This is a genomic window from Shewanella marisflavi (assembly GCF_023283925.1).
Classification (GTDB): Bacteria; Pseudomonadota; Gammaproteobacteria; order Enterobacterales; family Shewanellaceae; genus Shewanella; species Shewanella marisflavi.
Window position 1 is genome coordinate 56,999 of record NZ_JAKIKX010000009.1, and the last position, 111,265, is coordinate 168,263.

The 111,265-nt window shown below is 50.2% G+C and carries 92 protein-coding genes, 2 tRNA genes and 1 pseudogene (1 of these 95 only partly in view); 69 read left to right on the forward strand and 26 right to left on the reverse strand.

Going from position 1 to position 111,265, the window contains the following annotated elements; genetic code table 11:
• Positions 1 to 326, forward strand: the 3' portion of a protein-coding gene (locus L2712_RS15955; protein ID WP_033537361.1) for a YajQ family cyclic di-GMP-binding protein. Its footprint begins 160 nt before the window's first position; only the last 326 of its 486 coding nucleotides appear in the window; the start codon falls outside the window, past its left edge; its stop codon occupies positions 324 to 326.
• A 51-nt stretch (positions 327 to 377) separates the two neighbouring features.
• Here L2712_RS15955 and L2712_RS15960 read toward each other — a convergent pair whose 3' ends face one another.
• The 4 genes from L2712_RS15960 to L2712_RS15975 form a co-directional block, all read right to left on the reverse strand.
• Positions 378 to 1,799 carry an AmpG family muropeptide MFS transporter gene (locus L2712_RS15960; protein ID WP_033537362.1) on the reverse strand — a complete coding sequence of 474 codons (1,422 nt, stop codon included), beginning with the start codon at positions 1,797 to 1,799 and terminating at the stop codon, positions 378 to 380.
• 139 nt (positions 1,800 to 1,938) lie between these two features.
• The gene (locus L2712_RS15965; RefSeq protein ID WP_033537363.1) at positions 1,939 to 2,271 is read right to left on the reverse strand and encodes a hypothetical protein; all 333 of its coding nucleotides are present in this window, start codon (positions 2,269 to 2,271) and stop codon (positions 1,939 to 1,941) included.
• A gap of 143 nt (positions 2,272 to 2,414) precedes the next feature.
• Positions 2,415 to 2,999 (reverse strand): peptidylprolyl isomerase, encoded by a 585-nt coding sequence (locus L2712_RS15970; protein WP_088904075.1) that lies wholly within the window; start codon positions 2,997 to 2,999, stop codon positions 2,415 to 2,417.
• A 21-nt stretch (positions 3,000 to 3,020) separates the two neighbouring features.
• Positions 3,021 to 3,587 carry a YajG family lipoprotein gene (locus tag L2712_RS15975; RefSeq protein WP_033537365.1) on the reverse strand — a complete coding sequence of 189 codons (567 nt, stop codon included), beginning with the start codon at positions 3,585 to 3,587 and terminating at the stop codon, positions 3,021 to 3,023.
• 199 nt (positions 3,588 to 3,786) lie between these two features.
• On the opposite strand from L2712_RS15975, the gene L2712_RS15980 reads away from it, so the two are divergent.
• Both L2712_RS15980 and L2712_RS15985 read left to right on the forward strand, forming a co-directional pair.
• On the forward strand, positions 3,787 to 4,839 hold the full coding sequence (locus L2712_RS15980) for a DUF2804 domain-containing protein (RefSeq protein ID WP_248978354.1): 1,053 nt from the start codon (positions 3,787 to 3,789) through the stop codon (positions 4,837 to 4,839).
• Positions 4,840 to 4,882: 43 nt separating this feature from the next.
• The gene (locus L2712_RS15985) at positions 4,883 to 5,770 is read left to right on the forward strand and encodes a sterol desaturase family protein (RefSeq protein WP_248978355.1); all 888 of its coding nucleotides are present in this window, start codon (positions 4,883 to 4,885) and stop codon (positions 5,768 to 5,770) included.
• A gap of 47 nt (positions 5,771 to 5,817) precedes the next feature.
• Here the strand turns inward: L2712_RS15985 and L2712_RS15990 are convergent, their stop codons facing one another.
• Positions 5,818 to 7,005, reverse strand: coding sequence for a methyltransferase (locus tag L2712_RS15990; RefSeq protein WP_248978356.1), 1,188 nt, complete (start codon positions 7,003 to 7,005; stop codon positions 5,818 to 5,820).
• A 92-nt stretch (positions 7,006 to 7,097) separates the two neighbouring features.
• On the opposite strand from L2712_RS15990, the gene L2712_RS15995 reads away from it, so the two are divergent.
• The 16 genes from L2712_RS15995 to L2712_RS16070 all read left to right on the forward strand — a co-directional run bounded on the left by L2712_RS15995 (position 7,098) and on the right by L2712_RS16070 (position 21,835).
• The gene (locus L2712_RS15995) at positions 7,098 to 7,715 is read left to right on the forward strand and encodes an alpha-ketoglutarate-dependent dioxygenase AlkB family protein (protein ID WP_248978357.1); all 618 of its coding nucleotides are present in this window, start codon (positions 7,098 to 7,100) and stop codon (positions 7,713 to 7,715) included.
• A 121-nt stretch (positions 7,716 to 7,836) separates the two neighbouring features.
• Entirely contained in the window at positions 7,837 to 8,340 is a 504-nt protein-coding gene (locus L2712_RS16000; RefSeq protein WP_248978358.1) for an ACT domain-containing protein, read from the forward strand.
• A gap of 109 nt (positions 8,341 to 8,449) precedes the next feature.
• Positions 8,450 to 8,749, forward strand: coding sequence for a BolA family protein (locus L2712_RS16005; protein WP_248978359.1), 300 nt, complete (start codon positions 8,450 to 8,452; stop codon positions 8,747 to 8,749).
• A 278-nt stretch (positions 8,750 to 9,027) separates the two neighbouring features.
• A complete protein-coding gene (gene luxS, locus L2712_RS16010) occupies positions 9,028 to 9,537 on the forward strand; it encodes an S-ribosylhomocysteine lyase (protein ID WP_248978360.1) in 510 nt (169 codons plus the stop codon).
• Positions 9,538 to 10,052: 515 nt separating this feature from the next.
• Positions 10,053 to 11,387 carry a Na(+)-translocating NADH-quinone reductase subunit A gene (locus L2712_RS16015; protein ID WP_088905878.1) on the forward strand — a complete coding sequence of 445 codons (1,335 nt, stop codon included), beginning with the start codon at positions 10,053 to 10,055 and terminating at the stop codon, positions 11,385 to 11,387.
• Positions 11,387 to 12,586 (forward strand): NADH:ubiquinone reductase (Na(+)-transporting) subunit B, encoded by a 1,200-nt coding sequence (locus tag L2712_RS16020; protein ID WP_248978361.1) that lies wholly within the window; start codon positions 11,387 to 11,389, stop codon positions 12,584 to 12,586. The genes L2712_RS16015 and L2712_RS16020 overlap by 1 nt, the downstream gene beginning before the upstream one ends.
• Complete coding sequence (locus tag L2712_RS16025) at positions 12,579 to 13,373, forward strand: Na(+)-translocating NADH-quinone reductase subunit C (protein ID WP_088904082.1); 795 nt, start codon at positions 12,579 to 12,581, stop codon at positions 13,371 to 13,373. Before L2712_RS16020 ends, L2712_RS16025 begins: the two co-directional genes overlap by 8 nt.
• Positions 13,373 to 14,005 (forward strand): NADH:ubiquinone reductase (Na(+)-transporting) subunit D, encoded by a 633-nt coding sequence (locus L2712_RS16030; protein ID WP_248978362.1) that lies wholly within the window; start codon positions 13,373 to 13,375, stop codon positions 14,003 to 14,005. Before L2712_RS16025 ends, L2712_RS16030 begins: the two co-directional genes overlap by 1 nt.
• 5 nt (positions 14,006 to 14,010) lie before the next feature.
• A complete protein-coding gene (gene nqrE / locus L2712_RS16035; RefSeq protein WP_033537375.1) occupies positions 14,011 to 14,619 on the forward strand; it encodes an NADH:ubiquinone reductase (Na(+)-transporting) subunit E in 609 nt (202 codons plus the stop codon).
• 48 nt (positions 14,620 to 14,667) lie between these two features.
• Positions 14,668 to 15,915: an NADH:ubiquinone reductase (Na(+)-transporting) subunit F gene (gene nqrF, locus L2712_RS16040; RefSeq protein ID WP_033537376.1), complete on the forward strand. Its 1,248-nt coding sequence runs from the start codon at positions 14,668 to 14,670 to the stop codon at positions 15,913 to 15,915.
• A 107-nt stretch (positions 15,916 to 16,022) separates the two neighbouring features.
• A complete protein-coding gene (locus L2712_RS16045; protein WP_248978363.1) occupies positions 16,023 to 17,039 on the forward strand; it encodes an FAD:protein FMN transferase in 1,017 nt (338 codons plus the stop codon).
• Between the two features lie 111 nt (positions 17,040 to 17,150).
• Positions 17,151 to 17,375 (forward strand): (Na+)-NQR maturation NqrM, encoded by a 225-nt coding sequence (nqrM, locus tag L2712_RS16050; RefSeq protein WP_248978364.1) that lies wholly within the window; start codon positions 17,151 to 17,153, stop codon positions 17,373 to 17,375.
• Between the two features lie 301 nt (positions 17,376 to 17,676).
• Entirely contained in the window at positions 17,677 to 18,150 is a 474-nt protein-coding gene (gene bfr / locus L2712_RS16055) for a bacterioferritin (RefSeq protein WP_033537379.1), read from the forward strand.
• A 9-nt stretch (positions 18,151 to 18,159) separates the two neighbouring features.
• Positions 18,160 to 18,627 (forward strand): bacterioferritin, encoded by a 468-nt coding sequence (gene bfr, locus L2712_RS16060; RefSeq protein ID WP_033537380.1) that lies wholly within the window; start codon positions 18,160 to 18,162, stop codon positions 18,625 to 18,627.
• A gap of 172 nt (positions 18,628 to 18,799) precedes the next feature.
• On the forward strand, positions 18,800 to 19,879 hold the full coding sequence (gene dinB, locus L2712_RS16065) for a DNA polymerase IV (RefSeq protein ID WP_248978365.1): 1,080 nt from the start codon (positions 18,800 to 18,802) through the stop codon (positions 19,877 to 19,879).
• A gap of 615 nt (positions 19,880 to 20,494) precedes the next feature.
• Positions 20,495 to 21,835 carry a KAP family P-loop NTPase fold protein gene (locus tag L2712_RS16070; protein ID WP_248978366.1) on the forward strand — a complete coding sequence of 447 codons (1,341 nt, stop codon included), beginning with the start codon at positions 20,495 to 20,497 and terminating at the stop codon, positions 21,833 to 21,835.
• A 474-nt stretch (positions 21,836 to 22,309) separates the two neighbouring features.
• On the opposite strand, the gene L2712_RS16075 is transcribed toward L2712_RS16070, so the two are convergent.
• Positions 22,310 to 23,770 carry an aminoacyl-histidine dipeptidase gene (locus tag L2712_RS16075; RefSeq protein WP_248978367.1) on the reverse strand — a complete coding sequence of 487 codons (1,461 nt, stop codon included), beginning with the start codon at positions 23,768 to 23,770 and terminating at the stop codon, positions 22,310 to 22,312.
• 510 nt (positions 23,771 to 24,280) lie between these two features.
• Between L2712_RS16075 and L2712_RS16080 the strand changes: the two genes are divergently transcribed.
• From L2712_RS16080 to L2712_RS16100, 5 genes are all read left to right on the forward strand, one after another.
• Positions 24,281 to 25,813, forward strand: coding sequence for a M17 family metallopeptidase (locus L2712_RS16080; RefSeq protein WP_248978368.1), 1,533 nt, complete (start codon positions 24,281 to 24,283; stop codon positions 25,811 to 25,813).
• A gap of 862 nt (positions 25,814 to 26,675) precedes the next feature.
• Positions 26,676 to 27,965 (forward strand): NCS2 family permease, encoded by a 1,290-nt coding sequence (locus tag L2712_RS16085; RefSeq protein ID WP_248978369.1) that lies wholly within the window; start codon positions 26,676 to 26,678, stop codon positions 27,963 to 27,965.
• Between the two features lie 197 nt (positions 27,966 to 28,162).
• Positions 28,163 to 29,281: a glutamate 5-kinase gene (gene proB / locus L2712_RS16090; protein WP_248978370.1), complete on the forward strand. Its 1,119-nt coding sequence runs from the start codon at positions 28,163 to 28,165 to the stop codon at positions 29,279 to 29,281.
• 42 nt (positions 29,282 to 29,323) lie between these two features.
• Positions 29,324 to 30,595 carry a glutamate-5-semialdehyde dehydrogenase gene (locus L2712_RS16095; protein WP_248978371.1) on the forward strand — a complete coding sequence of 424 codons (1,272 nt, stop codon included), beginning with the start codon at positions 29,324 to 29,326 and terminating at the stop codon, positions 30,593 to 30,595.
• 270 nt (positions 30,596 to 30,865) lie between these two features.
• Positions 30,866 to 31,507: a hypothetical protein gene (locus L2712_RS16100; protein WP_248978372.1), complete on the forward strand. Its 642-nt coding sequence runs from the start codon at positions 30,866 to 30,868 to the stop codon at positions 31,505 to 31,507.
• 97 nt (positions 31,508 to 31,604) lie between these two features.
• Here L2712_RS16100 and L2712_RS16105 read toward each other — a convergent pair whose 3' ends face one another.
• Positions 31,605 to 32,591: a DMT family transporter gene (locus L2712_RS16105; protein WP_248978373.1), complete on the reverse strand. Its 987-nt coding sequence runs from the start codon at positions 32,589 to 32,591 to the stop codon at positions 31,605 to 31,607.
• Positions 32,592 to 32,896: 305 nt separating this feature from the next.
• Between L2712_RS16105 and dnaK the strand changes: the two genes are divergently transcribed.
• From dnaK to greA, 8 genes are all read left to right on the forward strand, one after another.
• Entirely contained in the window at positions 32,897 to 34,810 is a 1,914-nt protein-coding gene (dnaK, locus tag L2712_RS16110) for a molecular chaperone DnaK (RefSeq protein WP_033537387.1), read from the forward strand.
• A 353-nt stretch (positions 34,811 to 35,163) separates the two neighbouring features.
• Positions 35,164 to 36,294: a molecular chaperone DnaJ gene (gene dnaJ / locus L2712_RS16120; RefSeq protein ID WP_033537389.1), complete on the forward strand. Its 1,131-nt coding sequence runs from the start codon at positions 35,164 to 35,166 to the stop codon at positions 36,292 to 36,294.
• Between the two features lie 116 nt (positions 36,295 to 36,410).
• The gene (locus L2712_RS16125; protein WP_248978374.1) at positions 36,411 to 37,199 is read left to right on the forward strand and encodes a M48 family metallopeptidase; all 789 of its coding nucleotides are present in this window, start codon (positions 36,411 to 36,413) and stop codon (positions 37,197 to 37,199) included.
• A 79-nt stretch (positions 37,200 to 37,278) separates the two neighbouring features.
• Positions 37,279 to 37,896, forward strand: coding sequence for a BamJ family beta-barrel-assembly machinery protein (bamJ, locus tag L2712_RS16130; RefSeq protein ID WP_033537391.1), 618 nt, complete (start codon positions 37,279 to 37,281; stop codon positions 37,894 to 37,896).
• 94 nt (positions 37,897 to 37,990) lie between these two features.
• Entirely contained in the window at positions 37,991 to 38,806 is an 816-nt protein-coding gene (dapB, locus tag L2712_RS16135) for a 4-hydroxy-tetrahydrodipicolinate reductase (protein WP_033537392.1), read from the forward strand.
• A 159-nt stretch (positions 38,807 to 38,965) separates the two neighbouring features.
• Positions 38,966 to 40,138: a glutamine-hydrolyzing carbamoyl-phosphate synthase small subunit gene (gene carA, locus L2712_RS16140; protein ID WP_088904095.1), complete on the forward strand. Its 1,173-nt coding sequence runs from the start codon at positions 38,966 to 38,968 to the stop codon at positions 40,136 to 40,138.
• A gap of 20 nt (positions 40,139 to 40,158) precedes the next feature.
• Positions 40,159 to 43,380, forward strand: a complete 3,222-nt coding sequence (gene carB / locus L2712_RS16145; protein ID WP_033537394.1) for a carbamoyl-phosphate synthase large subunit — start codon at positions 40,159 to 40,161, stop codon at positions 43,378 to 43,380.
• Positions 43,381 to 43,684: 304 nt separating this feature from the next.
• On the forward strand, positions 43,685 to 44,161 hold the full coding sequence (gene greA / locus L2712_RS16150; RefSeq protein ID WP_088904096.1) for a transcription elongation factor GreA: 477 nt from the start codon (positions 43,685 to 43,687) through the stop codon (positions 44,159 to 44,161).
• A gap of 62 nt (positions 44,162 to 44,223) precedes the next feature.
• Here greA and yhbY read toward each other — a convergent pair whose 3' ends face one another.
• The gene (yhbY, locus tag L2712_RS16155) at positions 44,224 to 44,523 is read right to left on the reverse strand and encodes a ribosome assembly RNA-binding protein YhbY (protein WP_033537396.1); all 300 of its coding nucleotides are present in this window, start codon (positions 44,521 to 44,523) and stop codon (positions 44,224 to 44,226) included.
• A 91-nt stretch (positions 44,524 to 44,614) separates the two neighbouring features.
• On the opposite strand from yhbY, the gene rlmE reads away from it, so the two are divergent.
• The 14 genes from rlmE to rpsO all read left to right on the forward strand — a co-directional run bounded on the left by rlmE (position 44,615) and on the right by rpsO (position 57,960).
• Entirely contained in the window at positions 44,615 to 45,244 is a 630-nt protein-coding gene (rlmE, locus tag L2712_RS16160) for a 23S rRNA (uridine(2552)-2'-O)-methyltransferase RlmE (protein WP_033537397.1), read from the forward strand.
• A 45-nt stretch (positions 45,245 to 45,289) separates the two neighbouring features.
• Positions 45,290 to 47,260 carry an ATP-dependent zinc metalloprotease FtsH gene (gene ftsH / locus L2712_RS16165; RefSeq protein WP_088904097.1) on the forward strand — a complete coding sequence of 657 codons (1,971 nt, stop codon included), beginning with the start codon at positions 45,290 to 45,292 and terminating at the stop codon, positions 47,258 to 47,260.
• A 156-nt stretch (positions 47,261 to 47,416) separates the two neighbouring features.
• On the forward strand, positions 47,417 to 48,202 hold the full coding sequence (folP, locus tag L2712_RS16170; RefSeq protein WP_248978406.1) for a dihydropteroate synthase: 786 nt from the start codon (positions 47,417 to 47,419) through the stop codon (positions 48,200 to 48,202).
• A 79-nt stretch (positions 48,203 to 48,281) separates the two neighbouring features.
• The gene (glmM, locus tag L2712_RS16175; RefSeq protein WP_088904098.1) at positions 48,282 to 49,613 is read left to right on the forward strand and encodes a phosphoglucosamine mutase; all 1,332 of its coding nucleotides are present in this window, start codon (positions 48,282 to 48,284) and stop codon (positions 49,611 to 49,613) included.
• A gap of 167 nt (positions 49,614 to 49,780) precedes the next feature.
• Complete coding sequence (tpiA, locus tag L2712_RS16180; protein ID WP_248978375.1) at positions 49,781 to 50,563, forward strand: triose-phosphate isomerase; 783 nt, start codon at positions 49,781 to 49,783, stop codon at positions 50,561 to 50,563.
• A gap of 1 nt (position 50,564) precedes the next feature.
• The gene (gene secG, locus L2712_RS16185; protein ID WP_033537402.1) at positions 50,565 to 50,909 is read left to right on the forward strand and encodes a preprotein translocase subunit SecG; all 345 of its coding nucleotides are present in this window, start codon (positions 50,565 to 50,567) and stop codon (positions 50,907 to 50,909) included.
• A 101-nt stretch (positions 50,910 to 51,010) separates the two neighbouring features.
• A tRNA-Leu gene (locus L2712_RS16190) sits at positions 51,011 to 51,096 on the forward strand.
• 103 nt (positions 51,097 to 51,199) lie between these two features.
• Positions 51,200 to 51,276 (forward strand) — tRNA-Met (locus L2712_RS16195).
• Positions 51,277 to 51,435: 159 nt separating this feature from the next.
• Complete coding sequence (gene rimP, locus L2712_RS16200; protein ID WP_033537750.1) at positions 51,436 to 51,891, forward strand: ribosome maturation factor RimP; 456 nt, start codon at positions 51,436 to 51,438, stop codon at positions 51,889 to 51,891.
• Positions 51,892 to 51,918: 27 nt separating this feature from the next.
• Positions 51,919 to 53,418, forward strand: coding sequence for a transcription termination factor NusA (nusA, locus tag L2712_RS16205; RefSeq protein WP_033537403.1), 1,500 nt, complete (start codon positions 51,919 to 51,921; stop codon positions 53,416 to 53,418).
• Positions 53,419 to 53,444: 26 nt separating this feature from the next.
• The gene (gene infB / locus L2712_RS16210; RefSeq protein ID WP_088904099.1) at positions 53,445 to 56,102 is read left to right on the forward strand and encodes a translation initiation factor IF-2; all 2,658 of its coding nucleotides are present in this window, start codon (positions 53,445 to 53,447) and stop codon (positions 56,100 to 56,102) included.
• A 123-nt stretch (positions 56,103 to 56,225) separates the two neighbouring features.
• Complete coding sequence (gene rbfA / locus L2712_RS16215) at positions 56,226 to 56,648, forward strand: 30S ribosome-binding factor RbfA (protein WP_033537405.1); 423 nt, start codon at positions 56,226 to 56,228, stop codon at positions 56,646 to 56,648.
• Positions 56,648 to 57,595, forward strand: coding sequence for a tRNA pseudouridine(55) synthase TruB (gene truB, locus L2712_RS16220; RefSeq protein WP_248978376.1), 948 nt, complete (start codon positions 56,648 to 56,650; stop codon positions 57,593 to 57,595). Before rbfA ends, truB begins: the two co-directional genes overlap by 1 nt.
• Before the next feature lie 95 nt (positions 57,596 to 57,690).
• A complete protein-coding gene (gene rpsO, locus L2712_RS16225) occupies positions 57,691 to 57,960 on the forward strand; it encodes a 30S ribosomal protein S15 (RefSeq protein WP_033537407.1) in 270 nt (89 codons plus the stop codon).
• Between the two features lie 86 nt (positions 57,961 to 58,046).
• On the opposite strand, the gene L2712_RS16230 is transcribed toward rpsO, so the two are convergent.
• Positions 58,047 to 60,080, reverse strand: coding sequence for a putative bifunctional diguanylate cyclase/phosphodiesterase (locus L2712_RS16230; protein WP_248978377.1), 2,034 nt, complete (start codon positions 60,078 to 60,080; stop codon positions 58,047 to 58,049).
• A 198-nt stretch (positions 60,081 to 60,278) separates the two neighbouring features.
• On the opposite strand from L2712_RS16230, the gene pnp reads away from it, so the two are divergent.
• The 11 genes from pnp to deoD all read left to right on the forward strand — a co-directional run bounded on the left by pnp (position 60,279) and on the right by deoD (position 73,700).
• The gene (gene pnp / locus L2712_RS16235; protein WP_248978378.1) at positions 60,279 to 62,381 is read left to right on the forward strand and encodes a polyribonucleotide nucleotidyltransferase; all 2,103 of its coding nucleotides are present in this window, start codon (positions 60,279 to 60,281) and stop codon (positions 62,379 to 62,381) included.
• Positions 62,382 to 62,518: 137 nt separating this feature from the next.
• Complete coding sequence (gene nlpI, locus L2712_RS16240; protein ID WP_248978379.1) at positions 62,519 to 63,409, forward strand: lipoprotein NlpI; 891 nt, start codon at positions 62,519 to 62,521, stop codon at positions 63,407 to 63,409.
• Positions 63,410 to 63,601: 192 nt separating this feature from the next.
• Positions 63,602 to 65,182, forward strand: a complete 1,581-nt coding sequence (gene prfC / locus L2712_RS16245) for a peptide chain release factor 3 (RefSeq protein ID WP_033537411.1) — start codon at positions 63,602 to 63,604, stop codon at positions 65,180 to 65,182.
• Between the two features lie 95 nt (positions 65,183 to 65,277).
• Positions 65,278 to 65,463: a DUF5363 family protein gene (locus L2712_RS16250; RefSeq protein ID WP_033537412.1), complete on the forward strand. Its 186-nt coding sequence runs from the start codon at positions 65,278 to 65,280 to the stop codon at positions 65,461 to 65,463.
• Positions 65,447 to 66,283: a TatD family hydrolase gene (locus tag L2712_RS16255; RefSeq protein ID WP_346347573.1), complete on the forward strand. Its 837-nt coding sequence runs from the start codon at positions 65,447 to 65,449 to the stop codon at positions 66,281 to 66,283. The genes L2712_RS16250 and L2712_RS16255 overlap by 17 nt, the downstream gene beginning before the upstream one ends.
• 177 nt (positions 66,284 to 66,460) lie before the next feature.
• Positions 66,461 to 67,720 (forward strand): NupC/NupG family nucleoside CNT transporter, encoded by a 1,260-nt coding sequence (locus tag L2712_RS16260; RefSeq protein WP_248978380.1) that lies wholly within the window; start codon positions 66,461 to 66,463, stop codon positions 67,718 to 67,720.
• Between the two features lie 343 nt (positions 67,721 to 68,063).
• Positions 68,064 to 68,936 (forward strand): nucleoside-specific channel-forming Tsx family protein, encoded by an 873-nt coding sequence (locus tag L2712_RS16265; protein ID WP_248978381.1) that lies wholly within the window; start codon positions 68,064 to 68,066, stop codon positions 68,934 to 68,936.
• Positions 68,937 to 69,389: 453 nt separating this feature from the next.
• Complete coding sequence (deoC, locus tag L2712_RS16270; protein WP_088904105.1) at positions 69,390 to 70,163, forward strand: deoxyribose-phosphate aldolase; 774 nt, start codon at positions 69,390 to 69,392, stop codon at positions 70,161 to 70,163.
• A 157-nt stretch (positions 70,164 to 70,320) separates the two neighbouring features.
• The gene (gene deoA / locus L2712_RS16275; RefSeq protein ID WP_248978382.1) at positions 70,321 to 71,652 is read left to right on the forward strand and encodes a thymidine phosphorylase; all 1,332 of its coding nucleotides are present in this window, start codon (positions 70,321 to 70,323) and stop codon (positions 71,650 to 71,652) included.
• An 11-nt stretch (positions 71,653 to 71,663) separates the two neighbouring features.
• Entirely contained in the window at positions 71,664 to 72,881 is a 1,218-nt protein-coding gene (locus tag L2712_RS16280) for a phosphopentomutase (RefSeq protein ID WP_248978383.1), read from the forward strand.
• 108 nt (positions 72,882 to 72,989) lie between these two features.
• The gene (gene deoD / locus L2712_RS16285) at positions 72,990 to 73,700 is read left to right on the forward strand and encodes a purine-nucleoside phosphorylase (RefSeq protein WP_033537417.1); all 711 of its coding nucleotides are present in this window, start codon (positions 72,990 to 72,992) and stop codon (positions 73,698 to 73,700) included.
• Positions 73,701 to 73,774: 74 nt separating this feature from the next.
• Here deoD and L2712_RS16290 read toward each other — a convergent pair whose 3' ends face one another.
• The gene (locus L2712_RS16290) at positions 73,775 to 74,569 is read right to left on the reverse strand and encodes a YtjB family periplasmic protein (protein ID WP_248978384.1); all 795 of its coding nucleotides are present in this window, start codon (positions 74,567 to 74,569) and stop codon (positions 73,775 to 73,777) included.
• 42 nt (positions 74,570 to 74,611) lie between these two features.
• On the opposite strand from L2712_RS16290, the gene serB reads away from it, so the two are divergent.
• Positions 74,612 to 75,595 (forward strand): phosphoserine phosphatase SerB, encoded by a 984-nt coding sequence (gene serB, locus L2712_RS16295; RefSeq protein WP_248978385.1) that lies wholly within the window; start codon positions 74,612 to 74,614, stop codon positions 75,593 to 75,595.
• Positions 75,596 to 75,848: 253 nt separating this feature from the next.
• Entirely contained in the window at positions 75,849 to 76,763 is a 915-nt protein-coding gene (locus L2712_RS16300) for an alpha/beta fold hydrolase (RefSeq protein WP_248978386.1), read from the forward strand.
• Here L2712_RS16300 and L2712_RS16305 read toward each other — a convergent pair.
• Complete coding sequence (locus tag L2712_RS16305) at positions 76,760 to 79,150, reverse strand: PilZ domain-containing protein (RefSeq protein ID WP_248978387.1); 2,391 nt, start codon at positions 79,148 to 79,150, stop codon at positions 76,760 to 76,762. The genes L2712_RS16300 and L2712_RS16305 overlap by 4 nt on opposite strands.
• Positions 79,151 to 79,515: 365 nt before the next feature.
• On the opposite strand from L2712_RS16305, the gene radA reads away from it, so the two are divergent.
• Together radA and L2712_RS16315 are read left to right on the forward strand one after the other, a co-directional pair.
• Positions 79,516 to 80,889 (forward strand): DNA repair protein RadA, encoded by a 1,374-nt coding sequence (gene radA / locus L2712_RS16310; RefSeq protein ID WP_033537421.1) that lies wholly within the window; start codon positions 79,516 to 79,518, stop codon positions 80,887 to 80,889.
• Positions 80,890 to 80,911: 22 nt separating this feature from the next.
• Positions 80,912 to 81,421, forward strand: a complete 510-nt coding sequence (locus tag L2712_RS16315) for a GNAT family N-acetyltransferase (protein ID WP_248978388.1) — start codon at positions 80,912 to 80,914, stop codon at positions 81,419 to 81,421.
• Between the two features lie 185 nt (positions 81,422 to 81,606).
• On the opposite strand, the gene L2712_RS16320 is transcribed toward L2712_RS16315, so the two are convergent.
• Positions 81,607 to 81,975: a PilZ domain-containing protein gene (locus L2712_RS16320; RefSeq protein ID WP_033537423.1), complete on the reverse strand. Its 369-nt coding sequence runs from the start codon at positions 81,973 to 81,975 to the stop codon at positions 81,607 to 81,609.
• A gap of 313 nt (positions 81,976 to 82,288) precedes the next feature.
• Between L2712_RS16320 and torR the strand changes: the two genes are divergently transcribed.
• Positions 82,289 to 83,014 carry a two-component system response regulator TorR gene (gene torR / locus L2712_RS16325; RefSeq protein ID WP_088904110.1) on the forward strand — a complete coding sequence of 242 codons (726 nt, stop codon included), beginning with the start codon at positions 82,289 to 82,291 and terminating at the stop codon, positions 83,012 to 83,014.
• Here the strand turns inward: torR and torT are convergent.
• A complete protein-coding gene (gene torT / locus L2712_RS16330; RefSeq protein ID WP_428848625.1) occupies positions 82,998 to 84,083 on the reverse strand; it encodes a TMAO reductase system periplasmic protein TorT in 1,086 nt (361 codons plus the stop codon). The genes torR and torT overlap by 17 nt on opposite strands.
• Before the next feature lie 67 nt (positions 84,084 to 84,150).
• Here torT and torS point away from each other — a divergent pair, with 67 nt between their 5' ends.
• Both torS and L2712_RS16340 read left to right on the forward strand, forming a co-directional pair.
• Positions 84,151 to 87,141, forward strand: a complete 2,991-nt coding sequence (gene torS / locus L2712_RS16335; RefSeq protein ID WP_248978389.1) for a TMAO reductase system sensor histidine kinase/response regulator TorS — start codon at positions 84,151 to 84,153, stop codon at positions 87,139 to 87,141.
• A gap of 91 nt (positions 87,142 to 87,232) precedes the next feature.
• Positions 87,233 to 88,450 (forward strand): DEAD/DEAH box helicase, encoded by a 1,218-nt coding sequence (locus L2712_RS16340; RefSeq protein ID WP_248978390.1) that lies wholly within the window; start codon positions 87,233 to 87,235, stop codon positions 88,448 to 88,450.
• Here L2712_RS16340 and L2712_RS16345 read toward each other — a convergent pair.
• The 5 genes from L2712_RS16345 to torE form a co-directional block, all read right to left on the reverse strand.
• Positions 88,447 to 89,100 carry a class I SAM-dependent methyltransferase gene (locus tag L2712_RS16345; RefSeq protein WP_033537428.1) on the reverse strand — a complete coding sequence of 218 codons (654 nt, stop codon included), beginning with the start codon at positions 89,098 to 89,100 and terminating at the stop codon, positions 88,447 to 88,449. The two genes, L2712_RS16340 and L2712_RS16345, sit on opposite strands and share 4 nt — an antisense overlap.
• A 176-nt stretch (positions 89,101 to 89,276) precedes the next feature.
• The gene (gene torD / locus L2712_RS16350; protein WP_248978391.1) at positions 89,277 to 89,927 is read right to left on the reverse strand and encodes a molecular chaperone TorD; all 651 of its coding nucleotides are present in this window, start codon (positions 89,925 to 89,927) and stop codon (positions 89,277 to 89,279) included.
• Between the two features lie 31 nt (positions 89,928 to 89,958).
• Positions 89,959 to 92,445, reverse strand: coding sequence for a trimethylamine-N-oxide reductase TorA (torA, locus tag L2712_RS16355; protein ID WP_248978392.1), 2,487 nt, complete (start codon positions 92,443 to 92,445; stop codon positions 89,959 to 89,961).
• 12 nt (positions 92,446 to 92,457) lie between these two features.
• Positions 92,458 to 93,636: a pentaheme c-type cytochrome TorC gene (torC, locus tag L2712_RS16360; protein WP_248978393.1), complete on the reverse strand. Its 1,179-nt coding sequence runs from the start codon at positions 93,634 to 93,636 to the stop codon at positions 92,458 to 92,460.
• A gap of 30 nt (positions 93,637 to 93,666) precedes the next feature.
• Complete coding sequence (gene torE, locus L2712_RS16365; RefSeq protein WP_081953740.1) at positions 93,667 to 93,837, reverse strand: trimethylamine N-oxide reductase system protein TorE; 171 nt, start codon at positions 93,835 to 93,837, stop codon at positions 93,667 to 93,669.
• A gap of 508 nt (positions 93,838 to 94,345) precedes the next feature.
• Between torE and L2712_RS16370 the strand changes: the two genes are divergently transcribed.
• Positions 94,346 to 95,704, forward strand: a complete 1,359-nt coding sequence (locus L2712_RS16370) for an NCS2 family permease (protein ID WP_248978394.1) — start codon at positions 94,346 to 94,348, stop codon at positions 95,702 to 95,704.
• Positions 95,705 to 95,877: 173 nt separating this feature from the next.
• On the opposite strand, the gene L2712_RS16375 is transcribed toward L2712_RS16370, so the two are convergent.
• Positions 95,878 to 96,306 carry a CBS domain-containing protein gene (locus L2712_RS16375; RefSeq protein ID WP_033537433.1) on the reverse strand — a complete coding sequence of 143 codons (429 nt, stop codon included), beginning with the start codon at positions 96,304 to 96,306 and terminating at the stop codon, positions 95,878 to 95,880.
• Between the two features lie 196 nt (positions 96,307 to 96,502).
• Here L2712_RS16375 and dapE point away from each other — a divergent pair, with 196 nt between their 5' ends.
• On the forward strand, positions 96,503 to 97,693 hold the full coding sequence (dapE, locus tag L2712_RS16380) for a succinyl-diaminopimelate desuccinylase (protein WP_248978395.1): 1,191 nt from the start codon (positions 96,503 to 96,505) through the stop codon (positions 97,691 to 97,693).
• A gap of 67 nt (positions 97,694 to 97,760) precedes the next feature.
• Here the strand turns inward: dapE and olsF are convergent, their stop codons facing one another.
• The 3 genes from olsF to L2712_RS16395 all read right to left on the reverse strand — a co-directional run bounded on the left by olsF (position 97,761) and on the right by L2712_RS16395 (position 104,949).
• On the reverse strand, positions 97,761 to 99,524 hold the full coding sequence (gene olsF / locus L2712_RS16385; RefSeq protein ID WP_487250779.1) for a bifunctional ornithine lipid synthase OlsF: 1,764 nt from the start codon (positions 99,522 to 99,524) through the stop codon (positions 97,761 to 97,763).
• Between the two features lie 114 nt (positions 99,525 to 99,638).
• Positions 99,639 to 103,313 (reverse strand): two-component regulator propeller domain-containing protein, encoded by a 3,675-nt coding sequence (locus L2712_RS16390; RefSeq protein ID WP_248978396.1) that lies wholly within the window; start codon positions 103,311 to 103,313, stop codon positions 99,639 to 99,641.
• A 280-nt stretch (positions 103,314 to 103,593) separates the two neighbouring features.
• A complete protein-coding gene (locus tag L2712_RS16395; RefSeq protein WP_033537436.1) occupies positions 103,594 to 104,949 on the reverse strand; it encodes a YjiH family protein in 1,356 nt (451 codons plus the stop codon).
• A gap of 460 nt (positions 104,950 to 105,409) precedes the next feature.
• Here L2712_RS16395 and L2712_RS16400 point away from each other — a divergent pair, with 460 nt between their 5' ends.
• The gene (locus tag L2712_RS16400) at positions 105,410 to 106,108 is read left to right on the forward strand and encodes a DUF998 domain-containing protein (RefSeq protein ID WP_248978397.1); all 699 of its coding nucleotides are present in this window, start codon (positions 105,410 to 105,412) and stop codon (positions 106,106 to 106,108) included.
• A 33-nt stretch (positions 106,109 to 106,141) separates the two neighbouring features.
• Here L2712_RS16400 and L2712_RS16405 read toward each other — a convergent pair whose 3' ends face one another.
• Together L2712_RS16405 and ubiU are read right to left on the reverse strand one after the other, a co-directional pair.
• Positions 106,142 to 106,990, reverse strand: a complete 849-nt coding sequence (locus tag L2712_RS16405) for a U32 family peptidase (RefSeq protein ID WP_248978398.1) — start codon at positions 106,988 to 106,990, stop codon at positions 106,142 to 106,144.
• Positions 106,991 to 107,021: 31 nt separating this feature from the next.
• Positions 107,022 to 108,023 (reverse strand): ubiquinone anaerobic biosynthesis protein UbiU, encoded by a 1,002-nt coding sequence (ubiU, locus tag L2712_RS16410; RefSeq protein WP_248978399.1) that lies wholly within the window; start codon positions 108,021 to 108,023, stop codon positions 107,022 to 107,024.
• A 196-nt stretch (positions 108,024 to 108,219) separates the two neighbouring features.
• On the opposite strand from ubiU, the gene ubiT reads away from it, so the two are divergent.
• Positions 108,220 to 108,732 carry a ubiquinone anaerobic biosynthesis accessory factor UbiT gene (ubiT, locus tag L2712_RS16415; protein ID WP_248978400.1) on the forward strand — a complete coding sequence of 171 codons (513 nt, stop codon included), beginning with the start codon at positions 108,220 to 108,222 and terminating at the stop codon, positions 108,730 to 108,732.
• Positions 108,733 to 108,832: 100 nt separating this feature from the next.
• Here ubiT and L2712_RS16420 read toward each other — a convergent pair whose 3' ends face one another.
• A complete protein-coding gene (locus tag L2712_RS16420) occupies positions 108,833 to 109,090 on the reverse strand; it encodes a YfhL family 4Fe-4S dicluster ferredoxin (protein WP_011866582.1) in 258 nt (85 codons plus the stop codon).
• Positions 109,091 to 109,270: 180 nt separating this feature from the next.
• Here L2712_RS16420 and L2712_RS16425 point away from each other — a divergent pair, with 180 nt between their 5' ends.
• Positions 109,271 to 110,572: a site-specific integrase gene (locus L2712_RS16425; RefSeq protein ID WP_248978401.1), complete on the forward strand. Its 1,302-nt coding sequence runs from the start codon at positions 109,271 to 109,273 to the stop codon at positions 110,570 to 110,572.
• A gap of 3 nt (positions 110,573 to 110,575) precedes the next feature.
• On the opposite strand, the pseudogene L2712_RS16430 reads toward L2712_RS16425, so the two are convergent.
• Positions 110,576 to 111,265, reverse strand: a pseudogene (locus L2712_RS16430) (IS3 family transposase); the annotation flags it as partial.

A 111,265-nucleotide genomic window follows, 5' to 3' on the forward strand; every position in this document is an offset into this window, starting at 1 on the left:
TTCAGTGCCAGCAGTTAGTAGACATGCTGCGTAATCAGCTGAGTAAGCGTAACGTTGACCCCGCCTCTATGGATGTGGCCGATAAGGCGATTCATAGCGGTAAGACTTTCTCGCTCAAGGTGACCTTTAAAGAGGGGATCGACAGTCTGGTGGCCAAGAAGTTGGTGAAGCTGATAAAAGACAGCAAGCTTAAGGTGCAGGCCGCTATTCAAGGCGACTCGATTCGCGTCAGTGGTAAGAAGCGTGATGACCTGCAGGCGGTGATGGCCATTGCCCGCGAGTCCGATCTGGGCCAGCCTTTCCAGTTTAATAATTTCAGAGATTAAACTGCTTACCTCATAAGAAAGCCCCGCTATTAAGTGGGGCTTTTTATTGGCTTATTGGTCACCGGGCTGTTCTTTTACTTTCGTCGTCAGTGGCTCTGCCTGTTCATCACCGTTGGGATGAGGCGCATATTTTTGCACCAACAGGACAAGCCAAAGCACGGGGAAACCTATGACGCTGGCGGCGACAAAGAAGTTCACATAGCCGAAGGCGTCTATATATTGACCCGAAAAGCCCGCCACAAACTTGGGAAACAGCAGCATGATAGAGGAGAGCAGCGCATATTGGGTGGCGCTGTAACCGCTACTGGTGAGGCTTGATAGATAGGCGATAAAGGCCGCCGTGGCGATCCCGGCGCTGAAGTTGTCGATGGAGATCACCGCTGTCAGCAGCTGCAGGTTATAACCAATCATGGCCTGATAGGCGAATAATAGGTTGGTCACCGCTACCATAAAGGCCCCCAGAAAGAGGATCTTCATGGTGCCATAGCGGGCCAATAATATACCGCCGGCACCTGCGCCCACTAAGGTCATGATCAGACCATAGACTTTGCTCAGAGTGGCAATCTCCGTCTTAGAAAAGCCCATATCCACGTAGAAGACGTTAGCCATGATCCCCATGACGATATCTGAGATCCGGTAGCAGGAGATAAGCAGCAGGATTAAGATAGCGCTGCGGCCATAGCGTTTAAAGAAGTCGATAAAAGGTAAGATACTGGCGGTGTACAGCCAGGATGCGGCGGCCGCCACGACCCTAGGGTAACGCTCAGATAATCTTTGTTGCAGCGCCGATTCTACCTCGTCGGCGTCTTTGGTATCGACCTCTGGCTCACTGCTCGCCAAGGTGGTTAAGATACCGATAAACATCAGGCACGCCATCGCAAAGTAGGCGGTCTGCCAGGAGGTGAGGTTATAGCTGTCGCTAGTGGGGTCGACCCAGGCGGCAATGGTGAGCGCCCCTGCGGTGGCAACAATCATGGCGCTGCGATAACCCACCTGATAGGCGGCGGCGAGCGCGGCCTGCATCTTTTGCGGCGCCGATTCGATACGAAAGGCATCGATCACTATATCTTGGGTGGCCGAGGCAAAGGCGACCATTAAGGCAAATAGTGCCAGATGCTCGAGATCGGCGACCGGATCGCTCTGGCTCATGCCTAAGATGGCGCACACTAACAGCGCCTGGGCGAACAACATCCAAGCGCGTCGCCGACCAAGCAGCCGGGTCAATATCGGTAATGACAGCCGATCCACCAGAGGTGACCAGGCCCACTTGAAACCATAGGCCAGGGCGATCCAACTGAAATAGCCGATGGCCGTTCTGTCGATCCCCGCCTCTCTAAGCCAAAAGGAGAGGGTGGAGAAGACCAGCATCAGTGGCAGACCGGCAGAAAAGCCAAGTAGCAGCAGAATCAGTACCCGTTTGTGACAATAGATAGTAAGGGCGTCTTTAAATCGGGATACTTGGGATGAAATCAAAATAGAGTAGGCTTTATAAGGCTAGGTGGGGTTAGCTTAAACGCTGACGCGACAAATAAAAAGTGAAAAATCCATCATGAAAAAAGCCCAGTCTCGAGAGACTGGGCTTTTTTCATAATTAAACGTTTTAAGACGTGAATTATGATATTGAGCTAGGTCGTGTTCCGACACAACAGCTAGGACATTGGCCGCCAAGACTGAGGAAATCACAGCAATCGTCTATCTGCTTGCGCAGAAACTGGTTGCCTTTAATTGTCCAGTCAGGCCATTTGTCGAAGGCGTGTATCAAATGCCAAAACACTCGCTCGATATCGGTTTGCGCATCACCTTGATGATTGAACTGTTGCCACTCTTCCAAGGTGTCCCATAAGTAAAGCTGGATCTCATTGAAATCGAGTTGATTATTTAAGAACGCTTTTCCATATTGAGCCAGCTGGGGCGCTTTATTATCGATGAACTCATCTGGGGTCATCGTTCGCCTCCTTGCCACTACAGGGCTAATTATAGCCAGTGGATCTACCGGCGTTTGTCTGAGATAAAAAACTTAGCGTTCTGTTTTATGGCACTTTAGTGAAAGCGCCATTAATTTTGAGTGAACCCTAAGCCGTTGCTAACTTACTCTCTTGGGAGCAGGGTCGCCTTGTTCAGGATAATGGGCTTCACCGGAAAGTCGGCCCAGCCTAGCTTAGTGTTGATCTGAGTCTCTACCTCTGACATCGCCTCTAACACTTCCATCCCTTCAACCACCTCACCGAACACGGCGTAGCCCCAGCGACGCTTGGAGGGATCGAGACGCTTGTTGTCGCCCACATTAAAGTAAAACTGCGCGGTGGCTGAGTGTGGGTTGTCGTCGCGGGCCATGGCGATGCTGCCCAGGCTGTTGCTAAGACCATTGCCCGACTCGTTTACGATTGGTTCACCGTAAGGCTTCTCTTCCAGCTTAGGGTTGAGTCCGCCGCCTTGTACCACAAAGCCAGGGATGATGCGGTGAAATAGGGTGTTGTCATAGTGGCCTTTGACCACATAGGTGAGAAAATTATCGACCGTAATGGGCGCACGTTTGCGATCCAGCTCGACGATGATATTACCCATGCTGGTTTCCAGCTTCACTTTGGGGTAGATGGTATCGCTCTGAATATCCAGAGCCTGAGCCAGGCTAGAAAATGACAACAGCAGCAGGGAGGCGAGCCAGATTCTCATGTAACACTCCTTATCTTATGATTATTGTTGGATAAACTCGTTGAGTTCGGGGTCGTTGATGATCTTAGCCGTGAGATCGCTCAGTAGATCGTTTACCGATAGCTCCAGAGTGGCAAAATCGGCACTAAAGGGGCCTGAAACCAGGTTGCGCGCCGTGTATCGCTTGGTAAAAGTCTTACTGGTATTGCTGGCGATCACATTGATGATGATGTCATTGGTGGCCTGATAGCCGAAGGTGGTGTCGCTCACATCGGTTAGCAGTTTCTCCAGCTGCAGCTGCATATGGTTTACCGAGGCAGGGTCGATGCGATAGCCAGCCTTGGTAAAGCCGTCTCTGAACACTTGCTCCAGCTGACGACGGGGTGACTCAGATGGGCTGACGAGTCTGGCGGCATCACCTTCATTATTAAAGCGGGCAATAAAGTTTGCCGAGCGGGTATCTATCATCTCGATAGCGATTGGCTTGCTGGGAATGCCCTGAGACTGTACCACAGGCAACTGAGGGTTGAGCGCCATATGGGTCGGAGTATGGCTGGCGCAGCCAAAGAGTAGGCCGGCACAGGCGATGATAGGAATAAAACGTTTCATAGCGATAAATCATGCTGTAAAAAGGTGGCATCAGCATACCAGAATCCTCATTGGATGCCAGCCTGAGGCGCTATTGTTAAGACTATGTTGCTCGGTAGGGTTTTAACTTAAACGAGAAAACGTTAGAGTAAAAATTCAAGTTTAAAATAGGCGGCAGACAGCCATTCGGCCCGATAATAATGACAAGCGATAATAAGCGATGAAGATGGATATTCAACCCGGTGCACTGCACACCCTGATCGCACCAGATAGCCTGATCTCAAATACGGGGCAGGTGCAATTTGGTCATTTTGATGGCCCGGTTAAATCGTTCGGGTTAGAGCATTTTCACTATACCAATGTAATGGATAAGCCAGCCAGTCACCTTGCCAGGCATTTTCATTTTAAGCAGTTTCAGTTTGTCTCTGTGGTTACCCCGAGATATGTCATTGGTGTCGCGATTGCAGACATTCGCTATGCCGGTACAGGTTTTTGTTACCTCTACGATATTAAAGCCAACCGCTTGGTAGAAACCAACTGGCTTAAGCCTCTGACGCTGGGCTGTAAGGTGGCTGAGTCACCTTGGTCGGGACGGGCGCAGCTTGCCAGTGGCAAGGGTAAGGTGGTTATCGATATCGAGCAAGGCCAGTGGCAGCTCCAGATAGATACGGCGCAGATTAAGGCCGAGCTCAGCCTGACACCTATGCCGCTTAGCCTGCCCATGGCCATGTGTAACCCAACGGGTTACAGCGGTTGGACCTATACCCAAAAACACAATGGTCTCAAGGTTGGTGGCAAGTTAACCATTAACCATGAGCCACAGCCCCTTAATCGTGCGCTCGGTGGCTATGATTTTTCGGCGGGCTATATGCGCCGCGAGACCAGTTGGCGCTGGGCGAGCATTAACGGCTATCAAGGTGACTCATTGGTTGGGCTCAACCTGGCTGCTGGGGTAAACGAAACCGGCTGCAATGAAAATGTCTTCTGGGTCGATGGCCAGCGACACCTGCTGGGGCCTGTGCATTTCGAATTCAGCCGCGCCCCACAGCATCATGATGATGCCAGCTGGGCTATCCGTTCGTTAGATGGTCGGGTGGACTTAAGTTTTCAACCGTTAAATTGTCGTCAGGAGAAACTCAACCTTTGGCTGCTTAAGAGTAACTTCAGACAATATCTGGGCTATTTCGATGGCCAGCTCAAAGATGGCGAGGGGACGACTCACTATATCGATAACCTTTTGGGTTTGACCGAAGATCATTTTGCCCGTTGGTAACCCAAGGCTTACGTATTACTTAGGGACATAAAGGAATAATTAGATGGATTTTAATTCACTCATCACGCACCCAGAGGTGTTGCTATTGGTGCTGGCACCGCTGTTTTTCGTTTGTATCTTACTCGAATGGTATTTTGGCGATCGTAAGGGTCACCTGCCTGACAACGCCCGTTATCAATTGCCGGAAGTCTTGTGTAATTTTACGCTGGCGGGGCTGCATCAAGGGGCTGATATCCTGACCGGGCTATTGATTGCCAAGCTGTACCTTTGGTTTTTCGATTGGCGCCTATTGGATATCCAGATGGGATTAGGCAGTTTTATCGCCCTGCTGATCGCGCAAGATTTCTGTTATTACTGGTTTCACCGCGCAAGCCACCGCGTGCGCTGGATGTGGGCAGCCCATGTGGCTCACCACAGTTCGGAGCGAATGAATTTCAGTACGGCCTTCAGGCAGAGCCTGATGTATCCCTTTGCCGGTATGTGGATCTTCTGGTTGCCGCTGGTGGTGCTAGGCTTCGATCCAAACTGGGTCGTGTTTGCCGTATTGCTTAATCTGGGTCTGCAATTTTTCGTTCACACCCAAGCGGTCAAGACGCTGGGGCCGTTGGAGTGGATCTTTAACACCCCCTCCCATCACAGGGTGCATCACGGACGTAACCCACAATATATCGATAAAAACTATGCCGGTGTGCTGATCATCTGGGACCGCTTGTTTGGCACCTATGCTAAAGAGGAGGAGACTGTCGACTATGGCATTACCAAGCCGGTCAAGAGTTTCAACCCTCTGGTCGTGACCTTTAGTGAGTGGCGCGACATGTTTAGCGAAGCCTTTGCACCCGGCCTCAGCCTAAAGCAGCGTTGGCAGCTGTTATTTGCGCCGCCACTCAGTCACTCTGATGCTAAGGCGACAGAAAAACGAGACGCTGCATAACAAAACAGGGCCAAATGGCCCTGTTTTGTTATCTTGAGAGATTAGCGCTATTCGTTTGCTTCTGGAGTATTTGCAGCCGTATTTACAGCTTTAGTCGCCTGAAGAATGACAAACTTACCGTTCGAGGCCACTGTGGTGCAGTTTTTAAATATGCGCTTGAGTTTCACATGGTAGGCCAGATGACGATTACCCACCACCTGCAGTAGGCCGCCTGGCCTTAACTTATGAAAAGCGTCTAAAAACATCTGCCAGGCAATGTGGTCCGTGATGGCCTCTCCCTGGTGGAAGGGCGGGTTGCACAGCACCAGATCGGGTTGCAGCTCCTCACTTAAGTGGGTCAGGCAATCGTCCCAATGAAAATGTGCCTGTGGCAGGGGCTGACTTGCATTATCTAATTGGTTGCTCTGCCAGTTAAGCTTCGCCGAGGCGATAGCCATCTCTGAGTCGTCGACAAAATGGAGTATCGCGTCTGGATAAAGCTGTTTTGCCCTCAGGCCGAGAATGCCGTTGCCGCAGCCCAGATCCACTATGGTATCAAACTGCCCCTTGGGCATATTATCCAGCATGATACGGGCGCCGATATCCAGCTTATTGGCGGCAAACACGTTACTGAGATTACTGATAGTGAGATTAAACTCCTTCACCGGCCAGCAAACCTCGCTCGGCAGGGCTCTTGACGTGCCGTCGGCGATACAGGTGATCACCCGGGTCTTCTTCCACGCTAGGCTGGCCGAGGCGGGACCTAAGTGCTGGGCGATGGTTTCAAGTAGCGGCTTATTGATCGATTTAGCCTTGGCGCCTATGAATACAGGAGTGCCAGGTGCCAGTGATCTTGAGAGGCGTATCAGCTGATGGGCAAAGTAGCTCAGGTTTTTTGGCAACTTCATCAGTACTAAGCCTATCCCTTGTGGCAGGGTGTCTCGGCTATTGAGCCAGGTGAGATTATCATGGCTCAAGTTGTTGCTAGCAAAGTTTTCCAGGGTGCCCAGCTGACTGGTCTTGGCATCGGTTTCGACCCACAAGGGCCAGTCGGTGGCCTGAGTGGTGAGCACCGCGCACAAGGCACCGAAGCTATCGTTGATGATGGCAGTATTAACTTTTTCTTGCTCTATCTCCTGTAAGTGTTTTATCAGGTGCTCATCTGCCGCATCCCATGCTTGCAGGTTAGAGGCCTGCTTGGCCGGATAGCGAGAGAGTTGAAGCGTGATATCGGCGAAGGAGAATTGAGTTGTCATCACTTGGCTGCTACTTTGAAAATTAGGGTCGCGATTATCGCAGATTTACCCAGTCAGGTATATGCCCAGCACTAAGGGCAACAGGAAGAGAGATGCATCAACAAGACCTTGGTTTTGAACTACCGGGCACGGCAACCACAAAGCCGCCTATTAGCCTTATTTCCGGGTACCTCAATCAGGCACAGCAACAAGCGCTGATGCTTGAGGCCGAGCACTATCCCTTTAGCCGACCCGAGATAGCCGTATATGGTCGTATGCATCCGATCCCAAGGCGTCAGGTGTGGTTTGGTGATGATGGCTGTGATTATCAATATTCTGGCCTGTTTATTCGTGCCTTGCCCTGGCCTAAGTATGCTTTGCGTCTGCGAGATAAACTGGCGCATGACTTTGGCCTGATTAGCAATGGGGTCTTGGTCAATCACTACAAAGATGGGGCCGACACCATGGGGTGGCACAGTGATGATGAGGCTGAGATCATGCCAGGCTCTGATATCGCCTCCATCACCTTGGGGGCGAGCCGCCCCTTCTTTCTGCGCCATAAGCAGAGCAAACAGAAAGTGGAATTGCAGCTCAATAGTGGCGATCTCTTAATCATGCACTGGCCGATGCAGGCGAGTTGGCAACATTCTTTGCCAAAAAGGGCCGGGGTGACTCAGCCTAGGCTAAACTTGACCTATCGCCATTTAATTCCACACTATCATCAGGGATAATGTGTAAGGCTGAATTGTAACCTGGCTCTCACTCTTGGGGCGATGAAAGGTCTATCCTCAGGGGGAGCACACAGCTCGAATAATCGCTGGATAATGAGACAAGCCCATCAAGGAGTCTGCTATGAATAAGATGTTCGTGACAACGGTAACCGGCACTGTCACCCCTGGAGTAGTGAAGGCGATGGCCAACCTGACCCGAGATGCCGGAGGCGAGTGGTTAAGCAGCAAGGTGATCAAGATGGATGCCTGGTTTGCTGCCATGATGAAGGTGGCAATTACTCAGGATAAGGTGGCGCAGCTACAGGCCAACTTTGTGCAGGAGTTTCCCGAGCTTACTTTTAGTTTCAGCGATATGGCGGAGCTACATAGCGAACACTCCCGTAGCTTGAGATTCAATGTCGATTGTTCAGATAGACCCGGGCTGACAAGGGAGATAGTCGATATTCTCTCTAACCTGGATCTCGAAGTGGATCAGATGGAGTGCAACCGAGTACATGTCTCTACCCTAGGGCAGACAGTGTTTTCCGCTAAGTTGGCGGTATCCGTGCCCGATGAGATCAGCGGGGACAGCATCATAGAGTTGCTGGAGAATGTCTCTCAAGATGCCAGGGTTAGCCTGACCTGATCTGAGGTTAGTACTCTGCGGTGGGGACCGATGAAGATGAGTTGATCTTTTGATCCACTCAAAGTACTCTGCTGCCACTTAAGTTTTCTACTCGACAGAGATGATGACCATGTCAGTAAAACAGCAGATAATCGATACGCTCACAGAGGTTCTATCCCCAGTTCACCTAGAGGTGATCAATGAGAGCGACAACCACCATGTCCCACCTAATTCAGAGACTCACTTTAAGGTGATCGTTGCTAGCGCGGCTTTTGAAGGTAAGCGACTCATCGGTCGTCACCGCGCGGTCAATGAAGCGCTGCAGCCTCAGTTCGATGCTGGATTGCATGCCCTGTCTATGCACACTTTTACGCCTGACGAATGGGCGCAAGAGGCAGAAGTGCCTGATTCGCCTAAGTGTCGCGGTTAATCTAAGTCTCTCGGTTAACCTAAGTGTCGCGGTTAACCCATGATTGTGCGGGCATAACTGTCCTTTAGGTGTTGATGAGACAGAGCTAGTTTAAAGCCACAGCAGGCATGGCCGCTGTGGTTTTTTATTGGCCGGGTTTTGAGATATGTTCACTTTACTTTGCTCGGCACCTACCGCATATTGTGTAGGTCAGTCGGCGGCTGAAGCTATCAGTCGGTCGCACTCAATCTAGGTGCCTTGGCAAACTCTGAGGTGCCTTTGTTTATGGGAGAAAAATAATGCCGTTACTCGATAGCTTTACCGTAGATCATACCCGTATGAATGCCCCTGCCGTGCGCGTTGCCAAGACGATGGCCACCCCAAAGGGCGATACTATTACCGTTTTTGATCTGCGTTTCTGCGCCCCGAATAAAGATATTCTGAGCGAGCGCGGTATTCACACCCTAGAGCACCTTTTTGCCGGTTTTATGCGAGATCACCTCAATAGTGATAGCGTCGAGATCATCGATATCTCTCCTATGGGATGCCGCACCGGTTTCTACATGAGCCTTATTGGCACCCCCAAAGAAGCGGAAGTGGCCGAGTGCTGGCTGGCTGCCATGGAAGATGTGCTAAAGGTAAAGCAGCAGTCTGAGATCCCTGAGTTAAACGAGTACCAGTGTGGGACTTATGAGATGCATTCTTTGGAGCAGGCTAAGGATATCGCCAAAAATATCATCGCCGCCGGGGTTAATGTCAATCGTAACGATGAGCTTAAACTTAGTGACGATATCTTAAAGGGACTCTGATCTCAGCTCACCTTTTACCTGTTCAGAGACAAAAAGCAGCCGTGGCTGCTTTTTGTTTTTTTAGCCTGTTGGTGGTCATAGAGGTGTTAAACAGGAAAAATCGGTAAATTTACTGGTTAAACTTTAGTCGAACAGTGTCGGGTTTTGTTGTTTTTTTGCCCAGCGAAATTCGCCAAAATAAGCCCGTTAAAAAGTAGATTTTTGGCTACTCAAATTCATATAACCCTGCTAGGACAGGGGGCTAAATTAATTTCCATTTACCTAAATCATAAAAATCACAGGAACTGTGATCTACTCCTCACTGTAGAAATCCCCTGAGTCCGTTTTAAAACACCCGTATTTTTCATAGCGATAAGGAATTATTTACGGTAAAATGCGCCCGACCAGCGTGATTGCGATCGCATTTCTGTAATAAATCTGCGCTAGCTCAATGCGATAGCTTCTGTTTGAAATCTATCTCATTTAGCAGGAACGCGACGCATTATCTTTCCTTCATAAACGTAGTGCTTGTGGATATGATTACAATAAAGAAAGGATTGGACCTGCCTATAACAGGTGGACCAGAGCAAGTTATCCATAATGGCCCAGCCATTAAACACGTAGCTACTTTGGGTGAAGAGTATATTGGCCTGCGCCCCACGATGAAGATCAAAGTGGGTGACAAAGTGCAAAAAGGTCAGGTGATTTTTGAAGACAAAAAGAATCCTGGCGTTAAATATACTGCTTTAGCCAGTGGCACAATCTCAGAAATTAACCGGGGCGCCCAGCGTGTTCTTCAGTCTGTCGTCATCGAGGTAGAGGGAGACGATAGCGTTTCTTTCGCCAAGTACGATGCCGCAGCATTAGACACCCTTGACCCGCAATTAGTGCGCGATAACCTGATCGAATCAGGCATGTGGCCCGCCTTGCGTACGCGTCCTTTCAGCAAAGCACCTGCAGTTGACTCAACGCCTGCTGGTATTTTTGTGACCGCTATCGATACTCAACCTCTTGCTGCCGATCCTGCCGTTATCATTAACGAGCACAAGGAAGATTTTGCCAATGGCTTAAAAGTCCTTGCAAGATTGACAGAAGGTAAGGTGTATCTGTGTAAGGCGCCAGGAACCGATATTCCTGCAGCCAACGCACAAGTTGAAGAGTTTGCCGGTCCGCATCCTGCGGGTCTTGCCGGTACTCATATCCATTTTGTTCTGCCCGCATCGGCTAAGCGCACCGTTTGGCATGTTGGCTATCAAGATGTGATCGCAATCGGTCAACTATTTACTACTGGTGAGCTAAACACCCAACGTGTGGTCGCGATAGCAGGTCCTAAGGCGCTTAAGCCTAGACTGGTGCGCACTCAGAGTGGTGCATCTATTACCGAATTGACGACTGGCGAAGTGGCCCAGGGCGATGTTCGTGTAGTTGCGGGTTCAGTGCTCAACGGTAAAACGGCAACAGGCCCACATGCCTATTTAGGTCGTTTCTTTAACCAGATTTCTCTGCTTGAAGAAGGCCGTGAACAAGAGTTTATTGGCTGGGCGATGCCTGGTCCTAACAAGTTCTCTGTTACACGTGCATTCCTGGGTCACCTGTCACCGTCTCGTCTGTTTAACATGACGACCAGCACTGGTGGTTCTGACCGTGCCATGGTGCCAATTGGCAACTATGAGCGTGTTATGCCTCTCGACATTCTTCCTACCATGCTATTGCGTGACCTGGTGTCAGGTGATACCGACGGCGCTGCCACTTTAGGCGCGTTAGAGTTGGATGAAGAAGATTTGGCACTATGTACTTTCGTATGTCCTGGTAAGTATGACTATGCGTCGTACCTACGCGACTGCCTAGATACGATTGTGAGGGAAGGCTAATGGGCTTGAAACAATTTTTCAAAAGTATTGAACCCCAGTTTGAAAAGGGTGGGAAATACGAGAAGTGGTATGCGCTCTTCGAAGCGGCATACACGGTATTTTATACACCAGGCCACGTAAACAAGGGCCGTACTCATGTGCGTGATAACCTTGACCTGAAGCGTATGATGATTACGGTTTGGGCCTGTGCATTCCCTGCGATGTTCGTAGGTATGTACAACGTAGGTCTTCAGGCACAAGAAGCTTTAATGGCTGGCTTTGCCACTCCTGATACCTGGCAAGTGGCTTTGTTTGGCTTGTTTGGTACTGAGCTGACTGCTGATTCAGGTATTGCTGCACTCATGTGGTATGGCGCCTGTTGGTTCCTCCCTATCTACGCGGTGACCTTTGCCGTGGGTGGTATCTGGGAAGTGCTGTTTGCTATGGTTCGCGGCCATGAAGTTAACGAAGGTTTCTTCGTCACCTCGATTCTGTTTGCGCTAACCCTGCCAGCAACCATTCCGCTATGGATGGTAGCGCTGGGTATCACCTTCGGTGTGGTCGTTGCCAAAGAGATCTTCGGTGGTACGGGTCGTAACTTCCTTAACCCTGCACTGGCCGGTCGTGCCTTCCTGTTCTTCGCTTACCCGCTAAACATGTCAGGCGATACCACTTGGGTGGTTGCAGACGGTTTCTCTGGTGCAACGGCGCTAAGCCAAGCGGCACAGGGCACTCTGGACTACGGCTTTAACCAAGCTTGGTGGGATGCCTTCCTAGGTTTCATTCCTGGTTCTGTGGGTGAAGTGTCTACTCTGGCGATTCTGCTGGGTGGTCTGGTGATTATCTACACCCGTATCGCGTCATGGCGCATCGTGGGTGGTGTGATGGTCGGTATGATTGCCGTTTCTTACCTACTTAACTTTATCGGTAGCGATACTAACCCTATGTTTGCTATGCCTTGGCACTGGCACTTGGTACTGGGTGGCTTTGCCTTCGGTATGATGTTTATGGCGACTGACCCAGTTTCTGCGTCTTTCACCAACCAAGCTAAGTGGGCGTACGGTATCTTGATTGGTGCTATGGCCGTGTTTATCCGTGTCATTAACCCTGCTTTCCCTGAAGGTATGATGTTGGCTATCTTGTTCGCCAACCTGTTTGCGCCGCTATTCGACCACTTTGTGGTTCAAGCGAATGTTAAGCGGAGGATTGCTCGTGGCTAGTAATAAAGATTCGTTCGGTAGAACGCTGTTTGTTGTTGTTGGATTATGTTTTATCTGTTCGGTATTCGTTTCTACCGCGGCAGTACTACTTAAGCCAACACAGCAAGAAAACAAATTGCTTGATAAGCAAAAGTACATTCTTGAAGCGGCTGGCTTGGTGGACACTAAGTCTGGCGAAGTGAGCAAGGATCAGATCCTTAATACTTATGAAAAGTATGTCGAAGCTAAGCTGGTTGACCTTAAGTCTGGTGACTGGGTAGAAGGCAACGCCGATACTTTTGATACTGAAAAGGCCGCTCGTACACCTGAGACTTCTTTTAAGCCTGAAAATGATATCGCTTCAGTGAAGCGTGTGGCGAATAAAGGCGTGGTCTACTTGGTTCGCGATGACGCTGGCACGCTACAGACTGTGATCATTCCGGTTAAAGGTTATGGTCTGTGGTCTACCATGTACGCTTTCCTCGCTGTTGAAGCCGACCTAAACACGATTCGTAGCTTAGTGTATTACGACTTTACCGGTTCAGGTGAAACCCCTGGTCTGGGTGGTGAAGTACAGAATCCTAAGTGGATTGCTAAGTGGCAAGGTAAGAAGCTTTATGATGACCAAGGCAACTTGGCGATTAAAGTGACTAAGAACCCTGTCGTCGCAGAAAGTGTACACGGTGTAGATGCATTATCAGGGGCGACGCTTACCGGTAATGGCGTTCAAAACTCACTTGACTTCTGGTTAGGAGAAGAGGGTTTCGCTCGCTTTATCGAAAAGGCGCGCAACGGAGGGCTTAGCTAATGGCTGACGCTAAAGAACTTAAACAGGTTCTAACTGGACCTATTATCAGTAATAACCCGATTGCGTTGCAGATCCTGGGTGTATGTAGTGCGCTGGCGGTGACCAGTAAGATGGAAACCGCACTCGTGATGACCATTGCACTGACAGCAGTTTGTGCGTTTTCAAACTTGTTCATCTCGATGATCCGTAATCACATTCCAAGCAGTGTGCGTATTATTGTTCAGATGACCATCATTGCTTCACTGGTGATCGTGGTTGACCAGGTACTGCAAGCTTATGCCTATGACGTGGCTAAGCAGTTGTCGGTATTCGTCGGTCTGATCATTACCAACTGTATCGTAATGGGTCGCGCCGAAGCTTATGCGATGAAGACACCGCCTATGATGAGCTTTATGGACGGTATCGGTAACGGTCTGGGTTATGGTGCCATCTTGTTGTCAGTTGGCTTCGTGCGTGAATTGTTTGGTAACGGTTCGCTATTTGGTGTCGAGATCCTAAGCAAGATCTCTGACGGTGGCTGGTATCAGCCAAACGGTCTGCTACTGCTACCGCCAAGTGCGTTCTTCCTGATTGCTGCGTTAATCTGGATCATTCGTACCATCAAGCCAGAGCAAGTTGAAGCAAAAGGATAAGCGTAATGGAACATTTTATTAGTCTGTTAATTCGTTCTGTTTTCATTGAAAACATGGCGTTATCCTTCTTCCTTGGTATGTGTACTTTCTTGGCTGTGTCTAAGAAGGTGACCACAGCCATGGGCTTGGGTGTCGCTGTTATCGTGGTATTGGCTATCTCTGTACCCGTTAACCAAATTATCTATCAGAGTATTTTGGCACCGGGCGCCTTAGCCTGGGCTGGTGTACCCGATGCGGATCTGAGCTTCCTTAAGTTCATCACCTTTATCGGTGTGATCGCGGCGCTGGTTCAAATCCTTGAGATGACATTAGATAAGTATTTTCCACCGCTATACAACGCGCTGGGGATCTTCCTACCGCTAATCACCGTAAACTGTGCGATTTTTGGTGCGGTATCTTTCATGGTTGAGCGTGACTACAACCTGACTGAAAGTTTAGTGTTTGGCATAGGTTCGGGTATTGGTTGGGCGTTGGCGCTTGTCCTACTGGCCGGTATCCGTGAGAAGTTAAAATATGCTGATGTCCCTAATGGTCTACGTGGTCTAGGTATTACCTTTGTGACTGCAGGTTTGATGGCTCTAGGTTTCATGTCGTTCTCAGGTGTGTCTCTGTAATAGAGACACCTTAACGGCTTCTGAATTTGAACCTTAAAGGATAAGTTAATGGGTATTATTGAATCTACTCCAATCGATGTATACCTCGGTGTGAGTATGTTTACAGCCATTGTACTGGTATTAGTTTTGGTGATTTTGTTCGCCAAGTCTAAGTTGGTACCAAGTGGCGATATTACTATCGGCATCAATGAAGATGCGGATAAGGCGATTAAAACGGCTGCAGGCGGTAAACTGCTTGGCGCATTGGCTGAAAACGGCATCTTCGTTTCATCGGCCTGTGGTGGCGGTGGTTCTTGTGGCCAGTGTAAGGTGATCGTTAAATCTGGTGGCGGTGATATTTTGCCAACAGAACTCGACCATATCTCTAAGGGCGATGCCCGTAATGGCTGTCGTTTATCTTGTCAGGTAAACGTTAAGTCAGATATGGAGATCGAGCTGGAAGAAGAGATCTTCGGTATCAAGAAATGGGATTGTGAAGTTATCTCTAACGATAACAAAGCAACCTTCATTAAAGAGCTTAAGCTGCAAATTCCTGATGGCGAGTCTGTACCTTTCCGTGCCGGTGGTTACATTCAGATCGAAGCACCTGCTCACCATGTTAAGTACGCCGATTTTGACGTACCTGAAGAATACCGTGGCGACTGGGAACACTTTGGCTTCTTCAAGCTAGAGTCTAAGGTTGATGAAGAGACAATCCGTGCGTACTCAATGGCGAACTATCCTGAAGAGGAAGGTATCATCATGTTGAACGTACGTATCGCGACGCCGCCTCCACGTAACCTGTCACTGCCTTGCGGTAAGATGTCTTCATACATCTGGAGCCTGAAGGCGGGCGACAAGGTAACTATCTCTGGTCCATTTGGTGAGTTCTTCGCTAAAGATACCGATGCAGAGATGGTATTCGTCGGTGGTGGTGCGGGTATGGCGCCTATGCGTTCGCATATCTTCGACCAACTTAAGCGTCTTAAGTCTAAGCGTAAGATGAGCTTCTGGTACGGTGCACGTTCTAAGCGTGAAATGTTCTATGTTGAAGATTTCGACGGTCTAGCGGCTGAAAACGATAACTTCGTATGGCATGTGGCCCTGTCAGATCCTCAACCAGAAGATAACTGGGATGGTTACACAGGCTTCATTCATAACGTCTTGTATGAAAACTACCTGCGTGACCACGAAGCGCCAGAAGATTGTGAGTACTACATGTGTGGACCTCCAATGATGAACGCGGCGGTTATCGGTATGCTTAAAGATCTTGGCGTTGAAGATGAAAATATCCTGTTGGATGACTTCGGCGGCTAAGCAACAATTCTTGTGATAATATTGCCCGCGATTATCGCCCTCCCTAAGACGCCACAGGCGCCCTTAGGGAGAGTGTTACCGGGTTATCATTAAGGACAATGGTCAATATGTATAAGACCTTTATTAAGGGGTTAGTCCTGGCGGGACTAGCCTTTTTTATTTCAGCCTGTACCCAACCTGTTAAGACTATCTCCCTGTCTGGGCAGACCATGGGCACGACTTACCATATTAAATTTGTCGGCGATCAACAGATGCCTGACGAACAACTGCTGCAAGCGGAGATCGACCTGGCGCTGGAGCAGGTGAACGATCAGATGTCCACTTATCGTACGGACTCAGAGTTGTCACGCTTTAATCAGATGACGCTCGAAACTGGTCTGGCGGTATCGCCCGATACGGCCAAGGTGGTGCAGACGGGGATCGACCTCTATCGTAAGACTGACGGCGCGTTGGATATTACCTTGGGGCCACTGGTGAACCTGTGGGGCTTCGGACCCGATAAGCGTCCAACACGAGTGCCGAGCGCGGAACTTATCGCCCAGACCAAAGCTAAAACGGGTATCGAATACCTCAAGGTTGATGGCCTCAAACTGAGTAAAAGTAACCCTGATCTCTATGTGGATCTTTCCTCAATCGCTAAAGGTTTTGGGGTCGATAGGGTGGCCAAGCTGCTGAGTAAGTATCAACCCAAAGGATATCTGGTTGAGATAGGCGGCGAGATCAGCCTCTATGGCGTTAAGCTTGATGGCAGTGACTGGGTCATCGCTATAGAGCAGCCCGATGAGGATGAGCGCTCGGTGCAGCAATTGATCAAGCCAGGCAACATGGCCTTGGCTACCTCAGGCGACTATCGCAACTATTATGAGGAAGAGGGGCAGCGCTTTACCCATATCATTGACCCGCGTAATGGCTACCCCATAGACCACAAGCTGGCTTCGGTCACAGTGCTTGCCAAAGAGAGCATGATTGCCGACGGTTATGCTACGGCGATGATGGTGATGGGCACCGAGGCGTCGCTGGCACTGGCTGAGCGCGAAGGGCTGGCGATCATGTTGATTGAAAAGCAAGCGCAAGGTTTTAAGGTCTACTATAGTGATGCCTTTAAGCCTTTTGTGGGTTTGTGATAGAATAGGCCTCACTGGTGCGTCAGCTAGTCGTTTAGGGCTGGCTGAGCGCATTGTTGAATTAATAGGCATGTAAGTGGGTCAACCACTTATGTGTATCTGGAGTAAGTGATGAGCACTTTTTTAGCGGCTTTCGTGGTATTACTACTGTTTTTCGTTTTTATGTCTATCGGCTATCTGGTGAAGAAAAAGGCCGTGGCTGGCAGCTGTGGTGGCCTAGGGGCACTAGGCATAGATAAAGCCTGTGACTGTGATGACCCATGCGATAAGCGTAAGGCGAAGATGGCCGAAGAAGAGGCCCGCCGTGAAAAGCTGGCTAAAGATCGTATCATCTAGGTTAATAGACTCGTCCCGATTAAAGGTTCCATTTTGGAGCCTTTTTTATTGCTCTGAATTTGTCGACTCCCACTAATTTTTATCTATTTTTGAGTGCTTGAACCTGACTTCGCTGGGGCAAGATGGCGCTTAACAGTCTGGATCTATTATCTTTAACCTCTTACTTTTTTATCGCTAATCAAAGCGCGAATAAGAATGATTATCTTTGATAACCAATTGAAACATAGTGTTTATTTGTAATTGGCTTAAAATTGCTCTAGTCTTAAATATTGATTTAGATCAAGTTTATTAAGGAGATCAAATGAAGGGTCATCCGAATGTCATTCGTCAGTTAAATAAGATACTGACCTTTGAATTGACGGCAATCAATCAGTACTTCCTGCATGCGCGCATGTATAAAAATTGGGGTCTGGAAGAGCTCAATGAGAAGTGCTACAAGAAGTCGATTAAAGATATGAAGCACGCCGACAAGTTAATTGAGCGGGTGCTATTTCTCGAAGGCCTGCCTAATCTACAGCAGCTTGAAAAATTGCGTATCGGTGAGCATCCAGAGGAGATGTTGCAGTGTGACAAGACCATGCTTGAAGAGCAGCTGGTCGAGCTTCGCAGCGTCATAGACCTGTGCGAGACGGAGCAAGATTATGTCAGTCGTGAGATCCTCGAAGATCTGCTGGAAGATGAAGAGGAGTACCTTGACTGGATCGAGGCGCAGCAAGATCTCATTAAGATGACAGGCATTCAAAATTACCTGCAGTCACAGATAGAGTCGGAATAGGGAGTCAATATGAAAGGTAACCAAGAGGTGATCAACACACTGAACAAATTATTGACCGGCGAGCTGTCGGCAATGGATCAATATTTTGTTCATGGCCTGATGTATGACGACTGGGGACTGACCGAGCTGCATGAGCGTATCTCTCACGAGTCTGACGATGAGCGCGAACACGCCAAAAAGTTGGTCGAGCGCATTTTATTCCTCGAAGGTACACCCGATGTGGCCAGCCGTGAGGCACTCAACATAGGTAAAAACCCGCAGGAGATGCTGCAAAACGACCTTAACTATGAATATCAGGTCGCCAATAATCTGCGCGCCGCCATTGCGCTATGTGAAGAGAAGAAAGATTACGCCTCTCGCGAGTTGTTAGAGGTCTTGCTGGAAGAGACTGAGTCGGACCATATGTACTGGCTAGAGAAGCAGTTAGGCCTGATTGATAAGGTCGGCCTGCAGAATTATCTTCAGTCCAAAATGTAAGGCGTGAGATGTAAAATACCAGTCGCTGCTTGATTGCCATGCGGCAGATTCAGATAAAGCCACCTTAGGGTGGCTTTTTACTGGGCGCAATTCAGTGCCAAGCTATCACCTTAGCGCAAAGCGATTGAATACTGTTTAAATGTACAGTATTCTTGGCGCCGGAGGTATTAAGGTGAAAAAGATTATTCATGTAGATATGGACTGCTTCTTTGCGGCGGTCGAGATGCGTGATTTTCCTGAGCTCAGGGGCAAGCCCATTGCCGTTGGTGGACGCAGCGATCGCCGCGGTGTGATCAGCACCTGTAACTATGAGGCGCGCAAGTTTGGTGTGCGCTCGGCCATGGCCTCCGCCTATGCCCTCAAGCTCTGCCCAGATCTTATCTTGGTGCCCGGCCGTATGTCTGTGTATAAGGAAGTCTCGGCGCAGATCCGAGAAGTGTTTGCCCGCTACACAGAGTTAATCGAGCCCCTCTCCCTGGATGAAGCCTATCTGGATGTCAGTGATTGCACTCAACATCAGGGCTCGGCCACCTTGATCGCCGAGGCAATACGCCAGGAGATCTTTGAGCAGACAGGACTCACCGCCTCAGCCGGTATCGCGCCGGTGAAGTTTTTGGCCAAGATTGCCTCAGATCTCAACAAGCCTAATGGCCAGTATGTGATCACCCCGCAGATGATCCCCGAGTTTGTGAAGACATTGCCGCTGATCAAAATTCCCGGCGTCGGTAAGGTGACAGGCGCTAAGCTGGAGACCATGGGGCTGAAAACCTGCGCCGATGTGCAGGCTTGTAGTCGGCTGAGCCTGATTGAGCGCTTCGGTAAGTTTGGTGGTGTCTTGTATGACAGGGCGCAGGGGATAGACCCCCGCGGTATCTCGCCCCACAGAGAGCGTAAGTCTGTCGGTGTCGAGACCACGCTCGCCAAAGATATCTATAGCTACGAGCAGTGTCAGGCGGTGATGCCCCAGCTAATCCAGGAGCTATCCGGCCGTATTAGTCGCAGCGCTAAGTCGCGGCGTATTCACAAGCAGGTGGTTAAGCTCAAGTTTGATGACTTTAAACAGACCACCATAGAGCAGCGTAGCGACGAGGTGTCGGTGAAGTTGTTTTACGACCTGCTCAGCCAGGCTTTGGAGCGCCGCGCCGGGCGGGGCATTCGCTTGCTGGGTGTGTCGGTCGGACTCGAGAGTGCCGATGCTAGCCCTGGCCAGGAAGATGAAGTGCATGGGGCACAGATGGATCTCGGTTTTTAGCGTTAACCCTATTAACCTTTTTGACTCGTAGCTTGGACGGTTATTGCACCTGGTTAGATTTTTGAAGCTTTACCCTTCATGGCAATCTAACGCCTGCCCGGCGGGGGTTGTGCAGATACGCCTGTGACACGCTGTGCGCCATCTGATCTGCAGGGATGCTGGAGAGGCAAGTGAAGGTCATACCTTCGCTGTAATTAATAGCCTGCGGCTCGCTTTTGTGCAGATACATCTGCTACACGCCGTGAATACTTCCTTGTAGGCTCGACGATGGCATCCTTGCCATCGACGTCCGCAGATGCATCTACACTCGGTATCCAACGCCTCTTCGATTTGACGGTATTGGTGTGTTTCAGGCGTGAAAGCTAACTGATTTTTGCCCCATTCTGAGTTAAGCCATTTTCCCCTTCACATCTTAAGGATCAATACTTGTTCTCCTTTTTCTAATCAGTGTAGAGTCTAGTGGGCTAGGCTTATCAGTCACTTCACCCGTTTCGGGCTACTTTACTAATTTGTGGAACAGATAAAGGTATTACCTTACATAATTACCAAGGAAGAACACTGGAGTCTGCTACTAAACAAAGCACCAACTAAGACTAAGAATAAAGGCTAGGTATTATGAACATCACGTTTCACGATCGAGATGAATTTCAGCGTAAGCAGATCGCAGAAAAAGCAATCCAACTACTACGAGCAGATATAGAAACCTCTCCTATGGTTATCGATGGGAGTTGGGGGACAGGGAAAACAGAGTTTTGTCATAAGTTAATCAATCTTATGGCTGAAGAAGATACACATCACCTTATCTATGTGGATGCCTTCCAAGCTGATCACGCTGATGAGCCGCTACTAACGGTATTAGCTGAAGTTGTAAATATCCTATCGTCAGAGGAAGATAAAGAGAGTTTTATCAAAAAAGCTATACCTGCGGCAAGATACGGTTTGAAGACTCTAGCAAAAGCTGGGGTAGCGCATTTGCTTCGCCAAGATGCAGCCGATGTAGTTAATGATTTTGATAAAGAAATTCAGCAAGCAGCAAACAAAGCCATTGATGCATCGGTAGAGTCAGTACTGAAGGATCACGTCAAGGCATCAGAAAGTCTGAGAACGCTTCAAGAAACATTAGAGGGAATAGCACAGGAAAAGCCTATTGTGTTGTTTGTCGATGAACTTGACCGTTGTAGGCCTGACTTTGCAGTTAACATGCTGGAGATCATAAAACATACATTCAACGTTGAGGGTGTACTGTTTGTCTTAGTCACCAATACCCAACAGCTAAGATCTTCTATTAATCACTGCTACGGAGAGACTGTAGACGCGCAAAGGTACTTAGATAAATTTCTCAAATACTCCTTTTGTCTACCGCAAGTACAAGGACTTAATACCTACCAAGAAACATCCGTTTCATTAAGTCATTATAAAAACTTAGTTAGAACCAGTAACGTGCTAGAAAACCTAAAGCTACAGGAGTGTGGCTCCATTCGGGTTATAGAGCAAATCATAAAGATCAATAAGTTATCATTAAGAGAAGTGGAAACACTAGTACGCCATTTAGAGGTGTATGTTGTACTGTCTCAGCAAGGATACCTGAGCAATAATACGGTATTTGGCTATAAAATTCTCACTGTTCTGGCTATCGCTATCTATTCAATAAGACCGAAACTGGGCAACGCCATTCTATCTCAATCATTTGATGCTAAAGATGTTGGTAATATTTTAGGCAAAACTGGATTAACGATATTCGCTGAACACTCCCGTCCAGACGAGATGGAACTGATGTGCTACCTGATATGTTCAAATAACTGTAAAAACTCAGAAATTTTTACTCCTGAAGGAGATAAAAACAAAGAAATATGGAAAAGCTTCGCTGATAGTTACTTTAGGGGCAGCTTCTTTAGATCAGATGAGGCATATATCTCAATCTGTAAAGATGCATTAACAGTTTTGTCTCTGCATTAAGGACGCTCAAAAAATGAAACCTAACGCGCCCAACTTTTTTGAAGAGAAAAGCCGAAAATTCCAACGTGTAGTGGACGAGCAAATCTGGCCATCAGATTGGACGCTTTCAATACCCAAGATAATCCATAGATCACTAATTTAGTAAAATTATTAGCACGGAAATGTCCAAAAATGATTTAGCTGTTGATTTTAGGATGATACAAGTAAAGGCCAAATCGAAGAGACTGATAACTCGGTGTAAACACATTTGTGACCTTCCGAGGCATGGATGCCGAGGCAGAGCTCACAAGGATGTGCTCGTAGCGTGTCACAAATGTGTTTGCACATGAGCCTGCCGCAGGCAATTCAAAACAATGAAGGTTAACGCTGGAGTTCGTTACGGTCAGAGCTATACCGTTGAATTCGGCACCAAAGAAGCAAAAAAGGCGTCTTGTTAGACGCCTTTTCTCATCAATAACCTAGTTACGCTATCTATTACGCTTTCTCTGGAATACGTTCCAGTACGGCGAGGAGTAGTTTCCAGTATTGGTCGACGGTTTCGATTAACACCATCTCATCAGGGCTGTGTGGGAAGCGGATAGTGGGGCCAATAGAGACCATATCCATCTCTGGGTAAGGCTTCTTGAACAGACCACACTCCAGACCCGCGTGGATCACCATGATGACGGGTTCCTTGTTGTAGATAGACTCGTAGGTGTCTTTCACAATCGCCATCACAGGAGAGCTACTGTCTGGCTTCCAGCCAGGGTAGGCGCCGCTGAATTCTACTTCGGCACCGGCCAGGTTGCTCAGTGCGGTGAGGTAGCCTTCAACTTCTTCGCGGCCTGAGTCGATCAGCGAGCGGATAAGGCAAAGTATGCTCACCGATTCGCCTTCTGTGGTGATCACACCAACGTTAAGCGAGGTTTCGGTGACACCTTGGATCTCATCGCTCATGCGCATTACGCCATTAGGGCAGGCGTGTAGTAGATCGATCAGAGTCTGCTGTGTGGCTTCGCTCATTACCTGAGTGGCGGCTGGGATCTCACTGAGAGTCAGCAACATACCAGGGTCTGCGATGGCCAGTTCCTGACGTACCAGATCGGTATATTCCTGCATCAAGGCTTCGAGGCGTGGCAGGTTTTCGCTCGGCAGCATGAAGCTGACGCTGGCCTCACGAGGGATGGCGTTACGCAGTGAGCCGCCGCTGAAGTTGGTTAGCTCTAAGGCTAACTCGTCGGCATAGTTAAACAGGAAGCGCGCCAACAGCTTGTTGGCGTTGCCGCGGCCCAGGTGAATGTTCACCCCTGAGTGACCGCCTTTTAGCCCTGACAGGGTAAGGGTGTAGGTAGACAGACTCGGCTCAGCCGCCTGCCAAACCATAGGCACAGTGATCTGAGCATCTACGCCACCGGCGCAGCCCATGTAGATCTCACCTTCTTGCTCAGAATCTGTGTTGATCAGGATCTCGGCATCAAGGTAACCGGCTTCAAGGCCAAAAGCCCCTGTCATGCCTGCTTCTTCATCTATGGTCAGCAAGACTTCCAGTGGGCCGTGGGGGATATCGTCACTGCCAAGGATCGCTAATGCTGAGGCCATGCCGATGCCGTTATCTGAGCCCAGGGTGGTGCCTTTGGCCTTTACCCACTCGCCGTCAACATAGGCTTCAATTGGATCTTTCTCAAAATCATGAACCTTGTCGGCATTTTTCTGCGGCACCATGTCGATATGTGCCTGCAGGGCGACAACTTTACGGTTTTCCATGCCCGGGGTTGCGGGCTTCTTAATGATCAGGTTACCGACCTTATCTTCGACAACACTAAGTTGTTTGTCTTTGGCCCAGTTTTGGATGTGTTGGCTTAGTGCCTGCTCATGCTTAGACGGGTGGGGAATGGCGCAGATCTGTTCAAACCACTGCCAAAGTGCCTGAGGTTGCAATTGACTTAATGTGCTCACGGACAAACTCCTCTGTAATAAAGGTCTTTGAGGTCTAATTTGGCGATAGTCTATCATAGACTCTGAGGCGTCGGGGGGATTTGCCGCGCCCAGAAGTGCGCAGGAAAGCGCGGAGCTTATGGGTAAAGTGTCATACTAAGTTGCCACCTGTTTCTGGGAGCCTTTGGGGCTTACATCATTATTTTCATTTGGCTTTAGTGCCAGATAGGAGAATAATGCCAACTCTCACGACGATTTAGCCTTGGCTGACATGGCCTTAACCCAACCCTCAAATTGCGGTTAAGTGGCCATATGAGGTTACTGAAATTTGGCAGGGCTAATGGCTTATGTCTTATGTCTTAGGACCTAGGGTTAAGGGCTTAGCAAGACTCAGTATCGTCGCTAGAAGCTAGGTTGATATTCACGATAGGCAGGCACAGATCTGTCGAAAGGTAAGGGCACTTGTATCACTTATTAGGTGTCAGTTGATTCGGCTAAGACCGAAAAACCGTTAGATGAAAAGGATGAGGCATGACCGGGGTTAAATTTATAGATGTAACAGATTCAGAAGCTATTTTTGACGATAACCAGTGGGATGCTGTGGTCGTTGTGACCCATGGCCTAGACGCCATCGCTCAAGAGGAGCTGGCGATGCTTGCCAGCCATGGTGCCCAGGTGGATGCTAGAGTCGGTCGCTCGACCACACTATTGTTTGCCCCTGGGCTGGCCGGTGGTCGTCTGATCGTCGCGCCGCTAGCTGACAGCGACAGCGATATTCAGGATGTGCGGGTCTATAGTGACGCGGCGCGTCAAGGGATCAAGGTCGCCTTCGATTCGGGTGCCAGACGTCCCTTGTTGATTGTCACGCCATCGACTCAGGCGAGGTATCAGCAATCTTTGGGCGTTGCGGCGCTCGGCTGTGCCCAGGCATTGTGGCAGGCGCTGGAGCGCCGCGAGGCCATGGGGGAGATAGACAAGATTTCTCAAATTGGTCTGCTGGTTGACGACAAGGCTGGCGAGCTGCTTAGCGCCATCGAGGCCGGCAAACATCTGGCCCGTGACCTTTGTGGCACTGAGCCTGAGCGCATGTCTGCGCCAGCCTTTGCTCAATACTGTGTCGATGCCATGCAAGGGCTTGATCTGAATCTCTCTGTGGTTGAAGACAGAGACGTGCTGGAGCGTGACTACCCCTTGCTGAGTGCAGTGGGCCGCGCCTCTTTCGCCGTACCACGACATCAGCCCAGAGTGGTTAAGCTGGAATATAAAGCCGAAGGGCCTATCGAGCGCAGCTATTTCTTTGCTGGTAAAGGTGTGGTGTACGACACGGGCGGTGCCGATCTTAAAGTGGGTGGTGCTATGGCGGGAATGAGCCGGGATAAGGGCGGCGCAGCCGCTGTTGCCGGCCTGATGAAGACTCTGGCATTGCTCAAGCCTAAAGGTGTGCGTGTGGTAGCCGAGCTTGGCCTAGTGCGTAACAGTATAGGTAGTGAGGCTTTTGTAACCGACGAGATCATCACCAGTCATGCTGGTGTGCGGGTACGTATTGGTAATACCGACGCCGAGGGGCGTTTGGTGCTGGCGGATCTCTTATCCCATCTTAGGCTCAAGGCGCAGCATGCGGAGGCGCCGCAGCTGTTCTCGGTGGCAACCCTGACAGGACATGTGGTGCGCTGTTATGGCGGCTATACGGCACTGGTGGAAAATGTGGTGGCGCGAGAGCAGAAGGTAGGACAAAACCTGCAGGCGATCAGCGAGGCCTGGGGCGAGCCGGTAGAGCTGTCGCGTCTGCGTCGTGAAGATTATCAGAAGATTGTCGATCCCTCTGGGGCGGCGGATATCTTGTCATCAAACAATGCGCCGTCGTCAGTTACTGCCAGGGGCCATCAATATCCGGCGGCCTTCCTGCTGAAAGCCTCCGGCCTTGAGGAGCATGGGCTGACAAGCGACAAGCCGCTGGCTTATACCCATGTGGATATTGCTGGCAGTGCAACCGAAGGAGACCCGCTTTATGGCACGCCAACAGCGGCACCATTAGTGAGTCTGTGCCAATTGATCCGCAGTTAAACGGCAAGAAATTTGACCGGGGCAGCCATCGCGCTGCCCTTTTTTATTGCCTGATCACTAATCAGCTTTAGTTTGTGATCTCGATCCATCCTGAGTAAGTGTTATTTTGTTGTAAAATTACATTTTGAGGCTATTTTTAAAAAAAATGGAAAAAAAGCTTGTAATAAAACTACATTTAAATATAATGGCTCTCGTTGGTTAGACACAGTGTCTTCCACCTCAGGTCTATCTAGGACGGATAATTCTCCAAGGAACCGAGCGACAAGTTGAATACTGCGGCATAAGGCCTTCGATGAAGGTTTGCCAAGTTTCACTAGAGATTTTTTTTCAACTTTGTTAGGAGTTAATGACTATGGCTTATACCGGAATTCAGCACATTTATTGGCAGAATACTTGGTTTTGTACTGATGCCCTTCGTGGCGGTCTGTACGCTATGACTTTTAAGGGTTAACTACCCCTAAGATCATTTGGACCTAGTTCACTTGATTAAAGTAGTTGCATCATCCATCAACCTTGCCCCGTTTGGGGATTTTTAGACTCAAGTAGTCTATTGCTCATTGAGCGATAGACCAGTGTAACCCGCTAGCGCGGTAACTCTTTCCTTTCGGAACACTTGAAACATGTCTCGCCTGCTCTTTGAGCAGGCTTTTTTTTGCCTGAAATTTGCCGTTTGGTCCTCGCTGACGTGCCAATAAATCTGCTGTAGATCACCTTTATGAAACAGGCTTGAGTTATGGCTCTAAACTGGCTCGCGTTTGGTTAATTTTTGCGTATATAATCGTCGCTCAATATCAGGCTGTTAACCTGGTATTAACTTTACCCTACCTAAATAAACAATAATTAAATCAAGGAACCATGTTCCATGTTAGAGAAAGTATTCAAGTTAACCGAGCACCAAACGACGTTAAAACAAGAAGTTGTAGCCGGATTGACCACATTTTTAACCATGGCCTATATCATCTTCGTCAACCCTATGATGTTGGCTGATGCGGGTATGGATCACGGCGCCGTATTTGTCGCCACCTGTTTGGCCGCGGCGGTGGGCTGTTTGGTGATGGGGATTGTGGCTAACTATCCCATTGCACTGGCACCCGGCATGGGGCTTAACGCCTTCTTTACTTATACCGTAGTGGGCGAGATGGGCTATAGCTGGGAGACTGCGCTGGGCGCGGTATTCCTCTCGGGTATCTGCTTTTTGATCTTGTCTCTGGTGAAGATCCGTGAGTGGATCGTCAATAGTATTCCTATGTCGTTGCGTTTAGGGATCGCCGCCGGTATCGGTCTATTCCTGGCGCTTATTGGCCTCAAGAGCGCCGGTATCGTGGTGGCCAGCCCGGCAACTTTGGTCACTATGGGCGATGTCACCGCCTTACCGGCTGTCATGTCTGTGCTTGGCTTCTTTATCATTATCGCCTTGGTACACAGAGGTTATCAGTCGGCGGTGATCATCAGCATTTTATCGATCACAGCGCTTGGGCTGTTGCTGGGGGACGTGCAGTATGGCGGTTTGGTCTCGGCGCCACCCTCTATCGCACCGACCTTTATGAAGATGGATCTTGCCAATGTGCTTGAGATCAGCATGCTCTCTGTGGTGTTTGCCTTCCTGTTTGTGGATCTGTTCGATACCTCGGGGACCTTGGTGGCCGTGGCGCAGCGTGGTGGCTTTCTCGATGACAGAGGCAGATTGCCCCGACTTGGCCGTGCGCTGACCGCCGACAGCACAGCAACCATTGCCGGTGCCATGCTAGGCACTTCGACCACCACTAGCTATATTGAGAGTACTGCTGGGGTGAGCGCTGGTGGTCGCACCGGACTTACGGCCGTGGTGGTAGGGATCATGTTCTTGTTATCTCTGTTTATTTCGCCATTGGCTGGTATGGTGCCAGCCTACGCGACGGCAGGCACCTTGTTCTACGTAGCTATCTTAATGATGTCTGGACTGGTGCATGTGGACTGGGAAGATCTGACCGAGGCCGCGCCAGTGGTGGTGGTTTGTATCTTGATGCCGCTGACCTTCTCCATTGCCACTGGTATCGCAATGGGTTTTATCGCCTATGCGGGGATCAAGCTGTTTAGTGGCCGTTATAAGGATCTCACTTTCGGCGTGCTGATATTGGCGGCGCTCTTCTTAGCCAAGTTTGTCTATGGATAAGCACAGCTAGGGTTAAGTTTAGTTATCGTTAGCTGAGTTTCTTGGTGAAAAGATTAAAGGTCATACAATGTATGGCCTTTTTTATGGGATTTTTTTGAAGGAAAGTAGACTTGCTCTAATCTTTTATCTACGCCGCTACCATTTGGTTTAGGGATTGGGTATAACTTGAGGTTCGGTTTTTTTCTGTCGATATGTAAATGAACTTAAGTGAGATAGGCTACCGCCGAGTGGTAGTGAAATTGGGCACCAGTGTGCTCACCTCTGGCTCGCGCCAGCTGGACAAGGCGCATATGGTGGAGCTGGCCAGACAGATGGCCAACTTGATGAAGGCGGGGGTTGAAGTGGTGCTGTGCACCTCAGGTGCCATCGCTGCGGGACGCGAACACTTAGGTTATCCGCAACTGCCCGATACCGTGGCCAACAAGCAGCTCTTGGCTGCCGTGGGGCAGAGCCAATTGATCCTCGCTTGGGCACAGTTGTTTAGTATCTATGGCTTGCATGTGGGCCAGCTGCTGCTGACCCGCGCCGATCTGCATGACAGAGAGCGCTACCTTAATGCCAGAGACTCTCTTAACGCCCTGCTGGCGAACGGCATTATTCCTATCATCAATGAAAACGATGCCGTGGCCACCAATGAGATTAAGGTTGGCGATAACGATAACCTGTCGGCGCGGGCGGCGCTGCTGTGCGATGCCGATCTATTAATTTTGCTGACGGATCAGAAGGGCCTGTTTGATGCCGATCCCAGAACCAATCCCGATGCCAAGTTGATTAAGCAGGTGGTGAATATCGACGATAGCCTTCGCAGCCTGGCAGGCGGCGCAGTGTCTGGCTTGGGCACGGGGGGCATGGCGACTAAGTTACAGGCGGCAGATATTGCCCGCCGAGCAGGCATCGAGGTGGTGATCGCTTCGGGCCATCATCCTAAGGTGATTCTCGACGCCGTGTGTAAACAGCCTGTGGGCACTCACTTTACCGCGCTGGAAAATCCACTGGAGAGTCGTAAGCAGTGGATTTTGGCGGGGCCTGCGACTAAGGGACGTTTGGTACTGGATAGCGGCGCAGTGAATGCGGTGACCCAGAAGGGGCGTAGTTTGCTGTCTAAAGGGGTGTTGTCGGTCAGTGGCGTGTTTGAACGGGGGGCCACCTTGCAGCTGGTGGATGAGCAGGGGCGTGAACATGCCAGGGGCATGAGCCGCTACAGCGCCAAAGATCTGCATAAGATAGCCGGTAAACATTCTGATGACATTGAGTCGCTGCTGGGTTACGACTATGGCGATGCCATAGTGCACCGTAACGACATGGTGGTGTTTTAAGTGAGCTTGGCCAAATAGAGCGATGTGAGTGGAAGAGAAGCAATGGACGATAAACAGCAATATTTAAACACACTGGGCGAGCAGGCCAAGGCGGCGAGCTATGCCATGGCAAGTCTCACGGGTCAGCAAAAGCGTGAGTTGCTGCGGGCAATTGCGCGTAAGCTTACCGACAATAGCCAGCAGATAGTGGCGGCTAACCAGCAAGATGTGGCCAAGGCACGAGAAAATGGCCTGAATGATGCCATGATCGACAGGTTGCTACTCGATGATGAACGTCTATCTGGGGTTATCGCCGACATAGAAAACGTGGTGGCCCTGGCCGATCCTATCGGTAGCGAGTTGGAGAGTCAGCTGCTGGAAAACGGCCTGCGTCTATCCCGTCGCCGTGTGCCGCTGGGGGTGCTTGGTGTTATCTATGAGGCGCGCCCCAATGTCACCGTAGATATCGCCGTGCTGGCCCTGAAGACAGGCAATGCGGTGATCCTGCGTGGTGGTAAAGAGACGCTGGCCTCTAACCAGGCCTTGAGTGAAACGATTCGCGCCGCCATTGCCGAACAGGGGCTACCGAGCGATGCGGTGCAGCTGATCCAAGACCCGGACAGAGCGTTAGTCTCAGGGCTTTTGAAGCTTGATAACTATGTCGATATGATAGTCCCAAGAGGCGGTCAAAACCTGCAGCGGCTGTGCGCCGAACAGGCGACCATTCCGGTGATTTTAGGCGGTATCGGTATCTGCCACCTGTTTGTCGATAGCCAGGTGGATCAGGACAAGGCGGTTGAGGTCATTGCCAATGCCAAGGTGCAGCGGCCAACCGTGTGTAATGCCCTGGACACTGTGCTTATCCACAAAGACCTTGCCAATAGCTTCTTGCCTAAACTCTACGCTCATTTGCAAGGGCTTGGCGTGAGTTTTTATGCCTGCCCGCAGGCTAAGGCAGTGGCTGGTGACGCTGGTATGGAGACCTTTGAGGCGAGCGATGAGACCTTTGATACCGAGTGGTTGTCGCTGAATCTTGGCGTCAAGGTAGTCGATGATATCGATCAGGCGATTGCCCATATTCGCCGTTTCTCAAGTGGTCACTCAGAGGGGATCTTGAGCGATAACATTCATGCCACGGCGCATTTTATCAATCAGGTGGATGCGGCGGCCGTGTATGTCAATGCCAGTACCCGCTTTACCGATGGTGGCCAGTTTGGCCTGGGCGCCGAGGTGGCGGTATCGACTCAGAAGCTACATGCCAGAGGGCCCATGGGGCTTGAGGCGCTGACCACTTATAAGTGGATTGGCGTTGGGGATTACACCGCCAGAAGCTAAAGCAGAGGCCAAATGCTGGCCTAAGAATTGATGATAAAAGGAGCCTTATGGCTCCTTTTTGCTTTTAATCCAGTAAGCCATTTATGGTATTTAATCTGAGTGATGAATTTCACCAGTTATCTTGGTGAGTTTCACGATTTGTTTGCCTGGCTGCTAACTGACTATGTGCTATATTTCTGTAAAATTATTTAAATACAGTGTGTTAACTTTTTGGCATCTTGTTTGCTAAGTCTTATCTATTCTCACAGGGAGTCGATGAAGGGGCTTAAGATGAAAAGCAATAAGATAAACAAGATGTTGGTTGGAGCCAGTTTAGTGTTCGGGTTAATGAGCGCTGGTGCTCAGGCGGCATCTAGCATCACTTTAAATGATGAATTTGATTATCAGGGCCAGAAGGTGGTGTTGGACATGGAAGTTGGCCAGGCGGAGCTGATCGCCAGTGACCAGGATATGGTACGGGTTGAGGTTGAGGTGAAGCCCAGCAACTCTAAGTGGTTTGGCTTTTGGCAAAATACTGACGTGAGTTCGGCCAAGTTTGATGTGATCGATAATGGCGATCGCCTAGTGCTTAAACTGGCTGATCAAGATGATGTGAACCAGAAGTGGCGCATTTATCTGCCCCGTGACGCCGCATTAAAAGTTGATGCAGGTGTCGGCGAGGTGATTGTTAATGGTCTGAGTGCCAGCATAGAGGTCGATGTGGGTGTGGGCCGCGCCGAGATCACCCATCAGGCCAAGTATGGTGAGATCTCGCTCGAATCAGGCGTGGGTGAGGTGAAGGTACGTGATGGCGGTGAGCACCTTAAGGTGGAGCGTAGCATGGTGAGCCAGAGCTATCATCAACGTGGCTCTGCCGGTGATGAGCATCTGTATGTGTCAGTGGGTGTGGGCGAGATTGACGTGCGTAACTAAGGCCCTTGCGAGACGGGCTTGAGTGCCTGTCCCTTACAGAGATTGTCTGAGTGACAAGCCATAAAAAAACCGACGAAATGTCGGTTTTTTTATGGCCCTAAGAGTTGATGGAGGACTCGTTATTTGGCGGCATAGTATTGTCGAGCGTGACTGGTATCTCGGCGGCCAGGGTGGCTTTGGCATACCGCTTGGCGCGCAAACGGCTTAGCTGTGGCAGGAGCTGCTGCAGCGCCAGCGCCGTTAAAATCAAGCCTAAGCCGATAAAGGTCGATGGCGTAATGGTCTCGTGTAAGATCCAGGCGATAAAGCCTACCGATAATACCGGCGTAATAAAGACCAAGGTACTCATGCTGGCGGTGCGATCCGCTTTTTTCAGCGCCACCAACCAGAGAACGAAAGTCACCCCCATTTCAAACAGGCCAACATAGATGCCCGCGCCAAAGGCGTTAAGATCCCAGCTGGGTAGCGACTGGGTCAACAGCAGCGTCACTAGGATAAAAGGCAGCCCCACCATGAAACTCAGCAGCAAGCTTACCACTGGGTCGCCTTTATCTTTGGTGTTGACTATCCAATACAGCGACCAAAGCAGAGTACTGGTCAGTGCCAACATTACGCCTGTGGCACTCTCGAAGCGCACACTGGCGATTTCGCCATTGGTTGCGATAACAAATACCCCCATATAGGCGATAAGCGCTGCGGTGAGATCGCTCTTACGTAGTTTCTGTTTGAGCAGTGGCACTGCTAACAGAGGCAGCAAGATAGCCCAGGTGTAGTTGAGTGACAGGGCTTGCTGGGCGGGTAGCAGGGCGTAGGCTTTAAACAGCACCAGATAATAGAGAAACGGATTGAGCAGTCCAGTCTGTAGGTAAAACCAGGGGCGATTGACAAATTGGCGTCGAATCAGGTGTAGCTTACCCATTGCGGCCAAGATAACCCCTAAGGCCACGATAGAGGTAGAGACGGCGACAAACACCAGCTGCAGCGGAGTAAAGTGGCTCAGCGCCAACTTAAAGGCGGTGGCGACTGTCGACCAGAGTAAGATGGCCGCTATGGCGTAGAGATAAGCTTGGTTGGATGATTTCACTGAATCTTCTCACAAAACGAGACAACTAAAAAAATCCCGCAGGCTGGGCACAGAGGGACATTCACTTCGATTGCATGCATTATACGCTGCTTGTTGGTCACTCGGCAGCTTTTAAGATCAAAAAAATACTCAATATAAGTTAATTTTTATCTTTCTTGCCCTTGTAATCCCAATCGCTGTCCCAATATAGGGTGTTAAGGAAAGATATTGGCTTGGAAATATAGGCTTGAAAACAACTTCGCCTATCCCCATATCTGAATCAGATAACAAAGTTAGCGTAAGTTAAAAGTTTTTTGGAGGACTCCATGGGTAAAATTATTGGTATCGATTTAGGTACAACTAACTCTTGTGTAGCTGTACTTGATGGCGATAAAGCACGCGTAATTGAGAACGCGGAAGGCGATCGCACCACACCATCGATCATCGCATATACCGGCGAGGAAGTATTAGTTGGTCAGCCTGCGAAACGCCAAGCTGTAACAAACCCAAAGAATACCTTCTTTGCTATTAAGCGTCTTATCGGTCGTCGTTTTAAAGATGACGAAGTACAGCGCGACGTAGACATCATGCCATTTAAGATCATCGGTGCAGACAACGGTGATGCATGGGTTGAAGCGCACGATAAGAAGATGGCACCACCACAGGTTTCTGCAGAAATTCTGAAGAAGATGAAGAAGACTGCTGAAGACTACTTAGGTGAGCCAGTGACTGAAGCGGTGATTACCGTTCCAGCATACTTCAACGATTCACAGCGCCAGGCGACTAAAGATGCTGGCCGTATCGCGGGTCTTGAAGTGAAGCGTATTATCAACGAGCCAACCGCTGCGGCACTGGCTTATGGTATCGATAAGAAGCAAGGCGACAACATTGTTGCAGTATACGACTTAGGTGGTGGTACTTTCGATATCTCTATCATCGAGATCGATAGCGTTGATGGTGAGCAAACTTTCGAAGTGCTTGCAACTAACGGTGACACTCACTTAGGTGGTGAAGACTTTGATAACCGTCTGATCAACTACTTGGCTGACGAGTTCAAGAAAGAGCAATCACTGGATCTGCGTAACGATCCGCTAGCGATGCAGCGTCTGAAAGAAGCTGCCGAGAAGGCGAAGATCGAGCTATCTAGCACCACGCAGACTGAAGTTAACCTGCCATACATCACGGCAGATGCGACAGGTCCTAAGCACTTAGTGGTTAAGATCACTCGCGCTAAGCTTGAGTCTCTGGTTGAAGATCTGATCCAACGTTCACTTGAGCCGCTAAAAGTTGCACTGGCTGACGCAGACCTGTCTGTATCAGACATCAACGAAGTGATTCTGGTCGGTGGTCAGACACGTATGCCTAAGGTTCGTGAAGAGGTGTCTAGCTTCTTCGGAAAAGAGCTGCGTCAAGACGTTAACCCTGATGAAGCGGTTGCTATCGGTGCTGCGGTTCAGGCGGGTGTACTTTCTGGTGACGTGAAAGACGTACTGCTACTAGACGTTACACCACTATCTCTTGGTATCGAAACCATGGGTAGCGTAATGACTAAGCTTATCGAGAAGAACACGACTATCCCGACTAAGGCTAGTCAGACCTTCTCAACGGCAGATGACAACCAGAGCGCGGTAACCATCCACGTGCTACAGGGTGAGCGTAAGCAATCTAGCGCGAACAAGTCGCTGGGTCAGTTCAACCTGGAAGGTATCGAGCCTGCTCCACGTGGCATGCCACAAATTGAAGTGGCTTTCGATATCGACGCCGATGGTATCTTGCATGTGTCAGCAACTGACAAGAAGACAGGCAAGGCACAGAACATCACCATCAAGGCCTCTTCTGGTCTGAGTGATGAAGAAGTGGAAGCCATGGTACGTGACGCTGAGGCACACGCCGATGAAGACGCTAAGTTCGAAGAGCTAGTGACGGCACGTAACCAGGCTGATGGCATGGTTCACGCAACCAAGAAGCAGATCGAAGAAGCGGGCGACGCATTGCCAGCTGAAGATAAAGAGAAGATCGAAGCAGCAATGGCCGAAGTCGATACAGCCTCTAAGGGCAAAGACAAAGAAGCCATCGAAAAAGCAACGCAAGCCCTGATGGAAGCGTCTGCCAAGCTGATGGAGATCGCTCAAGCTAAGGCGCAAGCTGGCCAAGGCGAGCAGGCTCAGCAGTCTAATGAAGCTCCTGCTGACGATGTTGTCGATGCCGAGTTTGAAGAAGTTAAAGACGACAAAAAATAATTCAGGCCCAGCCTAAATTATTTCCAGCGGGCGTTATGGGGTAACTCTAACGCCCGTTCGTATAACTTTAGGGTCAGTTGACCTTTGCTGTTTGTTTTTGCAGTCATTTGTTGGTCAGTTATACAAGGCTGAGCCTGTGCGGTGTAGTTATTCTGCATAAGCAGGCGATAACGCCGTAGAAATGGCCAACAAACACTGTCCAAAGGATTCATCTAAACGCGCCTTGCCCAGCGTTACGTGCGACTTACATAGAATAACTATGCCACGCAGCGAGCGCCTTGGGCACAATGTTTAGATTGAACAAAAAGTAAACCTAAAAGGTCAACAGACCCTAGCGCAGAAAGTATGAGACTATGTCAAAGCGAGATTATTACGAAGTATTGGGCGTAGGTCGTGACGCCAGCGAGCGTGAGATTAAGAAAGCTTATAAGCGCCTCGCCATGAAATTTCACCCAGACCGCAATCCGGGTGACAAGGCTGCTGAAGCCAGCTTCAAAGAGGTAAAAGAAGCCTACGAAATTCTAACCGATAGCGATAAGAAGGCGGCCTATGACCAATTTGGTCATGCGGGTGTCGATCCTAATCGCGGCGGCGGTGGATTTGGCGGCGGCGCTGACTTCGGTGATGTATTCGGTGACGTCTTTGGTGACATTTTCGGCGGTGGACGCCGTGGTGGTCAACGCCAGGCGGCGCGCGGTTCCGATCTGCGATATAACCTCGAATTGTCACTGGAAGAAGCGGTCCGTGGCCTAACTAAAGAGCTACGCATTCCGACGTTAGCCACCTGTGATCTTTGTGATGGTAGCGGCGCCAAAAAAGGCAGTTCGCCAACCACATGTGGTACCTGTCACGGTCAGGGCCAGGTGCAGATGCGCCAAGGTTTCTTTGCGGTGCAGCAAGCCTGTCCTACCTGTCATGGCCGCGGCAAGATCATCAAAGATCCTTGTGGTAAGTGTCATGGTGAAGGCCGCGTAGAGAAGAGCAAGACACTGTCGGTGAAAATTCCGGCGGGTGTGGATACCGGCGACCGTATTCGTCTGTCGGGCGAAGGAGAAGCGGGCGAATTTGGCGCGCCTCCAGGAGATCTCTATGTGCAGGTTACTGTGCGTGAGCATGCCATCTTCGTGCGTGACGGTAATAACCTCTACTGCGAAGTGCCTATCTCCTTTAGCACTGCAGCACTGGGCGGTGAAATTGAGGTACCAACCCTAGATGGTAAGGTTAACCTGAAGATCCCATCGGAGACTCAGACTGGCCGTATGTTCCGTCTGCGTGGTAAAGGGGTTAAGTCGGTGCGCAGTCATGCGGTCGGCGACCTGCTGTGTAAGGTGGTGATGGAAACGCCGGTGAACTTGAGCGACAAGCAAAAAGAGCTACTGCGAGAGTTCGATAACACCCTGACGGGTTCATCAAAGAAGCACAGCCCTAAGGCGGAAGGCTTCTTCGATGGCGTGAAGAAGTTCTTCCAGGACTTGAACAGTTAAGCCTTGCTGATACACAATAAAAACCTCGCAATGCGAGGTTTTTTTATGTCTATTTTTTACCGCTATTCTTAGTAGATACTCAAATAGCCAAGTTTCATAAACAGAAGGAACGAAAGATGAAGCAGTTAACCGCGGTGCTGGTGGTCCTACTATTAGCCGGTTGTGCAATGACACAGTCGCCTACTGGGCGCAATCAGACTCTATTGTTTTCATCGCAGCAGATGGATCAGATGGGCGCCGAATCATTTGCTCAGATGAAAAAGCAGCAGAAGGTGAGCCAGGATAAGCAGGTTAATCAGTATGTGACCTGTGTGGCCGAGCGTATCACTTCCGTTTTACCAGGCCGTCAGCCAAATTGGGAGGTAGTGGTGTTTGAGTCCGATCAGGTTAACGCGTTTGCCTTGCCTGGTGGTCATATCGGTGTCTATACCGGGCTGCTCAAGGTGGCGAAGAACCAAGACCAGTTGGCAACTGTGATAGGTCATGAGGTGGCCCATGTGCTAGCGAACCATAGCAACGAGCAGGTATCAAGAGCCCAGTTAACGGGTGTGGGTATGCAGATCGCCGACGCTGCCATCGATGTTAGCGGCTTAAGTAATAAGGATCTCTATATGTCGGCTCTAGGACTGGGTGCCCAGTATGGTTTTATCCTCCCTTATGGCCGGGCACAAGAGAGTGAAGCCGATGTCATGGGGGTTGAGTTAATGGCGCGAGCCGGTTTCGATCCTAGCCAGAGTATCAATCTGTGGCAAAACATGGCGAAGGCGGGGGGGAATCAAGGCCCTGAGCTGTTATCGACTCACCCTTCTCATGGACATCGCATTGCCGACCTGCAACAGATGTTGCCTCAAGTAACGCCTCTGTATCGCACCGCGAGTGCCAGTGTAAAAAATCGCTGTGACTAGGGGCAATTTATGGGTTTTTTATTGCCGACTGTGATAAAATCCGCGCGAAATTAATTGAATAAATGAGAGTACAATCATTATGTCTGATAAGTTCACCACTATTGAACAGCACGCCAGCTACGGTGTTGGTCGCCAGTTAGGCGAGCAACTTGCAGCTAACTCATTCGAAGGTATCGATATTTCAGCTGTTCAAGTTGGTCTGGCAGATGCGTTTGAAGGCAAAGAGAGTGCTGTGTCTATGCAAGATCTTCAAACTGCATTCACAGAGATTAGTCAGCGTATTCAAAAGGTTCAGGAAGCTGCTGCTGCGGCGGCCTCGGCAGAAGGTGATGCCTTCCTTGCTGAAAACCAAAAGCGTGATGGCGTTGTGACCTTAGAGTCTGGTCTACAGTATGAGATCATCACCGAAGGTACTGGCGACAAGCCTGGTTATGATTCTACCGTTCGTACTCACTACCATGGTACTTTCATCAGCGGTGACGTATTTGACAGCTCAGTGCTGCGCGACCAACCTGCTGAGTTCCCTGTATCTGGTGTGATTGCTGGTTGGACCGAAGCCTTACAGCTAATGCCTGTAGGTTCTAAGTGGAAGCTATATGTTCCTCATCACCTGGCCTATGGCGAGCGTGGTGCTGGTGCCTCTATTCCTCCATATTCGGCGCTAGTGTTCGAAGTAGAATTACTCGACATTATCTAATAGAAAAGCCTAAGCGTTCGCTTAGGCTTTTTTTTAAATTGATTTGGCGTTAGCCTTAAGCCCAGTGGAAACCTTGAGTGTTTAGGAGAATTAGATGACAGAGCAAGTAAGAGTGGCAATAACCGGTGGCAGTGGTCGCATGGGCCGAACTCTTATTGAATCAGCAAAACTCAGCAGCAATATCTATTTAGGTGCAGCGGTTGAGCGTGCAGGTTCTACATTAATCGGTGTCGATGCAGGTGAACTTGCCGGTGTAGGTGCCATGAATGTTGCCATCACTGATTCGTTAGACAATGCCGTAGATGACTTTGACATCCTGATCGACTTTACCTCTCCTGAGGCTAGCGTGGTACATACAGATTGGTGTGCACGTAACGGTAAGGCGATTGTTATCGGTACCACTGGCTTTAATCATGCCCAGAAAGAGCAGATTGCTGCCTATGCCGAAACCACGCCTATCGTGATGGCGCCCAATATGTCTGTTGGGGTGAACCTGATGTGGCGTCTGCTTGAGCTAGCTGCCGAGGTGATGGGTGATTACACGGATATCGAGATCATTGAAGGCCATCATAGGCACAAGAAGGATGCCCCTTCTGGTACCGCACTTAAGATGGGTGAAGTGATCGCCGAGGTGCTGGGTCGTGACCTGGAAAAATGCGCAATCTATGGCCGTGAAGGGATCACCGAAGAACGCTCGCGTGAAACTATAGGTTTCTCGACCATTCGTGCCGGTGACTTGGTGGGTGAGCATACGGCAATGTTTGCCGATATTGGCGAGCGATTAGAGATCACCCATAAGGCCTCTAGCCGTATGACCTTTGCCAATGGTGCCATGCGTGCCGCGTTCTGGTTGGGCGATCAAGGTCCCGGATTATACGACATGCAGCAGGTCTTAGGCCTGAAGGATTAGTATTTAAAAAAACGCCAATTTGGCGTTTTTTTTTGAAAGAAAGTACCGCTTATCTGTAGACGATTTGCTTAATTACCTATAGAATTGACGGAATTTGTCAAAATTTCGTATTTAAGCGGAAATTGGTATTTTAAATATAAAATAAAACCCTATTATTCAATGGTTTGGCTCTTTTCGGAGGTCGCGTTGACAAAGTCTGCCTTACTCGTACTCGAAGATGGAACCGTATTCTCTGGCACAGCAATTGGTGCCGATGGACTCGCAGTTGGTGAAGTGGTGTTTAACACTTCAATGACGGGTTACCAAGAGATCCTTACGGATCCTTCCTATTCTCGTCAAATTGTTACTTTAACCTACCCACACATTGGTAACACAGGTACCAATAGTGAAGATGTCGAATCTGAAGCCGTACATGCTTGTGGTCTGATCATTCGTGATCTGCCATTACTGGCCAGCAACTTCAGAAATCAGCAATCTCTCAGCGATTACCTCAAAAGCAACAATGTGGTCGGCATTGCCGATATCGATACGCGTAAATTAACACGTATCCTAAGGGAAAAAGGGGCACAGGCGGGTGCTATCCTTGTTGGGGATATGGATGAAGCTAAGGCGCTAGCAGCGGCCAAGGCATTCCCTGGTTTGAAAGGCATGGATTTAGCCAAAGAGGTAACCACGGCGACGCAATACCAATGGCGCAGCGGTAGCTGGCGTTTAGTAGGCGGTCTGCCAAGTGACACACCTGAGTCTGAACTGAAATACAAAGTCGTGGCCTATGACTACGGCGTTAAGCGTAATATCCTACGTATGCTGGTCGACCGCGGTTGTGATGTAACTGTGGTGCCTGCACAAACTCCAGCGTCAGAAGTTTTGGCGATGAATCCTGATGGTATCTTCCTGTCAAACGGTCCTGGTGACCCAGAGCCATGTGATTACGCCATCGAAGCGATTCAAAGCATACTCAAGACTGACATTCCCGTATTTGGTATCTGCCTGGGCCACCAGTTGCTGGCACTGGCATCGGGTGCAAAAACCTTGAAGATGAAGTTTGGCCACCATGGTGCTAACCATCCGGTGAGCAACCTGGAGAAGGGCAATGTGATGATCACCAGCCAGAACCACGGTTTCGCTGCCGATGAAGCCAGCTTGCCAGCCAATGTGAAGGTGACCCATAAGTCACTGTTCGACGGTTCGTTGCAGGGGATTCATTTGACCGATAAGCCCGCATTTAGCTTCCAGGGTCACCCTGAGGCTAGCCCGGGTCCCCATGATGCCGCGCCATTGTTTGATCACTTTATCGACTTGATCGAAACATATCGTCACAACGCTAAGTAGTCCGGGAGAAAGATTCAGCAATGCCAAAACGTACAGATATAAAAAGTATTCTAATCCTGGGTGCCGGCCCGATCGTTATTGGTCAGGCGTGTGAGTTTGACTACTCTGGCGCTCAGGCCTGTAAGGCGCTTCGCGAAGAGGGTTACCGGGTTATTCTGGTGAACTCAAACCCTGCAACCATCATGACCGACCCAGAGATGGCCGATGCGACCTATATCGAGCCTATCCACTGGGAAGTCGTACGTAACATCATCGCCAAAGAGCGTCCCGATGCCATTCTGCCTACCATGGGCGGACAGACTGCACTGAACTGTGCGCTGCGCCTCGAGGCGGAAGGGGTTCTGGCCGAGTTCAACGTTGATATGATTGGCGCCACCGCCGATGCCATCGACAAGGCCGAAGACCGTAGTCGTTTCGACGCGGCGATGAAAAAGATTGGTCTTGAGTGTCCTCGTGCCGGTATCGCCCGCAGCATGGAAGATGCCTATCAGGTACTTGAGCAGGTTGGTTTCCCTTGTATTATCCGTCCATCATTTACCATGGGTGGTTCGGGTGGCGGTATCGCCTACAACAAGGAGGAGTTTGAGGAGATCTGTTCTCAGGGTCTTGAGCTTTCTCCAACTAACGAACTGCTGATCGATGAATCGCTTATCGGTTGGAAAGAGTATGAGATGGAAGTGGTTCGTGACCGCAACGATAACAGCATTATCGTCTGCTCTATCGAAAACTTCGATCCTATGGGCGTGCATACCGGTGACTCTATTACCGTTGCGCCAGCACAGACCCTGACAGACAAAGAATATCAGTTAATGCGTAACGCATCTTTGGCGGTACTGCGTGAGATTGGTGTTGAAACCGGTGGTTCAAACGTACAGTTTGGTATTAACCCGAAAGATGGCCGCATGGTGATCATCGAGATGAACCCGCGTGTATCGCGTTCATCGGCGTTGGCATCTAAAGCGACTGGCTTCCCTATTGCTAAGATCGCGGCCAAGCTGGCGGTTGGCTTTACCCTTGATGAGCTGAGCAACGATATTACTGGCGGTGCGACACCAGCTTCGTTCGAGCCTGCCATCGACTATGTGGTCACCAAGGTGCCACGCTTCAACTTTGAAAAGTTTGCCGGTGCAAATGACCGCCTGACCACTCAGATGAAGTCAGTGGGTGAGGTGATGGCAATTGGTCGTACTTTCCAGGAGTCACTGCAAAAAGCTTTGCGTGGTCTGGAAGTCGGCGTAAATGGTCTCGACTCTATCGTCGATGTGGAAGATAACGATGCCTTGTCACGTATCCGCCACGAACTGAAAGAGCCTGGCGCCGAGCGTATCTGGTATATCGCCGATGCCTTCCGCGCTGGATTGAGCCTTGAGGCTATCTTCAAGCTGACCAATATTGACCCTTGGTTCCTGGTTCAGATCGAAGAGCTGCTGACCCTTGAGAGTCAGGTAAAAGAAGCCGGTATGTCCAACATGGACAAAGACTTCCTTTACAAGCTTAAGCGCAAAGGTTTCTCTGATGCGCGTCTGGCTGAGTTGCTGGGTGTGAGCGAATCAGAGATGCGCAAGCTGCGTTATCGCTACGAAGTTTACCCTGTGTACAAGCGTGTCGATACCTGTGCTGCCGAGTTCTCAACCGATACCGCCTACATGTACTCGACCTATGAGGAAGAGTGTGAGGCCAATCCTTCTAACCGTGACAAGATCATGGTGCTAGGTGGTGGCCCTAACCGTATCGGCCAAGGTATTGAGTTCGACTACTGCTGTGTTCACGCTGCGCTGGCGTTACGTGAAGATGGTTATGAAACTATCATGGTTAACTGTAACCCTGAAACGGTTTCAACCGACTATGACACCTCTGACAGACTCTATTTCGAATCTGTGACCCTGGAAGATGTGCTGGAGATCGTGCGTATCGAGCAGCCAAAAGGGGTTATCGTTCAGTATGGTGGCCAGACACCGCTTAAGTTGGCTCGTGACCTAGAGGCTGCTGGTGTACCAATTATCGGTACAAGCCCAGATGCCATCGACCGCGCCGAAGACCGTGAGCGTTTCCAGCAGGCGATTCAACGCCTGGAGATGAAGCAACCTGAAAACGATACCGTGACTACGGTTGAAGGGGCTGTCCTCTCTGCCGAGCGCATCGGTTATCCACTTGTGGTACGTCCATCTTATGTATTGGGTGGCCGCGCAATGGAGATCGTTTACGACGAGCAGGATCTGCGTCGTTACTTTAACGAAGCGGTGAGTGTCTCTAACGCCTCGCCAGTATTGTTGGACCACTTCCTCGATAACGCTACCGAAGTGGATATCGATGCGATTTGTGACGGCAAGACGGTAGTGGTTGGCGCCATCATGGAACATATCGAGCAGGCGGGTGTTCACTCGGGTGACTCGGGTTGTTCTCTGCCACCTTACACCTTAAGCCAAGAGATCCAGGATCAGATGCGCGAGCAGGTGCGTAAGCTGGCGATGGAACTCGGCGTTGTGGGTTTGATGAATGTGCAGTTCGCGGTACAAGACAACACCATCTACATGATTGAGGTTAACCCTCGTGCGGCGCGTACCGTCCCATTTGTCTCTAAGGCAACGGGTGTACCTCTGGCTAAGATTGCCGCGCGCGTCATGGCCGGTCAAACACTGGAAGAGCTGGGCTTTACTGAAGAAGTGATCCCACCTTTCTACTCAGTCAAAGAAGTGGTGTTACCGTTCAACAAGTTCCCAGGTGTTGACCCACTACTTGGCCCTGAAATGCGCTCTACCGGTGAGGTGATGGGCGTGGGTGATACCTTCGCCGAAGCTTATGCCAAGGCTGAACTGGGTGCGACTTCAGAGGTGCCTAAGTCTGGCCGTGCATTGCTCTCTGTGCGTAACAGCGATAAGAATCGTGTTGCCGACCTAGCTGCTAAGCTTATTGAGCTGGGCTATGAGATCGATGCGACTCACGGCACTGCGGTTGTGTTAGGCGAAGCGGGTATTAACCCTCGCTTGGTGAACAAGGTGCACGAAGGTCGTCCGCACATTCTTGACCGTATCAAGAACGATGAGTACACCTATATCGTCAACACCACAGAAGGTCGTCAGGCGATTGAAGACTCGCGTCAGCTGCGCCGTGGAGCACTGCGTTATAAGGTGAACTACACCACGACCTTGAACGCTGCCTTTGCGACCTGTATGGCACACTCTGCCGACAGCCGTACCAATGTGACTTCGGTGCAGGAGTTGCATCAGCGCATTAAAGGCTAATTCGCCGTTACCATTTAAAAAGGCCGCATTAGCGGCCTTTTTTATGGGCGGGTATTGAATCTTAAGCCTCTGTGTAGAGGATTGCGGCAGGTGAGACCATGGCCTTGGCCAATAATCACTAGCGCTGGGCGCGCTAAGGAACACACAGTTCTGGGCGCGCGATAACAAACTCTTGGTGATCCGATAGCTTCTGCCGTCGTCAGGGTATAGAATAGATTCATTCCAAGCGTTCTTTATTCCTAGTCAGTGGCCCAAGTGGTCAGGCTGACTAGGTTGCTTTTGTTTTAAGGAGACGAGTGTTCCTATGAATAAGGTTCCAATGACAGTTGTTGGTGCAGATCAACTACGTAAAGAGTTAGATTTTTTGAAGTTTGAGAAGCGACCAAAGATTGCTGAAGCCATTGGGGTTGCACGAGAACTTGGCGATCTGAAAGAGAATGCCGAATACCATGCGGCGCGTGAAGAGCAGGGCTTGTGTGAGGCGCGCGTGCGCGATATCGAAGGCAAGCTGTCTAATGCTCAGATCATCGATGTGACTAAGATGGAAAATACTGGTCGAGTGATCTTTGGCACAACTGTGACCATCTTAAATCTGGATACCGAAGAGGAATTTACCTATCGTATCGTGGGAGAAGATGAAGCTGACATCAAGGCTAACTTGATCTCGGTAACGTCACCGATTGCCCGTGGTTTGATTGGAAAATCAGAAGGTGATGAAGTTTCTATTCAGACGCCGGGTGGCATGACAGATTATGAGATCACTGCGGTAGAGTATATTTAAGCACTGATGCTCAGCGACAAAAAAGCCGCTATCTCTAGCGGCTTTTTTGTGTAGCCCAAGAGTTATTTCGCTCTTGGCACGGCAATCTTCATCTCTGGAGATTGACGGAATAGGACCAATACGTGACCGATGAGCTGAACCTTTTCAGCTTGAGTTTCGCGTACAATGGCGTCAACGACTGCATTTTTTAGCTCTCTGTCTCCAGAGGCAACTTTCACTTTGATTAATTCATGATGAGAGAGTGCATTATCAATTTCAGCCAGTACACCTTCAGTCAGGCCATTGGCACCAAGCTGTACAACAGGCTTGAGGTTATGCGCTAAGCCTTTTAGATGCTGTTTCTGTTTGGTTGTTAAGTTCATTTCTACCAACTTTATGCTGAGTTACTGTTGAAAAACCGCTATTCTACCCTCATATAGCCTTTGTGTAACTCATATTTGTTGCGGATTTTAAATGTCAGGTAAAAAACGAACAGCCAGTTCCGCCCGTTGGATGCAGGAACATTTCGATGATCATTATGTTAAGTTGTCGCAAAAACGGGGATTGCGTTCGCGCGCTGCGTTTAAAATTGAAGAGATACAACAAAAGGATAAGCTAATCCGTCCGGGCATGACAGTGGTTGACCTTGGGGCTGCTCCCGGTGGTTGGTCGCAGATTGCCGTTAAGTTGGCGGGTGACACGGGTAAGGTTATCGCCTGTGATATCTTACCTATGGACCCAATAGTGGGCGTTGACTTTCTTCAGGGAGATTTTCGTGAAGAAAAGGTACTCGACGCCTTACTTGAACGGGTAGGCGATGCTAAAGTTGATGTTGTGCTATCGGATATGGCGCCCAATATGAGTGGTACAGGTGGTGTGGATCAGCCGCGCGCCATGTATTTGGTGGAATTGGCACTTGATATGTGTCATCAAGTGTTGGCACCAAATGGTAGTTTTGCTGTCAAAGTCTTTCAGGGGGAGGGCTTTGATGAGTATATGAAGGCGGTTAAAGAGGCATTTACCACCGTCAAAACACGTAAGCCAGACTCGTCGCGACCGCGTTCGCGTGAAGTCTATCTTGTGGCGACAGGATACAAGTTGTAGTAACCTAACGTCAGTAACCGCAAGACTGTATGAGGTCTAGTAATTTTGAGTGATATGGCAAAAAATTTAATTCTCTGGGTTGTCATCGCCGTTGTGCTGATGTCAGTGTTTCAGGGCTACTCCCCCTCTTCATCGAATTCCATGAAGATGGATTATTCAACATTCTTGGACGATGTGCGTTCTGGACAGATTAATACTGTCGAAGTGAAGAGCGACCAGCGTACTATCGAGGGTACCAAAAGAACCGGGGAAAAATTTACCACCATCATGCCTATGTATGACCAGGATCTGATCAATGATCTTGACCGTAAGGGTGTGACCATGAAGGGGCAGGAAGCGGAAGAGTCTGGTTTCTTAACGCAGATCTTTATCTCTTGGTTCCCTATGCTATTGCTTATCGGGGTATGGATCTTCTTCATGCGCCAGATGCAAGGCGGTGGCGGTAAAGGCGCCATGTCTTTTGGTAAGAGTAAAGCCAAGCTGATGAGCGAAGATCAGATCAAGACGACCTTCGGTGACGTTGCTGGCTGCGACGAAGCGAAGGAAGATGTCAAAGAGCTGGTCGATTATCTGAAAGAGCCAACCAAGTTCCAGAAACTGGGTGGTCGTATCCCGACGGGCGTGCTGTTAGTGGGCCCACCAGGTACAGGTAAAACCTTGCTGGCTAAAGCCATTGCCGGCGAAGCTAAGGTGCCTTTTTTTACCATTTCGGGTTCTGATTTCGTAGAGATGTTTGTTGGTGTCGGTGCATCCCGTGTACGTGACATGTTCGAACAAGCCAAGAAGTCGGCACCATGTATCATCTTTATCGATGAGATCGATGCTGTAGGTCGCCAGCGTGGCGCCGGTGTCGGTGGTGGTCACGATGAGCGTGAGCAGACCCTTAACCAGATGCTGGTTGAGATGGATGGTTTTGAGGGTAACGAGGGTATTATCGTTATCGCAGCAACCAACCGTCCCGATGTGTTGGATGCCGCCTTGCTACGTCCGGGACGTTTCGACCGTCAAGTGGTGGTTGGCCTGCCAGATGTGCGTGGTCGTGAGCAGATCCTTAAAGTGCATATGCGCAAGGTGCCTTTAGCCGATGATGTTAAGGCAAGCGTCATTGCCCGTGGTACGCCAGGTTTCTCTGGTGCCGATTTGGCTAACTTGGTGAATGAGGCAGCGCTATTTGCCGCACGTGGTAACCGTCGTGTCGTTGGTATGGAAGAGTTTGAAAGTGCCAAAGATAAGATCATGATGGGCGCTGAGCGCCGTACCATGGTGATGTCAGAGGAAGAGAAGGAGATGACTGCCTATCACGAAGCGGGTCACGCTATCGTTGGCTGTCTGGTTCCTGAGCATGATCCTGTGCATAAGGTCACTATTATTCCTCGTGGCCGTGCTCTTGGGGTAACCTTCTTCCTGCCTGAAGCCGATGCTATCAGTCAGAGTCGTCGTAAGTTAGAGAGCCAAATCTCGGTAGCCTACGGTGGCCGTATTGCCGAAGAGTTGATCTACGGTAGCGAGCGTGTGTCAACGGGAGCTTCTCAAGACATTAAGTATGCGACATCCATTGCGCGTAACATGGTGACCCAATGGGGCTTCTCTGAGAAGCTGGGCCCAGTCCTTTATGCCGAAGATGAAAATGAAGTCTTTTTAGGCCGTAGTATGGGTAAGTCACAGCATATGTCTGATGAGACTGCCAAGGTTATTGATGACGAAGTGAAAATTCTTATCGATAGCAACTACGGAAGAGCTCATACTTTCCTAACAGAAAATATGGACATCCTTCATGCAATGAAAGATGCCTTGATGAAGTACGAGACTATCGACGCGACACAAATTGAAGATCTGATGGCTCGCCGCGAAGTGCGCGCACCAGCTGATTGGAACATGGATGAAAACGGTTCTAACGGCAAAGGAAAAGGCGGTCATGGTGAAGCTGTTGAGACTACTGATAAGGCCGAGCAAAGCGTTGAGGCTGAGCCTGCCAGTGAACCAAAAGAAGGTGATGAATCACCTGTGGTTAAGTAAGCTTCATTGCGATAGATAAAACGCATAATGTCAGAAAACCCCGTCAGGGGTTTTCTTGTTTCAGTTAACCAGTAATAGATTAAGGGGCCTGTCTTGCAACAAGGGTTTCAACTCGTCAGTGGCGATAAATGCCTGGATCTTTCACAGCCTAGGGTGATGGGGATCCTCAATGTTACTCCAGATTCATTTTCAGACGGTGGCCGTTTTACTAGCATAGAGCGCGCTTGTCGCCATGCCGATGAGTTGGTGGCACAAGGTGCCTATTTTATCGATATTGGCGGCGAGTCAACCCGCCCCGGTGCTGCCGAAGTCAGTGTTCAAGATGAGCTGGACAGAGTTATTCCGTTAGTCGAATATGTCAGTCGTCATCACGATGTGTGGATATCGGTGGATACCAGTAAACCTGAGGTGATGGCTGAGGCGGTCGCCGCTGGCGCGCATTTGATTAATGATGTACGCGCCTTACAAGAGCCCGGTGCTTTAGCGGTAGCGGCAAAGCTCAATGTGCCTGTTTGTTTGATGCATATGCAGGGACAACCGCGAACTATGCAGGACTCGCCTGTTTATCAGGATCTCATCGGTGATATCAGTCAGTTTTTTGAGCAACGAATCAGCGCTTGTTTGGCAGCTGGAATTAGACGAGAAAACCTGCTCTTGGACCCTGGCTATGGTTTTGGCAAAACCTTATCCCACAACTATGAGTTATTGAATCGTCAGGGTGAGCTCGCGTCTTTTGGTTTGCCTGTGCTTATAGGGTTATCGCGCAAGAGCATGATAGGCAATCTGTTAAATGTTCCTGTGGGTGAGCGACTGGCCGGCAGTCTGACCGCCGCGCTCTTGAGTATTCAGCATGGCGCGCATATTATCCGAGTCCATGATGTAAAACCGACCATGGATATGATCAGGGTCATGCAGGCTACGGCCAATTATCAGGCATTATAGATTAAAGTGCTGCCTAGAGGGCGGCAAGAAACGAGTGGATCACAGACATTAGCTCCTAGGAGGAGCCGAGGTAGAACAAGTGAGAAAATTTTTCGGAACCGATGGTATTAGAGGTAAAGTTGGCGCGGGTAAGATGACCCCTGAATTGGCGCTTAAACTTGGTTGGGCGGCTGGACGAGTCTTATCCCGTATCGGCACTAAGAAGGTGATCATAGGTAAGGATACCCGTATTTCAGGGTATCTGTTCGAATCCGCGATGGAAGCAGGTCTGTCTGCGGCAGGCTTAAATGTGATGCTGATGGGGCCTATGCCAACACCTGCAGTCGCTTACTTGACCCGCACCTTTAGGGCTGAAGCGGGTGTGGTGATCAGCGCCTCTCATAATCCTTACTATGACAACGGTATCAAGTTTTTCTCTACCGACGGCAGTAAGCTGGATGACGAGGTTGAGCTAGAAATCGAGCGAGAACTTGAAAAACCACTGGAGTGTGTTGAGTCACACCTGCTGGGTAAGGTGTCTCGTATTGATGACGCTGCAGGTCGTTATATCGAATACTGTAAGGGTAACTTCCCGGCAGAGCATACCCTAAACGGCCTAAAAATCGTGGTCGATTGTGCCCATGGTGCCACGTACCATATCGCACCGAGTGTGTTTCGTGAGCTAGGTGCTGAGGTGATCGCCATTGGCGATAAACCCAATGGCATCAATATCAATCATGAGGTAGGTGCTACCTCTATGGGTAAGATACGTGAAACAGTGATCGCCGAGAAGGCGGATCTGGGTATAGCACTCGATGGCGACGGTGATCGCATCATGATGGTCAATCGTCATGGTAAGGTGATTGACGGTGACGAGATCCTCTATATCTTAGCTTGTGATGCCCAAGACCGAGGCGTGTTAAAGGGCGGTGTGGTAGGCACCCTGATGTCAAACCTGGGTCTCGATTTGGCGCTAAAGGCGCGTGATATTCCCTTCGCCCGCTCAAAGGTGGGTGACCGCTATGTGATGGAGCTGCTCAAAGAGAAGGAATGGCGTATCGGCGGAGAAAACTCTGGTCACATCCTAAACCTGGATCATGGCACCACAGGTGATGGCATAGTGGCCGGTATCTTGGTGTTGGCAGCCATGTGTCGTAAGCAGGCGACGCTTGAAGAGCTGACTGAAGGTATTAAGATGCTACCTCAGGTGCTGGTAAACGTGCGCTTCGAAGGGAGTCATGACCCTCTCAAGGCTGACAGCGTGTTAAACGCTCAAGCGGAAGTTGAGGCTAAGCTAGGTGAGCGTGGCCGCGTACTCCTACGTAAGTCAGGTACTGAACCCTTGATCCGCGTGATGGTTGAAGGTGATGTAGCCAGCGATGTGAAGGCCCACGCCAACTATATTGCCGAAGCGATCAAGGCTTTGGTTTAACGCTTAGCACAGGAATTAGCCTTGTCGGGTTAATTCCTGCCCTATTTTTTGTGTGTGAGAATAAAAAGTAATCGCTTCGACGGTTTATCGCAAAAAATCGAGATTTAGGTATTGTAACTTAACAAGTGGTTCGCTATTATTCAGCCCGCTTTCAGAAGGAGACAGTGATGGCCCTAAGACGCCCAATGGTCGCTGGTAACTGGAAAATGAACGGTACTGCGCAACTAGCGCAAGAGTTATTTACCAAGTTTGCTACCAAGCTTCAAGATGATTCTGCGGAAGTGGTCTTATGTCCGCCAACTATTTTTCTTGAAAGTGTACGTCAGCAGTTAGACGCTAATAAAGAAGCCTTAAACGGTTGTCTGGTTCGGATGGGTGCGCAAAACCTAAGTCAGCATGACTTTGGCGCCTATACCGGTGAAGTGTCTGGGCAGATGTTAAAAGATTCTGGATGTCGCTATGTGATTATCGGTCACTCAGAGCGTCGTAGAATGTACGGCGAAACCAGCGATATCGTGGCGGAGAAATTTGCCGCTGCACAGAAGCATGGTTTGACCCCTATATTATGTGTAGGTGAGTCTGGCCCAGCTCGAGAAGCAAGACGCACCTTTGAGGTGATTACGGAAGAGTTGGATGTGGTCATCGAGAAGAATGGCACCATGGCTTTTGATAATGCAATTATCGCCTATGAGCCGCTTTGGGCTGTAGGGACAGGTAAGAGCGCTACGCCAGAGCAGGCGCAAGAAGTACATGCGTTTATTCGCAAGCGTCTCTCTGAAGTGTCTCCGTTTATCGGAGAGAATATCAGGATTTTGTACGGTGGTAGCGTAACGCCGAGTAATGCAGCAGATCTATTTGCGCAGCCTGATGTAGATGGTGGACTGATAGGCGGTGCTAGCTTAAACTCTACCGAGTTTTTAAGTTTATGTTCGATAGCGATGAGCGCATAATATGTACGAAGTTCTAATGGTTATTTACTTGTTGGTTGCGTTAGGCCTGATTGGCTTAATCCTCATCCAGCAAGGGAAAGGTGCTGACATGGGAGCCTCTTTTGGCGCCGGTGCTTCAGCAACATTGTTCGGTTCTTCTGGTTCGGGTAATTTTTTAACTCGTTCTACGGCGATTCTGGCGATTGCTTTCTTTGCCCTAAGTTTGACAATTGGCAATTTGAGCGCGAACCACACCAAGGCTGAAGAATCTTGGAAAGATTTAGGTGCCGACGCGGCAGCAGTGACTGAACAAGTGACTGACGCAGCACAAGATGCACCAAAGTCAGAAGATAAAATCCCTGACTAATTGCTCGAAAGAGCAAACGTAACCCTAGGTTGCGTGACTGGAAGACTCGAGTAGCCTCACTACTCAAAAACAGAATCAACCAGTCTAAGTAATGATCACATGCGGATGTGGTGGAATTGGTAGACACGCCATCTTGAGGGGGTGGTGAGCTATGCTCGTGAGGGTTCAAGTCCCTCCATCCGCACCAAATTTAGATTGAGTCTTACTTAATCTGAATCGGTAAAGTAAAACATGAGTTTCGCTTTATCATTGCAAATATTGTTCTCTATCAATATAATTGCAGCAGTTGACGCGGGGTGGAGCAGTTTGGTAGCTCGTCGGGCTCATAACCCGAAGGTCGTCGGTTCAAATCCGGCCCCCGCAACCAGCTTCCCAGTGATGAAGTTTATCTTCATTTCTGTTACAGGTTCTGAATGATATGACCTCGTGATTACGGGGTTTTTTGTTATCTGGACTTTTGAAATATCGTCATTTGATGATGTCGTACTGGGGCTTTATGCCCTTTTTTGTTTTTCGGGGGGTAACCTTGGCAACTTTAGAAAGTAAGCTGGAACAGATGCTTATCGCACCAGTTGAAGCATTGGGCCATAGTCTGTGGGGACTTGAGTATGTGCAAGCAGGCAAGCATTCAGTGCTGCGTGTATATATAGATAATGAAAACGGCATTTTTATCGATGATTGTGCCGATGTCAGTCGCCAGATCAGTGCCGTGCTCGACGTCGAGGACCCGATCTCGAACGAATACACATTAGAAGTTTCTTCGCCTGGTGTAGATAGACCATTATTTACTGCAGAGCAGTATGCGCAATACACAGGTGAAACCGTAAAGGTACAACTGACTATGCCTGTCGCTGGTAGTCGTAATTTAAAAGGGACCGTCACGGGCGTTGAGGGGCAGATGCTGACTCTTACTGTTGATGGCAACGAACTGATTATTGCCTTGGATAATATCCGTAAGGGCAACCTAATCGCTAAGTTTTGATGGATTCGAGCTGAACGAGGCAAGAGAATGAACAAAGAGATTCTGCTAGTCGCTGAGGCGGTTTCAAATGAGAAGGCCGTGCCACGCGAAAAGATTTTTGAAGCGTTGGAAATCGCGTTAGCTACAGCAACCAAGAAAAAATATGAAGGCGATATTGAGGTTCGTGTCGCTATCGATCGTAAGACTGGTGAGTACGAAACCTTCCGTCGTTGGATGGTGGTTGAAGATCATGGTGAGGCGCTGGAAAATCCATTCCGCGAGATCACGCTTGAAGCCGCTCGCTATGAAAACCCAGAGATCCAAGTGGGTGATTATATCGAAGACGAGATTGAGTCAGTTGTCTTTGACCGTATTACTACACAAACCGCTAAGCAAGTGATTGTGCAGAAGGTGCGTGAAGCAGAACGTGCACAAATCGTTGATCAGTTCCTCGAGAAAGAGGGTGAGCTAATCACGGGTGTGGTGAAGAAGAGTAACCGTGAAAGCGTGGTTGTCGACCTCGGAAACAATGCCGATGCCGTGCTGTTTAAGGAAGACCTTATTTCGCGTGAAAGCTTCCGTCCGGGTGACCGTGTACGTGCGCTGCTTTATGCCGTGCGTCCTGAGGCGCGTGGTGCGCAGCTGTTCCTGACCCGTACCAAGCCAGACATGCTGATTGAGCTGTTCCGCGTAGAAGTACCTGAGATCGCCGATGAGATGATCGAGATCATGGGCGCTGCTCGTGACCCTGGTTCTCGCGCTAAGATCGCGGTGAAATCAAACGACCGTCGCATCGATCCTATCGGTGCCTGTGTGGGTATGCGCGGCGCGCGTGTTCAAGCGGTTTCAAATGAATTAGGCGGCGAGCGTGTTGATATCGTGCTTTGGGACGACAACCCAGCGCAATTTGTGATCAATGCGATGGCGCCCGCCGATGTGGCCTCTATCATAGTTGACGAAGATAACCATTCAATGGATATCGCGGTAGAAGCCGATTCACTGGCGCAAGCCATTGGCCGTAACGGTCAAAACGTACGTTTAGCCACTCAGTTATCGGGCTGGGAGCTGAACGTGATGACAGTGGAAGATATGCAGGCTAAACACCAGGCAGAAAGTGCCAAGGTTGTTAACCTGTTCGTTTCTGCACTGGATGTCGATGAAGATTTTGCTCAAGTATTGGCTGATGAAGGTTTTACCTCACTTGAAGAAGTGGCCTATGTACCTGAGTCAGAACTACTTGAAATCGACGGCTTCGACGAGGAGATCGTTGAGGCACTCAGAGAGCGCGCTAAGGCTGCAATCTCTACACGGGCTTTGGCATCCGAAGAGGCACTCGATGGTGCTGAGCCAAGCGAAGATTTACTTGCCCTAGAAGGTTTAGAACGTCATTTGGCGTACGTGTTGGCAAGTAAAGGCGTAATTACGCTTGAAGATTTAGCCGAACAAGGCATTGATGATTTGATCGAGATTGAAGAATTAACAGAAGAAAAGGCTGGTGAGCTCATCATGGCAGCCCGCAATATCTGTTGGTTTGGCGAAGAAGCTTAAGTCGATCAACAGAGGGGATTTTACAGATGGCAGATACCACAGTAGCAAAACTGGCCGAGGAAGTAGGGAAAAGTGCTGATCGATTAGTTGAGCAGTTTTCTGAGGCAGGAATTAAGAAGAGTAAAACAGATACTGTTTCTGAAGAAGAAAAGCAGAAGTTGCTTGAGTTTCTTAAGAAGCAACATGGCGGCGATGCAACGCCAACCAAGATGACACTGCAGCGTAAATCCATTTCGACACTGAGCGTGTCGGGTAGTGGTGGTCAGTCTAAAGACATCAAAGTGGAAGTGCGTAAGAAGCGTACTTTCGTGAAGCGTGACCCAGCGGCAGAAGCCGAGGCGGAAGCCAAAGCTAAGGCTGAAGCGGAAGCTAAAGCGGCGGCAGAAGCCGAAGCTAAGGCCAAGGCCGAAGCGGAAGCCAAAGCTAAGGCTGAAGCAGAAGCCGCAGCAAAAGCTAAGGCTAAGGCCGAAGCTGAAGCTAAGGCGAAGAAAGCAGCCGAAGGTAAGCCAGTGGTTGAAGAGACTGCAGAAGAGAAAGCCGCCAAGGTGGAAGAAGCTCGTCTGTTAGCTGCTAAAGAAGCCGCTGCTAAGGCTAAAGCCGATGAAGAAGCTAAGGCTGCGGCCGAAGAAGCGCGTCGTCTTGCCGAAGAGAACGAAAAGCGTTGGGCTGAAGAAGAGCGCATTCGTAAAGAGTCAGAAAAAAGTGCCGATCACCATGTGACCACTTCAACTGAAGCGCGCGCAGCAGAAGACACTGCCGACATGAACGCAGAGAAGCGTGGCCGCCGTGCCCGTAAGCCTGCTGGCGGTAAGAAAGAAGCTCTGAACAAGAAGCGCGGCGGTAGAGATGCTCGTGGCGGTCGTAATCAGCGTAACCAGCGTAATGCGCCTGAATCTATGGACCATGGCTTTAACAAGCCTGCCGTGGCTGTGACTCGTGATGTGAGCATCGGCGAGACAGTGACTGTTGCCGAGTTGGCACAGAAGATGGCGGTTAAAGCAACTGAGATCATCAAACAGATGATGAAGATGGGGACTATGGTCACCATCAACCAGGTGCTTGATCAGGAAACTGCGCAGTTGGTTGCCGAAGAGATGGGCCACAAGGTTGTACTGATCCGTGAAAACGAGCTTGAGCATCAAGTACTCGCTGACCGTGACGGCAACGTTAAAGTTGAGCCTCGTGCGCCAGTGGTAACCATCATGGGTCACGTTGACCATGGTAAGACATCACTACTTGACTACATTCGCCGTGCGAAAGTGGCATCTGGTGAGGCCGGTGGTATTACCCAGCATATTGGTGCATACCATGTTGAAACCGGTAATGGCATGATCACCTTCTTAGATACGCCAGGTCACGCCGCGTTTACCGCAATGCGTGCTCGTGGTGCTAAGGCGACTGATATCGTGGTATTGGTTGTGGCGGCCGATGACGGCGTGATGCCACAGACCATCGAAGCGATTCAGCATGCTAAGGCCGGTGGTGTTCCACTGATTGTTGCAGTGAACAAGATAGATAAGCCAGAAGCAGACCCAGATCGCGTTAAGTCTGAACTTTCACAGCATGGTGTCATGTCTGAAGATTGGGGCGGGAACAACATGTTTGTTCACGTGTCAGCTAAGTCTGGTGAAGGTATCGACGAGTTACTTGAAGGCATCTTGCTTGAAGCCGAAGTTCTTGAGCTTAAAGCGGTTCGTGAAGGCATGGCGGCCGGTGTGGTTGTTGAGTCTAAACTGGATAAGGGTCGCGGCCCTGTTGCCACCGTTTTGGTACAAGAAGGTACCCTGAAGCAGGGCGATATCGTTCTTTGTGGTCTTGAGTACGGTAAAGTCCGTGCGATGAAAGATGAGAACGGTAAGTCAATCACCGAAGCAGGTCCATCGATTCCGGTCGAGATCTTAGGTCTTTCTGGTGTGCCATCAGCTGGTGACGAAGCAACGGTTGTTCGTGACGAGCGTAAGGCGCGTGAAGTGGCGCTATACCGTCAAGGTAAGTTCCGCGATGTTAAGCTGGCACGTCAGCAGAAGTCTAAACTAGAGAATATGTTCGCTAACATGACTGAAGGCGAAGTCCAAGAGTTGAACATAGTGCTTAAGGCCGATGTACAAGGTTCTCTGGAAGCGATTTCTGACTCGCTCAACAAACTGTCTACCGATGAGGTGAAGGTAAATATCATCGCCAGCGGTGTGGGTGGTTTGACCGAGACAGATGCAACGCTTGCTGCGGCATCTAACGCTATTATGGTGGGCTTCAACGTTCGTGCCGATGCACAGGCGCGTAAGACCATCGAGAGCGAGAGTGTTGACCTACGTTACTACAGCGTTATCTATCATCTGATTGATGAAGTTAAAGCGGCCATGGGCGGCATGTTGTCTCCTGAGTTCAAGCAAGAGATCATTGGTCTTGCCGAAGTACGTGATGTGTTCAAGTCTCCTAAGATCGGTGCTATCGCCGGTTGTATGGTCACCGAAGGTACCATCAAGCGTAGCGCGCCTATCCGCGTGCTGCGTGATAACGTGGTGATCTTCGAAGGTGAGCTGGAATCACTGCGTCGCTTTAAAGACGACGTTAGCGAAGTGCGTAACGGCATGGAGTGTGGTATCGGCGTGAAGAACTATAATGACGTCAAAGTTGGCGATCAGATAGAGGTCTTCGAAACGGTCGAAATCGCTCGAACCTTATAATCATAAAGGGGCGGCGTAAGCCGCCCTTTTTGTTCAGGCATGACCCAGAGTCAAGACGCGACCCAAGTAGCAGTGGTTGCAGCTTCACCGAGCCGGTCACCTGTTTTTGAGATGGCAAATATTATGGCAAGAGAATTTAGTCGTACTCGTCGCATCGCACAGCAGCTTCAGCAGGAGCTGGCCCAAGTGCTGCAACGCGACATCAAAGATCCGCGTATCGGCATGGTGACAGTGAACGATGTCGATGTGTCACGGGATCTTAGTTATGCAAAGGTCTATGTCACCTTCTTCGAGGAAGACAAGGCCGTTGTCGAGGAGAAGTTGGCGGCATTAGAGACAGCATCAGGTTATGTACGTTCTCTAGTGGCTGGCAGAATGAAGCTGAGGGTGATGCCCGAAATTCGCTTCATTTACGATGCCTCGTTGGTTGAAGGTATGCGTATGTCTAACTTGGTGAGTCAGGTGATCACTAAAGATGAGGCAAAAGCGCGGGAGCATGGTCGTGAAGATGACGACCAGGAAGCATCTGAGCAAGGTGATAAGTAATGGCGCGTAAACCTAGAGGTCGATTGGTCGACGGCATAGTGCTGCTGGACAAAGACACGGGAATGAGCTCCAACTTTGCCCTGCAAAGAGTTAAACGTATCTATAACGCGGCGAAGGCGGGCCACACAGGCGCGCTAGATCCACTCGCCACTGGCATGCTGCCTATCTGCTTGGGGGAAGCGACCAAGTTCTCCCAGCATCTGCTAGATGCCGATAAGCGCTATCTGGTCACCGCTAAATTGGGTGTGCGCACCGATACCAGCGATTCAGATGGTGAAGTGGTGCAGACGCGTCCTATCGACTTTACTCAGCAGCAACTCGAAGAGGCGCTTGAGTATTTTCGTGGTGAGACCATGCAGGTCCCTTCTATGTACTCGGCGCTCAAATATCAGGGCCAGCCTCTGTACAAGTATGCCCGTGAAGGCAAAGAGGTGCCCCGTGAGGCGCGTCCTATCACAGTGCATGAGCTTAACTTTATTAAGCTCGAAGGTGATGAACTGACGCTGGATATTCATTGTTCCAAGGGGACCTATATTCGCACGATCACAGACGATCTGGGTGAGATGTTAGGTTGTGGTGCACATGTGATCATGTTACGCCGCACCGGGGTAGCAGGTTATCCTTATGACAAGATGGTGAGCCTAGAACAACTAGAGGCACTGCTTGCTCAAGCTCAAAGTGAGGACGTTGCACCGAAAGTCTTACTCGATCCTTTATTGCTGCCTATGGACACTGCGGTCAGCGATTTGAAAGAGATCAATGTCAGCGATGAGCTGGCCCATTATCTGATGAATGGTAACCCTGTTCAGGTAGCGAATCTGCCCGTCGATGAGCTGGTGCGGATCACCTTAGGTGAGGCAAGGCGATTTGTCGGTATAGGTCAGATGAATGACGATGGCTTACTGGCGCCAAAGCGCCTGGTGGTTCTGCATGACGAGCAGGCTTAATGCTTGCTTAATGGCCATAAAATCGGTAATATAGCGCGCTCTCTTCGGCTGAGTTAGTGATCGGCTGAAGCATTTATATACTTTTGGAGAAAAAAATGTCACTAAGTAAAGAAGTAAAAGCACAAATCCTGGCTGATTTCGGCCGTGGTGAGAATGATTCTGGTTCTACTGAAGTTCAGGTTGCACTGCTAACTGCACAAATCAACCACCTACAAGGTCACTTCAAAGAGCACATCCATGATCATCACTCACGTCGTGGTTTGCTTCGCATGGTTAACTCTCGTCGTAAGCTACTAGCTTACCTGAAGCGCACTGAAAACGAGCGCTATCAAGAGCTTATCAAGAAGTTAGGTCTACGTCGCTAATCAATCGATTAGTGCTGTAGTGAAAAAGGAGGCTTAGCCTCCTTTTTTTATGGATGTTTTTCGCGTGAACTTGATGTCAGTTGCGGCTAAAGTTGGCTGATGCTGGCGGTATTGGGCGCTATATATTTTTCTTCGAATTCAGTAATATCCAGGGGCTGACTATAGTAGAAGCCTTGACCTATTTCACAATCCATCTGCTTTAACCAATCGAGTTGCTGTTCGTTCTCTATGCCCTCCGCCACAATGTGCAGATTCAGTTGTTTGCCGAGCATCAAGATAGTAGAAGCAATAGCGCTTTCGTTGGGCAGGTCGGTCACAAAACAGCGATCAATCTTCATCGTCGTGATCGGTAGATGGCGCAGATAAGAGAGAGAAGAGTAGCCAGTGCCGAAGTCATCGACCGCGATACCAAAGCCTGCACTCTTAAGTTGCTCGAGCTTATGAATAGCAAGTTCAATATCATTCATCAATGAGGTTTCGGTGATCTCTACCTCTAACAGGCTGGGGTTTATTTGATATCTCAGTGCAAGTTGTTTGATGTCAGGCACCAGGCTGGCATCGGCAAATTGCTGTGAGGCCACGTTAACGGCGATGGGGATGGCGTAGTTGTAGCGTTTGCGCCAGTGCTTTAGCGTGCGGCAGGCTTCTTCGATCACCCAACGTCCCAGTGGGATGATAATCCCCGTCTCTTCGGCAACGGGAATAAAAGACATTGGGCTAATGAGTCGGCCATCTTTTTTCCAGCGGATCAGGGCTTCACAAGCGATCACCTTACCGGTTTTGATATTAAATTTGGGTTGGAAGTGCAGTAAAAACTCGTTGTTCTTTAAGGCATCGTGAAGCGAGGCTTCGGTTCTTAGACGCACCGCGGCTCGTTCAGTCATCTGCTGCTTAAAGAAGGCCCATTGGTTCGACCCCGCCGCTTTGGCGCTGTACATGGCTATATCGGCGTGGCGAATCAAATCTTCGGCGCTCAAGCCATCGTCTGGGTAGATGGAGATCCCCACTGAGGCCGCAGGGTGAATCGTGTGTTCATTGAGTTGAAGCGGCACGTTAAGCTGCATCAACAGCTTGTCGACAAAGTCAGCTGCCTGATCTGGCGTTCTGGCATCTTCGGCCAAGATAACAAACTCATCGCCGCCGAGGCGGGCGACGGTACCACGATCGCCAACGACACGCTCTAACACCCTGGCGATACGCGCCAGAAATTGATCACCCAGGGCATGACCAAGTGAATCATTAACGTTTTTGAAGCGGTCGAGATCGATAAACAACATGGTAAATTGATGTTTATGTACTCTCGCTCTTTGAATCGATACCGCTATGGTTTCTAGTAGCAAGGTGCGATTGGGCAGACCGGTTAAGGGATCTCGGGTAGCCATGCGGCGCAATTTGCTTTGGGTTTGACCAAATTGGATTAAGATTTGGTTAAATTTTGATGTCACTAATCCCAGCTCATCGTCCTGGTGGGCAGATGACGTGGGCAGTAAGTTTTCGTCCGGTAGTTCAGGGTCGATTTTATCTATCGCTTCACTGATCTCGGCAATGGGTTTAGTGAGGAAGCGATGGAAGATGATCGACAGAGCCATGGTTACCAGTAGGGCGCGGGCTAAGGTCGCCAGAAAACTGAAACGCAGCTGGGAAAAGAGTGTATTTGCCAGTTCCTGGGTGTTATAGAAAATGGTGAGTGTACCTATGACCTGCTGCTTCTCTGTTCCCTCAAAAAAAGAGGGCCGATATAAGGTGCGGCTGAACTGTTTTAAATCGCCAAACAGTTTTTCGCTCACTGTGCGGACTAAGGGGTTATCGGTAAAAGGATTATTCATTGAGACAAACATGCTGCCATCGTCGAGTTCGATCACTGCTTCGCCGACATGTTCAACCTTAAGTATTCCCTCAAGGGTTTGGGCGGCAAGATTATCATCAAGTGCCCAGACGGCATTGGCGGCGGGTTGTTCAATGGAATCTAGGAGTTCTTCTTGAGCAACGATAAGTTGTTGACGGGCGGAGATGCCGACAAGCGCGACTTCGACGATAAAAATAGCAACGGCAAAAAATAACGCTGAAAACACAACCAGTGTTGTTTGTTTCCATGTTAACGATTTGAACCGTGTGCTCATTTGCCACCCCTTACATTCTTAGTGACCAATCACATTCTATTTTTTAGAAAAAGCAGCGATAGACAGAAATTTATCTTTATCTACCCACTTTAGAGAAAAGATTACGCTTTGTCATCTACATGTGCTCTTTATCTATTGATTAGACTTGCAGTATACTTAGCCGCGAAATTAAGGTTATTAAATTAAGGAAAGGTTCACGTGAATCCAATCGTAAAGAGTTTTGAATATGGTCAGCACACAGTCACGCTAGAGACTGGGGTTATTGCACGTCAAGCAGACGCAGCTGTTTTGGCAAGTATGGGTGATACAACAGTATTGGTAACTGTTGTTGGCAAGAAAGCTGAAGAGCCAGGTCGTGACTTTTTCCCGTTAACCGTTAATTACCAGGAAAAAACTTACGCTGCGGGTAAAATCCCTGGTGGATTTTTCAAACGCGAAGGCCGTCCTTCAGAAGGCGAAACCCTTACTGCGCGTCTGATTGACCGTCCTATTCGTCCACTATTCCCGAATGGTTTTAAGAACGAAGTTCAAGTCATCATCACTGTGGTTTCTGTTGATCCAGAGATCAGCCCAGAAGTTATCTCTATGATAGGTACCTCTGCGGCGCTGTCTATCTCAGGCATCCCATTCAACGGTCCACTAGGTTCAGCCCAAGTTGGTTATGTCGATGGCGAATATATCCTCAACCCAACGGTTTCTCAGTTAAAAGAGAGCCAACTTGAGCTGTCTGTTGCTGGTACCGAAAATGCGGTACTTATGGTTGAGTCTGAAGCCAGCGCTCTGCCTGAAGAAGTTATGCTAGGTGCAGTGGTTTATGGTCACGAGCAGCAGCAAGTGGTGATCAATGCCATTAAAGAACTGCGCGCCGAAGTAAACAAGCCAATGTGGGACTGGAAACCAGCTGAAGTTGATGCTGAGTTGGTTGAGAAGATTCGCGTATTGGCCGAAGAAGGTTTTACCAATGCTTACCAGATCACTGCTAAGCATGAGCGTCGTGACGCCGTTATCGAAGTGAAGCAAGCGGCTATCGCTAAGCTGGTAGAAGAAAATCCAGACGTTGATCTTGCTGAAGCCGACAAGCTGCTGGGTAGCCTTGAGAAGAAGGTTGTTCGTAGCCGCATCATCGCTGGTAACCCTCGTATCGACGGCCGTGAGCCAGATATGATCCGTGCCCTGAGCGTGATGGCTGGCGTACTGCCACGTACTCACGGTAGTGCACTGTTCACCCGTGGTGAAACTCAGGCACTGGTCACTTGTACCTTAGGTACTGAGCGTGACGCACAGAAGATCGATAGCATCATGGGCGAGCAAACCAGCCGCTTCATGCTGCACTACAACTTCCCACCATACTCTGTTGGTGAAACCGGTATGGTTGGTTCGCCTAAGCGTCGTGAAATTGGTCACGGTAAGCTAGCATGGCGCGGTATCAATGCCGTTATGCCAACGGCTGAAGAGTTCCCATACAGCGTACGTGTAGTGTCTGAAATCACAGAATCTAACGGTTCAAGCTCTATGGCTTCTGTATGTGGTACTTCTCTGGCACTGATGGACGCTGGTGTACCGATCAAGACTTCGGTTGCCGGTATTGCTATGGGTCTTGTGAAGGAAGGCGATGACTTTGTCGTTCTGTCTGACATCTTGGGTGATGAAGATCACTTAGGTGACATGGACTTTAAAGTAGCCGGTACTCGTGACGGTATCACTGCACTGCAGATGGATATCAAGATCGAAGGTATCACTCAGGAGATCATGCAGATCGCACTGCAACAAGCCTATGGCGCTCGTGTACATATCTTGAACGTGATGGACCAAGCTATCTCTGGTCACCGTGCAGATATCTCTGATCACGCTCCACGTATCACCACTCTGAAGATTAACCCAGAGAAGATTCGTGACGTGATTGGTAAAGGTGGCGCAACCATTCGCGCGCTAACCGAAGAGACTGGCACTACCATCGAGCTGGAAGATGACGGTACTGTGAAGATTGCTTCAGCTAACGGCGAAGCGACTAAAGAAGCTATCCGTCGTATCCAGGAGATCACTGCAGAAGTTGAAGTCGGTACTGTTTACAATGGTAAGGTTGTTCGTATCGTTGACTTCGGTGCCTTCGTGACTATCCTTCCGGGTAAAGACGGTCTGGTGCATATTTCACAAATCGCTGAAGAGCGTGTTGCTAACGTTTCTGACTACTTAGAAGTTGGTCAGGAAGTGAAGGTTAAGGTGATGGAAGTTGATCGCCAAGGCCGCGTACGTCTGTCGATGAAAGAAGCTCAGCCGAAAGAAGAAGCGGCAAGCGAATAATCGATAGCTAAAGCGAGTTGAGATTAAAAGGAGACCAATAGGTCTCCTTTTTTATTGGTTTTTACTAATTGAAGATAGCCGTGACTAGTTGGTATTGCTATGATTGGGGCTATTGCAGCGGTGAAAAGGTTAAATGGATGACTTATAAATTGCGCTCGGTCTCGTTAGCTATGATGACTGGCTTAAGTTTGTTACTAACAGGATGTGTATCGACTCAACCGGCGGCAACGGCGGAGCAGGGTAAGTTAATGGTCGCCCCCGTTATGCCTGACTACAAACTTGAAGTCACCCTGGCAAGGCTCAATGATATCTTAGCCTCTGCAGAGTTAACGCCAGAGCAGCGTGCTCGTTTTCACTATGATCGTGGCGTTATTTATGACAGTGTTGGCCTGCGCATTCTTAGCCGTATCGATTTTCACCAATCATTAAAACTCCAGCCTAATCTTGCTGATGCCTATAACTTTATCGGCATCTATTACACCCAGGAAGGCGAATTCGAGAGTGCCTATGAGGCGTTCGATGCCGTCCTCGAGTTATCACCCGAATATGATTATGCCTATCTGAATCGTGGTATAGCGCTTTACTACGGACAGCGTGATGACCTTGCCGTTGCCGACATGCAATCTTTCTATCAGGCCAATGAGCAAGATGGCTATCGCGCCCTGTGGCTTTATATTACCGAGGTTAAGCGTGATGCCGAGCAGGCAAAGCTACACTTAGCTGAAAATCGAAGCAAGCTTGATGACTCTCAGTGGTCTACAACCTTAGTGGATTTTTATCTCGGTAAGCTGAGCCGCGACCAAGTGTTTCAGATCGCCAAGCAGGGCTTAAGTCATCCTAATGAGTACGCCGAGCGTCTGTGCGAGGCCTATTTTTACATCGCTAAAGTGGCTCAGAAGCAGGGTAACTACAGCGATGCTGCCAACTATTTCAGGCTTGCCTTAGCGACCAATATCTATGATTTCGTTGAGCACAGATATGCCAGGGTAGAGCTGGCAAACATGAGTGAGTTGCTCACCCAGCCCTAAGGCCTGCGAAAGTTCAGTTAAACAGTGCTAAAGGCCCTTTTGGTGTGAAAGGGCCTTTCTCTTTCCGGCAATTGGGATACACCCAGTAAGGCGTCGCTAAGCCCTGCAGATTCCGGTTGCTAAACTAGCCATAAGCTAAGCTTGGCGCTATAATTGCCGGCTTTTAGCACTCCATCAAATTCGCAGGTAATCATGTCAGGCAATAAAGTTGAAGTCGACAAGCGTCGTACTTTCGCCATCATCTCGCACCCCGATGCGGGTAAAACCACTATCACCGAAAAGGTCTTGTTATTCGGACAGGCTTTGCAGAAGGCGGGAACGGTAAAAGGCAAGAAGTCGGGACAGCATGCCAAGTCTGACTGGATGGAGATGGAAAAAGATCGTGGTATTTCGATTACTACCTCTGTGATGCAGTTTCCCTATCGTGAAGCCCTGGTCAACCTGCTGGATACCCCGGGTCACGAAGACTTCTCGGAAGATACCTATCGTACGCTGACCGCGGTGGATTCTTGCCTTATGGTGATCGACTCGGCTAAAGGTGTAGAGCAGCGCACAATTAAATTGATGGAAGTGACACGTCTGCGTGATACGCCTATTGTGACTTTCATGAACAAACTTGACCGCGATATCCGCGATCCTATCGAACTGATGGATGAAGTGGAAAACGTACTCAATATTGCCTGTGCGCCGATCACTTGGCCTATCGGTGCTGGCAAGGAGTTTAAAGGTGTCTATCACCTGCTGCGTGACGAAGTGGTACTGTATCAGGGCGGTATGGGTCATACCATTCAGGATTCTCGTGTCATCAAGGGACTGGATAATCCAGAACTCGATGAGGCGATCGGCAGCTATGCACAAGATCTGCGCGACGAGATGGAGTTGGTACTCGGTGCCTCTCACGAATTTGATTTAGAGGCTTTCCTTAAGGGCGAGCTGACGCCGGTATTCTTCGGTACTGCACTGGGTAACTTTGGTGTAGATCATATTCTTGACGGCATTGTCGAGTGGGCGCCGCGTCCTCAGGCGCGTGAGTCGGATCTACGCAATGTTGAGCCGGACGAACCTAAATTCAGTGGCTTCGTGTTTAAGATTCAAGCAAATATGGATCCTAAGCATAGAGACCGGGTGGCCTTTATGCGCATCTGCTCAGGACGTTACGAGCAGGGAATGAAGATGCACCATGTGCGCATAGGTAAAGATGTAAACGTAAGTGATGCCTTAACCTTTATGGCGGGTGACCGTAATCGCGCTGAGGCGGCTTATCCTGGCGATATTATCGGATTACACAATCACGGAACCATTCGCATTGGTGACACCTTTACTCAAGGCGAAAAGCTGCGCTTTACCGGTATTCCTAACTTTGCGCCTGAGATGTTCCGTCGTATCAGGCTTAAAGACCCGCTCAAGCAGAAGCAATTGCTTAAAGGTCTGGTTCAGCTCTCAGAAGAAGGTGCCGTGCAGGTGTTTCGCCCATTGGATACAAACGATCTGATTGTGGGCGCTGTCGGTGTGCTGCAGTTTGAGGTGGTAGTACAGCGTCTTAAGAGTGAATACAAGGTTGAGGCTATCTATGAGGCGATCAGCGTAGCCACGGCGCGTTGGGTGTACAGCAAAGATAGCAAGAAACTGGAAGAGTTTAAGCGTAAATGCAGTAATAACCTTGCACTCGATGGTGGCGATAACCTGACTTATGTCGCCCCGACTATGGTTAACCTTAACCTGTCGATGGAACGTTATCCGGATATCGAATTTGCCAAAACGCGGGAAAATTAATTCCGATAAAAAAGCAGCCTAGGCTGCTTTTTTTGTGCACATTTTTTGTTCGTTAAGTATAGTGATGATGATGTTTAAACCACTTGGGAGGAGATATGTTGGTTAAGTGGTGGCAAGCCTATGTGGCTTGGTGTGATCGTATGGGACTGACGCCGGAAAATCAGCGTTGCTGTGCTCCTAAACTCAGTGAGCCTGACTTGGTGTCGACTAAGCAGTCAAAAGCTGAAGCTGAGGCTAAATCAGCCGATACAGAAGCGTTGAAAGATGATGCCAAGCCCTAAACAAGCTTTATCGGGTGTCGTCCCTCCAGAGCCTCCCTTAGCCATGATCGATAGTCATGTACATCTGGACTTCGATGAGTTCGATGCTGACCGGGATGCCTTAGTGGCATCGCTTAAACGGGCTGGGGTCAGGCAGGCTGTGATCCCAGGTGTCAGCGCACAGAAGTGGGCGAAACAGTTGCTTGTCGCCTCTTCGTATGATTTTAGCTATGGCTTAGGCGTTCATCCTTGGTATTGCAATCACAATTGGCAGCAAGATATTGAAAACTTGTCTAAACTGCTTGAAGTGCAGGGCGATGATCCTCGTTTGGTCGCTGTGGGGGAGTGCGGGTTGGATGGCCTCCATAGGCAGAGCTGGGGCTATCAGCTTCCCTGTTTTGAGGCGCAATTACAGTTGGCGCAACGACATAAGTTACCGGTGATCTTACATAGCGTTAAAGCTCACAATGAGGTGCTGGCGTTACTTAAGCGGCATTCCCTGGTGAAAGGAGGTGTCATACATGGCTTTTATGGCTCGATGCAATTGGCTCAGCGCTATGTGGATGCGGGGTGTTACATAGGAATTGGCCATCTGTTGTTAGAGGAAAAGGCGAAAAAATTGCAAGAAACCCTTGTCAAGTTACCGTTAGATCATCTGGTGATAGAGACTGATTTAGCCCTGGTTTCGCAGGTTAAAAAGCCAGACTTTGCCGATAAAACCGGCGGTTCCAGCTTAATTTTGCGTTTGCTAATTCAGAAAATCGCTAAATTGCAGAAAAAATCTAGCGTTCGCGTCTCAGAACAGGTGTTTCAAAATACGCTGCAACTCTTTGACCTCTAGTTTATTTTTAAAAAAACAGATGTTAATCGCACCAAGTTTTTTTTGTAAGGTCTTGAAATAAAACTTCAAAAACTTGATCAAAACGACGATTTTAGCCATACGGTCGGGTATAATCTGACGGTGAAAAAGGTTGGTTAACAACATAATTAAAAAGTATTAACAATAGGGTGATGGTTAATGGATATTTTAATGAGTTTAGTAGGGGTGGTCGTCCTACTCGGGATCGGTTTTTTACTGTCTAAAGACAGAAAAGCTATCAATATGCGTACCGTATTTGGTGCACTAGCGATTCAGGCGTTCTTCGCTGGTTTCGTGTTATATGTGCCAATCGGTAAAGACATTCTAAAAGGTGTTTCTGACGGCGTATCAAGCGTGATCAGTTATGCTCAAAACGGTATCAACTTCCTGTTCGGCGATTTAGCCCAGTTTAAAGTTGGTTTCATCTTCGCGATTAACGTTCTACCTGTTATCGTTTTCTTCTCTTCTCTAATCGCTGTGCTTTACTATCTAGGCATCATGCAGTGGATCATCCGTATCATCGGTGGTGGTCTACAAAAAGCCTTGGGTACCAGCCGCACAGAGTCTATGTCAGCAACTGCTAACATCTTCGTTGGTCAAACAGAAGCGCCACTTGTGGTTCGTCCGTTTATCGCGACTATGACTCAGTCTGAACTTTTCGCCATCATGGTGGGTGGTCTAGCGTCTATCGCTGGTTCAGTTCTTGCTGGTTACGCGCAGATGGGTGTACCAATTGAATACCTAGTAGCGGCGTCATTCATGGCTGCTCCAGGTGGTCTATTGATGGCTAAGCTGATGCATCCTGAAACAGATAAAACTGTTAACGAAATGGATGAGCTGCCAGAAGATCCTGACAAGCCAGCTAACGTGCTAGACGCTGCGGCAGCAGGTGCTTCATCTGGTATGCACCTTGCGCTAAACGTTGGTGCAATGTTGATCGCTTTCGTAGGCTTAATCGCTATGATCAACGGTATCATCGGTGGTGTGACAGGTATATTCGGCCTAGAAGGTATTACGCTAGAACTAATCCTAGGTTACATCTTCATGCCTCTGGCATTCCTTATCGGTGTGCCTTGGAACGAAGCCCTTGTTGCCGGTTCTTTCATTGGTCAGAAGATTGTTGTTAACGAATTCGTGGCTTACCTAAACTTTGCTCCATACCTAAAAGATGTTGCTGATGGCGGTATCTTAGTTGAAGCAACAAACGCGGTTATGTCTGACAGAACCAAAGCGATTATCTCATTTGCACTATGTGGATTTGCGAACCTATCTTCAATCGCCATTCTGCTTGGTGGTCTGGGTGCAATGGCTCCTACACGTCGCCACGACCTAGCTAAACTTGGTCTACGCGCTGTGGTTGCAGGTTCACTTGCTAACCTTATGAGTGCAACGCTAGCAGGTCTATTCCTAGCGTTATAAGTCTCAGGTAATTCCTTGGGGGGATGCCCCTGAACGACGACTCTGCCCTGCAGGGCAGAGTCAGCGTTAACCCAACCATTTTTCGTAAAATTTTTGTAACAATATGGCGGTTTATCAGTCTTGCTGATGGAGAGCCATGTGTAAATGAACTTCGATTCAGTGGGTGATTAATCACCAATATTTGAGATAAATCAGAAGTTTGTTTTGATGTTAGAATTTTGTGTTCGCATTTTTACATTAATTATATTGTGATTTAATCCAATTTGAGTAAAATGCGGCGCCAACAAAGAAAGAAACGCTGACTCGTAAAGAGCAGTAAAACCATAAAATAATGGGGTTGATGATGAAAAACGTTAAAACTTTAGCTTTAGCCGCTACAGCCGTAGCTGCAATGTCTGGCAACGCATTAGCTGCAGATCGCTCAGATATCTACGCTACCGATTATAAGTGGATGCAGTTCAATGCTATGTACTCTATTGACGAGCACCCAATCGCAGATGGTTCTGATGCGCACCATAACTACCTAGAGATGGAATTTGGCGGCCGTAAGGGTATCGTTGACCTGTATGGTTATGTTGATGTGTTCAACCTAGGTAACGAAAGTTCAGGTGACAAAGTTGGCGACGCCAGCAAAATTTTCATGAAGTTTGCACCTCGCTTCTCTCTAGATGCGATCACTGGTACAGACCTGTCTTTTGGCCCTGTGCAAGAAGTTTACTTCTCTACTCTGTTCAACTGGGGTGGCGGAGCTTTCAATAAAGACGGCAAGGGTGACGTAAACGCTTCTTTCTGGGGTATTGGTGCTGACGTAAATGTGCCTTGGTTAGGCAAAACTGGCATGAACCTATACGCTCACTATGACCTGAACGCAAAAGAGTGGAACGGTTATCAATTCTCTATGAACTGGTTCAAGCCTTTCCACTTCTTCGAAAACAAGAGTTTCCTATCTTTCCAAGGCTATGTTGATTGGCAGTTCGCTATGGATGAAGATGCAAGCGGCTTCAATGATTTTACCGGTAAGACAAATAACTCTTCTCACGGTGGTGCAGCCTTCTTCGGTCTATATTGGCACACTGACAACTACGCACTTGGTTATGGTGCTAAGTACTACAACAGAGTATACGGTCTAAACAACCAAGCATTCGCTAACGAATTCTGGGGTGGTCTGGACACTACTGGTTGGGGTCACTACTTCACCGCAACTTACAAGTTCTAAATCGAGCTAATGTAAGTCTTAGGAGCCGCGATATGGCGGCTCCTTATCTCTCACTTTGATTTGTCATGATTGTTTAATCAAAGTGGGTAATCTTTATCTAAGCATGGACTATATTAAATAGAGTTTGTTTACATAAAGGTTAGTAGTTTTACGCGCTAAAAAGGATTTTTCGCGGAAAGGCTGGAACACTGCTCTACAAAGTATAATTACTCGTTCCCCCTTCCCGGTCTTCAAGGATTCAAGTCGTGACCCTTGTGTCAGGATCGCTTCTGGTTAGTACCAGGGCATTGAATACCTGAATTAGTAAACTTGTTATGTCTTACTGATAAAACAAATTTACGGCAACGCCTGAAGGCCCGGCCATAAAAATAATCAAAAGATGCCAACTCTAGGTGCTGTCATACGTCAATTTTTTTATTTCTGAATTAATAATTTACGTTTCGGAGAGCTAATATGAGTGATTTAAAAAAAGCAGCACAAAAAGCCATTGAGCTAATGGACCTGACTACGCTAAATGATGACGATACCGATCAGAAAGTGATTGAGTTATGTCACAAGGCGAAGACACCTGCAGGTAACACGGCTGCAATCTGTATTTATCCTCGTTTTATTCCTATTGCTCGCAAGACCCTAAATGAAATGGGTTGTGAAGAGATCAAAATTGCGACAGTCACTAACTTCCCCCATGGTAACGATGATATCGCGATCGCTGTGCTAGAGACGCGTGCGGCCGTTGCCTATGGTGCCGATGAGGTGGATGTGGTGTTCCCATATCGTGCTCTGATGGAAGGCAATGAGACTGTGGGTTATGAGCTGGTCAAAGCCTGTAAAGAAGCCTGTGGTGACGATGTATTGCTTAAGGTGATTATCGAGTCTGGCGTATTGCAAGACCCTGCACTAATCCGTAAAGCCTCTGAACTGTCTATCGATGCTGGCGCAGACTTTATTAAGACCTCTACCGGTAAAGTGGAAGTGAACGCCACCTTAGAAGCGGCTGAGATCATGATGACGGTTATCGCCGAGAAGAACCCTAAAGTCGGATTCAAGCCAGCCGGTGGCGTGCGTGATGCTGCGGCTGCAGAAGAGTTTTTAGGCGTTGCTGAACGCTTGCTAGGTAAAGACTGGGCAACTCCACGTACCTTCCGTTTTGGTGCATCGAGCTTGCTGACTAACTTGCTACACACTCTGGAGTTAGGTGAAGCGCCACAGGGACCTCAAGGTTACTAATCAGCGTGGTTAGCGTTATTAGTTAAGTGTGATCTAAATCTATTTGATAACGCCAAAACTTGTATATAGTTATTGTAATTAAATTACGGTTTTGGCGTTAAAAAAGAGAGTTTGTCACTAAAAAACGATTTTTTGTGACAAATTCGGAGGCAGTACCATGTTTCTAGCACAAGAGATTATTCGTAAAAAACGTAATGGCGAAGCTTTGTCGACCCAGGAGATCCAGTTTTTTGTTCAAGGGATCACTAACAACACGGTTTCAGAAGGTCAAATAGCCGCTTTGGGTATGGCGGTCTATTTCAAAGACATGAACATGGATGAACGTATTGCGCTAACCACAGCCATGCGTGACTCTGGCACCGTTCTCAACTGGAAAAACCTTGGCCTGGATGGTCCTATCATCGACAAGCACAGTACTGGTGGTGTGGGTGATGTGATCAGCCTTATGCTTGGCCCCATGGCCGCCGCCTGTGGTGGTTATGTGCCAATGATCTCAGGTCGTGGCCTGGGTCATACAGGTGGAACTCTGGATAAGTTCGATGCGATTCCGGGTTACCAGACAGAGCCAGACAGCGACCTGTTCAGAAAAGTCGTGAAAGAAGCGGGTGTCGCCATCATAGGCCAAACCGGTGATCTGGTTCCCGCCGATAAACGTTTCTATTCTATTCGCGATAATACCGCCACCGTTGAATCCATTTCTCTCATCACAGCTTCTATTCTTTCCAAAAAACTTGCCGCTGGCCTCGATGCACTTGCCATGGACGTTAAGGTAGGTAGTGGCGCCTTTATGCCGACCTATGAAGCCTCTGAAGAGCTTGCCCGCAGTATCACTGCCGTGGCTAATGGTGCAGGCACTAAGACAACAGCTCTGCTTACAGACATGAACCAAGTTTTGGCATCATGTGCAGGTAATGCGGTAGAAGTAAAAGAAGCGGTTGATTTCCTAACCGGTGCTTATCGTAATCCGCGTCTTTATGAAGTGACCATGGGTCTGTGCGCCGAGATGTTACAGCTAGGTGGTCTTGCGGCAAATGAAGCAGAGGCTCGCGATAAGCTGAACAGGGTGTTGGATAACGGTAAGGCTGCAGATGTCTTTGGCCGTATGATCGCAGGCCTGGGCGGCCCGGCAGACTTTATCGAAAACTATGCTAAGTACCTGCCACAATCGCAAATTATTCGTCCTGTGTATGCTGACCGCAGCGGATTTGCTGCTGCGATGGATACCCGGGAGCTTGGCCTAGCGGTGGTGACCTTAGGTGGTGGCCGTCGTAAGCCTGGTGATGCACTCGATTATAGCGTAGGTCTGACTCGGGTATGTGCCCTGGGTGATGAGATCACCGCAGACAAGCCGATCGCCATGGTACATGCGCAATCGGAAAGCGCCTTCGAAGAAGCGGCTGCGGCCGTGAAGAAAGCGATTCACATTGGCGATGAAGCGCCAGAAAAAACACCAGAGATCTATCGGTACATTCGTCAGTCAGATCTCTAGGAGAGTAAAAGATGAAAAGAACAGTCATTATGATGCTCGACTCTTTTGGAGTGGGTGCAGCAAAAGATGCGGAAGCCTTCGGCGACACGGGCTCAAATACCTTCGGTCATATCGCTAAGGCATGTGCCGAGGGGAAGGCAAACGAAGGTCGTGAAGGCCCGCTTAAGCTACCTAACCTGGCCAAACTTGGCCTGGCACTTGCCGCCAAAGAGAGCACTGGCAGCTTTGCGGCTGGGTTCAGTGACGATGTTGAAGTGATTGGTGCTTACGGTCATGCCGATGAGCTGAGCTCGGGTAAAGATACGCCGAGTGGTCATTGGGAAATGGCGGGTGTGCCTGTGCTTTATGAGTGGGGCTACTTTAGCGACTTGAAAAACTCTTTCCCTAAAGAGCTGACCGATAAGATTTTAGAGCGTGCGGGTTTATCAGGTTTTCTGGGTAACTGCCACGCGTCAGGTACTGCGATTCTCGAAGAGCTCGGCGAAGAGCATATGCGCTCTGGGCTGCCTATCTTCTATACCTCGGCAGACTCAGTGTTCCAAATCGCTTGTCATGAAGAGACATTTGGTCTGGAAAACCTCTATACCTTGTGTCAGATCGCCCGTGAAGAGCTTGAGCCATACAACATCGGCCGTGTTATAGCCCGTCCATTCGTCGGTAAGGACCCAAGTGATTTCGCCCGTACCGGTAACCGTAAAGACTATGCGGTTGAGCCACCATCAAAGACTGTACTCGACAAGTTAAAAGAGGCCGGTGGTGAAGTGGTGAGTGTGGGTAAGATTGCCGATATCTATGCCCATTGCGGAATTACTAAGAAGGTCAAGGCTACAGGTCTAGAAGACTTGTTCGATGCCACTTTAGAGCAGGTAAAGCAGGCCGGTGACCGTACCATCGTCTTTACCAACTTCGTTGATTTCGACTCTCACTATGGCCATCGCCGCGATATCGCCGGTTATGCTCGCGCGCTGGAGTACTTCGACAGCCGCCTGCCAGAGATGCTGGCACTACTGGGTGAAGACGATCTTCTGCTGCTGACCGCAGACCATGGTTGTGACCCAACTTGGCAAGGTACAGATCATACCCGTGAGCGCGTGCCCGTATTGGCCTATGGCGCTGGCTTAGCACCAGGCTCTTTGGGGCGCCGTAATAGCTTCGCCGATATCGGTCAGAGCATTGCGACTTACTTCGGTCTGGAGCCGATGGAATACGGCGAATCATTTGTCGCCTAGGTGATAAGGATGGCTTCAGGCCATCCTGCTAACATATTAAGATTTGGTGGCTTCATTCGGCCACCGCTACTAGAAAAAGACTTAAGTCTAAAAATAGGGGTTATATAGATGGCTACACCACACATTAATGCAGTTGACGGTGCATTCGCTGATACAGTGTTATTCCCAGGCGATCCACTACGCGCTAAGTACATTGCAGAAACTTTCCTTGAGAACGTTGAGCAAGTGACTGACGTGCGTAACATGCTAGGTTTCACAGGTACTTACAAAGGCGTGCGTATCTCTGTGATGGGTTCAGGCATGGGTATTCCTTCTTGCTCTATCTATGCGACTGAGCTGATCAAAGATTACGGCGTGAAGAACCTGATCCGCGTGGGTACTTGCGGTGCGATCAGCACTGACGTTAAGGTACGTGACGTGATCATCGGTATGGGTGCTTGTACTGACTCTCAAGTTAACCGTCTACGTTTCAAAGGCCAAGATTTCGCGGCTATCTGTGACTATGGTTTGTTAAGCGCCGTGGTTAAGGCTGCCGAAGCAAAAGGCACTAAGTATCGCGTAGGTAACGTTTTCTCTGCTGATCTTTTCTACACGCCAGATCCAGAAATGTTCGACGTGATGGAGAAAATGGACGTACTAGGTGTTGAGATGGAAGCCGCTGGTCTATACGGCGTTGCCAAAGAGTTTGGTGCTAAGGCGCTATGTGTGGTAACCGTATCTGATCATATCCGCACCGGTGAAAAGACCTCTTCTGACGAGCGTCAAACCACTTTCAACGAAATGATCGAAATGACACTGGAAGCGGCAATTACACTGTAATTATCACGCAAGTGTTCAGTAAAAACGGGCCTGTTGGCCCGTTTTTTTGTGTCTGCCCCGATATGTTTTAAGTCTTAGCCCGGCTTATGCGGCGCGGAAGAATTGTCTTTATCTTTGGCCAGGGAATGTTTCTTAGCACTGCCTTGCGCAGAGTCACTGGCAGGATCCGGGGAGGTGTCGTTGCTTTCCTGCGCATCACCCGACCCCAAAGTGGCAGCGAGTTTCTTACCCAGTCTGATCTTGGTCTTGCGGCGGTCAAAGTCGGCCCGCTTAAAGGAGAGGGCGCGCGAGAGCAGCATGCCAATCAGGCCAGCGATGATCAGCATCATCTGCTGTTGCTCCATATTGAGCTGGTGTGCCTCTTTGATCTCGTTGAAGAAGCGCTGCGGCACCAGTCTCACTTCGATATAGCCGAGATTTTTATCATCTTGCAGTACGGCTTCGACATAGGGTGGGTAGGCAGAGAGCAGTGCTTTTAACTCATCAGATTCAGGTTCTAATGGCTCATCGGTGACGCTCTGGGCGAAGGCTAGGCGTTGCCCTTGCTCACTAAATATGGTCGCCGACATCACTTTAGGATCCAACACCAAAGCGCTGGTGAGCCACTGCAGTTGCTCGTCATTTTGCAGTTGCAGGGCTGGGGCAGCACCATAGGCGGTCTGCTGCACTAATAAACGTGCCATCTTTTGGGTTTGGGACTTTAGAAGCTGCTGGCCTTGTAGTAGGCTAGTTTCCCATAACTGAAACAGCCCCACCATGAGTGCAATAGCGACACTGAACTGTAGCAGTCGCGTTAGCCTTTGGGTCTTTTTGAGTCCTTTAAGAAAAAACACTTTGTACCTGAAGATGATAAGGGTTTTATTAATCATAATGGATTATCTACAAACCCGATACCCGGAGAAGCATGACTAATGGCAAATCAGCGACAAAACGCACTGTTTTCATGGATATACGATGAGCTCACCCCAAGCTTTGCCTTAGGGGACTGTCATCTATTGCGCCACCAAGAAGCCAAGGCTCCTCAGGCTGGCTTGCGTCTGCGTTTGGTATATCAAGAGCTGATAACAGAAGCCCTGATTGCCGAGCGAATCGCTGCAACGACCAAGGCGTTAAGTATTGCCGTCATCTCGCGACAAAATGATCTTTACTGCATCGAGCTTTGCCTCGACAAAGAGCCGGGGCAGCTTCTCGCCGAAACCCTTGCGACACTGGATAATGTTGAGCTGTTTCTGATGAGTGAACAGTCACCTAGATTAGACCTGCCGGGGCTCTTGGTAATGGATATGGACTCGACGGCGATTCAGATAGAGTGCATCGATGAGCTAGCCGCCATGGCTGGAGTGGGTGAGGCGGTTGCCGAGGTCACTGAACGTGCCATGCAAGGAGAGCTGGATTTCGTGCAGAGTTTACGCGAGCGTGTGGCTAAGCTGGCTGGCGCCGATGCCAGCATCATAGATACCCTGTGCGGCAACTTACCTTTGATGCCTGGACTCAAGGCCATGGTGGCTGAATTACAGGCACATGGTTGGCGTCTGGTGTTGGCCTCGGGTGGTTTTACTCCCTTTGTCGGTCACCTCAAACAGCTGTTAAATTTAGATGCCGCCTATGCCAACGAGCTGGTGATTGTCGATGGCAAGCTCAAAGGAGAAGTGATTGGCACTGTGGTGGATGCGCAGTTTAAGGCTGACACTGTGCTGCGTAGCGCCGAGATCTGGCAGATACCTCAGGGTCAAAGGTTGGCCATCGGTGACGGTGCCAACGATATTCCCATGGTGCAGGCTGCCGATTTTGGTATTGCTTACCACGCCAAGCCTAAGCTTGCGGCGGCTGCCGATGGCAAAATAGCTCAGCTGGATCTGCGCGTGCTGCCCTATATGTTACTCAAGTTGGACTAGCTTACCTATTGGATTCCTTAAGCGGTCCGGGCAGATTATTGCCCGGGCTATGACCAAGTCTACCTACACCCGGGGATTAGGGGTTACGAGCTTAAGGTATCTGGGGGCTGTGTTTAAAACCTGCGATTTATCATTGATCTGAATACCTTTATTTTTTAACGCTTGTTTTTATTGTCTTACGAGTGTTTTTCCTTCTTGTTTTATCCCTTTTAACTCAGTAAGTTAAGTTAAAAATTCTAACGGCAGTTTTATTTTGAGTCTCATCCAAGAATCCCGCTTTATTCCCTATCGACAAGGGCAGTTGCATTTGCGCCTGCTTAAGCGTCCCGACGCCGATATGACCCAGGCTCCTATTCTGATGCTCCATGGTGCCATGTCCAACGGCAGGGTCTTTTATAGCGAAAAGGGCAAAGGCCTAGGCTGTTATTTAGCCGAGGCGGGCTTTGTGGTGTATGTCCTCGATACCCTTGGGCGAGGGTTGAGCACGCCCAAATTAAGCGCCGGTGCCAGCCATGGACAGGGCGAAGTGATCCGCGAGCAGCTTCCCTTAGTGCAACATTATATCTTGTCTCAGCACCCAGAGACTCACAAGGTACATTGGTGCGGCCACTCATGGGGAGGGGTCTTGATGGCCAGCGCCATCGCCCGCTTTGATTTGTTCCAGAACAGTGTTGCTTCCTTATTGACCTTTGGTACCAAACGAGCCATCAAGGTGCGCTCCTTTAAAAAATGGTTGATGGTGGATTTAGCCTGGAATCGATTGGCACCGGCAATTGCCGCAGGTCATGGTTATCTGGCCGCCGACCGTTGGCGTATGGGGATGGATAATGAGACTAAGAGCTCCTTGCTGCAAAGTATCGACTGGGTCAGGGGCGAGTGGATCGATCATGACGATGGCTTTGATTATGCCAAGGCAGCTAAGACCCTCGCGGCAGAGAGGGGCTGGCCAAAGGCCTGGTTTATTGCTGGACTCGGCGATGAGGTGCTGGGGAATCCGGCCGATGTGCAGCGGATGATCAAAGAGTGTCACTTTAAGGAGGTTCGTTATACCTTGCTATCTAAGGCTAATGGCAACCTACATGACTATGGTCACGCCGAGATGCTTACTCATAAAGACGCCATTAAAGATCACTTTCCTCTGGTGCTGGCTTGGTATCACTCGTTTTAGGTCGGTGATGCCGCTTGCAGCTCTGGGTAGCGCAGTAACACCTCATCTGTGATATCCAGCAGTTCGCCAACCCCTATGATTTGCCACATTAACTGTTCCAGTTTTTTGGCCTTGTGCTGCGCATGCACACCGATATATTCCAGCTCGCGCTTGATATAGTGAATATCCGGCTTACCGGCTGCGCCGCGATAGATGCGCAGGGCCATGAAGCGTCCAAGGTTTTGGCTCTGACGGATAAAGTGAATTTGAGCCTGCTTGTCGCCTATCTCTCTTGCCTGTAGACATTTTATCTTGATACGCCCTTGAGATTGGCGAGAGATCTGGACATAGGTTTCAAAAAACTCCAGTCCATGCTGGGGCTTCATTTGCCGAATGGGATTAATAAAGTCATCTTTTAGGTGCCCTTTATCCAGCAGGGCGCTGAGATCATATCGCAGCGCTTCCTGGGTGGTGGCGGCAAAGAGGTCTGCGATCGCATTGGAGTGCTTGCTAACACCTAAGATACTCAATTTCGCCGATTTGCTGGTTTTCTCGATAAAGTAAGGCACTGAGGCCAGCTCTCGCATCAGCAGATTTTTCAGGCCATCGGAGAGTTCCTTCGTATCGCTGTTGGCTTCGGTGAGCTTTCTCAGCTTATCGTGATTGGCCTGGATCAATCGGTTCAGAAAGGCGACCCCCACGTGTGGGGTATGGCCGACCATGGCAGCGAGGTGTATGGTCACGCCGTTCTTACGGGTGCGGATCAGGCGATAGGGCAGCTGTGCCAGGCGAGTTTTACCTGCCAGGTGTTGTAACTTGGGAAAGGCGATCATCACGGGCGCCGTGGTATCAAAGTTGGCCGGTTCATCCAGAGTGACCTGCAAGCCTTTACCTGAAATATCTAAGGTAAATCCATGATGAGTCTGTTTATCCTGGCTGACGGTGACCAGCGTCTTAAAGGAGAAACGCGCCTCGTTGCGCCGCTCAGTAAATTGCAGCGACAACAGCTTAATCTGGTCCTCTTGCAGCTTCTGCTGCCCAAAGCGTTTCAGCTCGTTGGCTTGATGACCTTTAGCGTCCCACTGCTCATAATGCGCCAGCACCTCTTCATTGGTCAGATCTATCAGTTGCAGCACATGGGTAAAGCGTTTGAGCTGCGCCTCTGTCAGGGAGGAATAGTAGCTGGAGTCTCCCGGCAGTATGCTGGATTTGTAGGAGGTGTGGTGGTCTATCTCGTGGCTGACGATCTTAAAGATGCGCCAGCTGGCTTTAGTGGTGCCAAAAGACAGAAAGAGTCCCAACAACTTGCTCTGTTTAAGTTCTGCCAGGCTAGCGGAGTAGAAGAAGATGGCGCCTTGAGCCTGAAAGGTAAAGCAGAAAAACAGATTGTGATCAGGGTCCAGAGGCGCATTAAACAGGGCTTGTAAACGCTCATGAGTCAACATGGCTCCTAGCTGGCTGACCGATTTCTCATCGACGAAATACTGTTGTAGTTTCTGGTTGTCACGACTTAGTAGCTTATGGGTGATCTTATATTTCCCGTCCAGCTGTTCCACATACAGTGGAAGGTGCGGCAGATGGGGCAGGTAGTGACGCTCAAATCCCAGGCCGGTAGCGGCCACCAGGATGTCATTAATGTCGACCTTATAGCGGAATTTATATCCTTGGATCAGGTTGCCCAGCATGTCTGACAGGGCGTCGCTGCCGCCGATGCGCTTAAGGCGCATCCAGCTGTATTCATGATTGCTCTCAATATCGACCACCTGATATTCGACCCCTTTTTGCAGATCGTCGAAATAATATTCGGCGCTCAGTTCGAGCAATTTGACGATCAGAGGCTGGTCTGTATTGAAGTCGTGATTAACTGGCAAACGAATGCGGGCACCGCCGACCGAGAGGTCGACTGTGATCCCTTTGACCTCGGCGCGTCCAGGTTGTAACACACCGATACGAATCGCATAGTTCATCCGCTCTTCACTACGATTGAAGTAGCTGCCTAAGATGGCACCTCTGGCCACAAAGGGGGTGAGGGCCTTATCGGCATTGGGGTCGCCCTCGCGCGCACGTTGACGGCGCTGCTTGTGCGCCTCCATCACTTGCTCGTAAACCCCTAATGTATATTGCCCCTGATACAGGGCGAGCACTTGCACAAAGTTTTCTTTGGCTGGGGCGTCGAGAAAATGGGTCTGGGCACCACTGCTAAAGGCTTCGCAGGCTAACTCAGATTTGTCTCTGAGATCGATAACTCGGGTGCAAGGCGAGGCGAGTCGGTTGAGTTCCATCTTGAGTAAGAAGCGGGTCGAGTTTGATTCTCCCGAGGTCAGGTGCTCAAACAACTCCTGGAAATTGGTTTCCATTAACAGAGGCTTTAGTTGTTCGATTAAGGCCTTATGCTGCTCTAAACTCATGGATAATATCTTTTCGACTCGTAATTGATGGTGCGGCTTATCTACCTGTGTCGGCAGGCTAAGTAAAAACTTGATAGCCCTATGTTTATTAAACACAATTTGCCGACTTTTTCGGCCAACGCGGCTTAATGATAGTCTTTGTAGCAGTGTAAGGTATTTTAACGCCGCTGTGGGAGGAAATTTTATCCGCTGTCGCCTGATCAGCCCTTCGCCGTGTCTGTTGTAAAGGGAGACTACAGCCTGATTAGATACTCATGTAGAATGCGGCCAAGACGCGGCGTCGATAACAGAGCCCTTAGTGCATCATAAGAGCAAGTGGTTCTCGGCCCCCAAATGGAATGTAAAGATGGCGATCAGATAACAATATGGCGAAGAACAAAACAGCATACGTGTGCAGTGAATGTGGTCAGGACTTTCCCCGCTGGCAGGGGCAATGTAATGCCTGCGGCGAATGGAACACCATCACCGAAGTGCGTCTGGCACCGGCCAAGTCCAATAGCAGTTCAGTTGCCGGTTACGCGGGGGCAGTAGGCGGTGGCTCTAAGAAACTCAGTGAAGTGGAGGAGTTTGAGGCCAAGAAACTGCTCACCGGCATCGGCGAACTGGATCGTGTGCTTTGCGGCGGTCTCACTACAGGCTCGGTTAATATTATCTCTGGCGATCCTGGCGCCGGTAAGACCACCATCTTGTCGGATCTGGTGTCACGCATGTCGCAGCTCATGCCATCGCTTTACTGTACCGCTGAAGAGTCTTTATCGCAGTTTAAGAACCGGGTTAACCGTCTCAAGTTACAATGTAACGAAGATAATCTTTACTTGATGGCTGAGACCAATGTGGAAGCCATCATTGCCGAGCTGGAAGCCAAACAGGTTAAGTTTGCGGTGATCGACTCGATTCAGGCCGTGGTGACCGACTTGGCTAACGGCAGCCCAGGATCGCCATCTCAGGTCAAAGGCAGTGCCCAGGCGCTCACCCAATACTGTAAGCAAAACAATGTCACCATGTTCCTGGTGGCCCACGTCAACAAGAACAATGAAACCGCCGGCCCGCAGACCCTTATTCATATCGTCGACTGCCTAACCCATCTTGAGTGTAACGATGGTCAGGTGCGTACCCTGAGGGCGAACAAGAACCGTTTTGGCGACGTGGATACCGTGGGGATCTTCAGAATGACAGAGCGGGGCATGATAAGTGTCGATAATCCCAGCGAGATCTTCTTATCTGGTTCCACCACAGAATCACCCGGCGCGGCGATCACTTGTATTCGTAAGGGCAATCGAAATTTACTGCTGGAGATCCAGTGTCTGACTACTGAGGTGGAAGGAGAGTTTCCTCAGCGGGTGTGTGTGGGTCTCAATATGAATCGGATCAAGATGCTCACCGGCATATTGCGCAAGCATACCCGCACCAAGATCTATCACGATACCTATTTTAACTTGGTCGGCGGGCTCAAGATTGATGAGTCGGAGACCTGCATCGACCTGGCCTTGGTGACAGCCCTGCTGAGCAGCTTGAACGAGTTTGTGGTGCCCAGAACCACCTGCATCATGGGTGAGCTGAGTCTCAATGGCGATGTCCGCCCTATCGACAGCGGCGTGCCTAGAGTCAAAGAGGCGGTGCAGCATGGCTTTACCGAGATCTTTATTCCTTATCGTAACTATCATAAATCGATGGAAGGGCTAGGCGCCAAGATCAATCCTATTAAGACAATCCACGAGCTGCTAGAGCTGATTAGCTAGTGCTTAGGTGTTCAAGGTAAAGATGCAGATAAGAATACGAAACGAAGTACCGGCTGATATTGCCGCAATTTATGCGCTGACTGAGGCGGCTTTTCTCGATGCGCCCCACACAGACCATACCGAGCAGTATATCGTGAATGCCCTGCGAAAGGCTGGCGCGCTGGCGATATCCTTGGTGGCCGAATGCGAGGGGCGCTTGGTCGGTCACCTAGCACTCTCATTGGTGACCATATCGGATAACAGCCCACACTGGTATGGACTCGGTCCCATCTCAGTGCTGCCCGAGATGCAGGGAAAAGGGATTGGCAGTCAGTTGATGCAAGCGGGTATTGAAGCGTTAAAAAAAGCAAAGGCCAACGGCTGCGTCTTATTGGGTGAGCCCAAGTTTTATCAGCGTTTTGGCTTTGCACCTACGACAGGACTCGTGTTGCCGGGTGTACCTGAGGCGTATTTTCTTGCCCTTAAGCTTGCCGGTGAGCAGCCTGTGGGTGAGGTGAGCTATCACGCTGCCTTTCAGGTGAAAGGTGAATAGTCGTAATTAACATTGCCTGTCACTCGTTAAATGCCGCGACTTTGCGATTGGGTAATTTCGCTTGTTTGGCAATGCCCCTTTCGTCGGCAGAGGTTTGGTTTTTCGCTGAGATCAACAAGGGGACGCAATGTCCCCTATTATTTGTATTGAGCTTAATGCCCTACTTAATGCCCTAAGTAATGCATCTACCCTTGATCATGTACTTCGATAAACATCTTGAGTTCGCGGTCGAGCAATGAGGCGTCGCCAATATTGAGCTCTAACATGCGCCTTAAGTGGCTGATGCTGTCGATATCGATATGTGAACACTCGAGCCCCAACTGCCCGCCTTGTTGATGGATAAGTTGGGTTTCCATGGTCACTTCTACATCCGAGCCGTCCAAGGTGAAGCTGAGTTGTAGCGGGCCAGGGCTTGGCGCGAAGTCTTGGGGCTGTTCGACCAAGGCACCATTTAGGCTAAGGTCATGAAGCTTGGTCGACCATACTTTATCTTCTTGGGTAAGCGTCGCATTGACATCGAAGAAGATGCGCGAAAATTGCCGCCTTTCATCCATAATCTGTCCCTTGCTTCAGTGTGTGAGCCTTGCTTTATTAAGCTAAGCATAAGCTAACATGGGCCGAGTGTAAAAATCTTGATTTATATTTAGCTTTAGGCACTTGAAGCTACATTTTTCGACTCAAACTTCCTCGTAATGATCTGACGCGTTAATCCCCCTGTTTTAATCGCTAGGTCTTGATCCCAATGCCTGAGTCTATGATGGGTAAAAGCCGCGTCAGATCTCATAATTGAGATAAAGCTTATATGCAATTATGAAAAATTGTGAATAATAGCCTTAACCTTTATTTAACGTGTCTGGGAGCGGGGTCATGGCCCTAACTTCGTTACAACCTTGTGTGCTTGTGGTCGATGATGAGGCGGTGATCCGTGCTCGCCTAAAAGGCTATTTCGAGAAAGAGGGTTACCGTGTACTCGAAGCCGCCGACGGTGAAGAGATGTGGCAGCAGTTTAGTCAGCAACATATCGATCTCGTGATGCTGGACATCAATCTGCCTGGTGTTGATGGCTTAAGCCTTACCCGTGAGCTGCGCAGCCGCTCCGACGTGGGGATCATTCTGGTTACCGGGCGCGATGAGGCGATCGATAAGATCATCGGTTTAGAGATGGGGGCGGACGATTATGTGACCAAGCCGTTTGAGCTGCGTGAACTATTGGTTCGGGTAAAGAATCTGCTCTGGCGCATCTCTCTGGTGAAAAAGGCGCAGCAACAGGCGATTGCCGAGCTTGAGCGCTGTGATGACCTTATCGAATTTGAAGACTATTGCCTGGCGCTTAACAGTCGCAAGCTCTCCAAGGGGGAGGAGGTGATTAAGTTAACCAAGGCCGAATTTGAACTGCTCAGTGCCTTTGTGCTGCATCCGCAGCAGGTGCTGAGTCGCGAGCGTTTGATGCAGCTGACCAGTCATCGCAATCAGGATGTCAACGACAGAACCATAGATGTGATTATTCGCCGCCTGCGTAATAAGCTAGATGCTGAACTCTTTGTGACTGTGCATGGCGAAGGGTATCTGTTTGCCGCTAAGGTTGACGACTAGCGCTGGGTGCGTCGACCCGGTAGATGGGGTAGAAATCTGCCGGGGCCAGGCTGCCTGTCAGTTTTTTGATCTCGATATTATCTGGGGTCAGCGTCTTTATTTTGGGGCCGATATCGCCAAAGGGCCCTTCGCCTTCGAGTTCCCGCACCGTAATATCTATGGCAAGCCTGCCTTGTAATATTACCTGATCGTCACTGCTAAACACGACCTTATGTCGATAGAGCCCTCTGAGGGTCGCCGGAGAAAGGTAACTGCTGACCAGTGCAATATTTGCGGGCGTGGCTTGCTGTGCCAGAGCGCCGATGGCGGCCTCTATGGCCACAGCGCTGCCGAGGATATAGTCAGGTTGATGATCCCCGAGTAGATGGTGTAGCTGATCTCGGTAAAGGTCGCGGTTGTTATCGGCATGGCGGTTAGAGGAGATAGTCACTTGAGTGCCTTGCAGGGCGGCCATGATGCCTTGCTCAACCCAGGCACTCCCCCCCAGTTTTTCCGGGCCGGTCAATAGCGCCAGACGTGCAGCTTTGTCTCCAGCGGTGCGGCGGATGTAATCGCCGGCGTGCCAGCCCATCTGATACCAGTTGACGCCGATTCGTGTGGTTACCAAGGGACTGTCTAGCCGGTTGACCAGGGAGATGATGGGTTTACTGATCTGCCCCTGATAGTGATTCATTAGCAGCGGATCGACCGTGCCAAGTAAGATGGCGTCGAAATCGTTTGTCATGCAGTAATTGAGTTGCTCTAGCTGCTTGGTCTTACCGTAGTAGCTACCGGCTTCAAACAGCTCAAGGGCAATGCCTAACTGCTTAGCTCGGCTAACCAGGCCATAGTCTATGCCGATCCAGTAGGCATCTTTAAGATGAGGAACCAAGACGCAAATTCGCCAAGGGGTTTGTGCCTTAGTTAGTGGCTGATAGGCCAGTTTATTGACCTCTTGTATTTTAGCGTTGTAGGGGCGGCGCTGCTCAAGGGGCCAGGTGGTGTCAGCAAGTGCCTGAGCCTGCATGCTCAGGCAGGCAAAAAACGTCAGCAAGGGCAGGAAAAATCGATATTTATTATGCTTCACCACGGGGCACTCAGTATAATGTAACCAGACGCATGTTATTGATTCATTGTAACAGTTAAACGGGAGCCATGTGGGCGCTTTATCACTGTCGGGGAAAAGTTTAGTCGGCCGTCTGATGCTGGCATTTGGCCTTTTGGCCGTGCTGCTACTGCTGCTGGTGACCCTGGGCAGTGTCTCCCTCTATTGGGTCAAGGTCGCCGACAAATACCTGTATGAGGAGGCCTTGCCTGCCTCTGAAGCGGCCCGTCAGCTGATGCAATCGGCTAATGCCTTGCTGGATAACGCCCAGGGGCTGGAGCGGGTCGAAGAGGAGGCGCAGCGCGCCTTTGTTGGCCGCAAGCTGTCCATAGAGAGTAGTCATCTGCTTGGTGCCATTGCCAGACTCAAGACGCTGGATCTGAAAGGTGATGGCCATCTGGAGCTGGCCGCTGGTGAGATCATTCATGATCTTAGTGTGCTGGGACGGCAGGTGGGCGAGCGTCTGACCTTGGCGAAACAGTTAAATCAAGATGGCCTTGCCCTGGCTGACGCCGCCAGTCGCTCGATAGAGCTGCTTGAAGCCGAGCTGGCTGTGGTGGATTCGGCGGTCTTGGCTAAGTTGAGTCTTGCCTATCCACAGGTGGCCGGTGAGCGTCAAAGTGGTTATCTGCTTGATACCATCATAGAAAAAGATCTCGAGATTCAGGCGCGTCTCAATCGTGCACTGGCGCTTATTCATCATCTGGCGCTGGTGGGCCAGCTATTGCAAACTCCTGAGCAGCACCTTGGTCTCAATAAGGTGTTGAGTAGCATGTCTCGGGTGCTGACCCAGCTGCCTGCCAGTGAATACCGAGTGCAGATGGCCGCCGGGCAAGCTGGTGTATTAAGCGACCAGGCTGATGGCCTTAATCTACCCAATCTGATGCCACTTGAGTTGCTAAAAGGAGTGGTGCGCGATCCGGTGCGGGCGACCGAGCTTGAGCATGAGTTAAAGGTTTTGCGCGGTGTTGGCGATAAACTCAGACTTCAGCAGCGTTATACCCAGGTGCTCAACACCCAGACCCAACAGCTGCAACGACTTACCGATAAACTTGGGCGCCTCAATACCATGGTTGATGCTTCTATGACGGCGCAGCAGGCTCAGGCCGAGCAGGCGCGGGGAGAGTTCTTACGGCAACTCTTCTGGGCGAAGGCTGGGCTGTGGGGCACGGGTTTGCTGATGCTGGTATTGATTTTAATGGTGGTCTACCGGGTGATTTACAAAGGGATCGCGCTGCGACTTCATGAGGCGACCGACGCTTTGTCTCGGCTGAGCCGTGGCGATACCCAGGTAGAACTTGATCCCAACGGCGATGATGAGCTAACGGCCATGGCCTCGGCCATAGATGCCTTCAAGCAGAAGACAGATCACAATCAACGTCTGCAATCGGCGCTGCAGGAGACAGCCTCAGAGTTGTCGGCCCATAAGGCATCACTGGAAACCACGGTCGAGGAGCGTACCCAGGCGCTGGCACAGGCGAATCGACGCCTGGATGCCGAGGTGAAAGGCCATGCCCAGGCGAGGCAGATGGCTGAGGCGGCCGATCAGGCCAAGTCACTCTTCTTGGCGACCATGAGCCATGAGATCCGCACGCCCCTCAATGGCCTGCTCGGCACCTTGACTCTCTTGGCCGAATCAAAGCTGCCCACGGCGCAGAAACAGATGTTGGCACTATCTCAATACAGTGGTGCCCTGTTGCAGACTGTACTGAATGATATCTTAGACTTTTCCCGGTTGGAGCAGGGCAAACTCAGTAATGAGCCGCGTCCCGTCGCCATCAACGAGTTGCTCGACGAGGTGGTGGCCATCATGCTTGCCGGAGCCGGCAACGCAGGTCTTTCGCTGCGCTTGCAACGTGATCCCTTACCCGAATGGATCAGCCTCGATGGCCCCAAATTGCGTCAGGTGTTGTTTAACCTGCTGGGCAATGCCATTAAATTTACTCCCGCAGGGGAGATCTGCCTCAAGGTGCGTCAAGCTGGCGATCGACTCATATTCTCTGTGAGCGACACAGGCCTTGGGATCCCCGAAGATGCCAAGGCGCGGCTATTTACCGCCTATAGCGCCCAGCCTAATCAAGGACGCAGTCGGGGCACAGGTTTGGGGCTTGCCATTAGCAAGGAGTTGGTCTGTCTGATGGGGGCTGATGCCGAGGCGATCTGGGTCGAGACCGAGGTGAACAAGGGCAGCACCTTTGGCTTTAGTTTACCCTTGGTGATCTGTGAGGCGCCCAAGCAGAGCGCAGCCGATATCGTGCCCACGGTATCGCCTAAGCGGGTACTGGTGGTGGAGGATAACCAGGTTAACGCCATGGTGGCTCAGGGCTTTTTAGCACATCTTGGCCATGAGGCGGTATTGGCCCAGAGCTGCGCCGAGGCCTTGAACGTCTGCCAGGCAGGGCGTTTCGATGCCGTCATGTTGGATATACAGCTCGCCGACGGTTCGGGCATAACGCTGCTCAGTCGTCTGCGGGAGATAGTCGATCCCGCGGCGCGCTTTGCCGCCTTTACCGCTCAGCTTCAGCCGCAAGATATTGAGTGCTATCGCCAGGTAGGGTTTGATGAGATTTTAGCCAAGCCACTGAATATGCAGTCTCTAATGCACTGGATTGGCCGCGCCGCCCAAGAAGATGGCGCCCCTGATATCCAAGGTGATAGTAGAGGCGCCAAGCCTGGCACGCTGGCAAGTCCTGAAGAGTCAGCAAGCCCCGAAGAGCCCGCAAACGCAACGCCCTTGCTCGATAGCGAGCAGTTTAGCGCCGATCTCAGCTGTCTTGGGCAGGCGGCTATGGAGCAGATGTTGACTCTGTATCGCAGTTCGAGTCAGGCGCAGATGGAGCAATTGGCTAAGCAGCCTTCCGAGGCGCCGAAACTGCTGCATGGCCTCAAGGGCAGTAGCGCCAATATGGCGATGCTGCGGCTGGCCGAGCGTTGCCAGCAACTGGAGAAACAGAGCCTGCAACCTGAGGATATCGAGTCGTTAACCGGGCTGTGGCGTGAGTCGCTGGCTGAGTTTGAGCGCTGTCTGTTCAGCCAATCCTAACCGGTATGGCTTAGCGCCTTTATGGACTAGTGCCGGCGCGCAAATCTGCTAAACTTGCGCCCCAATGGCCAACACATGTAGATCGTCACCTATGTTATTTTCACAAATGTCTCTCCCTGCGCCGCTGCAACAGGCGCTTAGCTCCCTGGCGTTTGAGCAAGCCACGCCGATTCAGGCTCAGGCGATCCCTTTGATCCTGGCCGGTGAGGACCTGTTGGCCTCGGCGCAAACGGGCACAGGCAAGACGGCGGCCTTTGCCTTGCCATTGCTGGCCATCTTGAGCCAGACCTCAAGCCAAGCACAGTCACCTAAGGCGCTGGTGTTGGTGCCCACGCGGGAACTGGCGCTGCAAGTTCATCAATCGATTCAAGCACTGGGGCAGTTTACCTCCTTGTCGGCGGTAGTGATCTATGGCGGCGTGAGTATCGAGGCCCAGTGCCAACAGCTCAGCGCTGGCGTAGAGATCATTATCGCTACCCCGGGCCGGCTGCTAGACCTGCATCGACGCGGTGCGGCAAACCTCGATGAAGTGGCGCACCTGGTGTTCGATGAGGCCGATCGCATGCTGGATATGGGCTTTGCCGACGAGATAGCCCAGCTGATGGCCCTGCTACCGACTGAGCGTCAGACCCTGCTGTTTTCTGCCACCTTGGATGACAAGGTACTTAGCTTGAGTCACAAGTGGCTTAATCAACCTAAACGCATTGCGGTGAGCCCAGAAAACAGCGCCAGCAAGGACGTTGAACAGCGGGTGTACGCGGTCGATAGTGAGCGCAAGTTTGCCCTCTTGTGTCATCTGATCAACAAGGGAGATTGGCAGCGTGTGCTGGTGTTTAGTCGCAAAAAGGTGGCGGCCGATAAGCTGGCGGAGCGTCTGTCGCAGCGGGCGATCAGCGCGCGGGCGTTTCATGGCGATCTGGGCCAAGGCGTTCGCGAACAGGTGCTAAATGGCTTCCGCCAAGGGGAGATTAAGGTGCTGGTGGCCACAGATGTCGCGGCTCGAGGCATAGATATCGATGCCTTAGATTATGTGGTCAACTATGAACTGCCCTATGTGGCTCAGGATTATGTGCATCGTATTGGCCGTACCGGCCGAGCGGGTAAGCAGGGCGTTGCCGTGACCCTCTATAGCGAGGAGGATGCACTATTGCTGGAGGAGGTCGAGGCTCTACTGGATAAACGTTTGCCTCAGCAGTGGTTGCCGGGATTTGAGCCCGATCTAACCAAGGCTGATCCCAATCCAAAGCGTCACGGTAAGGCGGCGCAGAAACGCCGTGCCAAGCGTCGTGGTCAGGGAGGCAGGCGTTAGCCCTGTTGGTAGTAAAGCATCTGGCCCTTAAAGCTGGGGGACATCTCGGCGGTGGGGGCGATTTTTTCCTGATGGTGACTATAGCCCAGGCTGCACATCTTCTTGCTAAAGGCGGCATGGTTACCACGGCCCGGGTCGACTAAGATCACCTCGCAGGCGGGCGCCGCATGGCGATGGATAAAGGTCGATAACAGCTCGATATGCTCTCGCTCGTAGAGCAAGTCTGCGCCTATGATCAGGTCAAATTGCCCCAGACCATCGCTATGGGAGTCCCAGCTGGTGCGCAGAAAGGGAATAGTCTCGCCTTGGTTAAGGCGCACATTTTCCCGTAAGAAGTTACCGGCCTCTGGGTGGTAATCTGTGGCGGTAATATCGGCTTGACGGCTGTTGAGCAGCAGGCTGGCCAGTGCCATACCACAACCCACCTCTAAGATACGCTTGTTGTCGATATCGAAACTCACCATCTGATCCGCCAGTGCCTTACCCGAATCCCACAGCACACCAAACAGTGACCATTGGGCGGAGGAGATCCCTAATGACTCGGCTTCCCCAAGGGGATCTGAGTATTCCTGTCGGTCTCTGAGGCTGCGGATATGTATGTCTGTGTGGGGGTATTCCAGGGTCTGATAGCGGACGCGTGGCGCACTCATGGCGGTTAAACTCCTTGCGTTAACGGTAAACGCAACAAGCCTAGATCGATATCGATTCGCTACGTGTCGAGCGGCTACTATAAGGGGTATTAGCGCAAATAGCTATCGAGATGAAAAAGGCGCCGACAATGAGCGGCGCCTTTTGTGTGGTGATTGTTATTCAATCATATTGATACTTATTGATTTTTTGACGAATGCTCGCAAAGCGCCTCACAATCGGCCTGTACCCAAAGTTTGGTGAGCTGAGCCAGTGCGCCATAAAAGGTCCCCTTATCGACCTTGGCAACCTGGTCGGCAAAGCTGGCTAACCAGGCATTCAGGTTCGGCGCGATAAAGGCCTGCTGGCTGGCATCGTCACGCTGACAGGCCTGGTGGGCCACATAGGCCAAGATCACTGCGATATGATCTGCGGGCTCGGGGAAATCCTTGTGCAGCTGAAGCTGACTCTGGGCTAACGTTTCCAGCATCGATTGATGTTGCTCACCAAACAGCAGGGTATTTGCCTGCTCCGCTTGGCTGAGGTACAAGCTGGCATAGGGGTTGGCGCTTAGTTTGCCGCCCACCAGAAAGAGTGAGCAGTAATCTGCAGCCAGTTCCAGCAGCTCTCTTTCGCTATTTAAGCTGCTTAATTTCTGCCTGAGTTGGCCAATCGACGGCGCCAGCTGGGGATCGGCAGCCAAGAGGTCAAAGAAGGCCTGCGCCTCAGGGCTGGTAAGCCGCTGTAGACTCTGGCTATCTATCTCGCGGGCGAATAGATCTGACAGTAGCGCATATACCTTGCCCCGAGCTTGGTTCTGGGGCGTATCATTGCGGTTTGTGCTGTGCATCTGTGTATCTCCTTTGACTTTGGCCACAGGGTTAGAGCGACGTCTCGATAGGGCCGCTAAAGGCGCTGACTTCTGGGGCCTTGCCGGTAAACTTCTCAAACTCCACCTGACAGGTATAGGCAGCGCAGGCCTGCGCCAGCTTAGAGCTGCCGATATCCTGAGTCAGGGTGTTGGGGTCGCCATAGCTGCACAGGGCACCTATCTCATTACCGCCTTGCTTGCTGCCATCCTTACCGACAGGGCCATACCAGGCGCCTTCATGGATACGGATCACCCCCTGAGGGAAGCGGTTCGATACCCTCGCACCCGCCAGTAGCTGTCCTCTGTCGTTGAACACCCGCACCAGATCGCCATCCTTGATGCCGCGGGCCTTGGCATCCAGCGGATTGAGGTAGACGGGCTCGCGTCCCTGGACGGTATAGGTTTCACGGTACTCCTGCGACTCACACATCTGTGAGTGTAGACGCTGATCCGGGTGACAGGATTGCATCCAGATGGGGTACTTGTCGGAACCTGGGCCGCCGTGGCTACGCTCGTTCTTCTCCATCCAGGTGGGGTGACCTGGGCAGTCGTCATAGTTGAACTGGGCGATCTTACGGCTGTAGATCTCGATAAGGCCCGATGGCGTGCCTAACGGGTTAATTTCGGGATCATCTCTAAAGTCGCTGTGGCGCGTCCAGGGCTCTCCTTCACCGAAGTGTACATAGCCCTGCTGCCAGAAAGTGTCGAAATCTGGCATCTCGAACTTACCGGCGTTGGCAGCCTTACACTCGTCATAGAGTTTTCTCAGCCAGTCGAATTCCGACAGACCGCGGGTGTATTGCTTCTCTTTGCCCATGATCGCGGCAAAGCGGGTGAAGATCTCAAAATCTGACAGACTCTCATACAGAGGCTCGACCATCTTCTGCATCGCCAATACGCCGCGGTTGGCGTAGCTGCCGTAGACGTCGATATCGTTGCGCTCAAAGGTGGTACAGGCCGGCAGCACGATATCGGAGAAGCGGCAGGTGGCTGTCCAGTTCACATCTATGGTGACCACACACTCCAGCTTATGGAAGGCGCGCTTCATCTTGTTTCTGTCTTGATGATGGTTCCAGGGGTTGTTGCCCGAGAACACCATCATCTTGATGTCGGGGTAGGTGACCTTGCTGCCGTTAGCATCTATGGTCTTGCCCGGTTCTAAGATGGCATCTATCCAGCGTGACACAGGAATCGTGCTGCTGGCGCCTTTGAAGTCTGTGCTGTCAAACAGCGGCTTTTGGCCTTCATCCAGGTTACGTGGGAAGGCGCCTGGCGCTGCCGCCCCCGATGATGGCACGCCTATGCTGGAGTAGTGGTGACCATAGCTGATGCCGCCGCCCGGCAGGCCTATTTGGCCTATCATGGTGGCCAGTACCGCCGCCATCCAGTAAGGCTGCTCGCCATGTTGCTGGCGCTGAATACACCAGCCCATCATGATCTGGGTGCGCCCCTTGGTCATTACCTTCGCCAGATCTTTGATGATCTCGACGCTCACACCAGTGATCTGGCTGGCCCACTCTGGGGTCTTGGCCACGCCATCTTTCTCGCCAAGCAGGTAGGGAAGGAACTGGTCGAAGCCCAGGCTGTAGCCTTCGATGAATGCCTTGTCGTGCAAGTTTTGGCTTACCATCTCGTGGGCGATACCCAGCATCAGGGCCACGTCTGTCTGTGGGTTGATGTAGAGCTGCTCACAGCCCAGGTATTTCTGGGTCTTGGTCACCACAGGATCTATGCTGATCACCCGAATCTTGCCCTGGGCCACTTTCTCTTTCAGCTGCGCCAGATAGCGGTAGGACTCGTGAGTCTCGGCATTCCAGCCCACCTGCAGATTCTTATAGGGATCGTTTGACCAGAGCACTATGGTGTCGCTGTGCTCGAGGATCAGTGGCCAAGAGGTACCCTGGGCATAGACCTCGGTCGAGCCGAGCACATAGGGCAAAATTGTCTGTCCGGCGCCAGTAGAGTAGTCGCCCACTTTCTTAACGAAGTTACCGTGCATCCCCACCGCGCGTTGCATATGGCTGGTGGAGGAGTGCAGCTGGCCGGTGGCGCGCCAACCCGTCTGACCCGCATGCAGCCCGGACGGGCCATACTTGGTCTGGATCTCATCTAATGAGTCCTTAAACAGTGATAAGGCCTTGTCCCAGGTGACGCGCACGAAACGATAGTCGCCGCGCTCTAGGGTATTGCTCTTATGACCATTGAGCAGGAAATCGAGGCGCACCATAGGGTAGCGCACACGTGAGGGGTTATAGACCAGCCCCTTGATGCCCTTGATCATATCTGTAGGGTGATCATCTAAGTCGAAGGGGATCACCTGGTCGATGACGCCATTTTTACGTGTCATCTTAAAGGCGCCGAAATGGGAGCCCGTGGTTTTCCAGACTTCATCTGTACCCGCACTGGCCAGAGCGTTGAGCGGTGCCAACAGTGACGAGCCGCTTAGGGTGACATAGGAGCTGGCCGCGAGGCCTTTTAGAAAATCTCTTCTGTTCATGATGCTATCCTGTTAGTGCGCTGAGGTGGCAAAAGTCGATGAATGTTCTTGCAGGTATTTCTGCACTAAGGCTTGGGTGTCTTGGTCCATGTTGACGAAGGCGATCATTCCCTGAAACATACCTGGCCAGGTATTAGCGTCGAAATGCGCTTCATCGGGCTGGGTGTGACAGACACTACAGCTGCTGGAGTAGGTTTCGCGGGCGTAGTCCCACAGTGGCTGAAGATCTTTGACCAGATAATCGCTATCTACCCAGATCTGCGCCTCGACCCGCTGCCAAGTTAGGCCGGTAAGGGGATCTTGTTGCTCTTCAAATACTTCCATCACGCCAGGCTCAAGTGCGGCATCTTTCGAGAGCTGGGCCGAGAGGATATTCATGCCGAAATCGAAGTAGATCACCCGGCCTGCGCCGATTTTTTTACGCCAGCCATCGATACCTATCTTGGCGCGTTGACCCTTGAGTTCGAGTACCTTCACCTTAGTGGCGATGTTGAGTGTGCCCGCCTCGACGTCGGTTTTCTCGTTGAAGAAGAGTGGCTTGGTTAGGGCGCTGAAGTAGCTTTCACCGAGTGTCAGGCTGCTCTCACCGGATCCCACCTGGGCGATAAGTTCAGGTGCGCGTGAGGTGCCCATGTCTGGCAGTTTGTGGGCGATCCCCTTGTGACAATCGATACAGCTTTGATCCAGTTCGGCGGCGCGTTTCATCTGCTTCTGGGCCAGCTTGGACATATCGTCCCACTTCATCGAGTCGTAGTTATGGCAGTTCTTACAGGCGAGGGAGTTATCGCGATCGAAACGTTTCCATTCGCGGCTCGCCATCTCCAGGCGCTTGGCCTCGAACTTCTCTTCTGTGTTAACGGTTTGCAGCAGCCAGCCCCACATGTCGTGTGATGCTTCTATCTTGCGTCCTATCTTACGGCTCCAGTTGTGGGGAACGTGACAGTCGGGGCAGGTGGCACGTACGCCGGAGTGATTCGACCAATGCACTGTGTTTTGCAGCTCCTGGTAGGGCTTACTCTCCATGCTGTGGCAGCTGATGCAGAAGGCTTCTGTGTTGGTTGCCTCCAGCGCGGTGTTGAAGCCGCCCCAGAAGATGATGCCCATCAGGAAGGCTGACAGGCTTATGGCACCTAGGGTAAGGGTTTTGGCGGGCTTATTGAGGGTACGCCAAAGGGTGATAAACCACTTCATAGCAAGATCCTTTCTCAAGTTGGTAATGGGTTAATGGGCGACGACGCCGCCAAAGGCCTGGATCATCCAGATAATGAAGCCATAGGCGCTAATGCCCGTGACGGTCAGCATCGGGAAGAGCAGCACTATGATGAAACCAAGGGCTTTGAGCTCTTTGGCCTTATCTTGCTTTGGTGTTTCGCTTATTGGGTGTGATGACATGACAGACTCTCTTAGTTGATCTTTGTCTATGCCTGCATGGTAGAGAAGGGATATGAATAGGGGTGATGCTGGGAATGAACCAAGAGTGACAAGTTATGAAAAAATATGAACAAAATTGAGTTGTAGCAGGGGGCGGGAATTTTTAGTTAGTTAACGTGCTGATATCGCTTGAAATATTGTTCATCTCCTGTGAGGGAGTTTCAGCTATAGTGGGTGCCATCACAGCCTTAAAAAGCATTAGCACCAAAGTTGAACAAAAGTTTGGCGAATTGTTAGCTCGCTCTAGTTTATCCGCCCTGCTTTGCTGTAGAATGCGCCGCCAACAAAGGCTGTGTTATAGGTAAGTATTTGCTTACCTGAAAAGGTCGGTATCTCCTCAGTTACCGATTTGCAGGTCACGTAAGGTACACCAATAAGTACTTAGTGGATCTCTCACCCATGGATATCTGTCCTGGGGCTCTAACTTGCCATAGCCTTCCAAATTAAGAGATCAAAAAAGGTAACTACTATGAAGTCTGAACAGACTCTCGCTACACCTGCTGTACCAGCAAGCTCCCTGCTTGACCGTTATTTCGCCATTACCGCCCGTGGTAGCACATTGCGCCAAGAGGTGATTGCCGGCTTAACTACCTTCCTTGCCATGGTCTATTCGGTGATCGTGGTGCCTAACATGTTGGGCGCGGCGGGTTTCGATCCCGGCGCCGTCTTCGTGGCCACCTGTCTGATTGCTTCCTTCGGCTCTCTCTTGATGGGGCTGTGGGCTAATCTGCCGATGGCGATTGGCTGCGCCATCTCACTGACCGCCTTTACCGCCTTTAGCATGGTGCTGGGTCAGGGGATCTCGATTCCCGTGACTCTGGGCGCCATCTTCCTTATGGGGGTGGTATTCACCCTGGTGAGCGTAACCGGTGTGCGTCAGTGGGTACTAACCAACCTACCTAAGGGGATCGCCCATGGTACAGGTATCGGTATCGGCCTGTTCCTGCTACTTATCGCCACCAACAGCGTGCACCTGATCGTGGCTAACGATGCAGGCCTGCCAGTAAAGCTTGGCGACATTCATAGCTTGCCTGTCATCGCCACTGTGATTGGCCTTGCAGCGACCATAGGCCTTGAGCGACGCGGTGTGCCAGGTGGTATCTTATTGGTGATCATCGCTCTGTCACTCTTTGGTCTAGTGTTTGACTCAAGCGTGACTTATCAAGGTTTCTTTGCCCTGCCAGATTTGATGTCTGACAAGTCGCTTATCGGTCAGCTGGATATCATGGGGGCGTTAAACCCTGTGGTACTGCCTATTGTGCTGGCGTTGGTGATGACGGCGATTTTTGATGCGACCGGCACCATCCGTGCTGTTGCCGGTCAGGCAGAGCTTTTGGATGAGAAAGACAATATTGTTGGCGGCGGTAAGGCGCTGACCTCTGATTCGGTGAGCAGCATCTTTGCGGGCGCCGTTGGCGGCGCGCCGGCGGCCGTGTATATCGAGTCGGCGGCGGGCACAGCCGCTGGTGGTAAGACGGGCCTGACGGCAACTATCGTCGGCGTACTCTTCCTGCTAATGGTGTTTCTGGCGCCACTAAGCTACCTGGTACCGGCTTATGCCACGGCGCCTGCGCTCATGTATGTGGGCCTGTTGATGCTGAGCAATGTTACTAAGCTGAATTTCGATGACAAGATAGATGCCATGGCCGGTCTAACCTGCGCCGTGTTTATCATCCTAAGTTGCAATATCGTCACCGGTATCATGCTGGGCTTTGTGACCTTAGTGATTGGCCGTCTGGCCAGCGGTGAGTGGCGCGCACTGAAGCCTGGTGTGTTAGCCATCACTATCGGTCTGGTGGTCTTCTATATGGGTGGCTGGGCGATTTAAGCTTATATCGAATCCGTGGCTATTGGTTTAGCCGCGACGCCGATAAGATAAACCCAGGTCAAATGACCTGGGTTTGTTGTTTAAGGTTTTCGATAAAGGCTTTTTAAAGAGGATTTTCACCAAGGGATTCGAGTAAGACATGTAATTCAGCCCTTGGTCGAGACAAACGAGCGCTATGGCCGCTCTGGGTTAACCTCATCCTGGCTGAAGGCGCGCAGCAGATCTTTCCAGGTGATGATGCCAACGATTTTGTTAAAGCTCAGTACCGGCAAGCAACCTATGTTATGGGCCAACATTAGCTGGCTGGCGGTTTTGATATCGGCCTCGGGCGCTATGGTGATGGGGTCGCGAGTCATGACCTGATGGGCGCGGCGTTGCAGGGTGTCGCTGTCACGCTCTGTCTCACCTATGCTGCCGATATGAGGGCTAAGAGTGCGTAAATAATCGCGCTCCGATAAGACGCCCTGCAAGATGTCGTTCTCGATAACCAAGAGGTGATGAAAGGGGGCGCTGTCAAAGATCTCTTTGACTATAGTGAGCCTGTCATCCATCTCTATGGTGACGACCCTGCTGCTCATGATCTCCGCTACCCGTATTGTCATCGCCAACTCCTAATGGGCTTAGGTTTTACTGAGTTTTGTATATATCTCAGAGACTTTGGTGAAATATCATCCTTGTTCAAGTTATAACAGATAAATGAATGTTCAACAAATGACCATCTAAATTTCACATAAATGTCATGGGCTTGCCTTCTAATGGCTGGGACTATCGCTACGCCTGAGGAATAGGATGAATTCTATGTCATTGGCTCCCCAATTAAGCCAGCCTAATTTGAATCAACATAAAGCGGTGCGTTACACCGGCGAACTGATTCGGCGGCGCTCTATCACCCCGGAAGATGCCGGTTGCCAGCAGTGGCTTGGCGCTAAATTGGCGGCACTGGGTTTTAAGGTATCCCATTATCAAGACCAAGGGGTGAGTAATCTGTTGGCCGAACTGGATGAGCGTCCGGCGCTGTTGGCATTGGCAGGTCATACGGATGTGGTGCCGCCTGGAGATCTGAGCCGTTGGCAGAGCCCGCCGTTTGCCGCTACTCTGGCGGGGGATCTGTTAATTGGGCGCGGCGCCGTGGACATGAAATCTGGGCTTGCCGTCATGTTGGCGGCGGTAGAAGATCATATCAATTGTCATGGAATGCCAAGGGCTAATTGGCAGTTTATCGTCACCAGTGACGAAGAGGGGGAGGCCGAGTTTGGTACCCGGGCTTTGGTGGAGCGTCTAGCGGCCCTAGGGCGTTTGCCCAAATACTGTGTGGTCGCTGAGCCCACCGCCGATAAGCGCGCCGGTGATGTGATTAAGATAGGTCGGCGCGGCGCCATCTCTGCACGCCTCAGTCTGAAGGGCAAACAGGGGCATGTGGCCTATCCGAAGAAGGCGATGAATGCCCTGCATATGGCGGCGCGGGTAATGCAGGCGCTTGAGGCCCTCAGTTGGGATGAGGGCAGCGACGATTTTCCCGGCACCAGCCTGCAGGTCACTCATGTGGACTCGGGTGAATTTACCGACAATATCGTCCCTGGAAGCTGCGAGATCTGCTTCAACATCCGCTATAGCTATCGTTACAGTCAAGGGGACATCATTGAGCGCATTCAGCGTTGCCTCGATGATCTGGCGCTGGGTGAGGATGCTATCTGCTTGCAGTGGGAGCGTGGCTGTCAGCCCTATCACACCCAGGAAAATGATGGCCAGAGCCTGATCGCCCAGGTGGAGTCGGCTATCTTTGAGGTAACTGCCAGCTTTCCGCGTCTCTCTACCTCTGGTGGTACCTCGGATGGGCGTTTCTTATCATCGCCTCAGACCCAGGTGATTGAGCTGGGGCTGCCCAATCACACCATACATCAGGTCAATGAGCGGGTGGAGATTGCTGAGATAGTGCGCCTGTATCAGATCTATCGCGCCTTGTTGAGGCGTTTCGATGATCATGGTTAGTCTCATATTTAGTCATAAAAAAGACGCCCATCGAGCGTCTTTTTTCACTATCTCTTAGCTAAAAATACTACTTGAGCAGGCTCTCTTCACCGCCAGTATTGAGCTCCGGCAGATGGCAGTCGATGTAGCGGGCACGTTTTTTGGCCTTAAGCTTATGGGTGTCAACCAGCACCAGGCCATCGATACAGTCGCCAAACTCGGGGTCGATACCAAAATCGAGGAAGCTCACACCTAAACCGTCGCACAGCTCGCCATATTGCTTGTACAGGGCTGGGACCGCCGCGCCCATGCTGGCCAGCGCCTGTTTGAGCAGCTTAAATTCCGTCTGATAGTCTTCGCCGGGAAAGAGGGCATCGAGCTGCTCATGCTGCTCTGGGGTAAAGCGGTAACGGCTGTTGGCATGGGCCAGTTCCTGCACCGGGCAAAAATGTGCCTGATAGAAATAGACCAGCATAGCCTTCGCCTGTTCGGGTAGGGCATCACTAATAGAGACAGGCCCAAACAGGTAGCGATAATCGGGATTTTTGGCGAGGAAGGCGCCTATGCCGAACCAGAGGTAGTCCAGGCTGCGCTTACCCCAGTATTTGGGCTGCACAAAGCTGCGTCCCAGTTCCAAGCCCTGTTCGAAGTAGGGGGCAAACTCGTCCCGATACTGAAACAGGGATTGACTGTAGAGGCCTTGATTCTCGCTTTGGTAGAGGTTCTTGGCGCTGGCAAAACGATAGGCGCCGACGATCTCCAGCACCTTGCGATCCCAAAGTACCAGGTGCAGGTAGTCGGCGTCATATCTGTCAGTATCTCGCCGCTTGCCGCTGCCTTCCCCCACGGCGCGAAAGGCGATTTCACGCAGCCTGCCTATCTCTCGCATGATGGGATTACTCTGCTTGTGGCGATAGAGATAGATGAGTTTCTCATCGTGAGTCTCGCCCAGCAGTTCACACTGAGACAGGGCTTCAATCAGATCGCTGCGCGACTCGGGATGGGCGATAGCATTCTGTGTCTTAAATAGCGGACTACGGTTCTTGCCGATGCGATAGAGATGGTTCTTGAGTAGCTTTACTTGGGTCTTGAGCGGGAAGTCGCTGCTGGCCACTATCTCCTTGGGGATCAGCTGACCGATACGTAGCGGCATGGTGCGTTTAGCCTGTTTAAACATCTCTTTCACCAGCAAGAGACTGGCCAAGGGCTTGTAGATCATCGAGGCGCCGTAGAAGGTGGCCGAGTTCTTGGCGTCGGCAAACATGGGCAGCAGCGGCGCCTGACAGGCCTTGGCAATCTTTAAAAAGCCGCTGTGCCAGTGCAGATCCCTGACGCCATTGGGGCGCAGACGCGAGACCTCGCCGGAAGGAAAGATAAGCAGGGCGCCTTCGCTCTTGAGATGGTGGTGGATGTTTTCCAGATGCTGTTTGGGGGTGCCGCCTGTCATATTACGCACAGGTAAAAGGATGGAATGTAGCGGCTCCAGCGTCATCAACAGCTCGTTGGCCACCACCTTGATATCCGGTCGCACCTTGCTGATCAGTTTGATCATCGCCAGGGCATCGAGCGAGCCGATTGGGTGGTTGGCATAGATCACCACCCGGCCTTCGCTGGGGATATTCTCCACCTCAGTGCTGGGCACACTATAGGTGAAGTTGAAGCTGGCCAGTACCTGCTCGATAAAATCGATTCCCTCGAGATAAGCAAACTCCTGGGTGATGGCATGACACTCCTTTTCCATCAAAAAGTAGCGCAGCAGTGCCTTGGTGGGTGGGGCCAGCCAGGGACTTTGGTTGATCTTAGGCAGGTTGGTGGCAACGACTTCATCTACGGTAAAAATCATCTTTTGCATGGGATGGCTCACTGTGTTTGGCGCGGAGGCTGTCGAAAAACAGCCTCTCCATAGCAGCAGAGTAAGAGGGGAGTTTGACTAAGGGATGAACAAATTATTGCAGCCTGATGACGGCTAGCGCACGATGAGACTGTCAGGCAGAGTGATGACAAAGGTACTGCCTTCACCTTGGCGAGAGGTGATGCTTATCTCCCCCTTGAGTACCTGAGTGACTATGTTGGAGACGATATTCATTCCTAAGCCACTGCCGCCTTTACCTCGTTTGGTGGTAAAGAAAGGTTGAAACACCTGGGCCTGGATCTCCTCTGACATGCCGCAGCCATCATCTTGATAGGTGATACGTATCCCATTCTCGCAGCGCTCCACCTCAAGGCTCAGTTGCCCCGCCTTGCCATCTGGATAGGCATGGATCACCGAGTTGTTAAACAGGTTACTGATGATCTGGTAGAAGGCTCCCGGTGTGCTGTTGATGATCAGTTTTTCAGGGCAGTGGTAATGATATTGATGCGGTGTACGCGACAACATAGGGTTGAGGGAGATAAAGATCTCTTCCAGATAGGCATGCAGGTCAAACTCGCGTACATCTTCATGGGATTGATCCACCGAGACCTGCTTAAAGCTGGCGATAAGCTTTGAGGCGCGCTCTAGGTTAGCCAGCACCAGTCGGCAGCATTCTGCCACCTCGGTTTGGTATTGCTCGAAGTCTTCTTCGGTGATCTCGCCTTTGCGATAGAGCTGGTCGAAGTGTTTGACGCTCTCCTGGAGGTGGGAGGCGGCGGTAACGCTGATCCCTATGGGGGTGTTGACCTCATGGGTAATACTGGCCACCAAGCCGCCAAGGGCCGCCATCTTCTCCTTGTCCATCAACTCGCCCTGGGTATGTTCCAGCTCATCGAGTGTGTGTTTTAACTCATCGTTACGCATCTGCAGCTCTAGGGTGCGTTCGATGACTCGCTGCTCAAGTTGTTGATTGAGTTCTCGCAGCGCATGTTCCGTCTCTTTCTGCTGTTGGATATTCTTAATGGTACCGGCCACCCTCAGGGGGCGGCCCTGTTCGTCGCGCTCGACTACCTGACCGCGATTGAGTACCCAGAGCCACTTCCCACTTGGTGCCAGACCGCGATAGGTGAGAGAGAACTTATCTATTTGATCGCTCAAGCACTCTTTTACTACTCGTGAAACTTTCCGAATATCATCAGGATGCACGCAGGTGGTGATAGTTGTTTTAAGTTCTCCATCCTGCTCGGGATACTGCAAAAAGGTGTTGGTACGGGTGGCGATCCCCTTGGGAATGTTCCAGTCCCAAAACTCATCACCGCTGCCCCAGAGTGCCAGTTGTAGTCGCTGCTCGCTCTGCGCCACCTCTTTTAGTAATAGTGCCTGTTGCTGATATTGAGACCACTTGCGAAAGAAGATGATGCTCACCAACATCAAAGTCAGCATGAAGTAGAAGGTGTAGGCGAAGGGGGATTGCCAGGGCGGCGGATCGAGCATGATCTTTAGCCGCCTGACAGGGCTGTATTGTTGATTGATATCTTTGGCCCGGATCTCGAATAGATAGTGGCCGGGATTGAGGCCGGTAAAGTAGGTGACCTGCTCTGGTGAGCTGGTGATCCAAGTATCATTTAACCCAAGCAGACGATATTCATAACTGAGCCGGGTAGCGTTGTGTAGATCTGGGCTGTGATAGTGCAAAGAGAAGATATCAGCCGTGTGGGCCAGGGTTAAAGCAGGTGGTAAACGGGGCGTTGAATGCATCATATCCGGCAGTGGGTGAGCCTGATCCAGCACAAACAGCTCGCTGATCACCGGCATAGTGGGCGGCTGACGGGAGGGGATCTGCGCCGGATTGAAATGGTTGAAACCATTGACGCCCCCGAGGTAGAGAGTGTTGTTACTGCCCAGCGCCGCGGCGCCAAAGTTAAACTCGTTGTCCTGAATACCATCGATATCTGTGTAGTTGGTGGTCTGCAGCGTGTCGGGGTCGAGTTGGGTTAGCCCTTTGGTGGTGCCCAGCCAAAGGTGACGGCGCTGATCGGCAAACAGCAGGTAGATGGTGTTGTCGATCAGGCCATCGGCCGCAGTCAACAGACGACTGCTGAAGTCTTGGGTGTTGAAACGTAACAGTCCCTCGTTGCTGGCGATCCACAGAATATGATTGTTATCGGCGACGATGGAGAAGAGGTGCTTCTTGGGAATAGGGTGGCTGGTATGCAGGGAGAAATGGGTGATTTCACCGTCTGCCGTCAGTCTAATCAGTCCGTCACGTGATGAGGTGAGCCAGTAATTCCCCTCGCTATCTTGCAGCATGTCTGTGATGGTGGTGATAGGCAAAGGAACGGTGACAAACCCCTTTGTTATCCCCTCATATTTGGCGACACCGCCATCGCTGCTGGTGACCCAAGGGATGCCCTGCTGGTCGAAATAGAGCGCGTACAGCTGATTGCTTGGCAAGCTGTTAGGGCTGTTGGCATCCGCTTGGTAATGTATGTAGCTCTGTTTGTCTGAGGTATAGATAAAGAGGCCATCTCCCCGAGTGCCGATCCAGAGTTGGCCGGAGGCATCCTCCTTGATGAAGCTGATAAAACTTCGCCCCAGAATGGGGTTTTGCGGGTGGAAGGGCACAAAGCCGCTGAGTTCTCCGGAGGGATTTTTTTGTCCTTGGTAAACGCCGTTGGCGGTACCGACCCATAGCGTACCTTGTTTATCTTCTAGCAGGCTGCGGATATCCACATTGAGCAGGTTGTTGTCACTGAAGCTAAAACCGTGAATATGGCCGAAATACTGGGCGTCTAAAAATGTTTTACTCATGCCGCCGCCCTTGCTACCGATCCACAGCTGTTGCTCGTTATCAATCCAGAGCGAGGTGATTACCGGGCTGTTGATACTGTAGCGGTTTTCGGCGGCCGAATTAAGCCTGTGGATCTCATTGCTGCTAGGGTTGTACCTTGCCAACCCTTGGGCGCGAAAGCCTATCCATAGGCTACCAAACTTATCTCGCTTAAGGGCGGCGATGGAAAAGCTGGGGCTAGCAGGTACGGCGCTGATCGCCTTGGTTTGATCATTGGTGATATCGAGTAAAAACAGTCCCCTGGTTTGGGTGCCTACCCAGAGTGTATTGCTCTTGCCCGCCTCGATGGCAGCAACCCCACGCAGCACCTCTTGGCCGTACGGAGTGACTTGCCATGCATTGTCTGTCTGTTTAAGGCTGGCCAGTCCATTGAGTGTGCCTATCCAAAGCCGCTCTTGAGGATCGCGATATAGGGTGTTGATGCGTCCACTCGGCAGGCCTAGGGTGTTTGTACTCTCCAGAGTCGCCAGCACTTTGTTGCTGGTCGGTGAAAAGTAAAGCAGGCGATTGTCTGCTGTGGCTATCCACAGATTGCCTTGGGCGTCTTCGTTAAGATCGATAATATCATCGGGCAATGGGCTGTTGTTGCTGTTAAAGGGCTCAAAGATTCCGCTCTTTTCATGGTATCTATTGATGCCGTCGTTGCGGGTGATCACCCATAGTGTGCTGCGGCTAAAATGTAGCTTTTTAATAAATCTCGCCGAAGGACCGAACTCATCGCCGCGGGTATCGAATATCTTAAAGTGTTTACCATCATAGCGGTTAAGCCCGGCCTGAGTTGCGATCCACAGATGTCCTTCTTTGTCATTGACGATATCTGTGATGGTGTTCATCGACAGCCCCTCTTTGGCGCCGAAAGAGTCAAATTGGGGCTGATAGCTGAAGGCTAGGCAACGGCTGCTGACTAAGCACAACAGGAAGAGAATGATTGCTCTCATTGAAGCGCGCCGAAATAGGTGTTTTTGCAATGCATTACTTGGCCCTTATGGTTAGCCTTTGTGTCCTTTGCTTGATCGCAGGTGTTACTGGTATATCCGCATAGCTTGACAAGATATGTCGCCGAATATCTCCGTCGAGAACATTCGATCAAATAGGCTGCTTATGAGTGTTTAAGTTTAGAAGTGTTTTGCGGAATTGCGAATTGAATGAATAAGATATTGTTGTGTGGCCGGCATAAAAAAGGGCAGCTTAAGCTGCCCTTGATGAGATGAAGTCTCTTTAGAAGATGAGGTGTGCGACACCTGCAATCACAGGTAGGGTGACCAAGGTTCTTAGGATAAAAATCACAAACAACTCTGCGATATTCACCGGTATCTTACTGCCAATCAGTAGGGCGCCCACTTCACTCATGTAGATCAACTGGGTGACTGACATGGCGGCGATAATGAAACGTGTCATATCTGACTCGATGGCGCTGGCAAGAATAGAGGGAATAAACATGTCAGCAAAGCCCACCACTATGGTTTTAGAGGCTTCAGTCGCTTCCGGTACCTGTAGTAGTTCGAGTAATGGGATGAAAGGCATGCCCAAGTAGTCGAAGATCGGCGTATATTCGGCGATCATCAAGGCTACTGTGCCTATGGCCATGACCACAGGGATCACACCAAAAATCATGTCGATGACATTTTTCAGGCCATCTTTAAAGGTATGTCCTATACCATTGGCCTTGGCTGCCTTAGCCAGTGCCTGCTCCAAGCCCCAGGCGAATACGCCTTTGCCCTGTGGGATCACCTCATCATCAGGATGGCGTGGTGTCTCGTCTATGTAGTGATCTTTTTTCCACGACAGCGGCGGTAGTTTAGGCACAATAATCGCGGCAACAATACCAGCTAGACACACAGTTAGGTAGAAGGGAACAAACAGGTGTTCCAGTTTAACTTGAGAGATCACCACCAGAGAGAAGGTAATAGAGACCGCCGAGAAGGTGGTACCTATGACCGCCGCTTCCCTTTGGGTATAGAAGCGAGACTCATATTGTTTGCTGGTCATTAGAATACCGACACTGCCATCACCCAACCAAGAGGCCATGCAATCGATGGCGCTGCGACCCGGGAGGTTAAACACGGGGCGCATGATTTTGGTGAGTAGGGTACCGAAGAGCTCAAGCAAGCCGAAGTTGAGCAGCAGCGGCAACAGCATACCGGCAAAGATAAAGACACAGAATAGGACGGGTAACAGGTCATTGAGCACCAAGGCCCCAGTATTACCTGAGTGAATCGCCTCCGGGCCAGTGCCGGTAAAAGTCAGTACGATAAAGATGGCACCTAATAGGCGAACTAATGTCCACATGGGACTGACATTAAGCAGTGCCTTAAAAAAGGGGTAACGTGTCAGTATCTTGGGATTAAAGAGTTTGCAGGCCAAAGTGGCAAGAGCCGTTACTACAACTATGATGGTGACGATCGCGGTTATGCTGTCACCTAATAGGTTTTGTAGCCCTTTAGATACGATGGCGATGGGAATCGTAATGGCATCTTGGTAGCTAATGGGAGTCATGAACAGTAACAGTCCGATAATAGATGGGACTAGAAACGTCAGCAGTGTTTTTATGTTATGGGTTTGTTTTTCAGCCACTTTATTTAGCCTATATTTTTGCTTCCCAACTTCGGGTAGCCATCTAATCTAATATCCGTTAATCAATACACTTTGAATATCCATTCAAGCGTAAGCGGGGAAGGTTACCCCCTAAGTCCAGTGATGTAAAACGATTATAATGCTTGGTAAGCCGTTTCACCTTTGCAGCATAGTTATTAGCACTTTATGACTATTTATATTGTACCTAAAAATGCGTCGGGTGCGCTAGGTGAAAAATAGTTAAATTCCTTTAAAAACAAAGTTATGCAGCTGTGCTTTGTGTGTTAACGCGGAGCGAGGTGGTTGGTGACGGTTTTTGAACCAGAACCTCTAGTATTAGTATGAGTGAATGTTGTTTGGATTTTATCCTGTGAGTGTTAGAAATATGCGCTAGACCTCGGCATAAATTTCTGATTCCATATATGGTTATGCAATGATGAATACAAAATATAAGGACCCTATGACTTCAAAAGAGCAGAAACTGTCTAAATTAGCATTTAGGTTTGGCTTGCTTGGACTCGTAGGACATCTCATTGGCTTGGTCGTCGCTGTGTTAGGCTTTAGCGACTATAGTGGCCAGGGGTTTAGTTTCTATAATTTTTCCTTGAGTGAGCTTGGCCAGTACGGTCATTCAGAGTTGGCCGTGGTGTTTAATGGTGGTCTGTTTTTCGGTAGTTTGAGTTTGACGCTCTTTGCCCTGTTTGCGCTGCAAAATAGTGATGGCCCCTGGGTACTAACCAGTTTCTTGCTTTTGGTTTTGTCACTGTTTGCGCTGACCTGCGTCGGTTTGTTTCCCATCAATGTCTACCATTTACACATACTGGGTATTGAGTACTTCTTCTATTTTTCTACCCTGTGTGTTGTCTTATATCTGGTTTATTTGCTACGTCATTGGCGCCGCCCAAAGCGTTTTGCCCTGCGTGGTAGCCTGGTGCTGAGCCTTTTGACTTTAGGGTTCTTGTCGAGTTTTATCTTGATGGCGCATAGCGATCAAGGTGTGGTTGCCAGCGGCATTTGGTTTTATCAAGATATGGTGATGGTAGAGCCCAGACCCGATATGCGCTGGCCTGTGATGGTGGAGTGGGGGGCGTTGCTCAGTTATATGCTCTGGTTGTTTTCATTGGTGTGGACTCAGAGAGAAACACGCCGAATCGCCTAAGTTTTCCCCGGCGCTTCGGCGTCTTGTTGTGAGTTACTCGCTCAGTGCCAGACCCGGTAGCTGATGCCAGTAGCCATTGCACTGCATATCCTGCTTGTCCGATTTTGTGGGTAAGGTTTCTGCCAAGGCGATGGATGCCATGGAAGAGGGCGAGATACGGAAATAATCGACTCCCATCGCTTGCATCTGGGATTGCTGGCCGCAGAGATCCATATAATTTGCCGATTGTGTCTGAATACCGTTCAATCGCAGCAGTGGCTGATCTTCCTGAGTTTGCACCAGTAGGCCTTCCGGGTTTTCGATACAGATGGTTTGGCACTTGTCTTTAGTCAGCCCTTTGTGGCGAGCGGTAAAGCAGCGTGCCGAGTGCGCCAGCGGCATGAAACCATGACCAAAGACTTCCACTTCAACGCTTCGCGGCGCGAGATCGTCAAGCACCTGAGTGAGCCATGCCTTTGATAACTCCAACGGCATGACGAATCGCTGCATGCCCCAACTGGCAAATTTCTTCAGTGTCGCGGCGTTATAGCTGTTGATGCTGGGACCGCAAACGAAGGGCAATCCCTGCTCTTTGGCAAGATAGATGGCACCGATATCGTTGGCCTCTATGGTAAATTCACCATTTTCTACCTGCTTCTTGAGTTCAGTAAATTCAGATTGAGCTTCAATTAGCGTCAAGGTGGAGAGCACCACCTCCTTACCTGAGTCCTTTAGCATCTTCGCCAAGGCCAGATAATCGCCGAACTTTAGCTCGCGGCGACGACTACAGACTGTCTCGCCCAAGTAGACGAGTGGGACATTGCTTTGCGCCACTGCTTGATAAAATTCGACCACCTTGTCTTTGGGCCAGCAATATTGAATCGGTCCTAATGAGGTTTTCATCTTGTTATCCTTTTATCTTTATTGCTCGCTGTTATTGCCAGGTACGTTCGTAAGCGCCGAGCGTAGTGACCTGCCCTTCGGAGACTTTTGCTAAGGCGTTATCCCATTGGGCCTGTGTGGTATAGGCCTGCGGGTCGTTTAAATAGGTATCGATTGCTTGACGCCACACGCGGGTGACCTGCTCGACATAGGCTGGGCTACGTTGACGTCCTTCAATCTTGAGCGAGACCACCCGCGCCTTGGCCAGCTCAGGGATTAGGCTGAGAGTGTTGAGACTGGTGGGTGATTCCAGCAGATGGGTCGCCTCTTTACTGTCGCTGGTGGTGTATCGCCCCTTGCAAACCACGGGGTAACCCATCTGTTCATCTTTACTCGATTGATCGATTAAAACATCGTTGAGCCGCGTCTGCTGGTTGTTACCCACCTCCTGCCAGCGCACATGCTTAGCCGGTGAGCAGGAGCCACCCGTGTTAGGGGATTGTCCCGTTACATAGGAGGAGAGATGACAACGTCCCTCGGCCATGATGCACAGGCTGCCAAAGGCGAAAACCTCCAGATCCACAGGGGTTACCTTGGCGAGATCTCTCACCTGCTTCATCGACAACACACGGGGGAGCACCACACGTTCGATATTGAACTCTTTTTTATAGAGGCTCAGGGCGCCTAAGTTGGTGGCACTGGCCTGCACCGATAAGTGCAAAGGCAGATGGGGGTAGCGGCTATGGGCATAATCAAGCAGGGAGAGATCAGCCATGATCAGCGCATCCACACCTGTGTTGACTGCCAGGTCAATCGCCTGGTACCAGCGCTGTTCTTCGCCAGGCTTGGGGAAGGTGTTGATGGTCAGGAAGATCTTCTTGCCCGCCTGTTGGGTGAGTTTAGCCGCTTGTGCTAATTTCTCTGGTGTAAAGTTAAGCCCAGCGAAGGAGCGGGCGTTAGTGTCATTCTTTAGCCCAAGATAGACGGCATCAGCACCGGCGTTTAAGGCGACTTTTAGTGAGGCAAGGTTACCCGCCGGACAAAGAAGTTCCATATGCTGTTCTCTCTTAAAAAGTGTGAAGTGTAAAAGGGAATGGCTGAACAATTCTTGATGTAAAACAGGTTTGTGATCATAAAATCTGGTTAAAATTGATTTCTGTATCACTTCCGATAGTTATTGTCGGGAATCGAGCAAAATATAGATCGAACTCATTATATCGGTCTTCAAATCGAGTAGGAGAACCTCAGTCATGCAGCGAAGTGTGTTGGCAAATATGGCCAAACATCTATTGCAATATGGGCCAAAAGTTATAGCCAAGCCTTTAAATTTAGTTCCATTTTCGATCAAGTCGCAGTTGTTGGAGCGGATATTGAATCTGCTGATGTCAGCCCAGATTAAAGATGGCGAACTGGATTTTTTGCATGATCGCTGGGTGAAGATCTCGGTAACCGATCTGGAGCTGAGCTTCGAGGTGAGCTTCGATGAGCGACTGATCGTCAGAGAGCGTGGTGAAGCCGAAGTGAGTTTCAGTGGTTGCAGTCAGGAGTTGCTGCTGATAGCTGCGGGTAAGGAAGATCCCGACACCCTGTTTTTCCAGCGCCGTCTGGCGATTGAGGGGGATACCGAGCTGGGGCTTGAGGTGAAAAATCTGTTGCTGAGCATAGAGTTCGATACCATGCCAGTGTTTATGCGCCAAAGCATCACTCAGGCCGCCGCCATGCTGACTCAGTTGCAGCGCCAAGCGAACATGCCATGGGCCTGAAATAGCCCATTAAGCTCACTCATCATGAGTCATCAAAAAGCGAAGCTAAGGCTTCGCTTTTTGTTTATCTATTTGGAGATTGTTAACGCTTGTTGGTCACTTAATCGATCGGCTTGCCGGTGATCAGGTGATACTTGACCAGGAGTTCATCCTGGGACTCCACATGGGCGGGGTCCGGGTCGATACAGTCGATGGGACAGACGGAGACGCAGGTCGGCTTGTCGTAGTGGCCGACGCATTCGGTGCACAGGTTAGGATCTATTTCATAGATCTCTTCCCCCATAGTGATCGCCTGGTTGGGACACTCAGGTTCACACATGTCACAGTTGATACAGCTGTCGTCGATCAGTAATGCCATTTTGTTTGTAACACCTTGTTTCTGTCTTTAATAACAATCGCTTACATATAGTTTGGATTGTTGTCGATACTTTACGTTAGGCCGTATAAGGGCCCTTGCTTCACTTTGATTTTCCATTTTCAGTAACACAAAATAGCAACACAAACTTGGCCGAGTTTAATGTGATTCTTCTAAATCCAAATGAAGAATATTGCTATCTTATTTAGTGGAGAAAATGGCTTGAAACCTATTGTATCACAGCGTTCGGATAGACCTAGCTTATCAGATTATAAATTAGCATTGGCCAAGTGGGAGTCACTTACACCACCTTACTCGGCTACACACATACAATCTTGTGTTACGGCGGCGAAAAAGATTCTGGCTTATGACGGAAAGCATAGACGCTCAAAGTATGAGAAACAGAGCTTTTTGCGCATTGACTTTAATAAGACTGGGAAGGTTACCTATTATACAAGCTATCCACCAGAGCTCGGTATCAGGAACAGAAAGCTGGGTTGTTTTCCTCAATTGCAACCTCAGGTGGCGAGAATCAAGGCTGTCGAGATCGCAAATGGAGTGCGAACAGATGACACAGTTCATAATGCGTTTGCCGTTTATTATGAAGATTTGAAGCGAAAGTGTGCCTCTGGAGTGTTAAAAGAACGTTCCGTTGAAACATATGATTGTAGATTGAAAAAGTTAAGGCTTTATTTTTCGTCAAAGACGATTTTCTCTGAGATCACGATAAGTGATTTCGAATCTGTCCTTCAGGAAATCATTGCTAACGAGTCTGCGAATTACGCAAATGAACTCTACGCCGAGCTTAGGAGAGTTTGGCGGTTTTGTTCCGGTAGATTTGCCGATGGTAATGATGTTGCCAAGCTTTGTGCGGACGATTATGTATCCTCTCGAGTAAAAAGACCCGGGCCATGTCGTTTATATACTGACTTGGATAGTATGAGCATTCTTTGGAATAAATTAGCCTTAACTTCGAGTCCGCATCAACGAAATGCCGTTAGATATATGATTATTACTGGGCTGAGACCTGTTAATGTGGCTTCGTTGAAGTGGGAGTGGATTAATGATGAATCTAATCCAACAAAAATATCTTATCCTGCAGGCGTTATGAAAAATAGTAAGCCTTTTACGCTTCCTGTAACACGCCAGATTAGGCAAATTCTGAAGGAACAAAAAAGCTGGAGAGATACCGTAGCCCCCAGCTGCAATCTTGAGTATGTTTTCCTTAAACCTAGTGAGCCTATGGATGGTTTTTCACAGCGTTCCCTAGATGCGCTAGTTAAAGATTATTTCCCCGTCGATGGGGTTTTGGGAAAACGGACTGAACATACCGTGAAAGGTCGTGACGGCGCATTTAATACGCTGTGTCGAAAGTTTGTTCGAAGTCACGTTAAGGCGATATTTAGGCAGCAGGGAGAGACTTTGCAGGAGGCGACAAATGTCGCGAAACTTTGTTTACACCACTCTGGAAATGTTGATGTGTAGTGGTCAACTAAAATTGGCCACGGTTTTGTATTCAAGCCAGTATCTTCGCTCTGACTCATTGGGTGTCAGCCCACCGTTATATTGATGTGGTCTCAGCTGACTGTAATACCCCGTCACATATCGCGAAATTTCACTCTTAGCCTCACCGATATCCCGATAGCCGGTCATCGGTATCCATTCTGTTTTTAAGCTTCTAAAGAAGCGCTCCATCGGGCTGTTGTCCCAGCAGTTTCCTCGTCGACTCATGCTCTGCTTAATCTGATAACGCCAGAGCTGTTGGCGGAAGCGGCGGCTGGTATAGTGGCTTCCTTGGTCACTATGGAACATTAGGTCTTTCGGCCTTCCTCGCGCCTCAAAGGCCATGGTTAGTGCCTTGCTTGTTAGCGCACTATCGGGCGAAAATGACATCGCCCACCCCACCGGTTTCCGTACAAACAAGTCCAGAACAACGGCAAGGTAAGCCCATCGTTTGCCTGTCCACACATAGGTCACACCGCCACACCACACTTGATTGGGAGCCGTCACGGCAAACTGGCGGTCAAGGAGGTTAGGGATGGCGACATGCTCCTTGTCTGCCTTCTAACGCCAGCAGTCGTCACCATATCAGCCAGGGTTCTGGCACCCGCTGACCCATTGCTGGCTTCATAAGCCTCCCGCACCAAGCTGTGCAGTTTTACCCGCTGCGAGTCAATG

Coding starts and splice junctions, on each gene's coding strand:
- L2712_RS15965 (WP_033537363.1), bottom strand. CDS start 2,271: ATGACCCCAGATGAGTTCATCGATAATAAAGCGCCCCAGCTGGCTCAA.
- L2712_RS15970 (WP_088904075.1), bottom strand. CDS start 2,999: ATGAGAATCTGGCTCGCCTCCCTGCTGCTGTTGTCATTTTCTAGCCTG.
- L2712_RS15975 (WP_033537365.1), bottom strand. CDS start 3,587: ATGAAACGTTTTATTCCTATCATCGCCTGTGCCGGCCTACTCTTTGGC.
- L2712_RS15980 (WP_248978354.1), top strand. CDS start 3,787: ATGAAGATGGATATTCAACCCGGTGCACTGCACACCCTGATCGCACCA.
- L2712_RS15985 (WP_248978355.1), top strand. CDS start 4,883: ATGGATTTTAATTCACTCATCACGCACCCAGAGGTGTTGCTATTGGTG.
- L2712_RS15990 (WP_248978356.1), bottom strand. CDS start 7,005: ATGACAACTCAATTCTCCTTCGCCGATATCACGCTTCAACTCTCTCGC.
- L2712_RS15995 (WP_248978357.1), top strand. CDS start 7,098: ATGCATCAACAAGACCTTGGTTTTGAACTACCGGGCACGGCAACCACA.
- L2712_RS16000 (WP_248978358.1), top strand. CDS start 7,837: ATGAATAAGATGTTCGTGACAACGGTAACCGGCACTGTCACCCCTGGA.
- L2712_RS16005 (WP_248978359.1), top strand. CDS start 8,450: ATGTCAGTAAAACAGCAGATAATCGATACGCTCACAGAGGTTCTATCC.
- luxS (WP_248978360.1), top strand. CDS start 9,028: ATGCCGTTACTCGATAGCTTTACCGTAGATCATACCCGTATGAATGCC.
- L2712_RS16015 (WP_088905878.1), top strand. CDS start 10,053: ATGATTACAATAAAGAAAGGATTGGACCTGCCTATAACAGGTGGACCA.
- L2712_RS16020 (WP_248978361.1), top strand. CDS start 11,387: ATGGGCTTGAAACAATTTTTCAAAAGTATTGAACCCCAGTTTGAAAAG.
- L2712_RS16030 (WP_248978362.1), top strand. CDS start 13,373: ATGGCTGACGCTAAAGAACTTAAACAGGTTCTAACTGGACCTATTATC.
- nqrE (WP_033537375.1), top strand. CDS start 14,011: ATGGAACATTTTATTAGTCTGTTAATTCGTTCTGTTTTCATTGAAAAC.
- nqrF (WP_033537376.1), top strand. CDS start 14,668: ATGGGTATTATTGAATCTACTCCAATCGATGTATACCTCGGTGTGAGT.
- L2712_RS16045 (WP_248978363.1), top strand. CDS start 16,023: ATGTATAAGACCTTTATTAAGGGGTTAGTCCTGGCGGGACTAGCCTTT.
- nqrM (WP_248978364.1), top strand. CDS start 17,151: ATGAGCACTTTTTTAGCGGCTTTCGTGGTATTACTACTGTTTTTCGTT.
- bfr (WP_033537379.1), top strand. CDS start 17,677: ATGAAGGGTCATCCGAATGTCATTCGTCAGTTAAATAAGATACTGACC.
- bfr (WP_033537380.1), top strand. CDS start 18,160: ATGAAAGGTAACCAAGAGGTGATCAACACACTGAACAAATTATTGACC.
- L2712_RS16070 (WP_248978366.1), top strand. CDS start 20,495: ATGAACATCACGTTTCACGATCGAGATGAATTTCAGCGTAAGCAGATC.
- L2712_RS16080 (WP_248978368.1), top strand. CDS start 24,281: ATGACCGGGGTTAAATTTATAGATGTAACAGATTCAGAAGCTATTTTT.
- L2712_RS16085 (WP_248978369.1), top strand. CDS start 26,676: ATGTTAGAGAAAGTATTCAAGTTAACCGAGCACCAAACGACGTTAAAA.
- proB (WP_248978370.1), top strand. CDS start 28,163: ATGAACTTAAGTGAGATAGGCTACCGCCGAGTGGTAGTGAAATTGGGC.
- L2712_RS16095 (WP_248978371.1), top strand. CDS start 29,324: ATGGACGATAAACAGCAATATTTAAACACACTGGGCGAGCAGGCCAAG.
- L2712_RS16100 (WP_248978372.1), top strand. CDS start 30,866: ATGAAAAGCAATAAGATAAACAAGATGTTGGTTGGAGCCAGTTTAGTG.
- dnaK (WP_033537387.1), top strand. CDS start 32,897: ATGGGTAAAATTATTGGTATCGATTTAGGTACAACTAACTCTTGTGTA.
- dnaJ (WP_033537389.1), top strand. CDS start 35,164: ATGTCAAAGCGAGATTATTACGAAGTATTGGGCGTAGGTCGTGACGCC.
- L2712_RS16125 (WP_248978374.1), top strand. CDS start 36,411: ATGAAGCAGTTAACCGCGGTGCTGGTGGTCCTACTATTAGCCGGTTGT.
- bamJ (WP_033537391.1), top strand. CDS start 37,279: ATGTCTGATAAGTTCACCACTATTGAACAGCACGCCAGCTACGGTGTT.
- dapB (WP_033537392.1), top strand. CDS start 37,991: ATGACAGAGCAAGTAAGAGTGGCAATAACCGGTGGCAGTGGTCGCATG.
- carA (WP_088904095.1), top strand. CDS start 38,966: ATGGTTTGGCTCTTTTCGGAGGTCGCGTTGACAAAGTCTGCCTTACTC.
- carB (WP_033537394.1), top strand. CDS start 40,159: ATGCCAAAACGTACAGATATAAAAAGTATTCTAATCCTGGGTGCCGGC.
- greA (WP_088904096.1), top strand. CDS start 43,685: ATGAATAAGGTTCCAATGACAGTTGTTGGTGCAGATCAACTACGTAAA.
- yhbY (WP_033537396.1), bottom strand. CDS start 44,523: ATGAACTTAACAACCAAACAGAAACAGCATCTAAAAGGCTTAGCGCAT.
- rlmE (WP_033537397.1), top strand. CDS start 44,615: ATGTCAGGTAAAAAACGAACAGCCAGTTCCGCCCGTTGGATGCAGGAA.
- folP (WP_248978406.1), top strand. CDS start 47,417: ATGGGGATCCTCAATGTTACTCCAGATTCATTTTCAGACGGTGGCCGT.
- tpiA (WP_248978375.1), top strand. CDS start 49,781: ATGGCCCTAAGACGCCCAATGGTCGCTGGTAACTGGAAAATGAACGGT.
- secG (WP_033537402.1), top strand. CDS start 50,565: ATGTACGAAGTTCTAATGGTTATTTACTTGTTGGTTGCGTTAGGCCTG.
- nusA (WP_033537403.1), top strand. CDS start 51,919: ATGAACAAAGAGATTCTGCTAGTCGCTGAGGCGGTTTCAAATGAGAAG.
- infB (WP_088904099.1), top strand. CDS start 53,445: ATGGCAGATACCACAGTAGCAAAACTGGCCGAGGAAGTAGGGAAAAGT.
- rbfA (WP_033537405.1), top strand. CDS start 56,226: ATGGCAAGAGAATTTAGTCGTACTCGTCGCATCGCACAGCAGCTTCAG.
- truB (WP_248978376.1), top strand. CDS start 56,648: ATGGCGCGTAAACCTAGAGGTCGATTGGTCGACGGCATAGTGCTGCTG.
- rpsO (WP_033537407.1), top strand. CDS start 57,691: ATGTCACTAAGTAAAGAAGTAAAAGCACAAATCCTGGCTGATTTCGGC.
- L2712_RS16230 (WP_248978377.1), bottom strand. CDS start 60,080: ATGAGCACACGGTTCAAATCGTTAACATGGAAACAAACAACACTGGTT.
- nlpI (WP_248978379.1), top strand. CDS start 62,519: ATGACTTATAAATTGCGCTCGGTCTCGTTAGCTATGATGACTGGCTTA.
- prfC (WP_033537411.1), top strand. CDS start 63,602: ATGTCAGGCAATAAAGTTGAAGTCGACAAGCGTCGTACTTTCGCCATC.
- L2712_RS16250 (WP_033537412.1), top strand. CDS start 65,278: ATGTTGGTTAAGTGGTGGCAAGCCTATGTGGCTTGGTGTGATCGTATG.
- L2712_RS16255 (WP_346347573.1), top strand. CDS start 65,447: ATGATGCCAAGCCCTAAACAAGCTTTATCGGGTGTCGTCCCTCCAGAG.
- L2712_RS16260 (WP_248978380.1), top strand. CDS start 66,461: ATGGATATTTTAATGAGTTTAGTAGGGGTGGTCGTCCTACTCGGGATC.
- L2712_RS16265 (WP_248978381.1), top strand. CDS start 68,064: ATGAAAAACGTTAAAACTTTAGCTTTAGCCGCTACAGCCGTAGCTGCA.
- deoC (WP_088904105.1), top strand. CDS start 69,390: ATGAGTGATTTAAAAAAAGCAGCACAAAAAGCCATTGAGCTAATGGAC.
- deoA (WP_248978382.1), top strand. CDS start 70,321: ATGTTTCTAGCACAAGAGATTATTCGTAAAAAACGTAATGGCGAAGCT.
- L2712_RS16280 (WP_248978383.1), top strand. CDS start 71,664: ATGAAAAGAACAGTCATTATGATGCTCGACTCTTTTGGAGTGGGTGCA.
- deoD (WP_033537417.1), top strand. CDS start 72,990: ATGGCTACACCACACATTAATGCAGTTGACGGTGCATTCGCTGATACA.
- L2712_RS16290 (WP_248978384.1), bottom strand. CDS start 74,569: ATGATTAATAAAACCCTTATCATCTTCAGGTACAAAGTGTTTTTTCTT.
- serB (WP_248978385.1), top strand. CDS start 74,612: ATGGCAAATCAGCGACAAAACGCACTGTTTTCATGGATATACGATGAG.
- L2712_RS16305 (WP_248978387.1), bottom strand. CDS start 79,150: ATGAGTTTAGAGCAGCATAAGGCCTTAATCGAACAACTAAAGCCTCTG.
- radA (WP_033537421.1), top strand. CDS start 79,516: ATGGCGAAGAACAAAACAGCATACGTGTGCAGTGAATGTGGTCAGGAC.
- L2712_RS16315 (WP_248978388.1), top strand. CDS start 80,912: ATGCAGATAAGAATACGAAACGAAGTACCGGCTGATATTGCCGCAATT.
- L2712_RS16320 (WP_033537423.1), bottom strand. CDS start 81,975: ATGGATGAAAGGCGGCAATTTTCGCGCATCTTCTTCGATGTCAATGCG.
- torR (WP_088904110.1), top strand. CDS start 82,289: ATGGCCCTAACTTCGTTACAACCTTGTGTGCTTGTGGTCGATGATGAG.
- L2712_RS16340 (WP_248978390.1), top strand. CDS start 87,233: ATGTTATTTTCACAAATGTCTCTCCCTGCGCCGCTGCAACAGGCGCTT.
- L2712_RS16345 (WP_033537428.1), bottom strand. CDS start 89,100: ATGAGTGCGCCACGCGTCCGCTATCAGACCCTGGAATACCCCCACACA.
- torD (WP_248978391.1), bottom strand. CDS start 89,927: ATGCACAGCACAAACCGCAATGATACGCCCCAGAACCAAGCTCGGGGC.
- torA (WP_248978392.1), bottom strand. CDS start 92,445: ATGAACAGAAGAGATTTTCTAAAAGGCCTCGCGGCCAGCTCCTATGTC.
- torC (WP_248978393.1), bottom strand. CDS start 93,636: ATGAAGTGGTTTATCACCCTTTGGCGTACCCTCAATAAGCCCGCCAAA.
- torE (WP_081953740.1), bottom strand. CDS start 93,837: ATGTCATCACACCCAATAAGCGAAACACCAAAGCAAGATAAGGCCAAA.
- L2712_RS16370 (WP_248978394.1), top strand. CDS start 94,346: ATGAAGTCTGAACAGACTCTCGCTACACCTGCTGTACCAGCAAGCTCC.
- L2712_RS16375 (WP_033537433.1), bottom strand. CDS start 96,306: ATGACAATACGGGTAGCGGAGATCATGAGCAGCAGGGTCGTCACCATA.
- dapE (WP_248978395.1), top strand. CDS start 96,503: ATGTCATTGGCTCCCCAATTAAGCCAGCCTAATTTGAATCAACATAAA.
- olsF (WP_487250779.1), bottom strand. CDS start 99,524: ATGCAAAAGATGATTTTTACCGTAGATGAAGTCGTTGCCACCAACCTG.
- L2712_RS16390 (WP_248978396.1), bottom strand. CDS start 103,313: ATGAGAGCAATCATTCTCTTCCTGTTGTGCTTAGTCAGCAGCCGTTGC.
- L2712_RS16400 (WP_248978397.1), top strand. CDS start 105,410: ATGACTTCAAAAGAGCAGAAACTGTCTAAATTAGCATTTAGGTTTGGC.
- L2712_RS16405 (WP_248978398.1), bottom strand. CDS start 106,990: ATGAAAACCTCATTAGGACCGATTCAATATTGCTGGCCCAAAGACAAG.
- ubiU (WP_248978399.1), bottom strand. CDS start 108,023: ATGGAACTTCTTTGTCCGGCGGGTAACCTTGCCTCACTAAAAGTCGCC.
- ubiT (WP_248978400.1), top strand. CDS start 108,220: ATGCAGCGAAGTGTGTTGGCAAATATGGCCAAACATCTATTGCAATAT.
- L2712_RS16420 (WP_011866582.1), bottom strand. CDS start 109,090: ATGGCATTACTGATCGACGACAGCTGTATCAACTGTGACATGTGTGAA.
- L2712_RS16425 (WP_248978401.1), top strand. CDS start 109,271: ATGAAGAATATTGCTATCTTATTTAGTGGAGAAAATGGCTTGAAACCT.